Origin of the sequence: Methylophilus sp. 13 (assembly GCF_015354335.1) — a bacterium.
In the GTDB taxonomy this organism is placed as follows: Bacteria; Pseudomonadota; Gammaproteobacteria; order Burkholderiales; family Methylophilaceae; genus Methylophilus; species Methylophilus glucosoxydans.
In genome coordinates this window covers 458,015-573,357 of sequence record NZ_JADKYR010000001.1, presented here as the reverse complement: position 1 = coordinate 573,357, position 115,343 = coordinate 458,015, and the positions used below count along the sequence as shown (strand labels likewise).

The 115,343-nt window shown below is 52.3% G+C and carries 89 protein-coding genes (2 of these 89 running past the window's edge); 56 read left to right on the top strand and 33 right to left on the bottom strand.

The genetic code is table 11. The features are described 5' to 3' along the window. Nucleotides 1-1,623: the 3' portion of a DNA repair protein RecN gene (gene recN, locus INP77_RS02600; RefSeq protein WP_194747130.1), read on the top strand. 36 nt of this gene lie to the left of the window's left edge; the window shows 1,623 of its 1,659 coding nt (coding positions 37-1,659); its start codon lies off the left edge, out of view; its stop codon occupies nucleotides 1,621-1,623. Here recN and INP77_RS02595 read toward each other — a convergent pair. Beyond that, nucleotides 1,571-2,107: a DNA-deoxyinosine glycosylase gene (locus INP77_RS02595; protein WP_194747129.1), complete on the bottom strand. Its 537-nt coding sequence runs from the start codon at nucleotides 2,105-2,107 to the stop codon at nucleotides 1,571-1,573. The two genes, recN and INP77_RS02595, sit on opposite strands and share 53 nt — an antisense overlap. A 92-nt stretch (nucleotides 2,108-2,199) precedes the next feature. Further along, nucleotides 2,200-2,622, bottom strand: coding sequence for a ferric iron uptake transcriptional regulator (gene fur / locus INP77_RS02590; RefSeq protein WP_194747128.1), 423 nt, complete (start codon nucleotides 2,620-2,622; stop codon nucleotides 2,200-2,202). A 172-nt stretch (nucleotides 2,623-2,794) separates the two neighbouring features. Here fur and bamE point away from each other — a divergent pair, with 172 nt between their 5' ends. The 6 genes from bamE (at nucleotide 2,795) to INP77_RS02560 (ending at nucleotide 11,655) form a co-directional block, all read left to right on the top strand. After that, on the top strand, nucleotides 2,795-5,131 hold the full coding sequence (bamE, locus tag INP77_RS02585) for an outer membrane protein assembly factor BamE (protein ID WP_228518656.1): 2,337 nt from the start codon (nucleotides 2,795-2,797) through the stop codon (nucleotides 5,129-5,131). A gap of 45 nt (nucleotides 5,132-5,176) precedes the next feature. Beyond that, entirely contained in the window at nucleotides 5,177-5,983 is an 807-nt protein-coding gene (gene dapB, locus INP77_RS02580) for a 4-hydroxy-tetrahydrodipicolinate reductase (protein ID WP_194747126.1), read from the top strand. A gap of 228 nt (nucleotides 5,984-6,211) precedes the next feature. Further along, nucleotides 6,212-7,351: a glutamine-hydrolyzing carbamoyl-phosphate synthase small subunit gene (gene carA, locus INP77_RS02575; RefSeq protein ID WP_194747125.1), complete on the top strand. Its 1,140-nt coding sequence runs from the start codon at nucleotides 6,212-6,214 to the stop codon at nucleotides 7,349-7,351. After that, the gene (gene carB / locus INP77_RS02570; RefSeq protein ID WP_194747124.1) at nucleotides 7,351-10,566 is read left to right on the top strand and encodes a carbamoyl-phosphate synthase large subunit; all 3,216 of its coding nucleotides are present in this window, start codon (nucleotides 7,351-7,353) and stop codon (nucleotides 10,564-10,566) included. Before carA ends, carB begins: the two co-directional genes overlap by 1 nt. A 92-nt stretch (nucleotides 10,567-10,658) precedes the next feature. Continuing rightward, nucleotides 10,659-11,141 carry a transcription elongation factor GreA gene (gene greA, locus INP77_RS02565; RefSeq protein ID WP_194747123.1) on the top strand — a complete coding sequence of 161 codons (483 nt, stop codon included), beginning with the start codon at nucleotides 10,659-10,661 and terminating at the stop codon, nucleotides 11,139-11,141. Nucleotides 11,142-11,199: 58 nt separating this feature from the next. Further along, on the top strand, nucleotides 11,200-11,655 hold the full coding sequence (locus INP77_RS02560) for a DUF4149 domain-containing protein (RefSeq protein WP_194747122.1): 456 nt from the start codon (nucleotides 11,200-11,202) through the stop codon (nucleotides 11,653-11,655). A gap of 62 nt (nucleotides 11,656-11,717) precedes the next feature. Here INP77_RS02560 and yhbY read toward each other — a convergent pair whose 3' ends face one another. Continuing rightward, nucleotides 11,718-12,026 carry a ribosome assembly RNA-binding protein YhbY gene (gene yhbY, locus INP77_RS02555; RefSeq protein ID WP_194747121.1) on the bottom strand — a complete coding sequence of 103 codons (309 nt, stop codon included), beginning with the start codon at nucleotides 12,024-12,026 and terminating at the stop codon, nucleotides 11,718-11,720. A gap of 55 nt (nucleotides 12,027-12,081) precedes the next feature. Here yhbY and rlmE point away from each other — a divergent pair, with 55 nt between their 5' ends. From rlmE to glmM, 4 genes are all read left to right on the top strand, one after another. Beyond that, nucleotides 12,082-12,702 (top strand): 23S rRNA (uridine(2552)-2'-O)-methyltransferase RlmE, encoded by a 621-nt coding sequence (rlmE, locus tag INP77_RS02550; RefSeq protein WP_194747120.1) that lies wholly within the window; start codon nucleotides 12,082-12,084, stop codon nucleotides 12,700-12,702. A gap of 147 nt (nucleotides 12,703-12,849) precedes the next feature. Then, nucleotides 12,850-14,754: an ATP-dependent zinc metalloprotease FtsH gene (gene ftsH / locus INP77_RS02545; RefSeq protein ID WP_194747119.1), complete on the top strand. Its 1,905-nt coding sequence runs from the start codon at nucleotides 12,850-12,852 to the stop codon at nucleotides 14,752-14,754. 114 nt (nucleotides 14,755-14,868) lie between these two features. Next, nucleotides 14,869-15,693: a dihydropteroate synthase gene (gene folP / locus INP77_RS02540; protein ID WP_194747118.1), complete on the top strand. Its 825-nt coding sequence runs from the start codon at nucleotides 14,869-14,871 to the stop codon at nucleotides 15,691-15,693. A gap of 48 nt (nucleotides 15,694-15,741) precedes the next feature. Beyond that, nucleotides 15,742-17,094: a phosphoglucosamine mutase gene (gene glmM, locus INP77_RS02535; protein WP_194747117.1), complete on the top strand. Its 1,353-nt coding sequence runs from the start codon at nucleotides 15,742-15,744 to the stop codon at nucleotides 17,092-17,094. Nucleotides 17,095-17,305: 211 nt separating this feature from the next. Here glmM and INP77_RS02530 read toward each other — a convergent pair whose 3' ends face one another. The 7 genes from INP77_RS02530 to INP77_RS02500 all read right to left on the bottom strand — a co-directional run bounded on the left by INP77_RS02530 (nucleotide 17,306) and on the right by INP77_RS02500 (nucleotide 27,546). Further along, nucleotides 17,306-18,169, bottom strand: coding sequence for a mechanosensitive ion channel family protein (locus tag INP77_RS02530; RefSeq protein WP_194747116.1), 864 nt, complete (start codon nucleotides 18,167-18,169; stop codon nucleotides 17,306-17,308). Between the two features lie 38 nt (nucleotides 18,170-18,207). Further along, nucleotides 18,208-20,157, bottom strand: coding sequence for an alpha-amylase family protein (locus INP77_RS02525; RefSeq protein ID WP_194747115.1), 1,950 nt, complete (start codon nucleotides 20,155-20,157; stop codon nucleotides 18,208-18,210). Between the two features lie 29 nt (nucleotides 20,158-20,186). Next, the gene (locus tag INP77_RS02520) at nucleotides 20,187-22,349 is read right to left on the bottom strand and encodes an HAD-IIB family hydrolase (RefSeq protein WP_194747114.1); all 2,163 of its coding nucleotides are present in this window, start codon (nucleotides 22,347-22,349) and stop codon (nucleotides 20,187-20,189) included. A gap of 301 nt (nucleotides 22,350-22,650) precedes the next feature. Further along, nucleotides 22,651-23,202, bottom strand: a complete 552-nt coding sequence (locus INP77_RS02515; RefSeq protein ID WP_194747113.1) for a flavin reductase family protein — start codon at nucleotides 23,200-23,202, stop codon at nucleotides 22,651-22,653. Nucleotides 23,203-23,217: 15 nt separating this feature from the next. After that, nucleotides 23,218-25,083, bottom strand: coding sequence for a P-loop NTPase fold protein (locus tag INP77_RS02510; protein ID WP_194747112.1), 1,866 nt, complete (start codon nucleotides 25,081-25,083; stop codon nucleotides 23,218-23,220). 505 nt (nucleotides 25,084-25,588) lie between these two features. Further along, entirely contained in the window at nucleotides 25,589-25,777 is a 189-nt protein-coding gene (locus INP77_RS02505; RefSeq protein WP_194747111.1) for a hypothetical protein, read from the bottom strand. Then, the gene (locus INP77_RS02500; protein ID WP_194747110.1) at nucleotides 25,765-27,546 is read right to left on the bottom strand and encodes a glutamine--tRNA ligase/YqeY domain fusion protein; all 1,782 of its coding nucleotides are present in this window, start codon (nucleotides 27,544-27,546) and stop codon (nucleotides 25,765-25,767) included. Before INP77_RS02500 ends, INP77_RS02505 begins: the two co-directional genes overlap by 13 nt. A gap of 167 nt (nucleotides 27,547-27,713) precedes the next feature. On the opposite strand from INP77_RS02500, the gene INP77_RS02495 reads away from it, so the two are divergent. From INP77_RS02495 to INP77_RS02485, 3 genes are read left to right on the top strand one after another with little or no spacing between them, the layout of a single operon-like run. Beyond that, a complete protein-coding gene (locus tag INP77_RS02495; RefSeq protein WP_194747109.1) occupies nucleotides 27,714-28,703 on the top strand; it encodes a biotin--[acetyl-CoA-carboxylase] ligase in 990 nt (329 codons plus the stop codon). Beyond that, nucleotides 28,700-29,500 (top strand): type III pantothenate kinase, encoded by an 801-nt coding sequence (locus INP77_RS02490; RefSeq protein ID WP_194747108.1) that lies wholly within the window; start codon nucleotides 28,700-28,702, stop codon nucleotides 29,498-29,500. The genes INP77_RS02495 and INP77_RS02490 overlap by 4 nt, the downstream gene beginning before the upstream one ends. 13 nt (nucleotides 29,501-29,513) lie before the next feature. Further along, a complete protein-coding gene (locus tag INP77_RS02485; protein WP_194747107.1) occupies nucleotides 29,514-30,395 on the top strand; it encodes an SPOR domain-containing protein in 882 nt (293 codons plus the stop codon). Nucleotides 30,396-30,462: 67 nt separating this feature from the next. Here INP77_RS02485 and INP77_RS02480 read toward each other — a convergent pair whose 3' ends face one another. The 3 genes from INP77_RS02480 to INP77_RS02470 form a co-directional block, all read right to left on the bottom strand. After that, nucleotides 30,463-31,011, bottom strand: coding sequence for a hypothetical protein (locus INP77_RS02480; RefSeq protein ID WP_194747106.1), 549 nt, complete (start codon nucleotides 31,009-31,011; stop codon nucleotides 30,463-30,465). Between the two features lie 102 nt (nucleotides 31,012-31,113). Then, the gene (gene lpdA, locus INP77_RS02475) at nucleotides 31,114-32,901 is read right to left on the bottom strand and encodes a dihydrolipoyl dehydrogenase (RefSeq protein WP_194747105.1); all 1,788 of its coding nucleotides are present in this window, start codon (nucleotides 32,899-32,901) and stop codon (nucleotides 31,114-31,116) included. Between the two features lie 110 nt (nucleotides 32,902-33,011). Next, entirely contained in the window at nucleotides 33,012-33,485 is a 474-nt protein-coding gene (locus tag INP77_RS02470) for a hypothetical protein (RefSeq protein WP_194747104.1), read from the bottom strand. Between the two features lie 207 nt (nucleotides 33,486-33,692). On the opposite strand from INP77_RS02470, the gene INP77_RS02465 reads away from it, so the two are divergent. The 6 genes from INP77_RS02465 to INP77_RS02440 all read left to right on the top strand — a co-directional run bounded on the left by INP77_RS02465 (nucleotide 33,693) and on the right by INP77_RS02440 (nucleotide 42,542). Then, nucleotides 33,693-35,306, top strand: coding sequence for a hypothetical protein (locus INP77_RS02465; protein WP_368667884.1), 1,614 nt, complete (start codon nucleotides 33,693-33,695; stop codon nucleotides 35,304-35,306). Between the two features lie 34 nt (nucleotides 35,307-35,340). Further along, the gene (locus tag INP77_RS02460; RefSeq protein WP_194747103.1) at nucleotides 35,341-37,902 is read left to right on the top strand and encodes a glycosyltransferase; all 2,562 of its coding nucleotides are present in this window, start codon (nucleotides 35,341-35,343) and stop codon (nucleotides 37,900-37,902) included. Continuing rightward, entirely contained in the window at nucleotides 37,875-39,035 is a 1,161-nt protein-coding gene (locus INP77_RS02455; RefSeq protein ID WP_228518653.1) for a PA0069 family radical SAM protein, read from the top strand. The genes INP77_RS02460 and INP77_RS02455 overlap by 28 nt, the downstream gene beginning before the upstream one ends. A gap of 142 nt (nucleotides 39,036-39,177) precedes the next feature. Then, nucleotides 39,178-39,837, top strand: a complete 660-nt coding sequence (locus INP77_RS02450; protein WP_194747102.1) for a PepSY-associated TM helix domain-containing protein — start codon at nucleotides 39,178-39,180, stop codon at nucleotides 39,835-39,837. Between the two features lie 103 nt (nucleotides 39,838-39,940). Next, nucleotides 39,941-42,067: a TonB-dependent siderophore receptor gene (locus INP77_RS02445; protein WP_228518652.1), complete on the top strand. Its 2,127-nt coding sequence runs from the start codon at nucleotides 39,941-39,943 to the stop codon at nucleotides 42,065-42,067. Nucleotides 42,068-42,131: 64 nt separating this feature from the next. Next, nucleotides 42,132-42,542, top strand: a complete 411-nt coding sequence (locus INP77_RS02440) for a gamma-glutamylcyclotransferase (protein ID WP_194747101.1) — start codon at nucleotides 42,132-42,134, stop codon at nucleotides 42,540-42,542. A gap of 50 nt (nucleotides 42,543-42,592) precedes the next feature. Here INP77_RS02440 and aceF read toward each other — a convergent pair whose 3' ends face one another. Continuing rightward, on the bottom strand, nucleotides 42,593-43,936 hold the full coding sequence (aceF, locus tag INP77_RS02435) for a dihydrolipoyllysine-residue acetyltransferase (protein ID WP_194747100.1): 1,344 nt from the start codon (nucleotides 43,934-43,936) through the stop codon (nucleotides 42,593-42,595). 27 nt (nucleotides 43,937-43,963) lie between these two features. After that, a complete protein-coding gene (aceE, locus tag INP77_RS02430; protein ID WP_194747099.1) occupies nucleotides 43,964-46,633 on the bottom strand; it encodes a pyruvate dehydrogenase (acetyl-transferring), homodimeric type in 2,670 nt (889 codons plus the stop codon). A gap of 285 nt (nucleotides 46,634-46,918) precedes the next feature. Between aceE and INP77_RS02425 the strand changes: the two genes are divergently transcribed. Further along, nucleotides 46,919-48,385, top strand: a complete 1,467-nt coding sequence (locus INP77_RS02425; RefSeq protein WP_194747098.1) for a leucyl aminopeptidase family protein — start codon at nucleotides 46,919-46,921, stop codon at nucleotides 48,383-48,385. Nucleotides 48,386-48,399: 14 nt separating this feature from the next. Here INP77_RS02425 and INP77_RS02420 read toward each other — a convergent pair whose 3' ends face one another. From INP77_RS02420 to INP77_RS02410, 3 genes are read right to left on the bottom strand one after another with little or no spacing between them, the layout of a single operon-like run. Continuing rightward, entirely contained in the window at nucleotides 48,400-49,626 is a 1,227-nt protein-coding gene (locus INP77_RS02420) for an FAD/NAD(P)-binding oxidoreductase (protein ID WP_194747097.1), read from the bottom strand. Between the two features lie 28 nt (nucleotides 49,627-49,654). Then, a complete protein-coding gene (locus INP77_RS02415) occupies nucleotides 49,655-50,086 on the bottom strand; it encodes a sulfur transferase domain-containing protein (RefSeq protein WP_194747096.1) in 432 nt (143 codons plus the stop codon). 38 nt (nucleotides 50,087-50,124) lie between these two features. Continuing rightward, entirely contained in the window at nucleotides 50,125-50,442 is a 318-nt protein-coding gene (locus INP77_RS02410; RefSeq protein WP_194747095.1) for a metalloregulator ArsR/SmtB family transcription factor, read from the bottom strand. A 364-nt stretch (nucleotides 50,443-50,806) separates the two neighbouring features. Between INP77_RS02410 and INP77_RS02405 the strand changes: the two genes are divergently transcribed. After that, nucleotides 50,807-51,472: a Crp/Fnr family transcriptional regulator gene (locus tag INP77_RS02405; protein WP_194747094.1), complete on the top strand. Its 666-nt coding sequence runs from the start codon at nucleotides 50,807-50,809 to the stop codon at nucleotides 51,470-51,472. A 129-nt stretch (nucleotides 51,473-51,601) separates the two neighbouring features. Continuing rightward, nucleotides 51,602-52,204, top strand: coding sequence for a glycine zipper 2TM domain-containing protein (locus INP77_RS02400; protein WP_194747093.1), 603 nt, complete (start codon nucleotides 51,602-51,604; stop codon nucleotides 52,202-52,204). A 46-nt stretch (nucleotides 52,205-52,250) separates the two neighbouring features. Here the strand turns inward: INP77_RS02400 and INP77_RS02395 are convergent, their stop codons facing one another. The 3 genes from INP77_RS02395 to INP77_RS02385 all read right to left on the bottom strand — a co-directional run bounded on the left by INP77_RS02395 (nucleotide 52,251) and on the right by INP77_RS02385 (nucleotide 54,473). Then, nucleotides 52,251-52,796, bottom strand: a complete 546-nt coding sequence (locus tag INP77_RS02395; RefSeq protein ID WP_194747092.1) for a Smr/MutS family protein — start codon at nucleotides 52,794-52,796, stop codon at nucleotides 52,251-52,253. A 60-nt stretch (nucleotides 52,797-52,856) separates the two neighbouring features. Beyond that, nucleotides 52,857-53,807 carry a thioredoxin-disulfide reductase gene (gene trxB, locus INP77_RS02390; RefSeq protein ID WP_194747091.1) on the bottom strand — a complete coding sequence of 317 codons (951 nt, stop codon included), beginning with the start codon at nucleotides 53,805-53,807 and terminating at the stop codon, nucleotides 52,857-52,859. A gap of 201 nt (nucleotides 53,808-54,008) precedes the next feature. Further along, nucleotides 54,009-54,473, bottom strand: coding sequence for a Dps family protein (locus INP77_RS02385; RefSeq protein WP_194747090.1), 465 nt, complete (start codon nucleotides 54,471-54,473; stop codon nucleotides 54,009-54,011). 109 nt (nucleotides 54,474-54,582) lie between these two features. Between INP77_RS02385 and INP77_RS02380 the strand changes: the two genes are divergently transcribed. The 5 genes from INP77_RS02380 to serS are packed head-to-tail and all read left to right on the top strand — an operon-like array spanning nucleotide 54,583 to nucleotide 60,565. Further along, a complete protein-coding gene (locus INP77_RS02380) occupies nucleotides 54,583-56,898 on the top strand; it encodes a DNA translocase FtsK (protein ID WP_194747089.1) in 2,316 nt (771 codons plus the stop codon). Continuing rightward, a complete protein-coding gene (gene lolA, locus INP77_RS02375) occupies nucleotides 56,891-57,514 on the top strand; it encodes an outer membrane lipoprotein chaperone LolA (RefSeq protein ID WP_194747088.1) in 624 nt (207 codons plus the stop codon). Before INP77_RS02380 ends, lolA begins: the two co-directional genes overlap by 8 nt. Before the next feature lie 24 nt (nucleotides 57,515-57,538). Next, on the top strand, nucleotides 57,539-58,849 hold the full coding sequence (locus INP77_RS02370) for a replication-associated recombination protein A (RefSeq protein ID WP_194747087.1): 1,311 nt from the start codon (nucleotides 57,539-57,541) through the stop codon (nucleotides 58,847-58,849). Between the two features lie 39 nt (nucleotides 58,850-58,888). Next, nucleotides 58,889-59,251: a GxxExxY protein gene (locus tag INP77_RS02365; RefSeq protein WP_194747086.1), complete on the top strand. Its 363-nt coding sequence runs from the start codon at nucleotides 58,889-58,891 to the stop codon at nucleotides 59,249-59,251. A gap of 39 nt (nucleotides 59,252-59,290) precedes the next feature. After that, nucleotides 59,291-60,565 (top strand): serine--tRNA ligase, encoded by a 1,275-nt coding sequence (gene serS / locus INP77_RS02360; protein ID WP_194747085.1) that lies wholly within the window; start codon nucleotides 59,291-59,293, stop codon nucleotides 60,563-60,565. A 19-nt stretch (nucleotides 60,566-60,584) separates the two neighbouring features. Here serS and mltF read toward each other — a convergent pair whose 3' ends face one another. Beyond that, nucleotides 60,585-62,045: a membrane-bound lytic murein transglycosylase MltF gene (gene mltF / locus INP77_RS02355; protein ID WP_194747084.1), complete on the bottom strand. Its 1,461-nt coding sequence runs from the start codon at nucleotides 62,043-62,045 to the stop codon at nucleotides 60,585-60,587. A 32-nt stretch (nucleotides 62,046-62,077) separates the two neighbouring features. Next, entirely contained in the window at nucleotides 62,078-62,749 is a 672-nt protein-coding gene (gene rpiA / locus INP77_RS02350; protein WP_194747083.1) for a ribose-5-phosphate isomerase RpiA, read from the bottom strand. 157 nt (nucleotides 62,750-62,906) lie between these two features. Between rpiA and mfd the strand changes: the two genes are divergently transcribed. Beyond that, a complete protein-coding gene (gene mfd / locus INP77_RS02345) occupies nucleotides 62,907-66,314 on the top strand; it encodes a transcription-repair coupling factor (protein ID WP_194747082.1) in 3,408 nt (1,135 codons plus the stop codon). Further along, entirely contained in the window at nucleotides 66,314-66,931 is a 618-nt protein-coding gene (locus tag INP77_RS02340) for a DedA family protein (RefSeq protein WP_194747081.1), read from the top strand. Before mfd ends, INP77_RS02340 begins: the two co-directional genes overlap by 1 nt. A 162-nt stretch (nucleotides 66,932-67,093) precedes the next feature. Here INP77_RS02340 and INP77_RS02335 read toward each other — a convergent pair whose 3' ends face one another. The 4 genes from INP77_RS02335 to INP77_RS02320 form a co-directional block, all read right to left on the bottom strand. Then, on the bottom strand, nucleotides 67,094-67,336 hold the full coding sequence (locus INP77_RS02335; protein ID WP_228518651.1) for a hypothetical protein: 243 nt from the start codon (nucleotides 67,334-67,336) through the stop codon (nucleotides 67,094-67,096). Between the two features lie 160 nt (nucleotides 67,337-67,496). Next, nucleotides 67,497-68,156 carry an NAD(P)H-dependent oxidoreductase gene (locus INP77_RS02330; protein ID WP_194747080.1) on the bottom strand — a complete coding sequence of 220 codons (660 nt, stop codon included), beginning with the start codon at nucleotides 68,154-68,156 and terminating at the stop codon, nucleotides 67,497-67,499. A 10-nt stretch (nucleotides 68,157-68,166) separates the two neighbouring features. Beyond that, nucleotides 68,167-71,568: an exodeoxyribonuclease V subunit beta gene (locus tag INP77_RS02325; protein ID WP_228518650.1), complete on the bottom strand. Its 3,402-nt coding sequence runs from the start codon at nucleotides 71,566-71,568 to the stop codon at nucleotides 68,167-68,169. Continuing rightward, entirely contained in the window at nucleotides 71,565-74,306 is a 2,742-nt protein-coding gene (locus tag INP77_RS02320; protein ID WP_194747079.1) for a PD-(D/E)XK nuclease family protein, read from the bottom strand. The genes INP77_RS02325 and INP77_RS02320 overlap by 4 nt, the downstream gene beginning before the upstream one ends. A gap of 247 nt (nucleotides 74,307-74,553) precedes the next feature. Between INP77_RS02320 and INP77_RS02315 the strand changes: the two genes are divergently transcribed. The 3 genes from INP77_RS02315 (at nucleotide 74,554) to INP77_RS02305 (ending at nucleotide 83,229) form a co-directional block, all read left to right on the top strand. Then, nucleotides 74,554-80,544: an alpha-2-macroglobulin gene (locus INP77_RS02315; RefSeq protein WP_194747078.1), complete on the top strand. Its 5,991-nt coding sequence runs from the start codon at nucleotides 74,554-74,556 to the stop codon at nucleotides 80,542-80,544. A gap of 5 nt (nucleotides 80,545-80,549) precedes the next feature. Continuing rightward, a complete protein-coding gene (gene pbpC / locus INP77_RS02310) occupies nucleotides 80,550-82,736 on the top strand; it encodes a penicillin-binding protein 1C (RefSeq protein WP_194747077.1) in 2,187 nt (728 codons plus the stop codon). A 124-nt stretch (nucleotides 82,737-82,860) separates the two neighbouring features. Continuing rightward, entirely contained in the window at nucleotides 82,861-83,229 is a 369-nt protein-coding gene (locus tag INP77_RS02305) for a hypothetical protein (RefSeq protein WP_194747076.1), read from the top strand. 75 nt (nucleotides 83,230-83,304) lie between these two features. On the opposite strand, the gene INP77_RS02300 is transcribed toward INP77_RS02305, so the two are convergent. Continuing rightward, nucleotides 83,305-85,842: a methyl-accepting chemotaxis protein gene (locus INP77_RS02300; protein WP_194747075.1), complete on the bottom strand. Its 2,538-nt coding sequence runs from the start codon at nucleotides 85,840-85,842 to the stop codon at nucleotides 83,305-83,307. Nucleotides 85,843-86,110: 268 nt separating this feature from the next. Between INP77_RS02300 and greB the strand changes: the two genes are divergently transcribed. The 10 genes from greB (at nucleotide 86,111) to INP77_RS02250 (ending at nucleotide 93,022) form a co-directional block, all read left to right on the top strand. Further along, nucleotides 86,111-86,593 carry a transcription elongation factor GreB gene (gene greB, locus INP77_RS02295; protein WP_194747074.1) on the top strand — a complete coding sequence of 161 codons (483 nt, stop codon included), beginning with the start codon at nucleotides 86,111-86,113 and terminating at the stop codon, nucleotides 86,591-86,593. A 93-nt stretch (nucleotides 86,594-86,686) separates the two neighbouring features. Then, the gene (locus INP77_RS02290; protein WP_194747073.1) at nucleotides 86,687-87,097 is read left to right on the top strand and encodes a hypothetical protein; all 411 of its coding nucleotides are present in this window, start codon (nucleotides 86,687-86,689) and stop codon (nucleotides 87,095-87,097) included. 72 nt (nucleotides 87,098-87,169) lie between these two features. Beyond that, complete coding sequence (locus INP77_RS02285) at nucleotides 87,170-87,826, top strand: hypothetical protein (protein ID WP_194747072.1); 657 nt, start codon at nucleotides 87,170-87,172, stop codon at nucleotides 87,824-87,826. Nucleotides 87,827-87,861: 35 nt separating this feature from the next. After that, nucleotides 87,862-88,206 (top strand): heavy-metal-associated domain-containing protein, encoded by a 345-nt coding sequence (locus INP77_RS02280; protein WP_194747071.1) that lies wholly within the window; start codon nucleotides 87,862-87,864, stop codon nucleotides 88,204-88,206. After that, the gene (locus tag INP77_RS02275) at nucleotides 88,206-88,598 is read left to right on the top strand and encodes a hypothetical protein (RefSeq protein ID WP_194747521.1); all 393 of its coding nucleotides are present in this window, start codon (nucleotides 88,206-88,208) and stop codon (nucleotides 88,596-88,598) included. Before INP77_RS02280 ends, INP77_RS02275 begins: the two co-directional genes overlap by 1 nt. A gap of 196 nt (nucleotides 88,599-88,794) precedes the next feature. After that, on the top strand, nucleotides 88,795-89,298 hold the full coding sequence (locus tag INP77_RS02270) for a 3'-5' exoribonuclease (RefSeq protein ID WP_194747070.1): 504 nt from the start codon (nucleotides 88,795-88,797) through the stop codon (nucleotides 89,296-89,298). Nucleotides 89,299-89,383: 85 nt separating this feature from the next. Next, the gene (gene earP, locus INP77_RS02265) at nucleotides 89,384-90,520 is read left to right on the top strand and encodes an elongation factor P maturation arginine rhamnosyltransferase EarP (RefSeq protein WP_194747069.1); all 1,137 of its coding nucleotides are present in this window, start codon (nucleotides 89,384-89,386) and stop codon (nucleotides 90,518-90,520) included. A 198-nt stretch (nucleotides 90,521-90,718) separates the two neighbouring features. Continuing rightward, entirely contained in the window at nucleotides 90,719-91,279 is a 561-nt protein-coding gene (efp, locus tag INP77_RS02260; protein WP_018986563.1) for an elongation factor P, read from the top strand. 203 nt (nucleotides 91,280-91,482) lie between these two features. Beyond that, nucleotides 91,483-91,968 (top strand): hypothetical protein, encoded by a 486-nt coding sequence (locus tag INP77_RS02255; RefSeq protein ID WP_194747068.1) that lies wholly within the window; start codon nucleotides 91,483-91,485, stop codon nucleotides 91,966-91,968. A 16-nt stretch (nucleotides 91,969-91,984) separates the two neighbouring features. Then, nucleotides 91,985-93,022 carry a hypothetical protein gene (locus INP77_RS02250; protein WP_228518649.1) on the top strand — a complete coding sequence of 346 codons (1,038 nt, stop codon included), beginning with the start codon at nucleotides 91,985-91,987 and terminating at the stop codon, nucleotides 93,020-93,022. Nucleotides 93,023-93,025: 3 nt separating this feature from the next. Here INP77_RS02250 and INP77_RS02245 read toward each other — a convergent pair whose 3' ends face one another. Further along, nucleotides 93,026-93,286 (bottom strand): DUF2934 domain-containing protein, encoded by a 261-nt coding sequence (locus INP77_RS02245; protein WP_194747067.1) that lies wholly within the window; start codon nucleotides 93,284-93,286, stop codon nucleotides 93,026-93,028. Nucleotides 93,287-93,541: 255 nt separating this feature from the next. On the opposite strand from INP77_RS02245, the gene INP77_RS02240 reads away from it, so the two are divergent. Beyond that, the gene (locus INP77_RS02240) at nucleotides 93,542-94,705 is read left to right on the top strand and encodes a sugar MFS transporter (protein ID WP_194747066.1); all 1,164 of its coding nucleotides are present in this window, start codon (nucleotides 93,542-93,544) and stop codon (nucleotides 94,703-94,705) included. Nucleotides 94,706-94,991: 286 nt separating this feature from the next. Here the strand turns inward: INP77_RS02240 and INP77_RS02235 are convergent, their stop codons facing one another. The 4 genes from INP77_RS02235 to INP77_RS02220 all read right to left on the bottom strand — a co-directional run bounded on the left by INP77_RS02235 (nucleotide 94,992) and on the right by INP77_RS02220 (nucleotide 101,694). Next, nucleotides 94,992-95,387, bottom strand: coding sequence for an energy transducer TonB (locus INP77_RS02235; protein ID WP_194747065.1), 396 nt, complete (start codon nucleotides 95,385-95,387; stop codon nucleotides 94,992-94,994). A gap of 27 nt (nucleotides 95,388-95,414) precedes the next feature. Beyond that, entirely contained in the window at nucleotides 95,415-96,854 is a 1,440-nt protein-coding gene (tldD, locus tag INP77_RS02230) for a metalloprotease TldD (protein ID WP_194747064.1), read from the bottom strand. Between the two features lie 96 nt (nucleotides 96,855-96,950). Beyond that, entirely contained in the window at nucleotides 96,951-97,805 is an 855-nt protein-coding gene (locus tag INP77_RS02225) for a carbon-nitrogen hydrolase family protein (RefSeq protein ID WP_194747063.1), read from the bottom strand. A gap of 34 nt (nucleotides 97,806-97,839) precedes the next feature. Then, nucleotides 97,840-101,694, bottom strand: a complete 3,855-nt coding sequence (locus INP77_RS02220) for a YhdP family protein (protein ID WP_194747062.1) — start codon at nucleotides 101,692-101,694, stop codon at nucleotides 97,840-97,842. A 198-nt stretch (nucleotides 101,695-101,892) separates the two neighbouring features. Here INP77_RS02220 and abc-f point away from each other — a divergent pair, with 198 nt between their 5' ends. The 12 genes from abc-f to INP77_RS02160 all read left to right on the top strand — a co-directional run. Next, nucleotides 101,893-103,794, top strand: coding sequence for a ribosomal protection-like ABC-F family protein (gene abc-f / locus INP77_RS02215; protein ID WP_194747061.1), 1,902 nt, complete (start codon nucleotides 101,893-101,895; stop codon nucleotides 103,792-103,794). Nucleotides 103,795-103,841: 47 nt separating this feature from the next. After that, nucleotides 103,842-104,414 carry a hypothetical protein gene (locus INP77_RS02210; RefSeq protein WP_194747060.1) on the top strand — a complete coding sequence of 191 codons (573 nt, stop codon included), beginning with the start codon at nucleotides 103,842-103,844 and terminating at the stop codon, nucleotides 104,412-104,414. 171 nt (nucleotides 104,415-104,585) lie between these two features. Continuing rightward, nucleotides 104,586-105,266: a response regulator transcription factor gene (locus tag INP77_RS02205; protein ID WP_194747059.1), complete on the top strand. Its 681-nt coding sequence runs from the start codon at nucleotides 104,586-104,588 to the stop codon at nucleotides 105,264-105,266. 18 nt (nucleotides 105,267-105,284) lie between these two features. Further along, complete coding sequence (locus INP77_RS02200) at nucleotides 105,285-106,415, top strand: ATP-binding protein (RefSeq protein WP_194747058.1); 1,131 nt, start codon at nucleotides 105,285-105,287, stop codon at nucleotides 106,413-106,415. Nucleotides 106,416-106,491: 76 nt separating this feature from the next. Then, the gene (lysS, locus tag INP77_RS02195; RefSeq protein WP_194747057.1) at nucleotides 106,492-108,030 is read left to right on the top strand and encodes a lysine--tRNA ligase; all 1,539 of its coding nucleotides are present in this window, start codon (nucleotides 106,492-106,494) and stop codon (nucleotides 108,028-108,030) included. Between the two features lie 151 nt (nucleotides 108,031-108,181). After that, nucleotides 108,182-109,642: a porin gene (locus INP77_RS02190; RefSeq protein WP_194747056.1), complete on the top strand. Its 1,461-nt coding sequence runs from the start codon at nucleotides 108,182-108,184 to the stop codon at nucleotides 109,640-109,642. A 156-nt stretch (nucleotides 109,643-109,798) separates the two neighbouring features. Beyond that, a complete protein-coding gene (locus INP77_RS02185) occupies nucleotides 109,799-109,993 on the top strand; it encodes a YezD family protein (RefSeq protein ID WP_194747055.1) in 195 nt (64 codons plus the stop codon). Between the two features lie 60 nt (nucleotides 109,994-110,053). After that, a complete protein-coding gene (locus INP77_RS02180; protein WP_194747054.1) occupies nucleotides 110,054-111,784 on the top strand; it encodes an alginate export family protein in 1,731 nt (576 codons plus the stop codon). A 14-nt stretch (nucleotides 111,785-111,798) separates the two neighbouring features. After that, complete coding sequence (locus INP77_RS02175) at nucleotides 111,799-112,806, top strand: sulfate ABC transporter substrate-binding protein (protein WP_194747053.1); 1,008 nt, start codon at nucleotides 111,799-111,801, stop codon at nucleotides 112,804-112,806. Nucleotides 112,807-112,886: 80 nt separating this feature from the next. Beyond that, the gene (locus tag INP77_RS02170) at nucleotides 112,887-113,165 is read left to right on the top strand and encodes a DUF2325 domain-containing protein (RefSeq protein WP_194747052.1); all 279 of its coding nucleotides are present in this window, start codon (nucleotides 112,887-112,889) and stop codon (nucleotides 113,163-113,165) included. 171 nt (nucleotides 113,166-113,336) lie between these two features. Next, on the top strand, nucleotides 113,337-114,989 hold the full coding sequence (locus INP77_RS02165) for a bifunctional diguanylate cyclase/phosphodiesterase (RefSeq protein WP_194747051.1): 1,653 nt from the start codon (nucleotides 113,337-113,339) through the stop codon (nucleotides 114,987-114,989). Nucleotides 114,990-115,235: 246 nt separating this feature from the next. Beyond that, a protein-coding gene (locus INP77_RS02160; protein WP_228518648.1) for an EAL domain-containing protein crosses the window boundary here: on the top strand, nucleotides 115,236-115,343 show its 5' portion. Its footprint extends 1,524 nt past the window's final position; 108 of the gene's 1,632 nt are visible here — the first part of the coding sequence; its start codon is at nucleotides 115,236-115,238; the stop codon falls past the right edge of the window.

Here is a 115,343-nt window from a genome sequence, read left to right as displayed (position 1 = left end):
GTTGATGCGCTGGAACTGGAGTTCTCGGCAGGCTACACGGCACTCACCGGCGAGACAGGTGCAGGCAAATCGATTTTGATTGATGCGCTGTCGCTGAGTCTGGGCGCCAGGAACGAAGGCGATGTGACGCGCAAGGACTGTGACAAAGCCGAGATTTCCACCACGTTTGATATTTCGGGTAACCAGGCGGCTGCAGACTGGCTGCGTGCACAAGAAATGGCCGTTGATGACAGCTTGATTCTGCGGCGCGTGATTTATGCCGATGGCCGCAGCCGTGCCTTTATTAACGGTGTTTCTGCAACCGTCGGGCAGTTGCGTGAAATCGGGGAGACGCTGATTGATATCTACAGCCAGAATGCACATCACTCCTTGTTGAAAATGGCCACCCAGCGAGAAATTCTGGATGCCTATGCGCAGGCAGTGCCTTTGGCTAAAGACGTGGCTAAAAGTTATAAAGCTTGGTTTCAGTTGCATCAGCAACAGTCGGCATTCGAGAAAAATGCCAGTGAGTATGCAGACGAGTTGGCGCTGTTGCGTGACAGTACGCGGGAGTTATCACAACTCGGCTTTGCGGCAGAAGAGTGGCTGGCCTTGCAGCAAGAGCACGTCAGGCTCAGTCATGGTGCCAGTCTGCTGACTGGCATGGAGGCGAGCTTGCAGATGATGAGTGAAGGCGAGGAGGTCAATGCGCTGGATTTGTTGTCGCAAGTGCAAAGCAAGCTCGCTGAATTGCAAGTCATCGATGCCGGATTGCAACCGATTGCAGAAACGGTCGATTCGGCGGTTATTCAGCTCGAAGAAGCGAGTCGGGCACTCAATCGGCATTTGCAAAAAAGTGAACTTGATCCTGAGCGTTTGGCTGAGGTGGAGTCACGTATTCAGACGATCCACACCGCGGCCCGCAAGTATCGGGTCAAGCCGGATGAGTTGCCAGCACTGTTGCAACAGCAGCAAAGCCGGATGGCTGAGCTGGAAACGTTTGCCGATGACGGAGCCTTGGCAAAACAGGTGCAGGCAGCGGGGCAGACTTATCAGCAACAAGCCGCCGCACTGTCTGCTATCAGACACCAGGCGGCGCAAGCCTTATCCGAGACCATCACCGGACAAATGCAGGCACTGTCACTCAAAGGGGGGCGTTTTGCGGTGAGTCTGACGCCGGGCGAACCGGCTGCCTATGGCCTTGAACAGGTGGAGTTTATGGTGGCCGGTCATGCCGGGGTCGAACCGCGGCCGCTCAATAAAGTCGCGTCAGGCGGCGAGTTGTCGCGTATCAGCCTGGCCTTGCAAGTGACCACCGCGTCATTAGGCACCGTACCCTGCATGATTTTTGATGAAGTGGATGTGGGCATTGGTGGCGGAGTGGCCGAAGTGGTGGGCCGTTTGTTGCGTGAACTGGGTCGACACAGGCAGGTGCTGGTCATCACCCACTTGGCGCAAGTGGCCTCGCAGGCGCAACAACATTTGCAAGTCAGCAAGTCTGAACAGCAAGGCGTGACCTTGAGCCGAATTCATGCACTCAATGCGCATGAACGGATTGAAGAAATCGCGCGTATGCTGGGCGGTTTGCAGATTACAGAGGCGACTCGCCAGCATGCGAAAGAAATGCTGGGTGTGACAGCCTGACTTGTAGCGTTTGCCATTGTGCAAGCTTTTGCGCAACACTCAGGCTGGCGTGTGCCGGGCTTGTTGAAGGCAGGGTGATCTGCGGGATTGTGGTCTCTAAAACAACATGCTTTTTAAAGAGCTTTGCCGCTGCTTGACCATTAAAGGCAATACATTCTATGGTTGGAATGTGTTTGAGTAAGCCTGGAATATCATTTGCAATCACAGACTCGGCGACAATCGCACTATCCAGGCTGCCAGGTCGGCTGGCCGAGTGACACACATCCCATACCGCCAATTTAATTGATTGCAACTGGTCGCAGCGTTGCGCATAAGCCGCTTGTTTTGGAATCCAGAATAATGTTTCCATGATGTGCCAGAACGCGTTTTGCGGGTGCGCATAATATTGATGTTGCCGCAGGGAGGTCACTCCAGGCAGAGAACCCAGAATCAGGATGCGGGCGCCGGCGCTGGCGATAGGTGGAAAACCAGCAGCACTATGCATGTGAATCTGTGGACTTAACATGCCTCTGATCGAGGCTGACAATCAAGCGTATCCAGGTCGGTGTTAAGACCTGAATAGTTGATGGTTGAATATCAGGATTCGTTACAAGACGTTTTTGTACATGTCCCATAAATAGTTAAAGAGTGGTCTTGCATGCTAAAGCCATATTTTTCGGCGGCAGCTTTCTGTCTCTTTTCGATCTCTTCATCATAAAACTCTTCTACCCGGCCACATTTGATGCAGACAATATGATCATGGTGAGTGCCTTCATTCATTTCAAACACGGCTTTGCCACTCTCAAAGTGATGGCGTACCAGCAAGCCCGCCTGCTCAAATTGCGTTAACACGCGGTAGACCGTTGCCAAGCCCACGTCTTCGCCGTTGGTGATCATGATCTTGTAGATATCCTCCGCGGACAGGTGGCGCTGCTCGCTGTTTTCAAATAGCTCCAGAATTTTTAAACGGGGCAGTGTTGCTTTGAGGCCTGCATTTTTGAGGTCTTTAGGATCATGCATAATTTTTGTCCGAGGGTTAAGTAGTATGGCGTACTTGATTCGCGAAACTACGTGGTATATTAATGTATGTAATGAATATACCGATTATAAAGTGAATCCAATGCGTAATTCTATCTTATTTGTGTTGGTTGTCGCATCTCTGGAGAGTGGGTGCGGCGCCAAGCTTCCATCAATGAAACCATTCAAGATGGACATCCAGCAGGGAAATGTGGTGACTTCAAAAATGTTAATGCAACTGCGGCCGGGTATGAACCGTTCGCAAGTCCGCTACATTATGGGGACACCGCTCATCGTAGATAGTTTCAGTGATAATCGCTGGGACTATTTTTACGAGTTACGCCAGCAAGGCCAAATTGTTGAAAAACGCCGGGTCATTCTGGATTTTGATAAGGACAGCCTGGTGGCTGTGCGTGGCGATGTGATTCCTTCGGCAGAGAACCCGGACATCAAAACCATTGTAGAAGCTCCGGTCAAAAAAGCTGAAGCGCCGAAAGAGGAGTCCTGGGCGGACAAGCTGAAATTCTGGGAGGGTGATGCTCAAGCGAAGGAAGCTAAGCCAGCCAAAGCGGACTCAGCCAATAAAGTGGTCACTGCCGAGCCTCCTACGCAGGTCCAAGCAGCCACCACTCCGCAGCAGATGGCCGATGAGGAAATCGTGCCGCATATCCCTGAGGGGGAATATAAGGCAGCCCCTGCTCCGCAAGAAATGGTGAAAGCGAATCCGGCAGAGGCGAGTACTCCGGCCCTGACGGCCAGCACACAGGCCATGAATGAAAAAACCATGGCTGCCCAAATTGCAGACACCGTTGAGCCGCCACCTGTCTTTGAACAGGATGCTGCGCCGCCTGCTGTGGTAGCACCTGCGGCTGAATTGAATACTGCAGCAAGCGCGGCTTCCACCACGAGTGCTGCCTCAGCTGCAAATGCATCTGGCGTAAGTCCATCGGCCGCGGTCGCCGCGACGGCCGCTACCGTTGCTGTTGCTGAGGCCGCCCCTAAGTCAAAAAACAGCAAAAAATCAATCGCACCTAAAGCGCAGACCAAGCCCTTGCCTGTTGCGCCGGTGGCTAAGCCAGCTTCACCACCGGCTACAGTCAACATGACTGAAGATGACGAGGTGATCCCTTATATTCCTGAGGGGGAATATGTCGCGCCTGTCATCCCTACCGAACAGGAAATGATCAAGGGCAATATGGCTGAAGCCAATCAGCCTGCGACGGATGCACAAGCGCATCAAGTGACTGAAAAAGGCGTTGCCCCAAAAGCAGAAGCAGTCAGCGAGCCAGCACCTACATTTATTGCGGAGCAGTTGCCAGAACCTGAACCCGAACCGGAGCTGCCGCCTCCACCTCCACCTTCGGTTTCAAAACCAGCTGTCAAAGAAGCGGTTGCGCAAGTGCCTACAGCTAAAGAGTCTGTGACGCCAAGCAGCCCTGCCGCCGCGCTTGCAGTGGCGCCTGTTGTTGCTGAACCCGCTGCATCTCCTCAGTCTGAAAGTCTGGCGGCTGCACCTGTCACGCCTGTATTACCACCAGAAGCTGTGCTTGCCAAGCCAGCCGAGCCTACTGTAGCGACCGTGGCAGAAAATGCTGCTGAGCCTTCTGCCGCTGTCGGTGATGCCGAGATTAATCAGGCTGTGGCCAATTGGGCGCAGGCCTGGCGTAGTAAGAATATTAAAACCTATCTGGCCGCCTACGCGCCTGACTTTGTGCCAGAAAACCTGCCCAGCAAAGCGGCATGGGAGGCACAACGCAAGCAGCGTCTTTCTCCCAGCCAGGGCCCAATCACACTGGTCTTGAATAATATTGTGGTGCAGCGCGATGGTGTCTCTGCGGTGGTGCAATTTGAACAAAAATATTCGGCCAAGGCTTACAAGGATGTGCTGAATAAGACGCTTGAAATGCGTTATGAGCCTAGCCAAAGACGCTGGTTAATTGCGCGTGAGCGTACGGCAACGATTCCAGCCGTGGCTGCAGTAGCAGCAACGCCCAAGGTGATGTTGGCCGAGACGCCGATGGTTGCCCCTGCCATGGATCAGGCTGAAGTGGCAACACAACCTCCAGCCGCTACCCCTGAAGTCAGTGTAGAGGCGGCCGTGGATGCCTGGGCGCAGGCTTGGCGAAACAAAAATGTGAATGCTTATTTTGCTGCTTACTCGCCTGAGTTTGTGCCAGAAGGCTTGCCTAGCCGCGGAGCCTGGGAGGCGCAACGTAAAAAACGCCTGTCTCCACAGCAAGGTAAAATCACGCTCGAAATCACTGATGTGAGTGTGGCGCGGGAAGGGGATAGTGCAGTGGTCACCTTCAATCAGAAGTATGCTTCTAAAGCCTATCGCGACGAAATGGTCAAACGTCTGCAGCTCAAGCTGGATAACGCTAGCAAGCGCTGGTTGATCGTGCGTGAAAGTGCTGGCAATGGTGCAGAACTGCCAGCCACCAAGCAACAGGTGACGGCGCCAGAAGGCAGCGCAGAGCATCTGGATGGCGTGTTGGAGCAAATCGGTTTTTAATCCGTTTTTCTAAAATAGTATATAAAACAATAAGTTGAGCGAGTTATGTTGAAAGTAGTGATTGCAGGCGTGTCTGGCCGTATGGGGCATGCCCTGCTTGAAGGCGTTTTTTCTGATCCTGGCTTGCAACTGCATGCGGCCTTGGATCGTGCTGAAAGTGCCATGATTGGTCGAGATGCTGGTGAGCAGTTTGGCAAGTTGAGTGGCGTCAAAATTACTTCTGATGTTGAATCTGCATTGAAGGGGGCTGATGTGCTGGTGGACTTCACCCGTCCTGAAGCCAGTATGCAATATTTGCAAGCGTGTCAGCAGGCGCAGGTGAAGCTGGTGATTGGCACCACAGGGTTTAGCGAGGCTGAGAAAGTCAGTATTGAGGCAGCTGCCAAAAATATCGGGATTGTGTTTGCGCCCAATATGAGCGTGGGTGTCACCTTGCTGATTAACTTGGTTGAACAAGCCGCGCGCGTATTAAACCAAGGCTACGATATCGAAGTCGTCGAAATGCACCATCGCCATAAAGTCGATGCGCCGTCTGGCACGGCACTGCGCTTGGGCGAAGCCGCAGCCAAAGGCATAGACAAGGCACTGAAGGATTGTGCCGTGTATGCGCGTGAAGGTGTCACTGGTGAGCGTGAAGCGGGCACCATAGGCTTCGCAACCCTGCGCGGTGGCGATGTGGTGGGCGATCATACGGTGGTCCTGGCTGGTGTGGGTGAGCGTGTAGAGTTAACGCACAAGGCCTCCAGCCGGGCGACCTTTGCTCAGGGCGCGTTGCGCGCTGCCAAGTTTCTGGCAACCCAACAGGCCGGTTTGTTTGATATGCGAGATGTGCTTGGCTTTGACAAGAATTGATGGTTAAGCCGCTGATTTCACGCGGGCAATCATCATGCTTTAACATCCTCTGACAATACCTCGCCCTTGAGTGAGGCTTTAATCTAGGCTATAATGCCGCAATTCTGAACGGGAAGAGTCCAAAAAACTTTTCCCGTTTTGCACATCTACTCACCGCTGCATAGGGCCCTCGCAGGCATGTTGCGACCTTCAAAAGATGTGTTTCGATTCAAACTTAAGGAGCTAAAGGTGTCAAAAACAATTCCAGCGATTTTAGTGTTAGCAGATGGAACTGTTTTTAAGGGCATGAGCATTGGCGCTTCCGGTCATACAGTCGGTGAGGTGGTGTTCAATACTTCCATCACCGGTTATCAGGAAATTCTTACCGATCCTTCCTATACCGAACAAATTGTCACATTGACTTATCCGCATATTGGTAACTATGGTACCAATAGCGAAGATGTGGAATCTGGCAAAGTCTATGCTGCGGGTCTGATTATTCGTGACCTGCCCTTATTGGAAAGCAATTTCCGCAGTGAACAAAATCTTTCCGATTATCTCAAGACCAACAATGTAGTGGCGATTGCTGATATCGATACGCGCAAGTTGACCCGTATTTTGCGTGAGAAGGGTGCGCAAGCCGGCTGTATTATGGCGGGTGAGCATGTGGATGAGGCACAGGCATTGGCCCATGCACAGGGCTTCCCTGGGCTTGCCGGGATGGATCTGGCTAAAGTGGTGAGCTGTACACAAGCCTATGAGTTTACCGAGCAGGAATGGCAATTAGGCGCGGGCTTTAGCAAATCGGCTGAGCAACAGTTTCATGTAGTGGCATTTGACTATGGTGTGAAACGCAACATTCTGCGCATGCTGGTTTCACGTGGCTGTAAAGTCACCGTTTTGCCGGCCCAGGCAACTGCCGAACAAGCCTTGGCCTATCAGCCAGATGGCATTTTCCTGTCTAACGGCCCTGGTGATCCTGAGCCATGTGATTACGCAATTAAAGCGATCAAAACCTTGGTGGATTCAGGCATTCCCACCTTTGGGATCTGTCTGGGCCACCAGTTGCTGGCATTGGCCAGTGGTGCAAAAACCCTGAAAATGAAATTTGGTCATCACGGTGCCAACCATCCGGTACAGGATGTGGAAAGCAAGCGTGTGTATATCACCAGCCAGAACCATGGTTTTGCGGCTGACCCGGCGACGCTGCCTGCCAATGTCAAAGTGACGCATGTGTCATTGTTTGATGGCAGCCTGCAAGGGATCGCGCGTACAGACAAGCCCGCCTTTAGCTTCCAGGGACACCCGGAAGCCAGCCCAGGCCCGCAAGAAATGAGCGTGTTGTTTGACCGCTTTATCCAGTTAATGCAAGAAAGAAAGTCCATCTAATGGCAAAAAGAACCGACATTAAAAGTATTCTGATTATCGGTGCAGGTCCGATTGTCATTGGTCAAGCCTGTGAGTTTGATTACTCTGGCGCCCAAGCCTGTAAAGCCTTGCGGGAAGAGGGTTACCGGGTCATTTTGGTCAACTCCAATCCAGCCACCATCATGACTGACCCGGAAATGGCAGATGCGACTTACATCGAGCCCATTACCTGGCAAATCGTCGAAAAAATTATTGAAAAAGAGCGTCCTGATGCCTTGCTGCCAACCATGGGTGGGCAAACGGCATTGAACTGTGCCCTCGATCTGGACAAGCACGGCGTCTTGCAGAAATACAATGTGGAACTGATCGGCGCGACTAAAGAGGCGATTGATAAAGCCGAAGACCGTCAGAAGTTTAAAGAAGCCATGACCAAAATTGGCCTGGGTTCTGCACGTTCAGCGATTGCACACAGCCTCGAAGAAGCCTTGCAAGTGCAGGCCACTATTGGTTATCCGGCGATTATTCGCCCTTCGTTCACCATGGGCGGCAGTGGTGGTGGCATCGCCTACAATCGCGAAGAATTTATCGCCATTTGCGAGCGCGGCCTGGATGCCTCCCCAACCAACGAGTTGCTGATCGAAGAGTCGCTGCTGGGCTGGAAAGAATACGAGATGGAAGTGGTACGCGACAAAGCGGACAACTGCATCATTATCTGTTCGATTGAAAACCTGGATCCTATGGGCGTGCATACCGGTGACAGTATTACTGTTGCGCCAGCACAAACCCTGACCGATAAAGAATACCAGATCATGCGGAATGCCTCACTGGCCGTATTGCGTGAGATCGGGGTCGATACCGGTGGTTCCAACGTGCAGTTTGCCATCAACCCGAACGATGGCCGCATGATTGTGATTGAGATGAACCCGCGGGTGTCACGCTCATCTGCGTTGGCCTCCAAAGCAACAGGCTTTCCGATTGCCAAAGTCGCGGCCAAACTGGCGGTGGGTTTTACGCTGGATGAGTTGCGTAATGAAATCACCGGTGGTCAGACCCCGGCTTCATTTGAGCCATCGATTGACTACGTGGTCACTAAAGTGCCACGTTTTGCGTTTGAGAAATTTCCGCAGGCGGATAGCCGCTTGACGACCCAGATGAAATCTGTGGGTGAAGTCATGGCCATGGGTCGTAGCTTCCAGGAGTCTTTCCAGAAAGCGTTACGCGGTCTGGAAGTCGGTGTGGATGGTCTGGATTCGGTCACCGATGACAAAGACCGTATCGTCAAGGAAATGGGTGAGCCCGGTCCTGAGCGTATCTGGTACGTGGCGGACGCCTTCCGTTTGGGCATGAGTGTGGATGAAGTGTTTGATATCACCAAAATCGACCGCTGGTTCCTGGTGCAGATTGAAGAAATCATCAAACTCGAATTGTCATTGTCAGGCAAGTCGCTGGGGGATTTGACCAAAGAGACCCTGTTCCGCCTCAAACGTAAAGGCTTCTCTGACCGTCGACTGGCCAAGCTGTTGAGCACAGACCAGCATGCAGTGCGTGCTTTCCGTCAGGCGCTTAATGTGCGTCCGGTCTATAAGCGCGTAGATACCTGTGCGGCTGAATTTGCCACCAACACGGCTTATATGTATTCGACCTATGAGGAAGAGTGCGAGTCCAATCCGTCGGACAAGAAAAAAATCATGGTGTTGGGCGGTGGTCCTAACCGCATTGGTCAGGGCATCGAGTTTGACTATTGCTGTGTGCACGCGGCGTTTGCCATGCGTGAAGATGGTTACGAAACCATTATGGTCAACTGTAACCCCGAAACCGTCTCTACCGATTACGACACCTCTGACCGTCTCTACTTTGAGCCGGTGACACTGGAAGACGTACTCGAAATCGTCAACATCGAAAAACCAGTGGGCGTGATTGTGCAGTATGGCGGCCAAACCCCGCTCAAGCTGGCGCGTGACCTCGAAAAAGCTGGCGTGCCTATCATTGGGACCACGCCAGATGCGATTGACCGTGCAGAAGACCGTGAACGCTTCCAGCAAATGCTGCATAGCCTGAACCTGAAGCAGCCGCCAAACCGCACAGCGCGTGCGCCAGAAGAGGCGATTCGCCTGGCGACTGAAATCGGCTACCCGTTAGTGGTGCGACCTTCTTATGTGCTGGGTGGCCGCGCGATGGAAATCGTGCATGAGCAAAGCCAGTTGGAGCGCTACATGCGTGAAGCGGTTAAGGTATCTAATGAGTCCCCAGTTCTGCTGGACCGCTTCCTGAACGATGCGATTGAAGTAGACGTGGATGCTTTGAGCGACGGTGAAGATGTGTTGATCGGCGGCATCATGCAGCACGTGGAACAAGCCGGTGTGCACTCTGGTGACTCTGCCTGCTCACTGCCGCCTTACAGCCTGAGCGACGACCTGCAAGATGAGTTGCGCAGACAAACCGTGCAAATGGCCAAAGCGCTGGGCGTGAAAGGCCTGATGAACGTACAGTTTGCCGTGCAGAACAGTGGGCAGGGCGATGTGGTATATGTGCTCGAAGTTAACCCGCGCGCATCCCGTACCGTGCCGTTTGTGTCCAAAGCCTGTGGCTTGCAGCTAGCCAAAATTGCGGCACGTTGCATGGCAGGTCAGACGCTGAAATCTCAAGGCGTGACCAAAGAAGTGATTCCGCCTTATTACTCGGTGAAAGAAGCTGTGTTCCCCTTCATCAAGTTTCCGGGCGTGGATACCATCCTGGGCCCAGAAATGAAATCGACCGGTGAAGTGATGGGCGTAGGGAACACCTTTGCCGAGGCTTTTGTGAAGTCACAATTGGGGGCCTCTGTGAAGATGCCTACTGGTGGTAGAGCTTTTATCAGCGTACGTAACGAAGATCACAAAAAAGTGATCGACATTGCACAGGACTTGGTTAAACTCGGTTTCACGCTAGTGGCGACCAAAGGCACAGCGCGTGCACTGGCCGAGCAAGGTCTGGAGGTGACACCGGTGAACAAGGTCGCTGAAGGTCGTCCGCATATTGTCGACATGATCAAGAACGATGAGATCAGTTTGATTGTCAATGTCACAGAAGACAAAAAGGCGATTACTGACTCGTATGAGATTCGCCGCAGCGCGCTTCAGAACAAGGTGACTTATTACACAACCCTGGCGGGTGCGCGTGCCGCTTGTATCGGCATGGCACAAAGCAAGGATATGGATGTCTACTCGGTGCAAGACTTGCACAAACGCCTTGGTTAACATACACTAGGCTTAGTTGATATTTAAATAAGCCACGCTCATTCGGGTGTGGTTTATTTTTTTTATACTCATTTTTTGAAGGTATTTTCATCATGGCAGTCAATCAGATTCCTGTCACCGTGAAAGGTGCAGAATTGCTCAAAGAAGAATTACAACGTTTGCGCGCGGTGGATAGACCCAATATTATCCAGGCGATCGCTGAAGCGCGGGCACAAGGCGACTTGTCTGAGAACGCAGAGTATGAGTCAGCCAAAGAGCGCCAGAGCTTTATCGAAGGCCGGATTGCCGAGCTTGAGGCGAAATTGTCCAATCTGCAAATCATTGATCCAACCATGCTCAATGCTGAGGGCCGTGTGGTGTTTGGCGCAACCGTCAGGTTTGAAGACCTGGATTCTGGCGATGCCAAAACCTACCAGATCGTGGGTGAGGATGAAGCAGATATCAAAAATGGCAAAATCTCGGTCAGTTCGCCAATTGCACGTGGCCTGATTGGCAAGTCTGAGGGTGAAGTCGTTGAAATCCAATCACCGGGCGGCGTGAAAGAGTACGAAATCATTGAGGTACTCTACGTTTAGTCCTTGCGATTGAATCATCTGGGATGCGTGAATAGCAGAAAATAGGAGCGTAGCAGCGATGGCCAAACAATCAGGACTCACCGGATGGTTAAACCCGGTCTTACTTACGTTGTGGGTGGGGGCTTTGTGGATGACTGCCATCACCGCCAGTGTGCTGTTCAAAACCATTCCTGACCATATGCTGGCCGGAAACGTCGCAGGAAAGTTGTTTACCATTGTCAGCTACATTGGGCTTGTCAGCGGCTTGTGGTTGTTGATCCAGCGGCTGGCGAGTGACGGTTTTTCCGCATTCAAGCAAGGCCTGTTCTGGGTGATCCTCATCATGTGGATACTGGTCCTGATTGGCGAGTTTGGCATCCAGCCATTATTGGCTCAGCTCAAAGCCAGTGCTCTGCCAAACGATGTGATGCAAAGTGTGTTCGCCAGCCGCTTTAAAACCTGGCATGGTGTGGCGAGTATTGCTTACATGATTGAGTGTTTGTTAGGTGTCTGGTTGGTGGTCAAGTCGAACTGAGGCCAATAAAAAACGCGCAAAGGAATGCGCGTTTTTTGTATCAGGCGTGTTTGTGAGCGTGATTACAGCTTGGGGATCACGATCTTCGCTGAGGCTTTCACGGTTTCGCTGGCGCGATAAAACACCAGTTGTTTGCCGATATGGTGCACAGCGATGGCGCCCGCTTTATCGGCGATCTCTTCGAATAATGATTTACGCAAATCGCGGTCATCGCCCGCCACTTGCACTTTGATAAGCTCGTGGGCATTGAGGCTAACCTCGATTTCCTTGAGTACCGCGTCTGTCAGGCCATTGTTGCCTATCATGACTACCGGATTTAAATTGTGTGCCAGACCACGTAAATAAGCGATTTGTTTGCTGTTTAATTGCATGCAAAATATTCCTTGAAAACAGACCGCATTTTAGCATGAAGCAGGAATTCCCCCTATGAAACCCTCCAAAACCAGTAAAGCCTGGATGCAAGAGCATCTCAATGACGAATTCGTCAAGCGTGCGCAAAAAGACGGCTACCGTGCCCGCGCTGCTTATAAGCTGCTCGAAATTGACGATAAAGATAAATTGATCAAGCCTGGCATGACCGTAGTGGATCTGGGGTCTACACCTGGCAGCTGGTCACAGGTCGCGGTCCAGCGCATCAAAGGCCAGGGCCGCGTGATTGCACTGGATATTCTGGAGATGCATCCGATTCCCGGTGTGGAATTTATTTGCGGTGATTTTCGCGAAGAAACGGTGCTGCAGCAATTGGAGGCCTCGCTGAATGGCAAGCTGGTCGATCTGGTGATTGCCGACATGGCGCCTAACATGAGCGGACTCAAAGATGTTGATCAGGCAGGGGCGACTTACTTGACGGAACTCGCCCTGGATTTTTGTCAGCATTGGTTGAAACCGGGCGGCAACTTTCTGGTCAAAGTCTTTATCGGCAGTGGCTTTGAGGAAATTGTGAAACAAATGCGTGGCCAGTTTGCCAAAGTCGTCACACGAAAACCTAAAGCCTCGCGTGATCGTAGCAGTGAAGTGTATCTGCTGGGCTTGCAGCGAAAAGCTTGAATTGCAATGCTTTTTTGCGTTTAGTTTGATCGCACAAGCAAAAAAATGGGTATACAATGCCACTGAAGGCTTGAAATTATGGGCTTTGCCTCCATTATTTTCTTAGGGATTCTCCCTGCCTTTCGTTTTTAAAGTTAAGGAACCACTTTGAATAATCTACTGAAGAATATCGCGATTTGGGTAGCAATTGCCTTGTTGCTGATGACGGTATTTAATCAATTTAGCGGCACGGGCAGAAGCAGTGGCCAGGTGGTTTACTCTCAGTTCATGCAAGAGGTCAAGGATGGCCGCGTAGCCAAGGTGCAGATTGATGGCCGCTCATTGCATGTCACTACCAACGAGGGCAAAAACTATGAGACATTCTCGCCTTCCGATCCATGGTTGGTATCAGACCTGCTTAAAAATAACGTTATCGTAGAAGCCAAACCAGAAGAGCATGAATCCATGCTTATGAGCATTTTTGTCTCCTGGTTTCCCATGATTCTCTTGATCGGTGTCTGGATTTTCTTCATGCGCCAGATGCAAGGTGGCGGCAAGGGCGGTGGCCCATTCTCGTTCGGCAAGAGCAAGGCACGTCAACTGGATGAATCCAACAACAGCACCACATTTGCTGATGTGGCCGGTTGCGATGAAGCCAAAGAAGAAGTGGCTGAGTTGGTTGAGTTCTTGAAGGACCCAAGCAAGTTTCAGAAACTGGGTGGCCGCATCCCGCGTGGCGTATTGATGGTAGGCCCGCCTGGGACCGGTAAGACATTGCTGGCCCGTGCGATTGCCGGTGAAGCCAAAGTCCCATTCTTCAGTATCTCTGGCTCTGACTTTGTGGAAATGTTTGTTGGCGTGGGTGCTGCGCGTGTGCGTGACATGTTTGAAACCGCCAAAAAGAACTCCCCTTGTATCGTATTTATTGATGAGATTGATGCGGTCGGTCGTCACCGCGGTGCCGGTACGGGTGGCGGTAACGATGAGCGCGAGCAAACGTTGAACCAGATGTTGGTTGAGATGGATGGTTTTGAGGCCAATTCCGGTGTGATCGTGATTGCAGCAACCAACCGTGCCGATGTTCTGGATAAAGCATTATTGCGTCCTGGCCGTTTTGACCGTCAGGTTATGGTCGGCTTGCCAGACATCAAAGGTCGTGAGCAAATCCTCAATGTTCATATGCGTAAAGTGCCCATTGATCCAGATGTTAGAGCGGATATTCTTGCCCGTGGTACACCAGGCTTTAGTGGTGCTGATCTGGCTAACCTGGTCAACGAAGCGGCGTTGTTCGCTGCACGTCGTAATAAACGCACGGTAGATATGCAAGATTTTGAGGATGCCAAAGACAAAATCTTCATGGGGCCAGAGCGCAAGTCTATGGTGATGCGTGAAGAGGAGCGTTTGAATACGGCCTATCATGAGTCCGGGCATGCGGTGGTTGCCAAGTTGCTACCGAAAGCGGATCCTGTGCACAAGGTCACCATTATGCCGCGTGGCTGGGCGCTGGGCTTGACATGGCAGTTGCCTGAGCATGACCGTATCAGCAATTACAAGGACAAAATGCTGGAAGATATTTCGATTCTGTTTGGTGGCCGGATTGCTGAAGAAATTTTCATGCATCAGATGTCTACCGGCGCTTCGAATGACTTTGAGCGTGCGACAAAAATGGCGCGTGACATGGTGACCAAGTTCGGGATGTCCGATTCGCTGGGGACCATGGTCTATGCAGGTAGCGAGCAGGATTCCTGGATGGGCAGTATGTCTTCACGGACCGTCTCAGAAGCCACGCAGCAAAAAGTCGATGCTGAAATTCGCCGTATCCTGGATGAGCAATATGCGATTGCGCGCAAATTGCTTGAAGATAACCGCGACAAAGTGGAGGCGATGACTAAAGCCTTGATGGAGTTCGAAACCATTGATGCTGATCAGGTCAATGACATTATGGCTGGTTTGCCAGTGCGTCCACCCAAGCAGAAAAATGGACCTACCATCAGTTCTGGCGGCAGTGGTTCGGGCACCATGGTAAACCCGGCACCGCAACCAACGGCAAAAGGCGATGATACTGAGACCTAAAGCCTAACTAAGATTGAGGTTCAGGTTGGCCACAGGTTTGTGACAACCTGGCTTTCAGTTAAAATAACAAGGCTGGCTTTTGCCAGCCTTTGTTTTTTTGGAAATCAATGACCTATGCTCTTTCATTGTGGACGTTTTCGTCTCAATTTTGACCAGCCCCAAGTCATGGGTATCGTCAATGTTACGCCGGACTCCTTTTCCGATGGCGGTCAATTCCAGCAGGTGGATGCCGCGGTGCATCATGCCTTGACATTGATCGAACAAGGCGCCGCGGTGCTCGATATCGGTGGTGAGTCTACGCGGCCTAATGCGACGCCAGTCTCCCTGACCGAAGAATTACAACGCGTGGTGCCGGTAATAGAGGCCCTGGTCGCACGCGATATTCCCGTTCCGATCTCCATTGATACTTATAAGCCTGCCGTGATGCAGGCCGCGATTGCGGCTGGCGCAAGCATCGTCAATGATGTAAGAGGCTTGCAGGAACCTGGCGCGCTTGAGGTGGTTGCAAAGAGCGATGCTGGTGTTTGCATCATGCATATGCAAGGCATGCCGCAAACCATGCAGCTGGATCCTCGCTATGAGGATGTGGTGGTGGAGGTGAAACTGTTTTTGCAGACCCAGCGTGATATGTGTCTGGCGGCAGGCATTGCCCAAGACCGGATTATGCTGGATCCAGGCTTTGGCTTTGGTAAAACCCGCGCGCACAATATTGCCCTGGCCAAGGCTTTACCTGAGTTTAGCGAGCTGGGCTGCCCATTGCTGGTTGGCCTGTCGCGTAAATCGGTATTGGGACAAATGACGGGCAACGATGTCGACGCCAGATTGCACGCCAGTGTAGCTGCTGCCGTAATTAGTGCCATGCAAGGGGCACATCTGTTACGCGTGCACGATGTCAAGGCAACGGTTGAAGCACTCAAGGTGGTTGCTGCACTTAAATAGCCAGCTCAGCATGACCATACACAAGCATAACGATTAAAGGATACACACATGGGTAAGCAATATTTCGGTACAGATGGCATTCGCGGACGCGTTGGAGAGTCGGTGATTACGCCAGAGTTTGTCATGCGCTTGGGCTATGCAGCCGGACGTGTACTGGCCAGCCATGAACACTTGCCTGCGGGTAAACGCCCTACGGTACTGATAGGCAAAGATACGCGGATTTCTGGCTATATGCTGGAAGCGTCCCTGGAGGCCGGATTGTCTGCTGCTGGGGTGGATGTGCTGCTGACTGGCCCCATGCCGACGCCTGCCGTGGCCTATCTAACGCGTGCCTTGCGCGCGCAGGCCGGTATTGTGATTTCTGCTTCACACAACCCTTACTATGATAACGGGATCAAGTTTTTCTCTGCGCAGGGCACCAAGTTACCGGACGAGATCGAGTATGCGATTGAGGCTGCGCTGGCCCAGCCCATGCAGGTCATGGATTCAGCGCAACTGGGCAAAGCGAAGCGTGTCGATGACGCAGCGGGCCGCTATGTCGAATTCTGTAAAAGCACGTTTCCCAATCACCTTGATCTGCGTGGCCTCAAAATTGTGCTCGATTGTGCGCATGGCGCCACCTACCATGTCGCGCCGCCGGTGTTCCATGAGTTGGGGGCAGACGTCATCGCTATAGGCAATCATCCTGATGGCCTCAATATTAACGAGCAGGTGGGTTCCACTCACCCGCAAGCCCTGCAAAAAGCCGTGGTGGAACATCAGGCAGATTTAGGCATTGCCTTTGATGGCGATGGCGACCGTGTCATGATGGTCGATGGTGCAGGTAAGCTGCTGGATGGTGACCAGTTGCTTTACATTATTGCCATGGGCCTGTATGCAAAAGGCAAACTCAAGGGCGGCGTGGCTGGTACCCTCATGACAAATTTGGCCCTGGAACACGCCTTGCAAAAGCATCAGATTCCGTTTGGCCGTGCCAATGTCGGCGACCGCTATGTGTTGGAGCTGTTGCAGGAAAAAAACTGGAAACTGGGCGGGGAGAATTCTGGCCATATCCTCACGCTGGATAAACACTCGAGTGGTGATGCGATTATTGCGGCCCTGCAGGTGTTGCAGTCCTTGCGTGAAAGCGGCAAGTCCTTGCAACAGCTGGGTGCTGACCTGACGCTATATCCGCAGGTGTTGATTAATGTAACCACCAAACAAAAGCTGGACTTGAACCAGGCGGCCGTGCAAACTGCTGTGCAACAAGCTGAGGCTGCGCTAAATGGAGAAGGCAGGGTCTTGTTACGCGCTTCTGGCACTGAGCCCAAAATCCGCGTGATGGTCGAAGGGTTGAACCAGAGTTTGGTGCAAGCCCAGGCCGAGCATTTAGCACAAGTGATCCGTCAACTGACTAATTGAGCAAACAACATATAGACGAATTTTCTATTTTCACAAATGCCTCAGTTTGCTGGATGGGTCTGTAATATCTGAATTTATCAGCTACCTTCAGCCTTTCGGCTTGCATATTTTGTGGTCGAGTGTATCTGGCATTCTCTTGAGGTTGTTTTACCTGCGTTGTCAAAATATCACTTTGGCAGCCACAAGAAAGCGGAAGATTTCTCACTTTTTATCATGCGGCCTGTTTGCCTTGATAAACCGTAAGATGTGGAAAGGGAATCTCAATACCTTCTGCATCAAAGGCATTCTTGATCCGTTTCAGGTACTCACGTTTGATGGTCCACTGCTGTAAAGGAAGTACCTTTAAACGACAGCGAATGACAACAGCAGAGTCTGCAAGATTGTCGACTCCAGCCATCTCCAGATTATCCAAAATAATAGGTTTAAATTCGTCGTCCATACATAAGTCTGCTCCAACTTGAAGCATGACTTGTATGACGCGTGCCACATTCTCTTTGTAAGCTACACCAATATCCATTACCGCATAAGCAAAATCCCGCGAGCGATTGGTTACCGTGGTGATCTGGCCATTGGGCACATAATGCACATTGCCTTCGTAATCGCGCATCTTCACATAACGCAGCGTAATTTCTTCCACCAAGCCAGCTTTGTCGGCAATTTCCACGACATCATCTTTGCGAATCTGGTTTTCGAGTAGCAGAAAAAAGCCATTAAAATAATCCTTGACCAAGCTCTGTGCGCCAAAGCCCACTGCCAAACCAACAACCCCGGCTGCCGCCAGTACCGGCGCAATAGAAATCCCAAGCTCATGCAGGATTTCAACCACGGTAATCGCCAGAATCACGGTGGTGACGATATACCGCAGCACCATGCTGAGCGTGTTGAGGCGTTTAATCTCTTCCAGATTATCTACTTGCCTGGAGTTGAGCTTATCCCTGAGTTTCACAATCAGGCTTTTGCTCAGCCGGTTGAGAAAATAAGCCACGCCAATAATGAAAAAAATACGCAGCAGGGTTTTTACTAGCGCCAGTATTTCCGCAGGTTGCTCTATTCCTAAGTATGTAAACCAAGACATGGTGTCAAACACTCCTTTCGATCAATAAAATAAATGCACTAACTGGATAGCCAGTAAGCGGTGAGGGTAGGGATTTCTAGAGTCTCCTGCTCGGTGGAGATCGTTGAACCACTGCACAAATCCGTCATCATCCTGGCTTTAAACAGGCCGCGTTGCTTAAACGGCTGCAGGTTGACCTGTTGCGCTTGTGTGGCAAAGTTGGCAATTACCACCACGTTGGCATGCATGCCAGAGGGCACATAGCGGTGGAAGGCGAACAGGTGCGGATTGTCTTGTGTAATCAATGCGCGGTTGTTTAAATCGGCAAAGGCTGAAGTCTCCTTGCGGATCGCAATCAGTTGCTTGATCTGGCTGAAAATCCGTTGTTCGACGGTGCCTGGCTGGTGACGACGCGCCATCACCTCCCAGTCCAGTGTCGGTCTGTGTACCCAGCGGTTGTCGTGCATTTTGTTTTCATCTTGCAGATAACTGTCGTTATTGAGCGTACCAACCGCATCGCCATAGTAAATCAGCGGGATCCCGCCAAACGACAAAATCAGGTTATGCAACAAGACGATGGTTTTGATCGCATTTTCAATCGCCAGCGGATCCTGTGTTTGCAGGGCCATTTCCAGCCCGGCCAGTGACGCCAGCGCACCAGATATGCGGGCATCGCCGGTTTTTTTGTTGACGCCAAAGGCAAAGCCGCGTGCATTCGATTCAGGGTAATGTCCGGTGTAATAATCGACCAAAAAGCGGCGATGTGACACCGGTTCAAATCCGGCTTCGATAATGGCTTTATCACTAAAGCCCAGACCAATATCATCATGGCAGCGCACATAATTGAGCCAGGTTGCGCGGTCCAGTTTTTCCGGCAAGTCCTCCACGCCCTTGGTCAGTAATACGGTACGTTTGGTGGCGACTGCATCCCAAAGCAGTGCCATAAATGTGGCGTTATAGGCAATTTCACATTCCTTGGCGTTGATGGCATCTTCACCAAAGTATTTGATAATTTCGGTCGGCGAAACTATCGCCTCGGCAATAAAGATCACGCCGGGGGCTGCAATCTGGCAACAATCCTTGAGCAATTGCAAAATCAGGTGGGCTTCGCGCTCGTTCTGGCAACTGCTACCGATTTTTTTCCACAAAAACGCTACGGCATCCAGCCGTAGAATATCTACGCCCTTGTTTGCCCAAAACAGGATGATGTCCACCATCTCAATGAACACAGCAGGGTTGGTGTAGTTGAGGTCCCACTGGTAATGATTAAAGACCGTCATCACCCATTTGCCGGTGTCTGCGTTAAAGGTAAAACTGCCTGGGGCCTGTTCAGGAAACACTTCCGGCATGGCGCTTTCAAATAAGTCAGGCATCGTGCGGTCAGGATACATGAAGTAATAATCCTGATAGGTCTGGTTGCCTTGTTTGGCTTGTTGCGCCCAGGCATGCTCATCTGAGGTATGGTTGACCACCACATCCAGCGTTAGCAGGATTCCGCACTGCTGCATGGCGGCAATCAACTGTTCCAAATCCTCCATCGTGCCATGGCGCGCATCCACTTTCCTGAAGTCGCGTACTGCATAGCCGCCATCATTCTCATGTGGGGGGCAGTCACAAATCGGCATGATATGGACGAGGTTGATGCCGAGATCTTGCATATAGGGCAGCTTGTCACGCATATTTGCCAGGCTGCCCGCAAAGCCCTGGCTGTAGAGCGCCATACCCACCCACTTTTGCTGCATAAACCAGTCATGGTTTTTTTCGCGCTCCAGGTCTTTTGCACGCAAATGTGGCGCGCGCTGTGCATATTGTGTCGCCAGCACTTCCACCAGCCGCCCCAGTTGTGGCTTAAAGTCTTCGCGCTGACCATACAGATGCTGAAACAGCGAATAAATGGCGTAAAAGTTAGCGCCCAGCCGGGTATAAAAATAGTGCCAGTCTTTGCCAGCCGGTTGTTTGAACGAAGACAGAATCTCGTTCAACACCGCGTGGGAAATTTGTTCGTACATGTATCAAGGTCCTTGTTGATCTGATTATTTCAGGCTGTTGCGCTGCCGAATTTATAATGGCGCATGCCCTCCAGAATGCCGTGCGCATGCGTGGCCTCGGCAAAAAAGATCCTTGGCATGCCTTTTAAATGTGCCAGTTCTTCGCTATGGTTACCCACTACGACGGCCATGGTGTCGCCCATCAGCATCTCAATATCATTGCCAGAGTCGCCTGCCACCAAGAAGTTGGCCAGTGGCAAATCCCATTTGTAAGACAAATAGCGAATGGCATGGCCTTTGGAAGCGCGAACCGGCAAGATATCCAGAAACTCACCATGTGAATAAATGATTTGCGCGTGCAGCCCCTGCTTGCGCAGATGCTGGCGGATTTTTTTCACAGGCGGCATCTTGCTGGCATCCACCACATAAGAAATTTTGAATTCACGCTGGTTTTCAGCAGATTGCAGACGTAGCCCAGGCAACTCCGCTAACGCTTTTAGCAAGTCATCACGTCGCCATAAATGGCGGATATGGTTAGCCCAGCCGATATCTGGCGTGCGGTTGAGCCCATAGTGAATTTCCGAGCCGACGGAGGTAATGAGCACATCCGGGATAGGAATATTGTTTTTACGCAATATCTCAATCGCACTCTCCAGCGGGCGCCCGGTGGCGATGCCAAAAATGTTATAGCCGACATTGGCCACCAGCCATTCCACCAGGTCAAGCTGCCCCTGTTGGTTGCCAAGCAAGGTGTTGTCTATGTCTGTGATAAATGCATATTTTGCCAGCGGGATCGGTGACTTGCCTTGATGCAGCGCGACTTGCTGCTTGCGCAGATTTTTGCGTTGTTTTCTTAGCAGTTGGTGTACCTCTCTGACATATTTGTTCACATGACCCGCCCAGGTGTAATGGCGTTTGACGTTCAAGACGCCGCTCTTGGCCCATTTGCGCCAGCGTGCTTTATCCGTGAGGGCTGAGAGCAGTGCGTCTGCAATCGCATCGCTATTGAGTGTGTCTACAAGCAGGCCATGATGACAATTGGCCAGAATATCGCGCGGGCCGCCATCATCTGGCGCAATCACCGGCAGGCCGCAAGCCGCGGCTTCGAGCAAGGTCAGCCCAAAAGGCTCGGTAAAGGCGGCGTTGATAAATACGCCACGGCTTTTGGCCGCCATGCGGTACAGCTCTGGGATATCTTCTTGCGCATGACTTTTGGGAATTGCTACTTTGCCCCATAAGTCATAGGCATCAATATCCAGCAGCAATTCATTCAACACCTGTGCCTGCGATTTTTCCAGGTCTCGAATGCGCTCTCGGCTACCGGCGACCAGCACCAGGTTAGCCTTCTTTTGCAGCGCCGGGTGGCTGCCATAGGCGGCTAGCAAACCCTTGATGTTTTTGCGCACCTCGGGCCGGCAAATACACAAAATCATCGGCTTTTTCGGGTCATGCAAAAAGCGATGGATACTTTGCTCCAGCGTTGCTGGTATTGCCCGGCGGCCTGGCGGCGAAAAGCGCGATGTGTCTGTGCCGGGCGGGATCACGCGGAAGCGCTGATGATCGGCTTGCGCATACATGCCATATTGAAGCTCAACCTCCTGGCGTGTGCTGGTCACGATCATCGAAGCATGCTGAATCAGCGCATCCTCCTCGGCAATGCGGCGCTCAAAATTAAACTGCTTTTCAATCTTGTCTGCCTTGCGTCCACTGGAAAGCAGCCGCGCCTGCTTGGGTTTGCCCAGTGAATGGCCGGTATGAATGAGCGGAATGCCCAGCAGCATAGACAACTGGCGGCCCACATAGCCGGCGTCGGCATAATGCGAGTGAATCACATCTGGCAAGCGTCCTTGTTGACGTAAATAGTGTAGGCAACGGTCCACCATTTGGTCCAAGTGCGGCCATAACAACTCTTTGCGGATATAGCGCTTGGGCCCGCATGGAAAGCGGATAATACGCGCCTTATCGCTGAGTTTCTCTTCAGGCTGCGCATAATCGCTCGCCACCTGCGGGTCGTCGATCAACCGCGTCATCAGGTCGACCTTGCCGACTTGCGGATGCTCCGCCAACGCATTTGCCAAATCCAGTACATAAGTGCATTGCCCGCCGGTATCGGCATCCACGCCCAGCTCAAGTTGGTGGCCACGAATCAAACCATGTACGCTGATTAGCAGCACGTACAAGGATTCTGAGGGTTCTTTTTTATTCACACGCATGTGTACCTCCACTGGCTCACCACAAAGCAAGGCAATTGCACCTCAGGCCTGGCAACTGCAATTGATCATGATGAAAAATGCTGCAGGACTTCACGTCCATTAGATTGAAAGATGCTGCTCGCATCCATGTTTTCCGCAAGGGAAATAAGCGGGATATCAGGCCTGTAATACCCCTATTTCAACTACAGGCTATTAAATTGACATCAATTTAAAATAAAAAGTTTCCACTTTTAACAAGATTGCAGGCAATAAAAAAGCCCTGACCAACAGGGCAGGGCTGATTTTTTGCATGAGTTAGAAGCTAGTAGGCTTGGCCCGTGGCAAAGAATACGCCGCCAGCAATATGGTGGATGGTGCGTAACTCGTCATGCCCTTCAAAATGCCAGCGGCCGTCAGAAAATACACGCTCATCAGCATGCGCCGCGATCACTTCAGCAATAAACAAATCGTAAGTGTTCTGGTTATGCGGCTCGGGGATGATTTTGCATTCCAGCCACGCCACGCAATCCTTCACCAGTGGCGCGCTGATCTTGTCTGCAGCAAAGGTTTCAATGCCGTATTCAGAAAACTTGTCTGCGCCTGGCAAATCACGGCCGCTGATACTCCCCACCTTTTTTACCATCTCGATTTGCTTGACGCAGGGCAGGTTGATGGCAAAAGTCCCTTCCGCTTCCATCAGTTCGCGGGTGTAGGTTTTGCTATCAATGACGACGGTGACTTTGGGTGGATTAAAGTCTAAAGCGCAGACCCAGGCGGCGGCCATGATGTCTCGTTTGTCTGCATGGGCGGAGGTGATGATGGTTGTAGGGCCGTGGTTTAGTAACCGATTTGAATTTTTTAACTCAAGATTCATTTTATGCTTTTGTAATTAATTTCTTAGATGTTCTGCAGCAGCTTTAAAAGTTTGTGCGGCTATCAATAAATTTCTTTTCTTCATAGTCTTAGGATGTTTATTTGCTTCAGTAGTAAAAATTCTGGCGACCTTTACCAGCCAGTCGGCTTCGTCTTTTAACTCCTGATTGAAGTCTACGAATCCATATCTATTCTTTAGTAAACTTTCAATATTCCATTTATTCCTTTGAGATAAGGAAATGAATTTGTTAGCAAACCTCCGAGGATCAATGTAAATTAGGATTGGAATTTTGTAATAAAGATTATCTTTATCATTGTTTAATTGAAGGTGTTGGCAAAATTTAAAATTATCGCTGCTCATTAGATCAAGTAAATAATTTGCAACTTGTGGATAGTCATCAAGTACAGCTTGGTTAATTTTTTCGATTAAGTACTCGTATATTTCTTTGAATTCTGCGGAGTCTCTTTCCTGATACCCTAGGTTATGGGAGGACTCTTGAGCGAAATGACTTTTTAAATTATCAGCTTGAATAGCTAATAAATTATTCTTTTTCAAATGATCAATATATTTCTTCCCAAGTTTAAGAATCTGAGCTCTTGATTTTGGATATATTTTGCATTCAGACAAAAATAATAGATTGCCAAAAATATGTAAAAAAACCTCAACTTCATGATGCTTAAATGACACAAACTCCTCGTGAACGATGTCAAGATAGCTTTTGATTTCCTCATCAGTGAGTTCATAGGCATACCAAAGCTTTTTCCAGGTTGGAGTATCTTCTGTAAAAAAATACTTACTATTTTCAACTTCAGATATTAGTTTTTCTGTATCGAAAATGCCTTTTTCAAAAAGTTGTTCCCATAGTTCAAGACTCAGTACAAGGTCATACAAAGAAAAGTCAGGATATTTTTTGGTAATTATTGAGATTGGTTGTTCCGGATCTTCAGTTCCTTTGCCATTCATAAAAGAAACCCAATCGCTCATGGTTAGTTTTCTTAATTGAGCTGGTTTTAAATGCCCGCTTTTTATTTCAAAACTAAATATCAGATAGTTCGTCAACAAAGCTTGAATTAAATCATTATGGCTTTTTAAATTCTCAGGAAGAGAATTGAGTAGTCTCAAAAAATCATCAAGGGCTTGTCTTATATGCCTCAAGTTCTGATAAAGCGACTGGTTATATATTCTTACAATTTCAGGCGTGAGTCTTGTAAATATTTCTTTTTGATTCTCTGGATATTTATCAATGAAAGCTTTTAAAGCGATATCAGTTTCTGGTTGTAGTTCGAAAGTTTTACCAATTAACTTTTCCTTAGCCCTCTGGTAAGAGATATCATCTTTGTTAATTTGCTCTTCACTCCTGATTTCATCCTCATTAGCAATCAGAATAACTTTGTGACCACCATGTTCAACGAGATGATTTATGTAGCCAAAAAGCTTAAGAATGTTGATATTACTTCGCTCTAAATCATCGAAAACAATTACAAAGTCTTCTAAGTTTGTAAGATAATCTGGCAAATTAATATCAGGTATGGTGGGAGATATAGTTCCATCCTCTCTACCGTCATTATTCAAGTCGATCTTTAAGGCACCCTTTAAAAAGCCTTTCACAACTTTGCCAGCGAGGACTGCTTTTTTTGAAGATAATTTAGGGTGGAGTAATCTGAAAAATTCATCCTCTATATCCTTAAAAGAGGACATACCATAGGTACTCACTAAAAGACTTTTGAGAGATTGACTATTTCTTTTCTCAATAAATTGATTGATAAATTGAGTTTTTCCACTACCCCAAGCACCTTTTAAAAGCACAGCATACTGAGGTGATTCAGATAGCTGACAATAGTATTCGAGAAATTCAAAGATTTTTTGGTTGTGAGAGAGCATAGACGATTAGCGCGGATGAACTTACAGTTAGCTTAAATTATTCTTTAGTAATTAAGGACATGTTGTTGCAGGCTATCATCCTTATTTTTTAGTAACTACATAATGTATACCAGTTTGCTCTGCTAGCGTTTTTGCAGCTTTGAGCTGCGCGACGTAGGGCTTGATCAATGGCCTCAAACTTTTTTCTATCAACTTTTCTTTTTCAGTCATAGATTTACGCCTCGTGAGAGTAATTTAGGTTCATTGGCTGAATTGTCATACAAAGACCATGAATTTGATAGAGCGCTGTAAAGCTGATGTAAGTTTTTTTAAACCTGTTTTGAGTCTACGCTTACTGGTAGGGCTGGGGTATTGTGGCCATCAGCAGTCGTTTTAGGGGTCGGGGAGCGCCAACCCAGCAGCAATCAGGTCGGCAAGATTGGACAATTGGCCTCATTAGGCAAGTATTCACAGGCAAAGGTAGTTTTTCCTGCGCCGTTTGGACCTGCAATAATGATGACTTTTTTCATCGGCCTAGAAGTTGGTCAATTCTTTCAAAAACGACTTCGGCTGGGATGGTTTTTACTTTGTTGGAAAGGATGTCATCCAGACGTTGCTTGGAAATAGTTAGCCACGCTTGCTCATCCAAGCTGAGTTCCCGATTATCAGTCAAAGATGAATGATCGGCGTGGCTCTTATCCATTATTTCTGCCAAGTATCCTTCAATGTCACCGTTCTGTTAAACACTGGCTTACCTGCCACGCTGTCTTTGCGATCTGCGACAAAATAGCCGTGACGCTCAAACTGGTAGCTGTCACCTGGGTTGGCTTCCTGGGCGCTTTGCTCAAGCTGGGCGGTGATGACTTTGACAGAATCCGGGTTAATGTCTTCTAAAAAGTCTTTATCGCCGCTGCCTGGATGCGGGTCTTTAAACAGGCGGTCATACAGGCGGATTTCGGCAGTGTAAGCGTGGTTAGCGCTGACCCAGTGGATATTGCCTTTGACCTTGACGCTATCAGCCCCCGGCGTGCCGGACTTGGTGTCTGGCAGGTATTCGCAATGCACGGTGGTGACGTTGCCAGCTGCATCTTTTTCACAGCTCAGGCATTTGACCACATAACCATAGCGCAAACGCACCATGTTGCCGGGGAACAGGCGGAAGTAGCCTTTTGAGGGCTCTTCCATAAAGTCTTCGCGCTCAATCCACAGCTCTTTGGAGAGTTTGACCACGCGTTTGCCCAGCTCAGGGTTTTGCGGGTGGTTAGGGGCGTAGCAATCTTCGTCTTGGCCTTCTGGGTAATTATCAATCACCAGTTTGATCGGGTCGAGTACGCCGATTTTGCGCGGGGCAGATTCGTTAAGGACTTCGCGCATGCAGTCTTCGAGGATACTGTAGTCGATCCAGGAATCTGCCTTGGAGACGCCGATACGGTCTGTAAACAGCTTAAAGCCTTCTGGCGTGTAACCGCGACGGCGAGCACCGGCCAGCGTTGGCAGGCGTGGGTCATCCCAGCCAGAGACATGTTTTTCTTCGACTAACTGAATCAGCTTGCGCTTGGAGAGCACGACATAGGTCAGGTTCAGGCGTGCAAATTCATATTGGTAAGGCACCGGATTGGCCAGCAAGCCAGCTTCAACCAGGCGTGCCATCAGCCAGTCATAAAATGGGCGTTGATCTTCAAACTCGAGCGTGCAGATGGAGTGGGTGATTTGCTCCAGTGCATCTTCAATCGGGTGGGCGAAGGTATACATCGGGTAGATGCACCATTGGTCACCGGTGTTGTGGTGGTGCGCGCGGCGAATGCGGTAAATAGCCGGGTCGCGCATATTGATGTTGGGCGAGGCCATGTCGATTTTGGCGCGCAACAACATGCTGCCATCTGGGTGCTTGCCATCGCGCATTTCACGGAAAATACGCAAGTTGTCTTCTACGCTGCGGTTGCGGTAAGGCGAATCTTTACCTGGCTCAGTCAGTGTGCCACGGTTGATACGTACCTCTTCGGCGGTTTGTTCGTCGACATAGGCGTGACCATTGCTAATCAGCGCTTCTGCGGCTTGGTACATGACATCAAAATAATCCGAGGCAAAATAAAGGTTATTTTCTTTGCTGCCATTGGGCGTGGCGTTGTCCCAGCCAAAGCCCAGCCATTGCACCATGTCAGAGATGCTGTCTACATATTCCTGGCTTTCTTTTTCCGGGTTGGTGTCGTCAAAGCGCAAATGGCAAACGCCGCCGTAATCACGCGCCAGACCAAAGTTTAAAAAGATGGATTTGGCATGGCCAATGTGCAGGTAGCCGTTAGGCTCTGGCGGAAAGCGTGTGCGGATTTTGGCAAAATCGACCTGCCCTGTAGATTGGTGTGCAGCATCACCGGGGCTACCTGCCCACTTTTTAGTCGCATATTTGTGCTCGGCCAGATCTTTTTCGATAATGGCACGAATAAAATTGGAGGCGGCGGGGATCGGTTCTTTTTGTGTAGACATGGCGGTTCTTGAAGTTGCTAAAGTGTGCTTATTTTACACGGTTAGCGACCTGACCCAAAACGCTTAATACAGAGCGTTTCGGGCTTTTATCGCCCGGCCTGACAGGGCGGGTATGCTACACTTCGGGCTATGAATATACGCATGATTATCGCCACTCACCGGTTGTTATGAACAAGCTGGCATTTCCTATTCTGGCCGTGCTGGCGGATGGTAAATTTCACTCTGGTGAAGACTTGGCCCAGCGTTTTGGCGTCACGCGCGCCACGGTATATAACGCGATTCAATCCGCTGAGCAGCTAGGCATCAAGGTGTTTTCAGTCCGTGGACGCGGATATCGCTTGCCCAAGCCGCTGACCTTGCTCGATGCGGATCAAATTACCGAGGCCTGTGGCGAGTATGCGCCCTGGTTTCATGTGCAAGTGCTGGCGCAGGTCGATTCTACTAACCGCTATTTAATGCAGGAGAGTGCGCGCGGTATTGCCCATGCGACCTGTGTGGCGGCGCATATGCAGACAGCCGGGCGCGGTCGACGCGGCCGTTCCTGGCATTCTCAATTGGGTGGTAGCCTGACTTTTTCATTGCTCTGGCGCTTTCAATGTGGCGCGGCGGGCTTGTCTGGCTTGAGCCTAGTGGTCGGTTTGGCTTTAGTACGGGCGTTGCACACGATGGGCTTAACCAGCGTGCGCTTAAAATGGCCGAATGACTTGCTGGTGTTGCAAGCGGGCAGTTGGCACAAGTTGGGCGGGATTCTGATTGAGCTGCAAGGGGATATGGAAGGCCCAAGTGCAGCCGTGATCGGCATAGGCCTCAATTTGGAATTGGAGGCCGATTTACAACAGCAGATTGACCAGGCGGCGATGGGCCTAAATCAGTTGGCGGGTGCGCCTGTAGACCCTAACCACTTGCTCGGCCACTGCTTGAACCAGTTGGCGCAACACTTAAGCCTGTTTGCCGAGCATGGTTTTGCCTATTTTCAGCCCGAGTGGACGGCGTATCATGCTTTTGAGCAGCAAGCTGTGAATCTGCTGTTAGCCAATGGCCAGTCGGTTCCCGGTCGCGTGGTTGGCGTAGCTGAAGAGGGCAGTTTGCTGGTGGAAACCGCTGCCGGTATTCAGCGCTTTAACGCAGGCGAAATCAGCGTGCGGAGTGCGGCATGAAACTGTTGATTGATGCAGGTAATAGCCGCACCAAATGGGCCTGGTGCCCAGAGCAATCGAGCCAGCCGACAGCGCTGCAGATCAATACCCTGGATAATCAATACTGGTTTGAGGGCACCGCACAGGCGCAAGCCTTGCACGCCGCAATTGCTAAGGCGAGCCAAATCTATTTAAGCAATGTGGCGGGCGAGCGCTGGCTGCAAGCCTTGTCCCAGCGGGATCAACGTTTGCAAGCTATTGTTGCCACCTCTTCAGCCTTGGGTTTGCAAAACGGCTACAGTCAACCTTCGCAACTGGGTAGCGACCGCTGGTGCAGCCTGTTAGCGGTATGGCGTAGCGAGGGCCAATCAGCATTGGTCGTCAGCGCGGGTACCGCAATGACGATGGATGCGCTGCTAGTTAAACAAGAAGTTAAGCAAGAGCTCAAACAAGTACAGGCGATGTTTGCTGGCGGCAGTATCCAGCCTGGCTTGCGACTGATGTGGCAAAGTTTGCAACAAGGGGCGGCGCAACTCGATTATGCCTATCCCGACCTTGAAACTGCTACCGATAGCTTTGCGAAAAATAGCCAGCATGCCATGTGGGTGGGCTGCGTGCAGACGCTGGCTGCTTCGGTAGCTGCCCAACATGCGCGCTTGTGCCAGCAACTGGATCATGTGCCATTATTGTTCATGAGTGGCGGCGATGCAGATTTAATCGCCAGATATTTGCCGCACGCATTGTCAGCACAGGCGATTATTGTGGATAATCTGGTATTAAAGGGATTGGCCTGCCTGGCTGAGTGTTCAGACGAATGAAAAGTATAAGAGAATGAAAAAAATATTCTGGATATTGGTATTGCTGAATGTGGTGGTGTTTGCTTATTTTGAGCGCAATGCCCTGTCACCTGCCGTCAGTAGCCTCAAACCAGAGCTCCAGCCACAGCAAATTAAAATCCTCACCGAGCAGTCGTTGCTGTCTTACCCCACACGCCATCCAGAGGCGGCGGTAAACGAGCCTTCCGATTCGGTAGTGCAGCCTGCTGATAGCCATGTGCCTGCCAGTGAGCCAGTGTCAAAACCAGATGCCCAGGGTGCTGAAGCTAAACTGCCTGAAACCAAGCCATCTGAGCAAAAATCTCCTGAGCCTAACAAGCCCGTGAGCTCCAACGTGGTGGAAGCGAGACCCGCTGAAGCAAAGCAGGCAGAAAAAGCCCCGTCGGCTAAGCCCGCAGAACAACATGCCGCGACGGCTGGCGCATGCTATGAGTGGAGCAGCTTCAACACCGCGCGCTTGAATGAAGCCTTGAGCCTGGCACAGCAACTCAATATCAAGACTCATACCAATCTGATCGGCAGTCCGCAGGATAATGTGCGCTACTGGATTTATAAACCGCCGCTACCAACTGCCGAGGCTGCGCAAATCAAAGCCGATGAATTACGTAAACTCGGTGTGGAGGATTTCTTTGTTGTGCAAGACGACCCCAAATGGCGCAACGCAATCTCGTTCGGAGTTTTTCGTGATGAAAAACTGGCCGATAAGCTCATGCTAGACCTCAAAAATAAGGGGGTAAAATTGTTGATTAAAGCGACCCGTAATGGCGGTCAGGCGGTCATCAAAATGCAACAGGTCTCGCCACAACAACTTGCCGGTTTACAAAAAGCGCGTTCGCAGTTTCCAGATGCCGTGCTTAAAGAAATACCTTGTAATTAAAATTCACAAGGCGTTAAAACGATAGACATCAAAAAACCCGCATTCGCGGGTTTTTTGATAATCAATCCTACTGTTGTGCTGCTTTTTGAGCTTCTGCTGCTTTTTTGGCCGCTTCTTCTTCCTTGGCTTTATCTTCTTGAATTTTCTTCAGCAAATCCCCATTGGCTTTCAGGCCTGTCATGATTTGATTATCTACATTGTTTTTACGATCAAACACAAGACTATCGCCTAAAATCACTTTTACCCAGTCTGGATAGCTGTAAGCCGTCCCCTTGTTGTGATCAACAATCGCGCCTATGCCACCGCCAAACAGAATGTTACCCCACATCCCGCCATTGGCTCTGGAGACCAGAACAGCAAAACCAGACTCTGCATTATCCTTTTGACATTTAATTTCGAGGTTTTGACCAGAGCGATGCACAACCAGGCTACCCGGTGTTTTGGTGGACCACTCACCGCGCTCATTTTTTGCCGTACATTTGGCATCTTCAACGAGTTGATCTTGTTTGTTGTATGTTTCAACGCGAATCGGTTGATTTGAATCTTTGGTAATCGACGCACAACCCGAAAAAAGAAGGCTGCTTGCCATCACAAAAGCGACGTGATGATATTTCATATACTCCCTTATGTTGTTATTAGTTAACTCCCGTGAGCAGGAGTTAACTAATATTATAGAGGGCAGGTATATTTTTAGTAAGAGATGTTAATAAATTTATGTTTACCGCTTTTTCGGTGGCAGCATATCGGTGATGGTGCCTTCCTTGAGTTCAGCGGCAAAGCATACTGTTTCAGACAAGGTGGGGTGAGCATGAATGGTCAGACCCAGGTCATGCGCATCGGCGCCCATTTCAATCGCCAGCACAGCTTCAGCCAGCAACTCGCCAGCATTGACGCCAACGATTCCGGCACCAATCACACGGTGAGTGTCTTTGTCGAAAATCAGTTTGGTTGCGCCTTCGGTACGCGCGATAGACAAGGCGCGGCCACTGGCAGCCCACGGGAAGCTGGCTTTTTCGATCTCAATGCCTTTGGCTTTGGCTTCGGTTTCGGTGAGGCCCACCCAGGCCACTTCTGGGTCCGTATAGGCGACGGAAGGGATAACACTGGCGACAAATTCGACCTTGTGACCGGCAATCACTTCTGCGGCTACTTTCGCTTCATGCGTGGCTTTATGGGCCAGCATGGGTTGGCCAACAATATCACCAATCGCAAAAATGTGTGGGACATTGGTACGCATTTGTTTGTCGACGCTAATGAAGCCACGGTCATCGACGGCCACGCCAGCATTTTCGGCACCAATATTTTTACCATTCGGGCGGCGACCGATAGAAACGAGCACGCGGTCATATTTTTGCGTCTCTTGCGGCGCATTTGCACCTTCAAAGTCTACATAAATCCCATCTGCCTTGGCTTCGATCTTGGTGACTTTGGTCGACAACATAATGCTTTCAAAACGTTTTTCCATGCGTTTTTGCAGTGGACGCACCAGGTCGCGGTCACAACCGGTAATCAGGCCGTCCATAAATTCCACCACGCTCACTTTAGAGCCCAGCGCGTCGTAGACCGTCCCCATTTCGAGGCCGATAATGCCGCCGCCAATCACCAGCATACGGCCTGGGATATCGGCCAAAGCGAGTGCGCCAGTGGAGTCCATGATGCGTTCATCTTCAGGCGCCCCCGGAAATTTGGTGGCTTGTGAACCTGCGGCAATAATCGCATTCTCAAAACCGACCAGGGTGACTTTGCCATCGGCGCCGGTAACGGCAATCTGGTGTGGGCTGGTGAATTTACCGACGCCATTGACCACAGTGACACCGCGCGCCTTAGCCATCTGGGCCAAGCCACCAGTCAGCTTGCTGACGACATCGTTAGCTTTCCAGTTGCGCAGTTTGTCGAGATCAATCTCCGGTTTGCCAAAGCGCAAGCCATGGTGTTCGGTTTCTTGCGCTTCAGTAATGACTTTAGCCGTGTGTAACAAGGCTTTGGAAGGGATACAGCCTACATTGAGGCAGACGCCACCAAGTGTTGGATAGCGTTCTACCAGAACCACTTTCAGGCCAAGGTCGGCAGCACGGAAGGCGGCAGTGTAGCCGCCAGGCCCGGAGCCCAATACCATGACCTGACAGGTGACATCATGATTACCTGTCGGTACCGCTGGGGCAGGGGCTGCCGAAACTGGGGCAGCGGGCGCCGCTGTGGCGGTGGTTTGTGTGGCGGGTGTAGCAGCAGGTGCTACGGCAGGTTGTGCTGCGGTCGTGGTTGATTCAGCACTTTCCAGCAGCAAGATCAGGCTACCTTTGGCGACTTTGTCACCCACCTTGATTTTTAACTCCTTGACCACGCCAGCATGTGAGGAAGGAATATCCATGGAAGCTTTGTCAGACTCCACGGTAATGAGGGAATCTTCTTTGGCCACGGTATCGCCGACGGCGACCAGCACTTCAATCACATCGACACTGTCAAAATTGCCGATATCCGGCACCACTATTTCAACCATTTGACTCATGAAAACCTTATGTATGCGTTAGTTTTGCTATTTTATCACCAAAAGAACAACCGCACTTTTGGCTTGTCACTGCTTGATTGTCCCGATAGATGTTTCAATCACATCGTGCATCAGCGTTTGGCGGGGGCGGTTGTGACCGGTTTAACCGCTGTGGCTGGCTTCATGGTGCAGGTTTCATGGCCGTAATTACCGCCCGTATCATCTGGTTCGTAATAATCGTTTTTAAAGGTCCAGCCGGCCTTGCCCACTTTGCTGAATTGACCCATGCCGGTGGAGAATTCTGCATATTTGGCATCAGACAGTTTAAAGGTCATTGCCAACTGTTTGCCACGGGTAATGGCCTGGCCAGTGTAGCTTTGCTTGTTTTCCGTGTGTGTTGCCAGCTCGTAGACGGAAACTTGTGCTGTGCTGTTGCGGCGGTTCTTTTTGAGATAAATGGTCACTTCATAATCGCCGACAGCAATATTGTTGCCTTTGCACAAATATTCACCACTGTAATCCGGTGACGCGGCAGGGGCTGAAAACGCAGTGGATGAAAAGATTGCGAACAGACTAAAGGTGATTAAACAGGATTTAACGTTCATATGACTTCTGAAATAAATTTTTGGCGTGAGAAAGTTTAAAAGCCTGAGTTTTTTGCGAGACTTTTGAATACATTTCATCATAATTGCAATTACATAATTTACCAAGTCTCTTTTAGTGTTTTTGTCGCTTGCGGCTTGTAAAAGCAGGGCGCAAGCCTAGGTGATTTATGAGAGAATAGCCGCTATTTTTAGCAACCTCTTGACAAGGTGACCATATTGCAGCGTTTGTTATCAAGAATTTCACCCATCGTCTGGCTGACCTTGTTTTTACTGGGCTCCGTTTACTACGTCTGGCGATTGCAGCAACCACAAGTGTTGCTTGAGGTGGATGCGGATGCGTTGCCCCTGCAATGCATCTCTTATTCGCCTTATTACAAGCCTGGCATGAGTCCGCTGGTCAAGGATATGCATGTCGATCCGCTGCAGATTGAGCAGGATTTACAAGCCTTGTCCAAAGTCACGCGCTGTGTGCGCACTTATTCGGTCGGCCAGGGGATGGATTATGTGCCCAAGGCTGCGCAAAAACTGGGCATGAAAGTCATTCTTGGCGTCTGGATCGGCTGGCTGGAAGATCTCAACCAGGCAGAGCTCAAGCTAGCGGTGCAGCAAGCGAACCAGTATCCGGAGACCGTGCGTGGCATTGTGGTAGGGAACGAGGTCTTGTTGCGCGGCGAGCAGTCCGAGCCCAAGATGCATGGCTACCTGCAATGGGTGAAAGCCAATACCAAGGTGCCAGTCACCTATGCCGATGTGTGGGAGTTTTGGCTCAAGCATCCTACTTTAGAGCAGGACGTGGACTTCGTCACCGTGCATATTCTGCCCTATTGGGAAGATAAGCCGGTTGCCATTGATCAGGCGGTTGCCCATACCGCCTCGGTGATGGGACATTTGGGCACAGTCTTTAAAAAACCTATTTTGATTGGTGAAACCGGCTGGCCATCGCAAGGTCGTCAACGTTTCTGGGCCAAGCCGAGCGCGATCAATCAAGCCAAATATATGCGTGGTTTTTTGCAGGCCGCCAAGCAGAGTCAATGGCAATATAACGTGATTGAAGCCGTGGATCAGCCTTGGAAGCGTGAGCTGGAGGGCACGGTCGGGGGGTATTGGGGCGTGCTTGATACGGACCTAAAACCCAAATTCAGCTTGCAGGGGGCGATGGCTGAGCGTGCAGATGGCTTGCAACCCTATCTGCCCGCGCTCGGGCTGGGGCTGCTATTCGTTGCCTATGGATTTTATCGCCATCGCCCAGCGAATCAATTGGCTGTACTCGCATTAAGCGGCATGCTGCTGGGCTTGCATGCCTATCTGCAACTGGAATATGTACACTTGGCGGCCCGTAATTCTCTAGAGCTGAGCATGCTGGCTGGGCTTGCCGTGCTGGGGTGGGGCCTGCTTGGCTTGCAACTCAGGCAATGGCTGGGGTTGAACGCAAAAGCTTGCCTGGAACAAGCCGCGCTCCGACTGCTGGCGGTCGGATTCTTGCTGACCAGTGGCGCGCTTGCCGTCAATGGGCGCTATCTGGATTTCCCTATCATCTTGGTCTGCCTGCCATTGGTCGCGATCACGATTTCTTTATTGATGCCACGCGCTCAGACTGGTCAAACAGGGGCCGTCAATGCTGGATTCTGGCTGGTGGCTGCACTGCTGGTCATGGCTGCCAATTGCGCCGTGGCCGTGGCGATCATGGAGCCAGGGAATACCATGGCCTGGTGGTGGACTGCTGTCTGCGGTGTTGCCTTGCTGATATTACCTCTCAGAAGCCTACAAGTAGGTATTCCGCTGACAGCCAACGCTGCTGATTCAGCGTATCATTCAGTTTAAAACAATAACTCATCAATAACGGGAAGTGTGAGAAGTGATCGTTTCATGGTTTAAAAAATTGCTGCCAAGTCTGGCGTTTGCGATAGTCTTTTCAGCGTTGCATTTTGGCCTCTGGACGCTGGCCAACCGGGCGCTGCCACTGATCAGTGTCAAGCCGGAAGTCAATGGATTTGCCTATACCGGTTACCGGGCCAACCAAAGCCCGCTCGAAGGGCAGCATCCGAACACCGCCGAACTGGCGCAAGATCTCGACCTCATGCATAAACATACGCGCCACATTCGTATGTATTCATCACTGGATTTGAACGAGGTGATCCCGCTGGCCGCCAAGCGCAATATGAATGTGATTGCGGGGGCCTGGATAGATGCAGACAAGCAGAAAAATACGCGGGAAGTGTCTGCCTTGCTCGAAAAGCTGGAAAACTACAGCAATATTGACCGTGTGATTGTTGGCAACGAATCGCTGTTGCGTAACGATTTGCCGGTTCCGTCCTTGATTGAATACCTGGATTTTGTCCGCGAACATAGCAATGTGCCGGTGTCTACCGCCGAGCCTTGGCATGTCTGGCTCAAACACCCGGAGTTGGTGAAGCATGTGGATTATATTGCGGTACACCTGCTGCCTTACCATGAAGGCGTGCCGGTTGAAAAAGCCGTGCAATACACCATTGAACGCTATAACCAGCTCATGGAAGCTTATCCCCGTAAAAAAATCGTGATCACCGAGGTAGGCTGGCCCAGTCGTGGTCCAGCGATTGGTGCTTCTGTCGCCAGCGAAGTCAACCAGGCGCGTTTTATCCGCGAGTTCCTGGCTCGTAACTCCATTGAGGATCTGGATTTTTACCTGATGGAAGCGTTTGACCAGCCCTGGAAAGTTGCGCTGGAAGGCTGGGCGGGTGCCTATTGGGGCATGTATAACGCTGATCGCCACCAGAAATACTCCCTGCAAGACGCGGTGCCACCGAATACGCGCTGGATTGCCAAAGCCACTTGGTCTACGGTGCTGGCATTTATCCCGATGATGTTTATTGCCTGGCGCTTTAAACACTGGGGCATAGGGGGCGTATTGTCGATGGCGGTGTTGTTTCAGGCCTGTATCACGACCTTGACCATTGCCTGGAATCTGCCAGGGGACTACTACTACACCTTACGCGATTTTGTGGTGCTGATCGGGCTGATATTGGGTATTGCGCTGACCTCGATGGTGTTGATGATCTACGCCGCCGAGTTTAGTGAGGTAATGTTTAAACCGTACTGGCGGCGGTTCTTTAAACGCGCCCAGCCATTACCTGCCGATCAGGAGTTATTTGTCTCTATCCACCTGGCCTGTTACAACGAGCCGCCAGAAATGGTGATTGCCACGATTGATAGCCTGCGTAATCTGAACTACACGCATTATGAGGTGATCGTGGTGGATAACAACACCAAGGATGAGGCGAAATGGAAGCCGCTTGAGGCTTATATGGCGAATATGCCGGATAACTTCCATTTTTATCACTTGCCTTCCTGGCCAGGCTTTAAAGCGGGCGCGCTGAATTTTGCACTGGATAAAACCCACCCGGATGCGCAAGTGGTGGGGGTAGTCGATGCTGACTATGTGGTGACACCAGACTGGTTGTCCGACCTCGTCCCTCATTTTCAGGAATCGCAAGTGGCGGTCGTACAAGCACCACAAGCCCACCGTGAATGGGAAAATCATTTCTTCCACCGCATGTGTAACTGGGAGTTTGAAGGTTTCTTCCGTATTGGCATGCATCACCGCCATGAGCGTAATGCGCTGATCCAGCATGGCACCATGACACTGATCCGCCGTGAGTCGTTGCAAACGCTGGGCGGCTGGTCTGAGTGGTGTATTTGTGAGGATACCGAACTTGGGTTGCGATTGCTCGAGAGAAACATGGAGTTGCGTTATATTGATGAAACCTTTGGGCGTGGCTTAACACCGGCCAACTTCAAAGCCTTGAAATCACAACGTAATCGCTGGGCATTTGGGGCGATGCAAATACTTAAACATCACATGCCAAAGTTGTTGGGTAAATCATCACTCAACTTTAGTCAGCGCTACCACTTTTTGACTGGCTGGTTTGGCTGGTTTGGGGAGGCCTTGCAACTGATATTCACCATCGGTTCTATCGGCTGGACGATTGCCATGTTGGCATTCCCTAAATACTTCAGTTTGCCAGTGGTGGTCATGATTGTTCCCATACTGTGTTTCCTGGCGATCAAGGCCATTCTGGGACCAGTCTTGTACCGCAAAACCATGCAGTGCAGCTGGATGGATATCTTTGGCGCTTCACTGGCCAGCTTGGGTTTATCACATGCCATTGCTCGGGGTATCATCAGTGGCCTGACACACAAGGCAGGCGTCTTTGTCGTGACGAATAAAACCAAAGCCAAACTTAGTAATTGGCAGCTGATCGCGCCAATCAAGGAGGAGTTGACGATTCTGATCTCTCTGTTGCTCAGCGCAGCAGCCATGCTGTATTCGCGCGGTTTTAGCAACCTGGATGCGCAATTGTGGGTATCCATGCTGGCGCTGCAATCCCTGCCGTACTGGAGTGCATTGGCATGCCAGTGGATATCGGAACGCAAGTAGACCAATTAGCGCAAGACCATCTTGATGCTTTTCCACCCGAGCGGGTGGAAAAGCCACTTATATACAAAGGGCGTGCGGCCAGCAGCAATCAGGACAGCCGCTTTGATCCACATCGCCGCGAAATCATAGATGACGGCTGGGGCAGTCTGGATGAAGAGGCGCCGGCCCTACGCACAGAAGTCATGCTGGATGCGGCTAAAAGCATCATCAATTACATTCAATCTCCAGACCTGCCGTTTGACCGCACCTTGAATCATTACCGTGGCTGTGAGCATGGCTGTATTTATTGCTATGCCAGACCCACGCATGCCTATCTGGGGCTTTCTCCCGGCCTCGATTTTGAGTCACGCTTGCTCATGAAGGCGGAGGCTGCTGAGCTCCTGAAAAAGGAATTGGCACACCCCAAATACCGCTGTGCGCCGATTGCCATCGGTATGAATACGGATAGCTACCAACCCATAGAGCGTGAATATCAACTGACGCGCCAGGTGATTCAGGTGCTGAGTGACACCAATCATCCGTTTAGCCTTGTCACCAAGTCCTCACTGGTTGAGCGTGATATTGACCTGATTGCGCCTATGGCTGCCAAGGGGTTGGCCAGTATTTATCTGAGTATTACCACGTTAGATCGTCAGATTGCCAGACGGCTTGAACCGCGGGCAGCCGCGCCTGAGCGTCGTTTTGAAACGCTGCGTAAACTGAGTGCGGCGGGCATTCCAACCGGCGTGATGGTGGCGCCTGTCATTCCGGCGCTCACAGATTGTGATATGGAGCATATCCTGGAAAAAGCACATGAGGCCGGCGCCCGCAAAGCCGGCTATGTGTTCCTGCGTTTGCCGCATGAATTAAGTGATTTATTTCAGGAGTGGCTACAACAATATTTTCCGCTCAAAGCCCAGCATGTCATGAGCATCGTCAGGCAAAGCCGTGGTGGTAAAGACTACCAAAGTGGTTTTGGTCAGCGCATGCGTGGTGAGGGCATATTTGCCGACCTGCTGGCGCATCGTTTTAAACTTAGTTGCCAGAAATTGGGCATGTCAGGCGAGCGGCTTGATTTGCGCACGGATTTGTTTTCTGCAGATCCTAGCTGGGGGTGTGCTACTAAGCTTCAACAGCAATTCTCATTGTTCTAAAAAATATTGATCACTATCGTCGGTATGCGTTGATTGAGATATAATTGCGTCTTATTCTCAATTAATAGCAACCCGAAATGTTTTATCGAAAGACACGATTGTCGCTGGTTGAGATTTTCACATCATTCTCAGAAAGCGCTTAGTGCAACATCCACGCCAACTCTCAGCCAATGTCCGACGTGCAAAAACCATTCGCTGGTTACGACAGGTGCATGGATGGTTAGGTTTATGGGGAGCATTACTGGGGTTGCTGTTTGGCGTCACCGGTATTCTGCTGGATCACCGCAATACCCTTAAAATCCCTGCAGTTCAAATCGAGCAAAAAGAAATTCAGCTGACAGTCCCTGCTGCTTATACCGCGACAAAGCAAGACTTTGTTCGATACCTGCAACAGACATTTGAGATTGACCATGCGCCTTTTCAAAAGAAGGCCAAGCCTGCATTCAAGACCCAATCTTCCGCACGGTTTATGGGTAAAACCTTAGCGCAGCCAGAAAAATGGGAAGTCGAATTCCGTATGCCGCAACTAAAACTCACCGCAGAGTACGTGGTGGGTAATGAATATGCGCTGGTACGCAAGGAAGAGGTAAATGCCTGGGGATTTTTGACCAACCTGCACAAAGGGACGGGCGCAAGTGTGGGGTGGGTACTTATGGCTGATACGTTGGCGGGTGGGCTGATTGTGTTGTCTATCACGGGTGTATTGCTCTGGACCAAAATGCGTCAGTCAAGATTGATATTGGCGGGATTGATGGGAAGTTCTTTGATAGTGGGCGTGTGGTTGACACTGGCGATGTTGTAACCATTGCTTGGAAAGTATTTAAGTAGCGCTTACGCTGTGGTTAGTTGGATTTATGTTAATATGTTGAATGATAATGATTATTATTTAATATAGAGAGTGATCCATGAAGTTCCAGACCGCGGCCCTGGTCGCAGCCACCTTGTCTACATCCATGGCAAATGCAGAAGCGTTGCAGCCCGACCATCAAACCTTGCCAGAAGTGGCCGTCAAAACAAACAAAATCGCAGAGTCAACCACTGCCCCGATTAAAAAATATCGAGCCAGTCAGGCACGTACCGCAACAAAAACTGATCTGCCAATAAACGAAACCAGCCAATCCATCTCGGTGGTCAGCAGTGAGCAAATGCGAGATCAAGCGACACAAACACTGGCAGAATCACTACGTTTTGTGGCGGGGGTGGATGCCGGTCAACGAGGCCGGCGCGGACTGGATGACTTTTCGATTCGTGGCTTTGTGCAAAGTGATTATGTGCTCAGAGATGGGATGCGGATGGCGTATGACCTCTCCTGGATACAAGCTGAGCCTTTCGGCCTGGAACGGGTAGAAGTGCTTAAAGGGCCTTCTTCTGTGCTTTATGGCCAGACCGGTCCGGGCGGCTTTGTCAATTTAGTCAGCAAGCGTCCAACCGATACCCCTATGGCCCGTTTTGGCATGGCTTTTGGCAATTATCAGCAACAGCAATACACGGCAGATATTTCTGATGCGCTGAATCAGGATAAAACCCTGCGTTACCGCTTGGTGGCCTTGACTGCCAGCAGTGATGATCAGGTCGATTTTGTCGATAGAAAGCGCCAGTATGTGGCCCCTTCACTGACTTGGGATATCAGTGACAATACCAGTTTGACGGTATTGACCAGCTATCAAAAGAGCAGTTATGTGCCGATACGCGGATTACCTGCCGATGGCACCATCTTGCCTAACATAAATGGCGATATTTCCTTCAAACGTTTTGTCGGTGTGCCCGGCCTGGACCATTACGATACAGAACAAACTTTGCTCGGTTATGAGTTCTCGCATGCTTTTAATGCGCATTTGAGTTTTAGGCAAAACGTACGCTATAACACCCTCAATCTTGATGGCACATTTACTGAACCTAGTAATCAGGGTTTATTAGCTAACAAGCAAGACTACAGACGAGCAATTTCTATTCGCCAACTCTCCGCACAAATGTGGACGATTGATCACCAATTAGCAGCAAATTTTGATTTGGCTGGGTTCAAGCATCAGATGTTATTCGGGGTTGATAACATACGTTACTATCTTAATCGCTACTATGCCAATCGCAGCGTGACGCCATTAAATCTTTACAGCCCTAATTATTCTGCAGCAGTGCTGGGTAATGTTGTGACTAAAGCCGATAGTACTGGTACGGATGAGCTGACTCAGCAGGGCCTTTATTGGCAAGATCTGGTTAAATTTGGAGAAGGCTGGAATCTGCAACTGGGCTTGCGTCATGACCGCTCCGAAATTAATCAGAACCGGATCACCGGAATCAATATCCAGAGTAACGCACACAAAACCACTGGCAAGCTGGGCCTGCTATATGCGTTTGAAAATGGCTGGTCGCCTTATGTCAGTTACAGTGAATCGTTTGTCCCTTTGGTTGGGAGTACCTTTGCGGGAACACCTTTTGTGCCAGAAACCGGGCAGCAAAAGGAAGCCGGTCTTAAGTACGCCTCTCCTGATCAGCGCTTTTCCACAACTTTCTCTGTGTATGAGTTAAAGCGGCAGAATGTGACCACCAATGATCCGGTTAATGGCCCCAGCTTTAGTGTGCAAACAGGCGAACAGCGCCACCGCGGTTTTGAGTGGGAGGCGACGGGTCAAGTGACTGATGATCTCAATTTGGTCGCCAGCTATACCTACATTGATGCGGAAGTGACCAAAAGCAACTCGACCAATCTGGGTAAGCGGCCCATTCTGGTCGCAAATCATATGGCGAATGCCTGGCTTAATTACAAACTGAGTGCAATTCTGCCTGGCTTAAGCGTCGGAGCAGGGGTGCGTCATATCGGTAAACAAGCGGGCAATGAGACCAATACATTTGATGTTCCCGACTACACCTTGTTTGATGCGGGCATTTATTACACACGAGACGCATGGCGATTTGCACTCAACGGCAAAAACCTGGCGAATAAACGCTATATGGCTGGCTGCTCCAGCCAATCCGTTTGTTTTACCGGCGACCCGCAAATGTTATTGTTGACTGCAAATTACGCATTTAAATAATTTAGGCAAGACATGATGCAGGCTGACCATGGATCAGCGCATTAAACGCAGTTAAGATTGCAGCATGAATGATTTATTGTTTGTCTATGGCACCCTGCGTCAGGGCAATACTAATGCGATTGCGCTGTATCTGGCTCAGCAGGCTGATTTTGTCGCCTATGGCTGGTTTCAGGGGCTGATGTATCAGATCAGCTTCTATCCTGGCGTTGTGGCTTCTAACGACCACTGTCATCGTGTATATGGAGAGGTATATCGCCTCCGAGATACGCAAAGTGTGTTGACCATGCTGGATGAGTATGAAGAATGCAGTGCCCGGCATCCACAACCCGCCGAATATCAACGGGTTAAAACACAGATTCTCACGATAGATGATCAGCTGCTTGAGCCAGTATGGATATACCTCTACCAATGGCCTGTAGCTGATAAGTCCAGGATAGTGACCGGGGACTTTATGCAGCCGATGCAGATGGCTTAAAACACAAAGGGCGCTTTCCGCGCCCTTTGTGTTTTTTACCCGTCTAAAAATTAGAGCAACAAGCGTCTCACATCACTCAGCATCACACGCAAATGGCTGGTAAAGCGTGCGCCGTCCGCGCCGTCGATGACGCGGTGATCGTATGACAATGACAGCGGCATGATCAGGCGTGGGTCAAAGCCGCCCGTGTCTTTGTTGTACACCGGCTGCATGGCCGCGCGGGAAACTCCCAGAATCGCGACTTCAGGGCAGTTGATAATCGGCGTAAACATGGTGCCGCCAATGCCACCGAGGCTTGAAATGGTAAAGCAGCCGCCTTGCATTTCCTCAACTTTCAGCTTGCGCTCACGGGCCTTGGCAGACAGGTCCGCCAGGTCACGTGCAATGTCCATCACGTCTTTCTGGTTCACGTCACGTACCACAGGCACGACCAGGCCGTCCGGTGTATCGCAGGCGAAGCCAATGTTGTAATACTGCTTGAGGATCAGGCTATCGCCTTCAGGGGACAAGGAGGCGTTAAAGTTAGGGTAAGTACGCAGGGCGTTGACCACTGCTTTCATCAGAAAAGCCAGCAAAGTCAATTTCACGCCACGCTTCTCGGCTTCGGCCAGCATGGACTTACGGAAGTCTTCGAGGTCGGTAATGTCAGCCTCATCAAACTGTGTGACATGCGGAGCGGTGACCCAGTTGCGGTGCAAGTTGGCGCCAGACAGCTTCTTGATGCGGGAAAGCGGTTTGGTCTCGATATTGCCGAACTGGCTGAAATCAATCACCGGCATGGGCAAGGTGCTTAAAGCACCGCTAGTACTCATGCTTTCAGAGCGTGGTTTAGACAGTTCACCTTTGACGTAGGCTTGTACATCACTTTGCAAAATACGGTTTTTAGGGCCGCTGGCTTTCACCAGTGACAGGCTCACCCCCAGTTCACGCGCAAACTTGCGGACAGACGGGCTGGCATGTGCCAGTTTGCCGCTGCTGGCTACGGTGCTGGCAGCAACCGGGTTAGGCGTGGCTTGCGGCTGGATGACTTGGGGAACTTCAGCCACCGGGCGGGTAGGCTCAGGAATCGCAACCTTGGCTTCATCCACCGTCACGGTCGCCACCACGGGTGTGGCGGTCGGCTGCGGGGCCACTTTTTCTGCCGGTGCCGCTTCGCCAGCGGTATCCAATGTCAGAATCAGGGCGCCTTGCTTGGTTTTGTCGCCCACTTTGATGTGAATTTCCTTGACCACGCCAGACAGCGAGGAGGGGATATCCATAGAGGCTTTGTCAGACTCTACGGTGATTAATGAATCTTCCTTGGCGACGGTGTCACCGACGCTGACCAGGACTTCAATGACGTCGACGCTGTCAAAGTTGCCGATATCCGGCACCAGTACTTCTTTGATAGACATATTGTGTATGTTCCTTATGTCGTGACCTTAGATCGTAGCCGGGTTGGCACGACTAATGTCGATATTGTATTTTTTAATGGCTTCGGCCGCCTTGCTGGCTGGCAGCTTGCCGTCGTCCGCCAGGGCTTTCAGAGCGGCCAGCGTCACATAGTAACGGTCAACTTCAAAGAAGCTGCGCAGGGCTTCACGGGAGTCAGAGCGGCCGTAACCGTCTGTACCCAGTGTCACGAATCTGTTGGGTACAAATGGACGAATCTGGTCGGCAAAGCTGCGCATGTAATCCGTAGAGGCAATCACAGGGCCTTCGGCTTTTTGCAGCGAGGCTTCAACGAAGCTCAACTTAGGTTTCGCTTCTGGATGCAGCAGGTTGTGACGCTCGGCGTCAATACCGTCGCGACGCAGCTCGGTAAAGCTAGTCACACTCCAAACATCCGCAGACACGCCCCAGTCTTGTTCCAGCAACTCGGCGGCAGCAATCACTTCACGCAGAATCACACCGGAACCCATCAATTGTACTTTCGGGCCTTTGGCTTTCGACTTGCTGAAGCTGTACATGCCTTTGAGGATGCCCTCGGCACTGCCTTCCGGCATGGCCGGATGGCTATAGTTTTCGTTCATCAGGGTGATGTAGTAATACACATCTTCCTGATTTTGTACCATGCGGCGCATGCCTTCCTGGATGATCACGGCCAGCTCGTAAGCAAAGGTAGGATCGTAGGAGATACAGTTAGGAATGGTCGCGGACATCAAGTGGCTATGACCATCTTCATGTTGCAAGCCTTCACCGTTGAGGGTGGTACGGCCAGCAGTCGCGCCCAGCAAGAAACCACGGGCACGGCTGTCGCCCGCGGCCCAGGCAAAGTCGCCAATACGCTGGAAGCCAAACATGGAGTAGTAGATGTAGAACGGAATCATCTGCGTGCCAGTGACGCTGTAAGACGTCGCCGCGGCCAGCCAGCTTGCGAATGAACCCGCTTCGTTAATGCCTTCTTCCAGAATCTGGCCGCTTTGTGATTCCTTGTAGAACATCACCTGATCAGAATCTTGTGGCTCATAGAGCTGGCCGACAGAAGAGTAAATGCCTAATTGACGGAACATGCCTTCCATGCCAAATGTACGCGCTTCATCCGGCACGATAGGCACCACATATTTGCCGACTTGTTTGTCACGCACCAGGGTAGACAGGATACGCACAAAGGCCATAGTGGTGGAGATTTCACGGTCACCGGTGGCGCCCAGCATATTTTCAAACGCCGACAGTTCAGGCACGGTCAGCTCGTTGCCTTTACGGCGGCGGCTAGGTACAAAGCCACCTAAAGCTGCGCGGCGTTCCATCATGTACTTGATTTCCGGGCTGTCTTCCGCCGGACGGTAGTAAGACAGGTTTTCTACCTGTTCATCGGTCAATGGCAGGTCAAAACGGTCACGGAACGCCTTCAGTGAGGCAATATCCATGCTCTTTTGCTGGTGGGTGGTATTCTGGCCTTCGCCGGCTTCACCCATGCCATAACCCTTAACAGTTTTGGCGAGGATGACAGTAGGTTGACCTTTATGAGTCACTGCAGCCTGGTAAGCCGCAAATACTTTGTGCGGATCGTGACCACCACGGTTCAGACGCCAGATGTCGGCATCAGACATCGCAGCCACCATTTCACGCAGCTCAGGATATTTGCCAAAGAAATGCTCGCGGGTATAGGCGCCGCCTTTTTGTTTAAAGTTCTGGTATTCACCGTCCACGCACTCTTCCATGCGTTTGCGCAGAAGGCCGTCTTTATCCATCGCCAGCAGCGGATCCCAGTAAGAACCCCAAATGACCTTGATCGCGTTCCAGCCTGCACCGCGGAAGTTGGATTCGAGTTCCTGAATAATCTTGCCGTTACCGCGTACCGGGCCATCCAAGCGCTGCAAGTTACAGTTGATCACGAAAATCAGGTTATCCAGACCTTCACGCGCCGCCAGCGAGATCGCGCCTTGTGATTCTGGCTCATCCATCTCGCCATCGCCACAGAATACCCAGACTTTGCGGTCTGAGGTATCGGCAATGCCACGGTTATGCAGGTACTTGAGGAAACGTGCCTGGTAAATCCCGGCCAATGGGCCTAAACCCATGGACACGGTAGGGAACTGCCAGAAGTCAGGCATCAGCCAGGGGTGCGGGTAGCTGGACAGGCCATTGCCACCGGTTTCCTGACGGAAGTTATCCATCTGCTCTTCAGTGATGCGGCCTTCAAGGAAGGCACGTGCGTACACGCCTGGTGAGGAGTGGCCCTGGAAATACACACAGTCGCCGCCAAAGCTCTCGTTGGCTGCACGGAAAAAGTGGTTAAAGCCCACATCATATAAAGTGGCTGCCGACTGGAAGCTGGCGATGTGACCGCCAATGCCGGGGGATTTTTCATTGGCACGCAACACAGTCATGATCGCATTCCAGCGGATCAGGGCACGGATACGGCGCTCCATCTCGGGATCGCCTTGCAGTTTAGCCTGCAAGTGGGTGGGGATGGTATTCACATAAGCGGTGGTCGCTTTGTAAGGCAAATGGCCGCCAGAACGGCGGGCCTGATCAATCATTGCTTCCAACAGAAAGTGGGCACGTTCTGGCCCTTCATTCTCAATGACTGCGCTGAGGGCTTCTAACCACTCCTGGGTTTCTTGTGCGTCTGTTTCATTGAGGTGTGCTTGCGAATGCGTTGCCATGCGTGAGGATTCTCCGAGTTTTAAGTCGCTATGCGTATAATCTAGCTTCGAGCAATGCCTAGAGCTGAGAAAGTGTTGATTACCAAGAAGGGATTCCGAAATTGGACACTACTTTTATGGTATCACGTTGCTGCACTCAAGTGATGAGTCTCAGCAAGCTATCAATTAGCTGTAAGTGTCTCTTTTTTGACGCTTTTGGTCAAGTTTTGCATCAGCTAGACACGCTTGTCTACTGGCTTTTGCTACGTTTATTTAATATTTTATATAAGAGTGTTTTCTGACTGTATGCGCATCGAGTGGTCCCAAAATTCTGAAGTCAATTCAACCGTGTTGTCCGCATTTGCGCAGCATATTTTGCTGGTATTTGAAGAAAAATACTTTTCTACCCTGCCATTTGGCGAAGCATTAGCCGCAAAACTGGCGCGGGCTGGCCTCACTGCCGCTGATTTGGCACAAAAGCCGGTCACGCTTGAATGGCCAGATGGCCGCCTGGTGAGTCTGGTACAGGTCGAGGCCAGTAGTCCTCGTTTTGCGTTGAATAGCCTGTTACGCAGTGCGGTAAAGCCGTTGCTGGAGGAGCATCCTGCGCGCATCGCTATTGGTGTGTATGCAAAAAAACAGGCCACCGTGCTCGCCCGGCAGGCGGCGTATGTCACGCTGGTGAATGCGCAAGCTTTGCCGATGCTCAAGAAAAAGCACAAGGGTCAGTCCTTACGAGAAATCGGTCTGTTTGGTGTCGATGCCCTGGACTGGACGGAAGAAGTCACCGCCTTGGTCGCTGGCAATACCGTGTGCCGCGCCTTGACCATGACGCCGCCTAATATGTTGACGCCATCGCTGTATCAACAGTGCTTGCAATCGATGGCCAGCGAAAAAGGGTGGCAATATGAGGCGTTTGATATTGATAGGCTAAGGGCGTTGGGCGCAGGTGCTTTTGTGGCCGTCGCGCAAGGCTCTGAGCCGCAGGATGCCGCGATTGTGAGGTTGAGCTATCGCCATCCGCAGGCGAAAAAAACACTGGCGCTGGTGGGCAAGGGCATTTGCTTTGATACCGGCGGCCATAATTTGAAATCGGCCAAATATATGCAAGGCATGCATCAGGACATGAACGGCAGCGCGGTGGCGGTTGGCGTGTTGCAGGCAATTAGCGCACAACAGTTGGCTGTGAATGTGGACTGCTGGCTGGCCCTGGCGCAAAACCATATTGGCCCCAACGCTTACAAGCAAAATGATGTGGTCACGGCGCTCAATGGCATGACCATCGAAATCGTGCATACCGATGCCGAAGGCCGTATGGTGCTGGCTGACACCCTGACCCTGGCCAGCCGCAGCAAACCGGATGTCATGCTTGATTACGCCACACTCACCGGCAGCATGCAAACCGCGCTGGGGTCGCGCATGAGCGGCATTATTGCCAACCAGCCCAGCCTGGCGCAGCAGATGGTCGAGGCCGGTACTGAGAGTGGCGAGCGAGTGGTGGCGTTTCCATATGCAGAAGATTACGACAGCGAGTTGGACAGCGAGATTGCCGACATCAAGCAGTGCACCATGGACAGTGATGCGGACCATATGCTTGCTGCACGGTTTTTAGGCAGGTTTATCGAGCATGAGGTCGATTGGTGCCACATAGACTTGTCGTCTTATACACACAAGGACGGTTTGGGTGCGGTCGGCAGTGAGGTGAATGGCTTTGGTGTGGCCCTCACCTTGCAATGGCTCAAGCAGTTTCTCGCCAGCAAAGCTAAACGTTAATTTGGGCGTGCGTGCTAGCCACACGCCCCGCATCTGGCCAGCCATTCGCGTCCTTTGAGCATCAGGTGCCAATAGACCTTTGGTAACAGGTATTTCTTGAGCCACCAGGCAGAACGGCGGGCTTTGGTTGAATCCCAAGGGAAGGTAGGGACAATTTTGCCACCATAGCCAAATTCCGCCAGGATGATTTTGCCTTTTTCAACCGTCAGCGGGCAGGAACCATAACCGTCATAACGCGAGGGCAGTGCCAGGCCCGCCCGCGCCGCCAACAGGTTTTCTGCGGCAATGACCACTTGTTTGCGAGCTGCCGCTGCGGTTTTGGCATTGGGGGTGTTGGTGCAGTCACCCACGCCGAAAATATCTGGATAGCGCACATGTTGCAAACTGTGCTGATCGACTTCCACCCAGCCATCCGCATTCGCTAACGGGCTTTGCTTGATAAAGTCGGGCGCCGTTTGTGGCGGCACCACATGCAGCATGTCAAACGTTTCGCTGATGCGCTGCACGTTGCCGTCGGCATCCTTGATATTAAACCAGGCGGTTTTGTTGGGGCCGTCCACTTCTACCAGCGTGCTATTCAAATGCAAATCCACCTGATAGCGACGGATATACTGCATCAGCGGCTCCACATACTCTTTCACGCCAAACAAAGCGGGTGCGGCACTGTAAAACGAGGCCTTGATCTGGCCTAGCCGACCCTGTGCCAACCATTCTGCACAAGAAAGATAGAGCGCTTTTTGCGGTGCGCCTGCACATTTGATTGGCATGGGGGGCTGAGTGAACAGGGCTTTGCCCGACTGTAATTGCTGCACCAGTTGCCAGGTGTAAGGCGCCAGGTCAAAGCGGTAGTTTGAGGTCACCCCATGTTTGCCCAGCGTTTCTGGCAAACCTTTAATGCCCTCCCAATGCAGTTTAAGGCCTGCGGCAACCACCAGTTGTTGATATTGAATCTTGCCCAGGCGGTCAGTGACAACGTGTTTTTCTTCAAGCATAAAGCCGGTCGCTGCCGCGTGTAGCCAGGTGACACCGTGCGGGATGCAGTCAGCCATGGGGCGTACCGTATTCGCTGCGTCAAACTCGCCCGCGCCGACTAAGGTCCAGGCTGGCTGGTAATAATGCTGCGCTGCCGGCTCAATAATGGCAATCGCAAGTGTGTTATCGCGTTTTTTCAGGCTGGCAGCCATAGCACAACCCGCCGCGCCACCACCGACAATCACAATATCAAAGTTATTTTTTTGCATGGTGTGAAACCGTCTTCTCTTATTGATTTTATTCTTTGAACCAGCCTTTGACTTTATCCAGTAAGCCCTCTTTGGTCTCAGCTGATCCACCGCAACAAGCAGGTTTGCTTTGGGCAGCCACAGCGGGCGACTGCAAGGCCAGTTGGTAGACTTGATTGGCCCGGTTGCCAGTACGGCAAAAGCCGACGACGGGTCCCGGGTGGCTGGTCAGCAAGGTTTGCAGTTGAGCCACATGCTCGGTTGAGATCTGGTTGGGGACTACCGGGATGTACGCATAGGCTATGCCTAGCGCTGCTGCTTGCGAGGCCAAGGCCTGGCTGACAGGCTGCGATTCGCCGCCCTCGCCATCAGGCCTGAAGTTGACCACCAAGGTCGTGCCTTGCGCAGCCAGCGCATTTAAATCTTCAGGCGTGAGTTGGTCGCTGATACTGTAATGTTGGTCGATTTGTTTGAGATTCATCGTGACGTCCTCGGCAATGATGCATGGTCCCCGCCGGATTATTTGCAAAACTCGTGGTGTAACACTTGGATCACCGCAAGCGCGGCGGGGCTGCCTATGCGGTAAAACACGTTTTTACCTTCGCGGCGGGTGGTCACCAGCTGCGCTTCGCGCAACACGGTTAACTGTTGTGACAAGCTGGGTTGCCTGAGATTCAGGCAGGCCTCTAATTCACTGACGGATTTTTCGCCCTGTGACAGTTGGCACAACAGCATCAAGCGGTCTGTATTGGCCATGGCCTTCATTAACTGACTGGCTTGATCGGCCGAGGCCCTTAGCTGATCAAACAGATCCACCGCAATTTCTGAAGTTTGCATATTACCCCTTGCATAATCATTTATATTTTTATTTTCTTTGTACGTTGAAATTCAATCATAAACCTGTTGTCACAGATTGTGTACGCTTTAACACTTATCTGGGCATGACTTTTTGTGTGTTGCGGATGATGGACTGACGGGGTGCGTTATCAACTTAATCCAATTTGGATATTTTTGGGGCAAGCTTGCGGTCAATCCTATGACGATGACCCTCGACCTCTACCAAGTTGCCATCGCACGTTCACATGCCAAATCCATCTGAAACAGGGATGCAAATCAAACTGTGATAAAGTGCAGTACATAAAAAAAGTGGCTGTCATGCAGGTATGACAAGCAAAAAAAATGAACGAATGGGGATATTGGGATGATGCAATCATTAGGATGGATCAGTCTGTTTCCAGAACTGGAAGCATTGGAAGACTCTGCAAAAAAACTGGTTTCGCAGTATGCGCGCATTGTAGAGGCGCCGGTTGGTGCGATTGGCTATCGCGAAGGTGACCATTGCGGCGGCTATGTGCTGCGTTTAAAAGGGCGCTCGCGCGTTTATAAAATGTCAGCCAGCGGGCGTGAAATCGTGCTTTATCGCGTGGGTGCCGGTGAAACCTGTGTGATCACGACAACTTGCCTGTTAGGCAATAGCCAATATCCGGCCTCTACCGTGGTTGAGGATGACATTCAGGATGTGATTATCCCGGAAGCCATTTTTCATAAACTCATGATTGATTCGCCGGTGTTCAGGCAGTACGTCATGCAGAACTACGGCGCACTGATCAGCGACCTCATTGTGTTGCTGGATGAAGTTGCTTTTCAGACGCTGGATGCACGCCTGGCCAAGTGGTTGCTGGACATGGGCAATAACACCATACAGCGCACTCATCAGCAGATCGCTGACGAATTGGGCACCGCTCGTGAAGTCATCAGCCGCCAGCTTAAGCGCCTGGAACAAAAGGGCTGGTTGACTATGGGCCGCGGTGTGATTGAAATCCAGCAACGCGGCGAGTTGCTCAAGCTGGCCAATAGCAATCAATAACCTGCTTGTATCCACGCTGATACAAAATTTCGCTCACGGCGTCCTGTCTGTGCGTCATCGCACTGCACAGCCTGCACGTTATCAATCTCAACTGCCACATGCAGTGTGAATGTTGAGAGGAGAAACAACGTGCGTAAAACTATCGCAATCAGTGCCTGGATGTTGCTGGCCAGCCAGGCTGCATTTGCCGATGCCGAATATATAGACCGGGCGCGGGTGCTGTCTGTGGCGCCCCAGGTGCAACAAGTCAATCAGCCACGTCAGGAATGCCGGACTGAGTACATTAATGAAAGTGTTTATCAGGCGCCGGCGCGATCTAACACCGGCGCCATTATTGGTGGCGTAGCAGGTGGTTTGCTGGGCAGCACCATAGGCCGGGGTGGTGGCCGTGTGGCTGCTGCCGCTGTTGGTGCCGGGGTAGGCGCCATTGTCGGTGACCGCGTGGACAACCATAATCCCTATGGCAATGAGCGTGTTGTCACCCGCCCCGTGCAGCAATGTGTGATGGTGGACCAGTGGCAAACCGTGACCACGGGCTATCTGGTGAATTATGAATATCAGGGCCGCCAATACGCTACCATGATGGACCGCGATCCCGGCCCAACGCTGGAAGTGGCTGTGATGGTGAGGCCAAATGTCGCACAGGTACAGCCGATGCCAGCACCAGTCTACCGTCCAGCCGCCATGAGAGGACATGGTCCGCGCCACCAGCCATATCCACAATATTGGTAAGTTTCTGATTGAGGCTCATGACGCGTTGCCAGAGATGGCAGCGCGTTTATGCTTTGAGCAAGACGATCACGGCCCCGCTGCCGCCATCATTGGCCCGAGCCTGGGCATAGGCAATCACTTCGTCTTTTTGCATGAGCCAGTTGCGTAATTTGTGTTTAAGCACAGGCTCTTTATTGCGCGAGCCCAGGCCTTTGCCATGCACGATGCGTACACAACGCAGCCCACGTTTTTTACAGCCGGCAATAAATTCGGAGACGGTGACCCTGGCCTCATCACTGATCAGGCCATGCAAGTCGATATGCGCTTGCACCACCCAATGACCACGGCGCAGTTTGCTTAACACCATCGGCGATTGGCCTTCGCGTAAATACAATAACTCTTCGCCGCTTTCGAGTTCGTAGGCAGGGATGTAGTGGTCGCTGAGCGAATCGATCAGTGCCTGTTTTTCATCGCGGATCAGTTGGCGCGGAATCGGTTTGGGTTTTTTTGGCGCATGGGAAACGCGGTTGGTTTTGACCGGACGTGCGCCTTTGACTGCTTCGTAAAACAGGGATACGTCATTTTCGTCATTGTCCGGGTGTTCTTGTGACATAACCCGATTTTAAAATAAAAAAGCGCACCGGGGTGCGCTTCTTCACGATTGCTGCTGGATTTATTCCAGACTGGTCAGATAGCGCTCGGCATCTAGCGCAGCCATACAACCGGTGCCGGCACTGGTGACTGCCTGGCGGTAAATATGGTCTTGCACATCGCCCGCAGCAAATACACCGGGGATGCTGGTGGCTGTGAAATTGCCCTGGCGGCCGGCCTGGGTGACGATATAACCACCCTCCATCTCCAGCTGGCCTTCAAAGATTTGCGTATTCGGCTGGTGACCAATCGCAATAAACACGCCTTTGAGGGGAATGTCCTTGGTGGTGCCAGAATTGACGTCTTTCAGCCGCATGCCAGTCACGCCGGTGTTGTCACCGAGCACTTCATCCAGCGTCTGGAAGGTTTCCAGCACCACTTTGCCTTCTTTCACACGCTCCATCAGCTTGTCTACCAAAATGGCTTCGGCCTTGAATTTGTCACGGCGGTGAACCAGGGTGACCTTGCTGGCAATGTTTGCCAGATAAAGCGTTTCTTCCACTGCAGTGTTGCCGCCACCCACTACCGCGACTTCCTGATTGCGGTAGAAGAAACCGTCACAGGTGGCACAGGCGGACACGCCTTTGCCCGCAAACGCTTCTTCGCTGGGCAGGCCCAGGTATTTGGCAGAAGCGCCTGTTGCAATAATTAGCGCATCGCAGGTGTACTCGCCACTGTCGCCCACCAAACGAATCGGTTTTTCTGTGAGATGGGTGGTATGAATGTGGTCAAAAATCATCTCGGTGTTAAAGCGCTCGGCATGTTGCTGAAAGCGCGCCATCAGTTCCGGACCCATGACGCCGTTGGCATCTGCAGGCCAGTTATCGACTTCGGTGGTGGTCATGAGCTGGCCGCCTTGGGCGAGACCAGTGATTAAAACCGGGTTAAGGTTGGCGCGAGCTGCATAGACGGCTGCCGTATACCCGGCAGGGCCGGAGCCAAGAATCATTAAACGGGCGTGTTTAGTTGCCATGGTGAAAATTCCATTCAGGAAGGTTATTTTTATTCAGATGGGGATGACCATGGGTTTTTAAATGGTCATCTTCCAGTCAAGTGATCAATATATAAAGATTTTTTCAGCAAGCTTCTTAGCATCCAAGCAGTTTTGTGGCTTAGGCGGCTTTGCTTAACATCGGCTAAGCCGAGTGAGCCTACAACGAAAGACTGCTCGGAATTATTTTTCCAACAGGCTTCTTAGCATCCAAGCAGTCTTTTCATGCACCTGCAGGCGTTGAGTCAGCAAGTCAGCCGTGGCTTCATCAGAGGCTTTCTCGGCTGCCGGGAACACGCTACGTGCTGTGCGGCAAACCGCTTCGTGACCAGCCACCAGTTCGCTGATCATGTCGTTGGCTTTAGGCACATCCACGGTTTCTTCAATCGAAGTCAACTTGGAGAATTGTGCGTAAGTACCAGGCGCATACACGCCCAGTGAACGGATACGCTCAGCCACCAGGTCTACGGCCAATGCGAGCTCGGTGTACTGTGTTTCAAACATCAAATGCAAGGTATTGAACATCGGGCCAGTGACGTTCCAATGAAAATAGTGCGTTTTGAGATATAACGTGTAAGTGTCTGCCAGCAGCTTGGACAAGCCTTGCGCGATTTCCTGGCGGTTTTCATTGTTAATTCCGATATCCATGAGCTCTCCTTGTGAGTGATTAGGGTATTTTAGAACCTCGTTCCCCTGTCTGCAATTTGATTTTGCTATAATCATTTAAGTTCACTCTTGCAGAGAAAGAGACAACATATTGTTTTTTAATAAGAAAAAAGCCGCTAATGTCCGTCTGGAAAAAGTCTCGACGGAAAAACAGCTGCGCGACGCCAAGCTTATCCGTGAAGTTGCCTGGATTGCGCTGGCGGCACTCGGTGTTTTTTTTGCGGTGATTTTACTGACTTACTCGCATGAAGATCCAGGCTGGACGCACGCGGTGGGGGAGAGTGACCGCATTCACAATGCAGGCGGCACGGTAGGCGCCTGGATGGCCGATATTTTTCTGTCTCTGTTTGGATTTTCTTCCTGGTGGTTTGTGGTGTTGGCTTTTTTTGTGGTGTGGCTCATGTATCAGCGGCTGCACCAGAATGCGGCTGAAAAGCAGGATTGGTGGTTGAATGCAGTAGGGTTTGCCTTGATGCTGCTTGCCTCTGCAGCCCTGGAGTCTGGGCATCTGGTGAGTTTACCTGCTGATTTTCCACTCAAGCAGGGTGGGGTGATCGGTAGCGGCATCGACCATCTCCTGCGCAATATGTTTGGTTTTGCCGGATCGACCATGTTGTTGCTGGTGTTATTTGCAACGGCCTTTAGCCTGTTTACTGGCTGGTCGCTGATCACCATGAGCGAACGGCTCGGTGAGTGGGTCATTCAGTTTTACCAATGGAGCGTATTGAAATACCAGGACTGGCAAGACCGTCAAGTCGGCCGTCAGGTGTTGCAGGCGCGTGAAGAGTTTGTCGAGGCGGAACGCAAGCGCATTGAAGACCGCAAGCCGGTGGAGATTACTGTGCCTGAGGTTGCCATCGCGCCAAGCGAGCGCGTGGTCAAAGAGAAACAGGCGGTGTTGTTTGAGGCCATAGAGCAGGAAGGCCTGCCACCGTTGCATTTGCTGGATGCGCCTAACCAGTCGGTGGAGTTGCAATCGGCAGAAACTCTGGACTTCACCTCGCGCCTGATTGAGCGCAAGCTCATGGATTTTGGCATCGAGGTTAAGGTGGTGACCGCGCAACCCGGGCCGGTGATTACGCGCTATGAGCTGGATCCGGCACCTGGTGTGAAAGGCAGCCAGATCACTAACCTGTCTAAAGATTTGGCGCGGGCCTTGTCCGTGATTAGCGTGCGGGTGGTCGAGACGATTCCTGGCAAAAGCTATATGGGGCTTGAAATCCCTAACCCCAAACGCCAGATCGTCTCACTCACCGAGATTATGGGTAGCCAGGCTTATGCCGATTTAAATTCGCCGCTCGCGATTGCCATGGGTAAAGACATTGCCGGCAAGCCGATTGTGGCCGACCTGGCGAAAATGCCGCATGTGCTGGTGGCGGGGACCACCGGTTCTGGTAAGTCGGTGGCGATTAATGCGCTGATTTTGAGTTTGTTGTACAAAGCGGAAGCCAGCCGCGTGCGCATGATCCTGATTGACCCGAAAATGCTGGAATTGTCTGTATATGAAGGCATTCCGCATTTGTTGGCGCCGGTGGTGACCGATATGCGCCAGGCCGCCAATGCTCTCAACTGGTGTGTGGCCGAGATGGAGCGTCGCTATAAACTGATGTCTACGCTGGGTGTGCGTAACCTGGCTGGCTATAACCAGAAAATTGTCGATGCGAAAAAACAGGGTACTTCGATCCCGCATCCATTTAGTTTGACACCGGACGAGCCGGAGCCACTCGATGAAATGCCGTTGATCGTCGTTGTGATTGATGAGCTGGCTGACTTGATGATGGTGGTAGGCAAAAAGGTAGAAGAACTGATTGCACGCTTGGCGCAAAAAGCCCGTGCCTCAGGCATTCATCTGGTGTTGGCCACGCAACGCCCTTCGGTAGATGTGATTACCGGCCTGATTAAAGCCAACGTGCCCACACGCGTGGCATTCCAGGTATCGAGCAAGATAGACTCGCGTACCATTCTCGACCAAATGGGCGCCGAAACTTTGCTCGGCCAGGGGGATATGCTGTATCTGCCGCCCGGTAGCGGCTATCCGCAACGGATTCACGGTGCATTCGTCAGTGATGGCGAAGTGCATAACGTGGTTAACTTCCTCAAGGCGCAAGGCGAACCAAACTACATTGAAGGCATTCTCACCAATGAGACCGAAGGCGGCGACCTGGATAGCCTGGGTGGTGGCGAGGCCAGTGCGGGCGGCGAAAAAGACCCGCTGTATGATGAAGCGGTGGCGATTGTGCTCAAAACACGCCGCGCCTCTATCTCATCGGTGCAGCGTCAATTGCGCATAGGCTACAACCGCGCTGCCCGCCTGATAGAAGATATGGAACGTGCCGGACTTGTCTCTGCCATGCAAAGCAATGGCAACCGTGAGGTATTAGTAAAAGCCGGAGGAGACCATGAATAAAGTATTTACCCGAGTGCTGCTGGCGTTATGTAGCGTATGTCTCATTTCAACGGCATTTGCCGATGGTGTCGATGATTTAAAGCAGTTCTACCAGAGCACGCATGCCATGCGCGCCAACTTCAAGCAGACCGTGTTTGACCAAAAAGGCCGCAAGCTGCAAGAGGTCAACGGCACCATGCTATTGCAGCGGCCCAACAAATTCCGCTGGGATTATCAAAAGCCTTACGAGCAGCAAATCATCAGCGATGGCCGTCAGGTATTTTTGTTTGATGTCGACTTGCAGCAAGTCACCCTGCGTACGGTAGATAAAGTATTAGGCACCAGTCCCGCGGCTTTGCTGGCAGGTGGTCCTAATGTCGAAGAGAGCTTCCGTCTCACGCGCTTGCTCGATTTTGAGGGCTTGCAACGCGTACAGGCCAAGCCAATTCAAAAAGACAGTGGTTTTCAGGTGGTGATTATTTCCTTCAGCCAGGGCAAGCTGGCAGAAATGCGGCTGGTGGATGCGTTTGGTCAAAGCACGCATATCGTGTTTTCAAATGTGGAAGTGAACCCCAACCTCAACGCCAACCAGTTTCTGTTTACTGTGCCCAAAGGGGTGGATGTCGTTGGCGAGTAGCCAGTAGACCGCGCCAGAATCATCATGTCATCCCTGTTTGAACCGCAAACTCCCTCCAGTATTCCACTTGCTGAGCAGCTACGACCAAAAACATTGTCTGAAGTGGTCGGGCAAACCCACCTGCTCGGTGAGGGCAAGCCGTTGCGACGCGCATTTGAATCCGGCAAGTTGCCCTCGATGATTTTATGGGGCCCACCAGGGGTGGGTAAAACCACATTGGCGCGCCTGATTGCGCAAACTGCGGATACCGAATTTGTGCCGCTCTCTGCCGTGCTATCCGGCATTAAAGATATCCGCGAAGCCGTTGAGCGTGCAGAACTCACCTTGCAACAAACGGGTCGCAATACTATCCTGTTTGTCGATGAGGTTCACCGCTTTAACAAAGGGCAGCAGGATGCGTTTTTGCCTTATGTCGAAAGTGGGCTGATCACCTTTATTGGCGCCACCACCGAAAACCCCTCATTTGAAGTCAATAGCGCGTTGCTGAGCCGGGCGCAGGTGTTTGTACTCAATGCACTTAATGAAGACGAGCTGGCGCAATTGCTTGAGCGTGCGCGCTTAAAAGTCGCACCTGCTGTTGCCCTAGATGAGGCGGTGCAAGAACAGGTGCTCGCCTATGCCGATGGTGACGCCAGACGCCTGCTGAACTTTGCTGAAGGCCTGTTTAACGGCGCCATTGCAGCCAAAGTCGATCGCATAGATGAGTCCTTTTTGCAGTCCACCATGGCTAGCAAGCTGCGCCGCTTTGATAAAGGCGGTGAAGCCTTCTACGACCAGATTTCTGCACTGCACAAATCCGTGCGCGGCTCCAATCCGGATGCCGCCTTGTACTGGCTCATGCGCATGCTCGATGGCGGCGCTGAGCCACTGTATCTGGCCCGTCGCATTATCCGCATGGCTTGGGAAGATATTGGATTGGCTGATCCACGCGCCATGCAGATTGCCAATGATGCCGCTTTGACGTTTGAGCGGTTGGGTAGCCCAGAAGGCGAGCTGGCCCTGGCCCAGGCAGTGATTTATCTGGCCGTGGCGGCCAAAAGTAATGCGGGCTATATGGCTTATAACCAGGCCAAAGCCTTTGTTGCACAGGATAAATCCCGCACCGTGCCGCTGCATTTGCGTAACGCTCCCACCAAGCTAATGAAAGCATTGGATTACGGCAAAGAATACCGCTATGCCCATAACGAGCCTGAGGCCTATGCGGCAGGTGAAAGTTATTTCCCTGACGATTTAGCACCGCAATCCTTTTACCAACCCACACCACGCGGTTTGGAAGGTAAAATAGGTGAAAAATTAAAGCACCTGAAGGAACTGGATAAAAAAGCTAAAAAATAATTTAGCCACAGAGGACGCAGAGTGCACAGAGAAAACCAAATGGACGATTTGACTGGTCAGATTATTGGGGCAGCCATTGAGGTACATCGTGAACTTGGTGTGGGTTTACTAGAGTCTGTTTACGAAAGCGCACTTTGCCATGAGCTTTCGTTGCGTAGCATTGCATATCAACGCCAGGTTGAAGTAAATGTGCGCTATAAAAACGTTGTGATTCAAGGTCAGCGGCTGGATTTACTGGTGCAAGGTGAGGTTGTTGTGGAGCTGAAAGCACAAACAAAATTGCCTGATTTTGCCTATGCACAACTGATTTCATATTTAAAATCGACAGGCTTGAAGCGTGGCCTGTTAATTAATTTTGCAGAGCCTAAACTGGTCAATGGAGTCAAACGGGTTTCTCTGTGAACTCTGTGTGCTCTGTGGCTAAAATAAAAGAAAGAACTTATGTTAGACATACAACAACTTAGAAACGATTTGGACAATGTTGTGGCACGTTTGGCGGCACGCAAATTTGCTTTCCCGGCAGAAGAGTTCAAAGCGCTTGAAGCGCAGCGCAAAACCATTCAAACCAATACGGAAAATCTTCAAGCCAAGCGCAATGCAGCCTCCAAGCAAATCGGCATCGCCAAATCCAAAGGCGAAGATGCCAGTGCGATTCTGGCTGAGGTAGCTGGTTTGGGCGATGCGCTGAAATCGGCGGAGGCAGAGCTCAATGATGTACAGGCCAAAATGCTGGTCTTGATGCAAAATGTGCCTAACCTGCCGCATGAGAGCGTGCCGGTCGGGCAGGATGAAAGCCAAAACGTCGAAGTGCGTCGCTGGGGTACGCCACGCCAGTTTGACTTTGCCGTCAAAGACCACGCTGATGTCGGTGCGCCATTAGGGCTGGATTTTGATACAGGAGCTAAACTTTCAGGCGCGCGTTTCACCTTTATGAAGGGCCAGATAGCCAAACTGCACCGCGCGATTGCCCAGTTTATGCTGGATACCCAGACCGAGAAACATGGCTATACCGAGTGCTATACGCCGTATATGGTTAACCGCGAAACCCTGATCGGTACCGGCCAATTACCCAAGTTTGAAGAGGATTTGTTCTCTACCGCCCACAATGACAGCAAGCTCTACCTGATCCCGACTTCAGAAGTCACGCTGACCAACACGGTGCGGGATGAAATTGTCGCCATGGACAGCCTGCCGATCAAGCTGACCGCGCATACCCCATGCTTCCGATCAGAGGCCGGGTCTTATGGTAAAGATACCAAAGGCATGATCCGCCAGCACCAGTTTGATAAAGTCGAGATGGTACAGATTGTGCACCCTGACACCAGCTATCAGGCGCTGGAAGAAATGGTCGGTCATGCCGAGGCGATTTTGCAGGCACTCGAACTGCCATACCGTGTTGTCTCGCTTTGTACAGGCGATATGGGCTTTGGCGCCGCTAAAACCTATGACCTCGAAGTCTGGTTGCCCGCTCAGAATACCTACCGTGAAATTTCATCTGTCTCAAACTGCGAAGCCTTCCAGGCTCGCCGTTTGCAGGCTCGTTTCCGTAATGCCAATGGTAAGCCTGAGTTGTTGCATACCTTGAATGGTTCTGGTCTGGCTGTGGGCCGTACACTGGTGGCAGTGCTGGAAAATAACCAGAACGCTGATGGCACGGTGAATATTCCCAAAGCCCTACAGGCTTACATGGGTGGCAAAACGCTGCTGACTTTGTAATTCGTCCGGTTTTGCAAACTCAAGATGCCCTGGCCAACAACCAGGGCATTTTTAAGTCTGCAATTTTGTATGGGTCTACGCCAGGGTCGTAAGGCGGGAAGTATTTTTGCATGATCTGGTAATAGCTTCTGACCAGCTCGGTATAGATCACGGGGGCGCCGCAGCTACAGTAGCCATGTTTGGCGTTAACGTAGTGGGTGGGGTCATTGAGCAGTTGGTAGCCGCGTTTGACGTCTGCCCAGCTATCGGGGTTGAGGCCCAGGCGCTGGGCAATGATGCGTGCATCTTCGAGGTGGCCGACGCCGTTGTTATAGGCGGCCAGAGTCATAAAGGTACGGTCAGGTTCTGGGATGCGTGCGGGAATGCGGTCTTTCATCCATAGAAAAAACTTGGCGCCAGCCATCACGCTTTGCTTGGGGTCGAGCCGGTCGGTGACGTTCATCATGTTAGAGGTTTGTTCGGTGAGCATCATGAGCCCGCGTACATTGGTGGGCGAGGTGCTGTAATTATCCCAGTGAGATTCCTGGTAGCTGAGCGCGGCCAGCAGTCGCCAGTCGATGTCGGTGATTTCTTGCGCGTTTTTAAACAGGCGGATATACCTGGGCAGCAAGGTTTGCGATTTTGTGAGGAAGGTAACCACATCGACCGGTTTTAAACGTTTGGTATGGCCGTGATAGCGGTCAACCAGGTTGCGCAGTACACCATTTTTTTCGATCTGCTTGAAAAAAGCCTGCACTTGTTTGAGCCGCGGTTCGCCATGCAGTTTGTTTAGTGCCCAGGCGATTTTGTCGGCCTGGCCCAGCATCATGCCAGCATCCAGCTGCGGATAGTTATATTGCAAGATCGCCAGCAGGTGATTGTCTGCCACGGTAAAGTCGATCTCATTGCGTGCCACCGCTTCAATCAGTTGCTCCGAGCTCATTTTGTCGGACTCTTTCCAGGTCAGGCCCGGATACTTGGCCTGCAGCTCGCGCATGCGTTCAACAAAACTGGTGCTTTTGGGCAGCACAATGCGTTTATTCAAAAGTGCATTGGCATGAGTCGGCTCACTGTTTTTGTCGCGGTTAAACACCACCATGGACTGCACCTGGTTAAACGCCGGTCCAAACAGCACTTGGCGTTTACGCGCAGGGGTGATGCTGATGTCGGCGGCGGCAATGTCGGCGTCGCCTTTGAGCAGGGTAGGGAACACTTTGGAAAAGCTGTCTACCACCACGAATTCGAGTTTATACGGCGGCCCCAAAAACTCGACAAAGCGTTTGGCCAGGTCATATTCCAGTCCGGCGTAATTGTTCTGGCTGTCGATAAAGTAGGTGCTGGGGCTATTGATCGTGACAAAGCGAATGGTGTAAGGATCCGGCTTGGGTTTGGCGCGTGTGGCTGGCTTTGTATCACTATTATCGCTACACGCACTGAGCCCCAGGCAGAGCAGGGCCGTTAACCATGCGGCGCGAACCAAATGGGCAGAGAGAAAACGCATGAGCCAGCAAAGCGGCAGTGAAATGCCGCCAGTTAAACCCGTGTTGCGATCTGGCCCTGATCTGCAATCAGGATGGTTGTAGCTAGTTTGGCAAAAATACCATGCTCAACCACGCCGGGAATATTGTTCAGTGCTGCGTTGAGGCTATGTGCATCCAGGCCAGCCTCAAAGCGCATATCCAGCACCAGACTGCCGTGGCTGGTCATGCACAAGCCGTCTTTGGCTACATTAGGCCGTAGCTCTCCCGTGCCTCCGATGGCTTCAATGCTGCGCTTGGCCGCTTGCCAGGCAAAAGGCATCACTTCAATCGGGATAGGATAGTTCTGGCCAATATGAGGCACCAGCTTGCTCTTATCTGCCACAACAATAAACTGTTTGGCCGCCTTGGCCAGCAGTTTTTCCATGACCAGATCATAGCCGCGGCCTTTGAGCAGGGTGTTGTCGGGCGTGATTTCATCCGCGCCGTCCACATAAAGATCTATCTGGCTGAGCTGTTGCAGGCCCAGCACGGTCAAGCCAACGCTTTGCGCCTTGATCATGCTGATGGTGGAGCTGGCAACCGTGGTCACCCGCAGGCCTTGCTGCTGGCGTTGCGCCAGCGCTTCAATAAAGTAATTGGCGGTAGATCCTGTGCCCAGGCCTACGATCATCTCGTCTTTGACGTAGCTGGCAGCTTCCAGCGCGACGGCTTGTTTGTCATTCATCTTTATCATCTCCGTGCTGGGGTCATACATTTTATTCGCTCGGGCGTCTTAGGTGTCATTCCATGACAGCCGATCGACGCTTGCAGTTATAATAGCAAACTCGGCAGATTCGCCAACAAATACTCATCTAACCTGAGCAATAAGAGTCTAATTTTTTATGGCAGTTTCACTCCCCGTGATCGGGCATCCGCAGCGCTTTTCTTTTCAAAGTCAGGGCCTGGATAGCCAGGCATTAGCTGAGCTGGCTTGTGGTTTAAAAGCAACAAACACGCCCCTGGTCGTTTTAACGGCGAGTGCGTTTGAAGCGCAACGGCTGATGGACGAAATCCCGTTTTTTGGCAAAGAGATTGCCGTACATTTGCTGCCAGACTGGGAAACCCTGCCGTATGACGTGTTTTCCCCGCATCCAGACTTGATTTCTGAGCGCCTGGCAACCTTGTATCAACTGAGCCAGAACCAGAGCAATGTGGTGATTGTGCCGATGGCGACTGCATTATTGCGCCTGCCGCCGGTGGCTTACCTGGCCGCGCACTCGTTTATGCTCAAAAAAGGCCAACGGCTGGATGTGGAGGCCTTGCGCAACCAGTGTGCGCAGGCGGGTTACCACCACGTGAGCCAGGTGATGGCGCCTGGCGAGTTCAGCGTACGCGGCGGACTGGTGGATTTGTTCCCCATGGGCAGCGCCTTTCCCTACCGCATAGACCTGTTCGATGACGAAATCGAAACCATACGCACGTTTGATATCGACACCCAGCGTAGCGTCTATCCGGTGCCCGAAATTCGCATGCTGCCTGCGCGCGAGTTCCCTATGGATGAAGCGGCGATTACGCGCTTCCGCAGCCAGTTTCGCGAGTACTTTGAGGGCGACCCGCAACGCGCCAAAATATATAAAGATGTGAGTAAAGGCACGCCCAGCGGCGGGGTCGAATGGTATTTGCCGCTATTTTTTGAGCAGACGGCCACACTATTTGATTATTTGCCCGCGCAAACGGTCCTTTGCCTGCATGGGGACCTGGACAAGGCCGCACAAACATTCTGGGCCGATGCCAGTACGCGTTACCGCCTGATGGCGCATGATGCGGAAAAACCCATCTTGCGCCCGGAAACATTGTTGCAAAAAGCCGATGAATTTTTTAAGCGCACGCATGACTTCGCGCTGGTCACTCAGCAAATTGCCCAACAAACCGTTTTACCGCCTGTCGATGTAGATCGACGTGCCGAGCAGCCCTTGCACAAACTGCAAGCCTTTATCCAGCAATTTGACGGGCGGGTGCTGATTGCCGCAGAAAGCCTGGGCCGCCGCGAGACCATTGCGCAACTGTTCAGCGATCATGGCCTGAGTTTTTCACTGGCTGAAGACTGGGCCGCCTTTGCACAATCCAACTTCCCGGTTATGCTGGGCGTGGCGCCCTTGCATCAGGGCATGGTGGATAAGGATGCGCGCGAGGGCGCATTGGCGGTGGTCACCGAGGCCGAGCTGTATGCCAGCACCGTGCGCCAGCAGCGCCGCCGCAATCAGGAGAAAGCGCGCAATGCCGAAGGCATGCTCAAAGACTTGTCCGAACTGCGGCTGGATGACCCGGTGGTACATGAGCAGCACGGGGTGGGGCGTTACAAGGGCCTGGTCAATATCGATTTTGGCGAGGGCGAGACTGAGCTGTTGCTGATTGAGTATTTTGGCGAAGACAAACTGTATGTGCCGGTGTCGCAACTGTTTCTGATTTCACGTTATTCCGGTGGGCCGCCCGAGAGTGCACCATTGCACAGACTAGGTAGCGGCCAGTGGGAAAAAGCCAAGAAAAAAGCCCTCAAACAGATTCGCGATACCGCAGCCGAGTTGCTTAACCTATATGCGCAACGCGCTGCGCGCAAAGGCCATGCCTTTACCTTGGGCCTGCATGATTACGAGGCCTTTTGTGAAGGCTTTCCGTTTGAAGAGACGCCAGACCAGCTCGATGCTATCGAAGCCGTCATCAAAGACATGCAATCTGGCCGCCCCATGGACCGCCTGGTGTGCGGTGATGTTGGCTTTGGCAAAACAGAGGTCGCGCTGCGTGCCGCTTTTGTCGCAGTGATGGGTGGCCGCCAGGTGGCGGTGCTGGTGCCGACCACCTTGCTGGCCGAGCAGCATTACCAGAACTTTGTCGACCGCTTTGCCGAGTGGCCAATCAAGGTTGCCGAAATTTCCCGTTTCCGCACCGCTAAAGAGCAGGCCGAAGCCATCAAGGGGTTGGCCGATGGCAGCATAGACATCATCATCGGCACACACCGGCTGATTCAGAAAGACGTCAAATTCAAGAACCTGGGTTTAGCGATTCTGGATGAAGAGCACCGTTTTGGCGTGCGACAAAAAGAACAGATGAAAGCACTACGTGCCGAGGTGGATGTGCTGACGCTGACCGCCACGCCGATTCCGCGTACCTTGAGCATGGCCATGGAAGGCCTGCGTGAGTTCTCGGTGATTTCGACCCCGCCGCAAAAACGGTTGGCCATTAAAACCTTCCATACCCCGTATTCGGACGGCATTATCCGCGAGGCGGTCATGCGTGAATTCAAGCGCGGTGGCCAGGTGTATTTTCTGCATAACGAGGTGGATACCATCTATGTCATGAAGGAAAAGCTGGAGAAAATCGTGCCCGAAGCCCGCATTGTCATTGGCCACGGCCAGTTACGCGAGCGCGAGCTGGAACACGTGATGCGCGACTTTTACCAGCAACGCGCCAACCTGTTGCTGTGTACGACCATCGTCGAAACCGGCATCGACGTGCCCACTGCCAACACCATGATCATCAACAAGGCCGATATGTTTGGCCTGGCGCAATTGCACCAGTTACGTGGCCGCGTGGGTCGCAGTCACCACCAGGCTTACACCTATCTGCTGACCGATCCGCACCGTAATATCACGCCGCAAGCACAAAAACGGCTAGACGCGATTCAACTGCTGGAAGACCTGGGGGCAGGCTTTCACCTCGCCATGCACGACCTTGAAATCCGCGGTGCCGGTGAATTGCTGGGCGACAGCCAGAGCGGTGAAATGCAGGAAATCGGTTTTAACTTGTATTCCGATATGCTGAATCATGCCGTTAAACAGCTCAAGGCCGGCAAAGAGCCTGACCTTGACGCGCCACTGGGGGTGACCACCGAAATCAATCTGCACACCCCGGCCTTGTTGCCCAACAATTATTGTCCTGACGTGCACGAGCGGCTGGTGATTTATAAACGCCTGGCCAACTGCGAAGATGATGACGCGCTGGATGCCATGCAGGAAGAGCTGATCGATCGTTTTGGCCTGTTGCCTGAGCCCGGCGAGGCGCTGATTGCCTGCCACCGTTTGCGCATCGCCGCCAAAGCCTTGGGCATTATTAAAATCGATGCCTCTGACGCAGCCATTCAGTTGCAGTTTAATGTCAAAGCCGACCTCGATCCGCTCAAGCTGATCAATCTGCTGCAACGCGACAAGCGCTGCCGCATGAACGGGCCGGATAAATTACGTGTCACCGTGCAGCTTGGTAACCTCAATCACCGTGTAGAATTAGTGAAAACCCTTTTGAAGGAATTTATGTAATGTTAGAAAAATTAGTGGCTGCCGTGGCGGGCTGGATTATTGCCGTGATTGCCAGCATGGGCTATGGTGGCATTGTGTTGCTGATGGCGATTGAATCTGCCTGTATTCCTTTGCCCTCTGAAATCATCATGCCATTTGCCGGGTTTCTGGTCAGCAAGGGCGATTTAACGCTGTGGGGTATTGCGCTGGCAGGGGCGGTAGGCTGTGTGGTCGGCTCGATCCCCGCTTATTACCTGGGCATGTACGGCGGTCGTCCGCTGGTGGAGAAATTCGGCAAATATGTGCTGATCAGCAAAAAAGACCTCGACATGGCAGACCGCTGGTTTGCAGATCATGGTGAAATCATTATTTTTATTGCCCGCCTGTTGCCTGCCGTGCGCACATTTATCGCTTTCCCGGCCGGGGTGGCGCGCATGAACATGACGCGGTTTGTGGCTTACACCTTTGTTGGCTCACTGATCTGGTGCTGGGTGCTAGGGTACGTGGGCATGAAGGCGGGTGAGCATTGGGAAGATTTGAAAGTGTATTTCCATGAATCCCACTACGTGATTGCCGCCCTCGGCGTGGTGTTTTTTGCCTGGTATGTGCGCAGGCATTTTAAAAACGAGACTGCGTAATCAGTCAGCTTGAGTGAGTGTCTAAAACTGGCTGCGGTTCATCAGAATCTGATGCACAAAAATAAAAAGGCCATTCATTGGCCTTTTTTATTTGCGCTAGATCGGTCAACCACATTAGATATCAGCAAGTGCCTACCAAGCGTTTGCGGCACTTGTGCAGGTTTATGCAAGCATGGTTTCCGCATCTGAACTGTCTGCCTGATCCTCATCCTTAGCAGCCATTCTGTCTACGAGGCTATTGGAAGATACCTTTGTCGAAGCATCCAACGCAAACGAGTATCTAGCAAGGTCATGCTTGAAGGCAATCTCATGCGATAACGCCCAGTGATCTGTAGTTGCATTGGCCGCAACACTTGCCAACATGAGCACACTGCAAGCGAACATATTTTTAAATACTGATTTCATCCGTCACCCCTTTGATTTATTTTGAAACCAGACTGTAGCAAAGGGTGGCAAGTCATTTAAATAGCCCTTTGAGGCCAATGCTTGAAGCGTCGCCGTGCGTGAACAATCAAGGTGTCACTGCGTAGTATTCAGCAGGGGTATCCGAACGCTCCAAGTAAGCTCACTTCCAGGTGACTACCTGCGCCATGGCCCGGCGTGTTTTCGCTTTGGGTGCATGTTTGCGGTAACCAAAGGCGACCATATAGGCTAGTCCATATTCTTGCAGGTTTACGCCAAACTGCTCTGCCAGCAAGGTCTCGGTTTCTTGTTGTTTAAAGCCTTCAATCGGGCAGCTGTCTATGCCACGCATGGCGGCGACGGTCATCATGTTGGCCAGCGCGATGTAGCATTGTTTGCTGGCCCAGTCGAACAGTTTGCGCTCGTCGGTGAGGCCAAAGTCAGACTGTTGAAACTGTTTGTAAAAGCCCAGTCGCATGTTGGCGATGTCGTCCGGATGGTGCTGCACTTCACGCATGAATTGCGGCAGGTAGGGGCTGTCTGCGTCCAGAAAGGGAGATTTCATGGCCAGACACAAGACAAAGTGGCTGGCGGTATCCAGCTTGAGCGGCGCGCCCCAGGCATGCTGCTTCAGGCTTTCGCGCAGGGTTTTATCTTGCACCACAATAAAATGCCAGGGCTCAAAGCCGAATGAGCTGGGTGAGAGGCGGGCGGCTTCGAGAATCAATTCAAATTCTTCTGCAGGAATCTGTTTGCTGGCATCAAATTCTTTACAGGCATGGCGGAATTGAAATGCATCGAGAATCGCTTGTGTATCTATCATCATCTGTCCTTCAAAGAATCTCCACAGGCACGAGTTTGCCTGCGCTTAAAAATAAAATAGCCGTTTTCACCGGCAAGCCTTCGGCCGCAAACAACTGGGCATAGGCGGCTAATTGCGGCTTGAACGTGGCCGCCAGACTGCGTAACTCGTCACTTGCTTTGACGGGGGCCGATTTGTAATCGACAATCCAGCGGACACCCTCGGCAACAAAAGTACGGTCTATGACTTTTTTATTGGCGGCAAGTTGCTCAATCGCCAGCTCAGAGGCTGCTTGCGGATAGTCAGCGAGCACCCAGCGGCCATCCGCTGATTGCAGCGTGGTGGTGAGCAGCGTCGCCACTTGCTGGCTGGCTGGCACGGCCTCCGCTTCAGCATAACCTTGTTGCGAAAACCAGCGTTGCATGGCTGTCAGCAATGATTGGCAACCCGTGCTGGTGTGGGCTTGCCAGGCGGCCAGGCCTTGCTCGGCGATCAGTTGCAGGTAAAGGTGGGCGAGGGTGCCGATATCGGCCTCCAGGCTGCTGACCGTGCTGTCTGCGGGGGGCGTGGCATCATAAGCGCGCGCGAGATCGGTGCTGGGTTGCAAGAGGGCGGGACTGGTGGCTTGCGGCAAGCGGATCAGCTTGGGCACAAACTGCCGGATATCTGCCTGCTGGCTTTGTTGCGGGTAGCGGATCACGATATCTTGTTCGCGATTGAAATGCGTACTCACGGCTGGCCACAGCAGCTGTAAAAACGTATTTTTACGGGGTTGTGGGTCACCATTTTTATCCGGTTTGGCAATGCCAAGCAGATGCAACTGGCGCTCGGCCCTGGTTGCAGCCACATACAGCACGCGGGCGTCTTCATAGGCCGCACGGGTTTTGTCGAGGTCATTCAGGTAATCGTAGGGCGTGACACCGGAGTGCTGCCGCTTGAGGGCTGTGGGTACAAAGGGTGCCGCGACCAGTGCGACGTCACCATCGGCCGTCGTGACTTCTTCCCAAATCACCAGCTTGGCGTCATCGGGCGGGTTGCTGCCATCCAGGCCTGGCAGAATGACCGTGTCAAACTCCAGACCCTTGGATTTGTGGATGGTCATGAATTGCAAGCGGTCATCGGCTTTGGCATCGGGGGCCGCATACAGTTTTTTCACATCTTCGGCCAAGCTTTGCGGGCTGAACTGGCCGTGTTGCTCGAGCGCGGCAATGCGGGCAAAAAACGCCTGCACGTCTTGCACATCGTTTTCGTTCCATAAGCAGTGTGCGCCGCCCAGCCGCAACCAGGTGTTGTGCACCCAGCGGCTGGTGGCGGTGCGGGACCGCCATTGCAAGGCCGTTTGCATGACCTCACGCACATGGCGGGCGCGGGTCTGGCCATCTGCACTCAGGCGTGCCATCACTTGTTCGTCTTCGAGCAGACTCATGACGCTGCGTTGCCCGTCCTGGCCGATCAAGGCATGCAGGTCGGCCAGCGTCAGCCCGCACCAGGGTGCGCGCAGCAAGGCCAGCCAATGCACACGGTCAGCCCGCTGGTGCAGGGCGTAGGTCAGCGTCAGCAGGTCTTGGACAATCTGGCGGTTTGCCAGCTCTTCAATCTCCACCGCCTGAAAGCTCAACTCGGCATGGTTGCGCCGCATTTCGGTGACCAGCGCATGCAAGTGCTTGCGTGCACGCACCAGCACGGCAATGGTGGCATCTGGCTGTTCGGCACGTGTCTGCTGGATAATGCGGATAATCTGTTCGGCTTCGAGTCGGCGCAGGTCTGCCGGTTCCTCTTCTTCATGTTCGCTGACCGGCTGGATCAGCGGATGCACAAATACGCCCTCGCCAGCCAGGGACGGGCGCGTGGCGACAAAGGGACGATAGGCAATCGCCCCTTGCTGCGGGGCATCCTCAGACGGCAGCATGCCTTTAAAGGTCTGGTTGATCCACTCGACCACTGCCGGGCACGAGCGGTTATTACGCCACAATTTGAGCGGGGTCAGCGCGATGTCGCCGATGCCGAATTCGGCCGCATTCAAAAACAGGCCAACATTGGCTTTGCGAAAGCGGTAAATCGACTGCATGGGATCGCCCACGGTAAACAGGGTACGGCCATCGCCCGCTTGCCAGCCGCGCGTCAGCGCCTTGAGCAGGTCGATCTGCATCGGGCTGGTATCCTGAAACTCATCGACCAGCAGATGCTGTATGCGGTAGTCCAGCCGCATAGCCAGCTCGCTCGCTTCGCCGCCTTCTACCAGCGCTTGCAAGGCGCGCTGGGCGATCTCGACAAAATCGACTTCGTTTTGTGACTGAAAGTGCAGCCAGAGCTGGGCCGCCGCAATATTCAACAGCTGGCTCAAGTCTGCAATCAGCGCTTCGTCACGGGCGTTGGGGTCTGGCAGCATGCGGATGCGCGCCAGGCTGATTTCTGCGCGGCGATCTTGTGCCAGGCCGTCCAGAATCTCGGTCAAGGCCTCCTTGTAAGGCTTGGCTTCGTCGGTGGCAGGCAGTCCCATGTTTTTATCCAGCCGTTTGCGCAGCCCCCCCGTGCCGGTCAATAACAACTCGGCCAGGGCGCGCCAGTTCGGCAAATCGGCCAGGCGAGGTTGCAAGGCCACTTGCCAATCGCGTAGCAGAGCGATGGCGTGCGTGTCTGGGAGTTGACTGCCAGCATAGCGCGCAATGGGCATCAGCGCCTGTTGCAAACGGGCGGGCAGATGCTGGTGAATCTGCGCCAGCTCACCTTCAATTAAATGCACCAGTGCCATTTGCCCAGACAGTGTGTGCCCGATCTGGCTGTGATGCAGCCATTGTTCGCGCTTGGCCAGCATGGACATGAGCAGGGCTTCCAGCCTGGCCTGGTCATTATCCATATAGCGCAACACTCGCCGCACCGGTTCGCCCAGCACCGGCTCATCCATGCTTTGCAGCGCCAGCCCGGCGGCTTCGCGGTAATAAGGCCAGGCATCTTCTGTCACCGCCGGTTGCGTGCCAAAGCGGCTCAGCAACGGCATTTGCCGCGCCAGGTTGGCACATAAGGAGTCTATGGTGTAAATCCGCAAACGGGCCGGACTTTGCAGCAATTGCCAGTTGAGCGCGGCCGAGCGCTGCAAGGCTTGCTGGCCCAGCGCAAACGTGATTTTCTTGTGCGCGGCTTCGGGCGCCACGCCACTGGCCGCCAGCAACAGGCTATCCAGAATCCGTACGCGCATCTCCGAAGCGGCCTTGTTGGTAAAGGTGATGGCGATAATTTCTTCGGGGGCCTGCACGGTTTGCAGCAACTTGAGAAAACGCTGGGTCAGCAACTCGGTTTTGCCCGCGCCCGCCGGGGCCTCGACAATAAAGGACTCCAGCGCCAGCGCGCGTTCACGGTTGGCGGCATCCAGTGCCAGCGCCTCTGACAAAACGGTCTCTGCTGTCATCGTTGGTGGTGTTTTTGAGTGCATCATGCGGCACCTTTTGATTGCAAGTGCTCAAACTGCAATTGCCGCTCTGGCAATCTGAGCAAAGGCAACACATCGCAATAATCCAGATCCTGCTCCGCCTCAAATAGCACTGCCGCCTCGCCCGCCTTGAGAGCTTGCGCGGTCAGCGTGATTTGCGTCCGCCAGTGCTGCAGAATCGACGGCCAGTCTGGGAATTCTGTCGGGTCAAACAATTTGTTTTTTTCGTGATTAAACGCTTTGACGCCGGGCACAATATCTTCTTCGGCGGCGATGCCGGCAAAGCCACCATCCGTCAGCCGCAGCTTGCCAAAGCAGACCGCCGCAATCTCGGCGTCTTGCAAAATAAAGGCGGCATAAATGGGCAGTTGTGGTTCGGTGATTTTATCGCTGGCCCAATTTTTAGTGTCTGGCATGCTGCCGGTTTTGTAATCAATCACCACCAGGCGGCCATCTGCCAGCGTATCCACGCGGTCTATCACCAGTTTGACCTGGATGCCTTCAATCAGCGGCTTAAAGGTTTTTTCAACCAGTGACACGGTAAACGGTTGCATGCGCTCGCGTTCGACTTGCAGCAGCCAGGTCAGGGCGAGTTTGCTCAGGCGCTCGGCTTCGAGCTGGCAAAACACCTCTGTAAACGGCTGCGAAAACTCGGTATTGAATTCGGCCATGACTTGTGCGGCAAGGGCGTCCAGCTGACTTTTCAATTCCTCTTCAGCACAGCTTTGCCAGTCCTCGCGCGGTTGTTGCCAAAATGCCGCCATCACGCGGTGGATGAGGTCGCCGCGCTGCATGACATCCAGCCCGTTATGCGGCGTCTCCAGTTTGCGGGCTTTAAGCCGGTATTGGTAAAACGCCCACGCCGGGCAAATCGCTTGTGCACGCAGCAGGCCAGTGCCGCCGCTCACATGTTCGCCATCTTGTACGGGCGGGGCCTGGTGGTCGTCCAGCCATTGCCAGTGCTCGGGCTGGCTGGTGGCCAGGGTTTCCGCCAGCGTGGCGACCCCGGCACTGGCAGCAACTTCGGCAATGTCTTGAATCAGCGGGCTCATGCGCAACAGGCGGTCGCCTTCTTTTTGCGCATAAGAAAAAATGACCTGGTGCGCCGTGCCCAGCAGGCGCTGGTGAATTTGGCTGGCAAAGGCAATTTGCACCTCACTGCTGGCATTGGGCGTGCCTGCCTGCCGTTGCAGCTCGGCCGGGATCAGGGCATTGGTGCGCGACAGCGGGGGCCATACGTGGTCATTCATGCCCATCACCCACACCCCGTCCAGCGGCTGGGCACTGGCTTCCAGCATGCCCATGACGGTGAGGTTGGGCTGGCGCACGGTTTGCGGTTGAAAAATCTGTGCCTGACATAATTGTGTCAGCCGCTGGATGGCAGTAGTGGCCGGGATGGGGCCCAGCCAGGCATCCAGCGCACCAAGTTGCGCAATCACCTTGTAAAACGATTGCTGGCACTGGTACTCATGGCTGGACAGGCTGCGCTCGCCTGGCCAATGGCTGGCGGTGAGCAATGCCGTCAGGCTCTTGGCCCAGGCCGAAGGCAGTTGTTTGGCCGGCAGCTGTCTGGCCGTGGTCAGCAAGGCGTTGAGGTCTTGTAATAGCGCCGGACTATGAATTGCATGCTCATCTTGCTGCTTGCGGGTAATAAACCGCGCAAAGGTCGTGGCCTTGACTTGCAAGGGCAACTGGCGGCGCATTTCGGCGTCCAGCGCGGCGCGTGCATCGGCTTCAAACAGGGCTTGTGACCAATACACATCCGCCAGCAGCGCCGATAGCTCGGTTTGTGCCAGCGGCGTGTGTTGAAAAGCCAGTCGTAGCAAGGTTAAGGCGGTATTCACCAGCGGCCAGCGCGTTAACGGCGTGCCCAGCGAAAACTCATAACAGCGGGGGATTTCGGCATGCGCAGGATGCAAGGCCTCAGGATGAAAGGTGTCATCCAGCAGATTGGCCAGTGTGTCGCGCACAGCTTCCAGGTCTGGCACCACGATGGCCAGCCTGGCCTGTTTGTGGGTGCTGAGTGTCTGCTTGGCCCAATGCACGGCAGCGCGCATTTCGTCCAGGCTCTCAGCAAAGGCCATGCGCTGCACCTGCTGCGCGGTGATGCGATGTTCAAAGGGCTCTACGGTCACACCTGCGGCTTGCAAACGGTCGATCAGACGTTGCAAATGCGGATTGATGCGGTCAAACCCGGCCAGGGCAATGCGCTCGGGCAACGGTAGCAAGCCCTGTTGCAGTTGCGCCAATTGCCAGGCTTGGTAACGCACGCCCTCAAGATAGCCACTTTGCTTGCACAGCATCTGAAATTGCTGGCGCCACTGCATGAACTGGCGGGTTTCCTCACTGGCTGCATCCATATCCAGGCTGATATTCCACTCAATCAGGTAGCGGTTCGCCTCCATGGCCGCGCTGGCGAGGCCGTTAGTGTTCAATAAATCGAGGTGGTCATACTGGCGCAGACAATGCTGAATCGCTTGCTCCCACAGCAACGCCTCTTGCGTGGAGGACAGCATGCCCGCCGGGGCATCCGCCACGGCAATTCGGCCACATAAAATGGCCTCTTCCGTGCGTTGTTGCAGCCAGTCTTGCAGCGGAAACACCTGCGGTGCCTGCCATTGCAACAGCCCTTGCTGCTGGTAGCTGGACGATAACCATTGCCGGATGCCTTGCGCCAGACGGGCAGAGGCGCAGAGGATGGTCGCCGCTGGCGTGGGTGAAGGAGGGAGAGAAGCGCTAGGCATGTTCAGCAAAGTGTCATTAACCAACAGGTCATTTTATAAGATAATGTCCTTTTCGGGCACCTCTAATCAATCAACTTGCGTCGCGATATTGCGTTGCGCATAAAAAATTTTTCCTCCCGTATCAACGATATGCGGCGACTGAATTTTTTAATCGCGCCATTTTTTAATCGAGCTTAGTCTGGCTTGGCAATTTGAATGATGAGAGCTGCCCTTTCGTCCGCGTTTTTGCCATATTAAGGATCACGCTATGCTGGCCCGTTTTTTGACACACGCTGTGCGCGCACAACCGGCGCGGTTTTCTGAGCGCCTTGCCACCGGCTGGATGACTGCAAGTTGGCTGGCTGCCTGTTGTGTGCTCTGGCAAGGGTCGCTGGCAGGAAATGTCTTAGCTGCAGACGCGGACACGCAAGCGCGCGTGATCTTTGCACCGCAAGGCGAGGTGAAGGCGGTTAGACAAGTCAGCGCCCGGTTTTCGCTGCCCATGGTGGCTTTTGGCGATCCGCGTCTGCCTGCACCGTTTGACATTCAATGCGATGCCAAAGGCCAGGGGCATTGGCTGGATGACAGGCAGTGGGTGTATGACTTTGAAGCCGATTTACCAGCCGGTTTGCAATGCCGCTTCTCTGTTAAAAAAGGTTTGCAAAGCGTCGCGGGCATACCGGTTTCGTCGCAATCTTTCAGTTTTTCAACCGGGGGGCCGGCCATCGTCACCTCGCTGCCGGAAGAGGGCATTGAATATATCGATGAGTCGCAGGTGTTTTTGCTGGGGCTGGATGCCCCTGTCAATGAAGACAGCGTCAAGCAGCATGCGGCTTGCAGCATACAAGGTGTAGGTGAGCTGTTTCCGCTCAAGTTGATCACTGGCCAGGCACGTGAGCAGATACTGCGCGAGCAAAAAGACCGCGCCAGCCAGTTGTTTTTGGTGTTGTTTAAAAATGCGCAGCAGGGTCTGCTCTCGGTCAAAGACCGCCGTATGCAGCAGGCGAATATTGTCGTGGCACAGTGCAGCCGCCCGTTGCCTGCGGGCAGTGAGGTGAGTGTGCATTGGGACGCAGGCATCACCTCCGTCAGTGGTGTGGTTGCCAACAAGCCGCAAGTGCTGAGATTTAAAGTCCGCGATGCGTTTAAAGTGAATGCCAGCTGCACGCGCACCAATGCCAAGGCTGGCTGTATTCCGGTGTTGCCAATACAGGTGCAATTTAATGCGCCCGTCAGTCGTCGCCAGGCTGAAGCGATTCGCCTCAAGCTGCCGGATGGCAGCACGCAAAAGCCGGTGATTGCAGACTATGCACAAGGCGAGACCTTGGAGGCCGTGCAGTTCAAAGGACCGTTTACCGCCAATAGCCGGGTGGTGCTGCAATTGCCAGGTGACTTTAAAGACGATGCCGGGCGCGTACCGGTCAATGCGCGCGCTTTCCCGTTGGCGATGACAATGGATGTCGATCCGCCCCTGATCAAGTTCCCGGCAAAATTTGGCATTTTGGAGCGGTATGCACAACCTGCCTTGCCGGTGACGGTGCGTAATGTCGAGGTCACCTTGCAAGGCGCGCGCATCACCCCCAGCGCCAATGCCGAGCAATCTGGCCGTGTGGGCCACTTGCAACCTGAGAATGATGCTGAACTGGCGGCCTGGTATTTTAAAGTCACCCAGCATCCTTACAGCAGTGGCGAGTCTGACGCCTTTTTGCAAGCGCATGACCGTTACCCGCGTGAGGGGGAAATCCCCCTGCTAATAGGCAACCAGGACGTAGCTTCCAGTGAGATCCGCCTGCCGCGCAGGCAAGGGCAAAAAACGTTTGAGGTGTTGGGCATCCCGCTGCAAAAGCCTGGATTTTATGTGGTCGAGTTTGCCAGTGACCGCCTGGGGGCGGCGTTGCATGGCGAACAAAAACCTTATTTTGTCTCCTCCAGCGCGCTGGTCACCAACCTGGCCGTGCATTATAAAAAAGGCCATGAGTCATCCCTGGTGTGGGTGACGCGGCTGGATAATGCCAAACCGGTCTCGGGGGCCGAAGTCAGGGTATCCACCTGCGATGGCGTCTTGCTCTGGCAAGGCAAAACCGACCGCCAGGGCCGCGCGAATATTGCACAGGCCCTTGAAGACAGCTACCGCAAAAGTTGTTATGGTCATCTGGTCACGGCACGCAAAGACGATGATTTGTCGTTTATGTTTTCACAGTGGGACGATGGCCTCAGCCCCTGGCAATTCAACCTGGGCGGCGGCGAGAGCGCGGGCCCGGTACTGGCGCATACGGTATTTGACCGCCCCTTGTTCCGTGCCGGTGAAACCGTCTCCATGAAGCACTTTGTGCGCTTGCACACCGGCAAAGGACTGCGCCTGCCCGAGCGGTTGCCGGATGAGATCACCTTGACGCATCAGGGCAGCGGCGAAAGCGAGACGCGCGCGGTGCGCTGGGCCAATGCGGCCGGTACGTCTAGCTGGGCGATTCCCAAAGAAGCCAAGCTGGGTAACTATGTGGTGACCATGACGGTGGAAGGCATGGAGGTAACGACGGGGCATTTCCGGGTTGAGCAATATCGCGTGCCCTTGATGCATGCCAGCCTCAAACCGCCCGCCGCACCGGTGGTCAACCAGCGTCAATTACAGGTGGATGTGCAACTCAACTATCTGGCGGGCGGGCCTGCGGCTGGCTTGCCGGTCAAGTTCCGCAGTCGGCTAGAGCCTTATATCATGCAGTTTGCGCAGTATGAGGCGTTTCGTTTTGGCGGCGAGCGGCCACAGGAAGGGCTGCACGCCATACAACCTTTTTCTTATGACCCGGAAGAAGGCTGGAGTGATGGGCAATCCTCGGATCCAGCATCTGCTGACAGTGACAAGCGCTACCCGCCCCGCACGCAGGCGGTGACGCTGGATGGCAGTGGCGGTGCGCGTGTCACCTTTGACCGTTTACCTGGTGTACGTACCCCCCATGCCTTGCAGGTGGAGATGGAATATGCCGACCCCAACGGCCAGATATTGACGGCAGCCACACAAGCGCTACTGCTGCCCTCGGCCGTGAATCTCGGCATTAAAATGGATAGCTATTTTGCGACGCAGCAGAGTCTGGCGTTCAAGGTGCTGGCGCTGGATAGCACAGGCAAACCGCTGGTGCGGCAATCGGTAGCCGTCGAGGCCTACCAGCGGCATACCTATGCTTACCGCAAACGGTTGCTGGGCGGGTTTTATGCCTATGAACAAACCGCTGAGGTGAAACATGTGGGTGCGGTGTGCGACGGTCAAACCGATGGCCAGGGTTTGCTCAGTTGCAAGGGGGCGGCTCCGGCCAGTGGCGAACTGATTCTGGTGGCAACCACTAAAGACAGCAAAAAACAGCCTGCCATCGCCAGCCAGGAAGTGTATGTCGCCGATGAAGATGGCTGGTATAGCGCAGGCGCCAGCGACCGCATTGATATTCTGGCCGACAAGCGTGAGTATGCCCCGGGCGAGACGGCGCAATTTGAAGTACGCATGCCTTTCCGCGAAGCGACTGCACTGGTGACGGTGGAGCGCGAAGGCGTACTGGCCTCGTATGTCAGCAAAATCAGCATGCAGTCGCCCATCGTCAAGGTGCCGATCGCTGCCGAGTATGGGCCCAATGCCTATGTGTCGGTGATGGTGGTGCGTGGCCGTGTCGATCCGCAAGCGCCCGGACGCTTTGCCTGGCTCAAGCGCATGGTCTATCAGGTGGGCCAGTTTTTAGGCCTGGTCGATCATTTACCGGTCGAGGTGGATACTCGGCCAACGGCCCTGGTGGATTTAAGCAAGCCGGCCTTCAAGCTGGGCATGACGCAAATCAAGGTGGGCTGGCAAGGCTATGCCCTCAAGGTCAAGGTGGAGCCTGAACGTACGGTTTACCGGGTGCGTGAACAGGCCAAGGTCAAGCTGACGGTGACAGACCCGGCGGGCAAGCCGCTCTCGAATGCCGAGGTGGCGCTGGCTGCGGTGGATGAAGGCTTGCTGCAACTGGCCAAGCCTGATTCCTGGCAGTTGCTGGAGGCCATGATGCAGCGGCGGCCGATAGAGGTATATACCTCAACGTCACAGTCGCAAGTGATTGGTAAACGCCACTTTGGTAAAAAAGCCGTCGCACCCGGCGGTGGCGGCGGGCAGGGCGCCAACGCGCGTGAGCTGTTTGATACCTTGCTGCTGTGGAAGCCCGTGATCAAGTTGGATAAACACGGCCAGGCCAGTGTCAGCATTCCGCTCAATGATGCGCTGACCAGTTTCCGCATTGCCGCCATTGCCCATGCCGGTGCAGCGCGCTTTGGTTCTGGCAGTGCGCTGATCCGCACCACGCAAGACCTGATGCTGTTTTCTGGGCTGCCGCCGTTTGTGCGCGAGGGGGATCAGCTGCAGGCCATGGTGACCGTGCGCAATGCCAGCCAGCGACCCCTCACCACGCAAGTGACCGCCACCCCGCTGGGCGTGGAGACCGCGCTTAAACCACAGCGCGTCAAGCTGGCCGCTGGCCAAGCCGCAACCCTGGCGTTCCCGCTACGCGTGCCTTACAACGTGACCGGCCTGGATTGGCAAATAGATGCGGCGGTGGTCGGGGCGTCTACCGCGCAACCCCCAAATCGTTTGCAGATTAAAGACCGTTTAAAAGTGCACCAGCAGGTCGGTGCGGCTTATCCGGTTCGTGTCTACCAGCAGACCATACAGCAGTTGCAAGCCGGTCAGCCCTGGCAGATGACGGTACAAGCGCCAGCGCAGGCGGTGCCGGGCCGGGGTGGCATAGACGTGCGGCTTAACCGCTCGCTGGTTGGTAGCCTGTCTAGCGTGCGCGAATGGATGCAGCGCTATCCCTATATCTGTTTGGAACAGCGCGCCTCGGTGGCGGTGACGCTGGAGGATCAGGCCCGCTGGAATAGCGTGATGCTCAGTCTGGGGCAGCACCTCGATGGCGATGGCCTGGCGCGTTATTTCCCCATGGATTGGCTGCCAGGCGATGACAGCCTGACCAGTTATTTATTGCAAATTGCCGATGCTGCAGGCTATGACATCCCGGAGACCGCGCGTGAGCGCATGCTCAAAGGGCTGGAGGATTTTGTCGCTGGCCGCATTCACCGCTATGGCAGCATCCAAACGGCGGATGTCGTGTTGCGCAAGCTGGCGGCGATTGACGCCCTGGCACGCTATGACCACGCCAGACCGGAGATGCTGGATGCGCTGGAGATTCGTCCCGAGCTGTGGCCGACCTCAGGTGTGATTGACTGGTTATCCATACTCAAACGCATGCCAGCGCTGCCAGAGGCTGAGCAAAAGCGCGCCCAGGCCATGCAGGTGCTGCAATCGCGCTGGATGGTCTCAGGCACGCAGTTCACATTTTCGACTGAAAAACAGGATGACTTGTGGTGGTTGATGGTGTCGCCCGACGTCAATGCGGCGCGTACGCTGGACTTGCTGGCGGCGGACCCGCAATTGCCTGCCGAGGATGCGGGCCGTCTCGCCCGTGGCTTGTTGTCGCGACAACAGGCCGGCCATTGGCGGACCACCTTGGCCAATGCCTGGGGCGTGCTGGCGTTGCGGCATTTCCAGAAAGCCCATGAACAGGCTGCGGTGACTGGCCAGGTCGAGCTTAGCCTGGCCGGGCAAAGCCAGCATTTGCCTTGGTCACGTGCCGCCATTGCCAAGCCTGCTAAAGCAGTCAATGTTGCCACCCAGCCAGCGCCATGGGCCGAAGCGGGGGGATTGCTGACGCAGTATGCCTGGCCGCAGGCGGCGGCTCCGCTGCAAATCCAGCAGCAGGGTGAAGGCAAGCCTTGGGCATTTGTCACCGCAAAAGCGTCCTTACCGTTGCAAGCCCCGCTGTTTGCCGGCTATCGCTTGCAACGTGAGGTCATGCCGGTGTCGCAAAAAACGGCTGGCCGCTGGCAACGGGGCGATGTCTACCGCGTCCGCCTCACGGTAGAGGCGCAAGCCGATATGACCTGGGTGGTCATCAATGACCCGGTGCCCAGTGGCGCGACCATCCTCGGCAGTGGCCTGGGCGGTGACAGCCAGCAACTGACGCAACACGAGCAACGCCTGGGCTGGCAACGCCCGGCCTATGAAGAGCGCGCACTGGATGGTTTCAGGGCTTATTATGCCTACGTGCCCAAGGGTAAATTCACGGTCGAATATACGGTCAGACTCAATCAGCCCGGCCAGTTCAGCCTGCCTGGCAGCCGGGTGGAGGCTATGTATGCGCCAGAAGTGTTTGCCGAGTTGCCGGTGCCTGCCATGCAGGTACAGTGAGATTGATGCGACGTTTCCTCCTGCCATTGTGGTTCAGCCTGCGCAGTCGTCCGTGGATTTGCGCATTGCTGGCCGGAATCTGCCTGCTTATCCTGTGGGTGGCGACAGTGAAGGTGCCAGACTTCGGCCAGTTTAAGCAACACAGCCAGAGTTCTGAGGCCTGGCTGCTAGATCGGCATGGCGCACCGCTGCAACGCTTGCGCCTGAATCATGATTACCGCAGGCTGGACTGGGTGCCGCTGGCACAGATTTCCCCACGCTTGCAGCAGGCCATGCTGGTGGCCGAGGACAAGCGCTTTTATCAGCATGCGGGGGTGGATCCGTGGGCCCTGTTGTCTGCCATCTGGGATAACCTGCATCGCCCGCATCGACGCGGCGGGAGTACATTGACCATGCAGTTAGCCAAGTTATGGCTGCAAGACACCCAGCCCGGCTTTTCACACACCTCACCATGGCGCTTCAAGCTGGCACAAATTCGCCTGGCACTGGCCATTGATCATGATTGGCAAAAAAACCAGATTCTGGAGGCGTATTTAAATCGGGTGACGTTTCGTGGCGAACTGGTGGGCATCGATGCGGCCGCGCGTGGCTTGCTGGCCAAAGGCCCGGCGGCACTGGATCGTCTGGATGCGGCCTTGCTGGCAGCGCTGGTGCGGGCGCCAGCCGCCGGTGCTTCGCGTCTGGCCAGGCGCGCTTGCGATGTGCTGACGCATACGCACACGCAGGATGCACGCAAAGACTGCGAGCGCTTGTGGATACGCGCCGCCTTGTTACCGAAACGGCCTTTCCCCATGGCCGGGCAGGATGATGCGCCTCATGTGGCCAGGCGGTTGCTCACGCAGGCCGGACAGCGTGACCGCAGCAGCTTGGATGCCAGTCTGCAACGTTTTGCCCGGCAAACATTGCAAACCCATCTGGCTCAACTGGCCAGCCAGCATGTGACCGACGGCGCGGTGCTGGTGCTTGACAATACCAGTGGCGAGGTACTGGCCTATGTTGGCTCCAGCGGCGATTTATCCGGGGCTGCGGCGGTGGATGGCGTGGCCGCGTTGCGGCAGCCAGGGTCTACGCTCAAGCCATTTTTGTATGCACTGGCGATAGATCAGGGCTGGTTGCAAGCCGCCTCGGTGCTGGATGACTCGCCGCTGGCACTGACCACGCCCAGCGGCTTGTATATTCCACAAGACTATGACCGCCATTTTCATGGCGCGGTTAGTGTGCGCACGGCGCTCGCCTCATCGTTAAATGTACCTGCCGTGCGCGCGTTAACGCTGGTGGGTGTGGACCGCTTTTTACACGCCCTGCAACAGCTGGGCTTGCAGGATTTGAAACAGGACGCCGATTTTTACGGTTTTGGCCTTGCTCTGGGTGGTGCCGAAACCAGCTTGCTCCAGCTCACCAATGCTTACCGGGCACTGGCCAATGGGGGCCAGTGGCAGCCAGTCAGCTTTCACACAGGCACCAAGCCTTTGTTGCCATCACGCCAGATATTGACTCCGCAAACCAGCTTTATCATCGGTGATATTTTGTCTGACCCTGTGGCGCGCAGTATGACTTTTGGCTTGTCCAGCCCATTATCGACGCGGGGATGGGCGGCGGTGAAAACCGGCACCAGCAAAGGCATGCGAGACAACTGGGCGATCGGCTACAGCCAGCGCTATACGGTAGGGGTTTGGGTCGGTAACTTTTCTGGCGAGCCAATGTGGGATGTGTCAGGCGTGACAGGCGCAGCGCCGGTGTGGCGTGACATCATGGAATATCTGCACCGGGACAGCGCGTCTACGCCGCCGGTGCCGCCAGCCGGTGTCGTGGCGCAAACCGTGCATTATGAGCCAGCCATCGAGGCTCCCCGGCAGGAATGGGTGCGAGGCAATGCGCCACTGCCAGCCACAACCACCCTTCGTCTGGCACCGCTACAAGCACAGCTGATTGCGCCACCGGCGGGGGCGGTGATTGCGCCAGATCCGGATATTCCCGACCGCAAACAAGCCTTGCTGGTGCAAGCCGCCTGGAGCGGGCAGGGCTGTCTGTATCTGGATCAGCACTTGATCAACCAATGCCGTTTGCCACAACTGACGATTCCTTTGCCGCCCCCAGGCAAACATGTCTTAAGCCTGCGGGACAAGCACGGCCAGCTGTTGGATCAGCACCCGTTTGAAGTGCGGGCGATAGCCCTTAAAGCCCCAGCTTAAGTCTAGGGCCAGGCGTCCACAAGGCAAACTGTTAGCCATGACAATAAATATGGCTGTACAAGTGATTTATCCCTTATGATTCAGCCATACAATTCATCATTTACGGAAGAGCAGGATTTTAAACATGCGTGTATTAAAGTGGCTGTTATGGTTATTGTTGCCGGTGGCCTTGTTTGCACTCTATACCTGGGCCAGCTTGAGTTGGGTATATTCATCGGGGGACCGGGTCGGCTATGTGCAAAAACTCTCGAATAAAGGCTGGTTGTGCAAAACCTGGGAGGGCGAGTTGGTGCTGGTCACCGTGCCCGGCACCCAGGCCGAGAAGTTTTACTTTACCGTGCGCGATCCGGCCGTGATTCCCAAAATCAATGCCTTGTCTGGTGAGCGCGTCCGTTTGCAATATGCAGAGCACAAGGGCGTGCCGTCAAGCTGCTTTGGTGAGACCAGCTACTACGTTTATAACGTGTTAAAGGTGAATGACGATTACAATTAACCGTGAAGCACAAAAAATGCGCCCAGGCCGGGCGCATTTTTTTTGAGCATTTTTATGCCTGGGGTTAGGCAAGCTTCAGGCACTTAAGCGCCGCGTCTGTTGTGGCAGGGCGAGTGTTTCTTCTGGTGTTGCCTCCAGTTTGAACTGATTGACGGAGGCTACCAGGGTGTGCACCTGTTCCAGCATGCTTTCTGCGGCCGCGGCAGCTTCTTCTACCAAGGCGGCATTTTGCTGCGTGGTTTCGTCGATGGCGGTCATCGAGGCGTAAATCTGCTGCATGCCGTCACTTTGCTGACCGGCTGCTTCGGAGATAGCGCCTATGCTACTGGACACCTGTTGCACGGCCAGCACAATGTCCTGCATGGTGCGACCGGCTTGCCCCACTTGTTTGGCACTGATATTGGTTTGGCTGACCGAGGCGGCAATCAATTCCTTGATCTCTTTGGCTGAAGCGGCAGAGCGGGTGGCCAGGTTGCGCACTTCGCCTGCCACCACGGCAAAGCCACGGCCAGCTTCACCGGCACGCGCAGCTTCTACCGCGGCATTCAGCGCCAGGATGTTGGTCTGGAAGGCAATGCTGTCAATCACGCTGGTGATTTGGGCGATCTGGTCCGAGGTCTCATTGATACCTTGCATGGTGGTCGACAGTGCTTTAAAGGCATCGCCGCCTTGCAAGGCCATCTGGTTGGCCTGACTGGCCTGCTGGCGGGCCTGACGTGCATGGTCGGCCGTTTGCTTGATATGGCTGGTCAGGGTTTCCAGACTGGCTGACGTTTCTTGTAGGGCATTGGCTTGCGTCTCGGTGCGGCGTGACAGGTCGTTATTACCTTTTTCAATTTCTGCGGCAGCCACCTGTATGGTTTCAGCCGCTTGCTTGACGGTTTCTATCGGCGCCACCATGCGTTGCAGAATCTCTTGTGAGCCTTGCAAGGCCAGCCTGAAATCGCCAGCATGCGCCGTCACATCCACCAGGCTATACAGTTGGCCTTGCTGGGCTTCATCGGCAATCTGGCGCGTATCGGCTACCAGTCGTTTCACGGACAGGATGCAGGTGTTCAGATTGTTGATCAGCACCTTGAAGTCGCCATGGTACTGGTTATGGATAGGGGCGGGCAGATCTCCTGCCGCAATGCGTTTAACGCAGTCTGCCGCCACATGCAGTGGCGAGACCACCGCGTCCAGGGTCTGGTTGATGCCCTGGATAATCTGACGGAAATCCCCGGCGTGTGCTTCTACCTCTACCCGTGTATCCAGTTTGCCCTGTTGTGCGTCCGAGGCCAGGTGATGAACATCGCTGATCAGCTGGTGAATCGCCTGTGCGCAGTGCTGCAGGCTGGTTTGCATCAGGTTAAAGTCACCGGCAAACTGGGTGTCAATCCGGGTCGGAATATTGCCTGCCGCCATTTGATCCAGATAATGCGCCGTGGTCTGCAAGGGCGTGACCACGGCATCCAGCGTCTGGTTAAAGCCAGCCACAATCTGCCTGAATTCCCCCTGATGACGTGATTCATCCACGCGTGTGGAGAGCTGGCCCTGTTCCGCGGCGGCTGACAGTGTATGTACATCTTCCATTAAGCGTTTGAAGTTTTGGCGTACCTGCTCAATGCTCTGATTGATATAGCTGCGTTGACCAGGGAAAGCCGCCAGTGGCTGGTTGAAATCCCCTTCGCCAAAGGCTGTGACCACCTGCAAAGACTGGCTCTGCGCCTCAATATGCTCCTCGACCATCTGGTTAATGCCTGAAGTCAGTTGCTGATAGGCGCCCGCAAATTGGCTGCTGTCTATGCGGTAATCAATCATGCCGGCCCGGTGCTGGCTGGACATTTCATTCAGGGATTGCACGATGTTCTGAATATTGGCTTGCATGCGCTGCATTTCGTTTAACAGCCGGGCAGTTTCGTCGCTCCCTTGTGCCGCTGCCTGCACAATAAACTGACCATTGGCGATATGCTGCGACATGCTCAGTGCCTGATCGAGCGGTCTGGTGATGGAGTGGGTCATTTTCCAGGCGATGAGCATGGCCATGACTATCGCCACCAGTAATGCGATTTCGATCTGCTTGTTCGCGCTGGCAATGGTGGATGCAAATTGCGCAGAAGCATCCGACACGCCTGCAGTATTCATATCCATCAGCAGCCTGAGAGAATGATTTAATGGCTTGTCTGCGCCTTTGACTGTCGCATCAATCTCAGTAACGCCCATGCCTTCGTTTTTGAGCGCTTCGCAGCGTTTCATGGCGTCACGATAAGTGGTCAGGGCAAGGGTGATATTGCCTAAAATCTCTTTTTCCTGGGCATTGAGCGCGCCGGTCGCGGCATAGGCTTGCATGGCTTGTTCAATATCGGTGAGGCCTTGCTCAAATTTGCGGGCTTCGCGGCCGCCTCTGAGGATGTAATTTTTAAAGTGATGTACCGCATCTCCCAGGCCTTTGCTGGCGTTTTCGATCTGGGTTCGTTTGGTCAGTTGTACGGTTTCAAACTGTTGCCAGGTCTGGTGGATATGATTAAACCCGCGCCAGGCAATCACAAAAATAAAGGTGGTAAATAAAATCAGCAATCCATAACTTAAAAACAAACGGGTGCCGACATTGAGATGGGCGAGAGACTTTTTCATGCAATTCCTCAGGGACAAACTTGAACAACGGCCAGTCATCAGGCTGGCGTGGGCGTGCAGATTGCAACGCTCAACCTATTTACGTAAAACAAGGCCTGAACTAAAGCGTTTTCATCAAACTTTCACAAATGTTTCACAAAGGGAGGATGCAGCAGGCAAAAGCCTGTTTGGCAGATACTAGACCAATGTCGTTGTATGATATGCTCGGCGAGCATGGGCTTGTCGCTGAAGTCAGCGTGCGGGGCACAAAAAATGGATTTGGAATTGAATGGCTGAACAAAAAAACTATATTACGCCCGAGGGCTATGCCGCCCTGGAGAAAGAGTTTCAATACCTGATTAAAGTCGACCGGCCAGAGGTGGTCCGCGTGGTGAGCTGGGCGGCAGGCAACGGTGACCGCAGCGAAAATGGGGATTACATCTACGGCAAACGACGCTTGCGGCAGATTGATTCGCGTATCCGCTTTTTAACCAAACGCATGGAAGCCGCCGAGATTGTTTACAGCCATACGCAAACCAATACTGAAAAAGTGTTTTTTGGCGCCTGGGTGACCTTGTTTAACCTTGGCGATGACAGCGAGAAAACCATACGCATCGTCGGCCAGGATGAGCTGGATCCTTCACAAGGCTATATTTCGTGGGTATCGCCGATGGCGAGAGCGCTGCTGGGCAAAAATCTGGGCGATACCGTACATGTGGTGACGCCAGGGGCCGACACCGAGTATGAAATTATTGATATCCGTTATGCCTGATGGAAGCATCGCGCCGCTCCCGCTGCTGGCAGCGTCATGTAAAAGTATCGACAAAGACTTGAACTAATCATCGCCAGGCCTTATCCTAAAGACATGCGTAAACGTCTCTGCTTGTTCCTGATTTGCTGGTTGCCATGCTTTGTCATGGCTGCCAACGTCATGTCATTGCAGATGACCTTGGCTGACCAGGCCTTCAATCTGGCCGCACATGCCGTGTCTTCTCATGAACGCTCTGCTCAAGTGCAATCGCAGGCCGAAGCCATGCCTTGCCACCATATGGCAGACGCGCATGAACATGCCATGCCTGAAGGGGATACTGAAGTCGCGCCCGGTCATCAGTGCAGTGTCTGCGGTTTTTGCATGGTCAGCACCGGTGTGGCCGATCTGCAAGCTTTTCCAGCGGTTGTCTTCTTCGCACAGTCTCATGCTGCCCCCTTGTTTGAGGCAGATCCCGTGCACTCCCAAACTTACCCTCCCGCGATCAAGCCACCCATATTCGCTTAACGCCCAGGACAAATCCGTCCGTACCTAGCGTTTTTGCACAATGCGTTTTTGCATTTTGAATATGGAGGCTATATGTTTAAGCAACGTTATGTTGCCTGTGGCGCCTTCTTGCTCAGCCAGATTAGTTTGCCTGCCCACGCGGCGGCGCTGATGGGGTTTGAGGACAGCGCCATGCTCATGACCGAGATCGGTCGCTACAACCAGGAATGGATGTTGAATTACTCGCCCACCTTTGGGCATGCCATTGGCGTCGAGCAAATGCGCATGTCGGGGAAAGGCGAGCAAGCCACCACCATTTCCGGGATCAATTACACCGGCATCATCAAACGCTGGAACCTGCCGTCTGCCCAGGCCAATGTCTGGTTTAACGGCAGCGTCGGCGAGGCAAGCGGGCACTATGATGGCTTTGCCTATACGCCCAGTCTGCAATTTGATGTGGAGTCTACCCGGCTGTATTTTCTCGCCAAGGCGCGCATGATCCGCGCCCCTCACATGAACTATGACACCGCCGCCGTGCAAGCTGGGTTTTCATTTTATGAAACCGGCTTTAACGAGACCCAGCCATGGTTTGTCATGGAGGTTAAAACCATGCGCAACAACGATCCGTCCGTGCAGGTGACGCCTGCACTAAGGCTCATCAACAAAAACTACTTTCTTGAGTTTGGGGTGACCAACCCCTGGCAAGGCGAGGGCTTTGCGCCGCGCCTGAATGCCATGTTTGTGTTTTAACCCTGATTGAATATTGAATAAAAGGAATCTGAATCATGAAAAAATTACTGATTACATTAATGCTGTCTGCAATGACCCCTGCGGCTTTTGCCGTGACCACGATCAAGGCCGAAGTCAACGGCATGGTCTGCGCGTTTTGTGCCAAAGGCATCGAGAAAAAACTCAATGCCTTGCCACAGAAACAGGCCGCATTTGTTGACCTGAAAAGCCGGGTGGTTGCCTTGCAACTCAAAGATGGCCAGGAGGTCTCCGATGCGGCCTTTAGCAAAGTAATTGAAGATGCTGGCTATACGGTGACCAAGCTGGCCCGGGTGAACCAGACTGTTGAAGCGATCCAGGCCGAAGTGGTCAAGGCGGATCACCAGGCAGGTAGCAAATGATGGCCGCTGAAATCAATCATTTGCAGGCGAGCAAGCGCTTGAATCTGTTGTCGCTATTCACCAGTGGCTCGACGCTGATTTGCTGCGCCTTGCCAGCTACGCTGGTGGCGATCGGCTCGGTGGCAACCTTGACCAGCCTGATCAGCCATTTTCCGCAACTGATCTGGATCAGCGAGCATAAGCCGCTGGTGTTTGGCCTGGCCGGTAGCATGTTGCTGCTGGCTGGCATCATGCAGTGGCGTGCGCGCAATTTGCCTTGCCCGGTGGATCCACAGTTAGCCAAGCTATGCCAGCAAACCCGGCGGCAAAGCCTGTGGATTTACGTGTTTTCTGTGGTCATCTTTTTGGTCGGCAGCTTCTTTGCTTTTATTGCCCCCTTATTGATCGCTTGAGTTGCATCCCCTGGTGTTGGATGAATCAGGGGTAGGACATTCAGCCGCGTTTATGCGGCTGAATGTCAATAAGCGGTTGAAAACAAATGCTTTTAATTCATTTGCACGTCATATTCCTGCGTATAATTCTGTTTCATTAAAGAAGTCCGTCTTTTTGACGATGACTTAATTAGAAAAAACAATGCAGAGAGTTGCCATGAATCCACCTATCATCATCGACATTGAAGCCTCTGGCTTTGGCGCTGGCAGTTATCCGGTCGAAATTGGCTATGTGGATAAAAGCGGGCAGACCTGGAGTGCGCAAGTACAGCCGCATGCGGACTGGCTGCACTGGGATGATGAAGCGGAAAAACTACACCATCAATCCCGTCAGTCGCTGGAAACTTATGGCGCGACGGCACGCGAGATTGCCTTGCATTTGAATCATGTGCTCAATGGCAAAACGGTGTATACCGATGGCTGGTATCAAGACTTTGTCTGGTTACACGGCTTGTATGAGGCCGCTGGCTTGAGCCCCAACTTCAAGCTTGAGGATTTGAGCCTCACGCTCACGCTTGACCAGAAAGCTGTTTGGCACGAGACCAAGCAGCGTCTGCGTGAGCAAATGGCTTTGGAGCCCCATCGCGCGTCGACCGATGCCAAGCTGTTGCAATTGACCTGGCTGGAAACCGCTGAAATGACCACCGCCTCAGCGGCATAAACGCGCCAGGCTGCCGATCACAGGCAAGATCGGTTAGACTAGCGCTTCCTGAGTTTCAGCGGCATTCCCCCGTTTTATTCCTCCTATGTGTGCGACTCATATACGCCCTGTTGCGTCACTTCCCCAAGCTGTGTCTGGCGCCCGCTGGGATATTTTTTGCAAAGTAGTGGATAACTTTGGTGATATTGGCGTGTGCTGGCGCCTGGCCAGGCAATTGGCCGATGAGTACGATATTGCACTGCGCCTGTGGGTAGATGATCTTGCGTTGGCCGAACGTTTTGCGGGTGCTGGGCATGCCTGCATTGAGATACGGCACTGGACTGCAGACGCAGATTTTTCACCAGTGGCCGATATCGTCATTGAAACCTTTGGCTGTGGTTTGCCTGAGACTTATCAGCAAGCCATGCTGCAAGGCGCTGCCACTTGGGTCAATGTTGATTACTTATCTGCAGAACCCTGGGTAGAGGGGTTTCATGCACAACCCTCACCACAAGCCAATGGTTTGATCCGTTATTTCTTTTACCCCGGGTTTACGCAGCAGACCGGTGGCCTGCTGCGTGAGGCCAGCTTGCCCGCATGGCAGGCAACGGCAGATTGGTCAACCTTTGAACCTGCGCCGCCGATAGCCGCATCCCCTCACGCACTCACGCTCTCCTTGTTTTGCTACGCGCATGCCCCGCTGGCCGCATTGGTGACGTCGCTTGCGCAGTCTCTCCAGCCAGTGCGTGTACTGGTGCCAGAAACAGTCGCGCCTATGCTGGCCGAGGTGCTAGGCAGCAGCCCATTGCAGGTGGGAGAGCAGATCCAGCGCCAGCAGTGTACGTTTCTCGTTATTCCGTTTTTATCGCAAGCGGATTACGACCGCCTGCTTTACTTGTGCGATGTGAATTTTGTCCGTGGGGAGGATAGCTGGATACGGGCATTGTGGGCAGGCAAACCCATGATCTGGTTGCCGTATCAGCAAAGCGAGGAAACGCATCTGGTTAAACTCAATGCCTTTCTCGATCACTATCTGGCACAAGCCGAAGCCTCGGTTGCCGAAACCGTGCGTGAAACCATGCTGGCCTGGGCACGCGGGCACTGGCGTCCTGACTTGTGGCAATCGCTGGTCACTGCATTACCCGCGCTTGCCAGTCATGCGCAAGCGTTTAAAGCGCAACAATCGCAGCAGCCAGATCTCGCCACCAACTTGGTGCGTTTTATTGACAAAATCCGGTGTTAAATGAGCGATCGGCATAAAGCGCAAGGCGCTAACAACGCAGCAAGCAAGGCAGTCGATGAGATACGACTTGCGCATGCCTCCCGCGCAACACAGCAATTTGCAAGCGTGGTCACTTAATCCCTTGTTTTCTTGAGAAATGTCACGCTTATCGGGTATAATCCGGCGTTTTAAAATCCCGCATACAAATTAAGGCTTATTATGAAAATCGCTCAAGAACTCCGCGTTGGCAACGTAGTGATGATTGGCAACGACCCGATGGTGGTTGTAAAGACTGAATATAACAAATCCGGCCGTAACGCGGCTGTGGTGAAAATGAAAATGAAAAACTTGTTGACTGAAGCGCCTAGCGAAAACGTCTACAACGCACAGGACAAGTTTGATGTGATCGTGCTCGAAAAGAAAGAAGTGACTTACTCTTACTTTGCTGATCCTACCTACGTATTTATGGATGCTGAATACAACCAATACGATGTGGACGCTGAGTTTATGGAAGACGCGCTGCCATACCTCGAAGACGGCATGCCCTGTGAAGTGCGTTTCTACGAAGGCAAAGCGATTTCTATCGAACTGCCAACCACTGTAGTGCGTGAAATCACTTATACCGAGCCTGCAGTCAAAGGCGATACTTCAGGTAAAGTCATGAAACCAGCGAAAATCGCTTCCGGTTTTGAGATTCCAGTGCCTTTGTTTGTGAACCAAGGCGACAAAATCGAGATCGATACCCGCACAGGTGAATACCGCAACCGCGTGATGAAATAATTCCTCTGCTTGCGATGATCAACCCCGGATTTTCCGGGGTTTTTTATTGTCTGCCGCTGGAGATGACCCTGCGATGATGCCGGGTAGTGCGTCATTCTAGGAAAGAATGCAATCGTTCAAGTGAATCATTCACTATCTGCGCTTAAATTTTTTCCATGACAATCGCTGACAGCTTTACATCATTTCAATTTTGGGGGTGTGCAATGCGTGATCAGCGAATCAAAAAAACAAGCCTGTTGCTGTCTGTGTTGTTGGGGGCGACGATGTTGATCAGTTTATCTCTCTATGCAGAGGGCGAGGGGAAAGCAGACCCCAGATCACTCAAACATCCCCTGATTGGGTACTGGGAATCCAAATTACCTGAGAATGGCTGCCTGGAAACTTACTGGTTTAAAGAAGACGGTACGGCAATTTTTACCAGTGGTGATGAGCAACTCGAAGCGCGCTATGAGGTCACGCCACAACCGGATGCGCATGGTTTTTTCAAGTTGAATCATCGGGTGACCTTAAGTAACAAGGCCCTGGATTGCACCAAGCAACATTCTGAGGTCAATACCGAGCAAACCAGTTTTGTACTGTTTAAACCCGATGGCAGCAGTTTTATTTCTTGTGATAATGACGATCCCGCGCTGGAAAGCTGTTTTGGCCCTATAGAATTAAAAAACAACGCTGCCAGAAGCTTGCCTTAAGCGCTGGCAGGCTGCGATGCGGTACATCAAGCAAAGCTTGTTGAGGCGGTTTACGCCTGTGCTCGTGGTGTGTCTGGGACTGACCCTGGTCTATCCGACGCAAGCGATTATTCACGGGCTCACGTTTCCGGGCATGACGATCTCCACGGTGAAGCTCAGCATCCAGCATGCCCATTTTTTGCAGTCGGTCGAAAAATGGGAATATTACGATTCGATTTGCAGTGCCGCGATTGTCGGCCTTAAGCCCCTCACGTTGGTGACAGCTGCGCATTGCATGAAAGAAGTGCGCCTCACTGGCCCCAAGGAGTTACCCCTGGTGAGCATTGCGCAACCAGAACTGCTGGGACTGGAAGAGGTGAGGTTAAAGCAGGCCTTTTACCGGCCATTTGAGCGTGTGGCTGAGGATTTAACCCAGGATATCGCGGTGCTGGTGTTTGATGCCAAAGTACAAAGCCTCATCCAACCACTGCGAATTCGTATCGACGACCAGATACCTGAGGTCATCATGATTTGCGGTTACGGCCGCGGTTATGGCGAAGCGGATACCCGCCATCCGCGTTGCGGAGAGCGCAAGCCGGTACATGACCTCTCGGATTTTTACCAGATCTTACCCAAACCCTACCGCGACATGGATGAGATGCTGCACCTGCAAGCGCAGACTCAGTTTGCCTATACGCAAGAGTTAGTGCATGCTGAAAAAGCATTGTTGGCGGTAAACCGTTTAAACGATCTTGACCAATACGACCATACCATTCCCATGCCGACCGTGGGCGACTCTGGCGGGCCGTGGCTAGTGCTGAATGCGCAAGGGCAATACGAGTTATTGGCGGTGACCAGCCTGGTGGAACGTTTTTATAATCCAAGCGCTAACTGGCCGTTCTTCCAGAAACAAGTGCCGTTATCGGAGTATCCATACGTGGCGTATGGACTCAAGTTGAGCCATCCGGAAGTGTTGGGATTTTTACAATATGCACAACATAGCGGTGCCGATATCCAGTTCACGTCGGCACCGTTAAATCATTATGGCAAGCGGCCTGCAAACCCAGGCCGCTGAGATTCAGGCATTCAGCTTATGGTCAATTTCTTTTTCAGCCTGTAGCCAATAATCCATGTGGCTATCCCCAAAGCCGTTTTTCTCTGCAATATAGTAAGCCGCAACTTCAATCATCTTGTAACGCTCTTCGCTGGTGATAATAGAAGGTTTGACAGACTTTTTACGGGGGCTGGCAGATTTGGTTTTGGGGCTGTCAGTTTTAGGGGCCGCTTTTTTGGCGCTGGTTTTTTTTGCAGATACATCAGTGGTCTTGCTGGTTGCCATACATAACTCCTTGGTCTAGAGATGAATGAAAATAAAGCTTGTGGCCTTGTCTGAATCATATTACAAACTGCAACCCGTCATCGTCAAGCGGCTAACTTCCTGAATATGCAGGGAATTTGATATGTGTCAGCTATTTTTGCTGTTTGAAGCAGTTTTCCCACGCAAGTTCACTGGATTTACAAAATCATGGAGGCTCTTCCAAAGTCAGCGCATCTATGGTGTAGTGACGGCAATTCATTATTTTTTAAAATAAATATGTACAAAAAAGCACTCACCTCGCTGACCATCCTGTTTTTTATGATGGGGTTTATCACCTGCCTGAACGATATTCTGGTGCCTTACCTAAAAGCCATCTTTTCCCTGAGCTATGCCCAGGCGGCCTTAATCCAGTTCTGCTTTTTTGCCGCTTATGGCCTGACCTCCATTCCTTTCAGCAAGTTGATTGAGCAAGTCGGCTATCAAAAGGGCATGGTGATCGGCTTTGCCCTGGCTGCGCTGGGCTGCCTGTTTTTTTACCCGGCGGTGTTGTTGCATACCTACGCCTTGTTTCTTGGGGCCTTGTTCGTGCTCGCGTCCGGCATTGTATTACTGCAAGTGGCTGCGAATCCGTGCGTCTCCATCATCGGCCCCAAAGAAACCGCTTCTTCCAGGCTCACCATGGCGCAAGCGTTTAATTCACTCGGCACCTTTATCGCCCCGTTTTTTGGCGCTTATTTCATCCTCTCTGGACTGACCAACTCCGTGTATGCGGAAGGCGTCGTCTATCCTTACTTTTTGATTGCAGGCGTCTTAATTGTGATTGCGCTGGTGCTCTCCAAACTCAACCTGACAGGCATGGAAAGCGCGGAAGCGGACGAAAGCCGCTGGTCTGAAGTACTAAAAGAAAAAGGCCTGTTAATGGGCGTAATCGGCATTTTTGCCTATGTGGGCGCTGAAGTGTCGATAGGCAGTTTTCTGGTCAACTATGTGATGGAAATCAGCCATGTTGCCGAAACACAAGCTGCACCATTAGTCGCTTTATACTGGGGCGGCGCCATGGTCGGCCGCTTTATCGGCATCTTCACCCTCAAGGCATTCGCCCCCGCCAAGGTGCTCATCACCCACGCATTGCTCTCAGTCATGTTTATTCTGGTCTCCATGCAAAGCACAGGCAATCTGGCGATTGCCACCATGGTGCTGGTGGGGCTGTGTAACTCCATTATGTTCCCCACCATTTTTACGTTGGGCATCAAAGGCCTAAAAGCCGGGCAGGAGAAAAAAGGGTCAGGTTTGCTCGCAACAGCGATTGTGGGGGGCGCAGTGATCCCACTTTTGACCGGGTTGCTGGCTGACCGCTTGGGAATACATCATGCGTTTGTGTTACCAGTGATTTGTTATGCGTATATCGCTTGGTTTGGTCTGCGTAATTTGAAGTCATAACCGTAAGTCTGTATGGTGGGCAACTGTTGCCCACGAGAGGTAAACCCGAAATGCGCTGGAGATGGTTGGGTGCAGATCTATTCAGGAATTACTGGCCGCGTGGGCAATAAATTGCCCACCCTACAAGGCTAAATATATAAAAATATCTTGGAGAGCTCATGATGGGGATAGTCAGAAAAACATTTAGTTGATAGTAGTTCCGGGTGTATTGAGACGCTTCTCAACGGGTGGGAAATTAATTGCCCACCCTAGCAGGCTAAGCTTGGTTAAATAGTGACGACATCATTTAGTTATCAATTGAGAATGTCAGTGGCAAAATGATGGTTTTGGGTTTTGTGCTGGTGGGATCTTGGTATCTAAAGAGCCATTTAGACACAGCTTGAACAGCATATTCATCAAGTTGGTTATTTGATGATTTATAGACTGAGATATTTGATGTGGTTCCATCCAATAAGACGGTTGTTCTTATTAAGACTTTTCCCTGTATCTTCGCCTTACGCAGTACGGGGGGATATTCGGGAAAAACTCTTTTGATCACTATGATCTCTGTTCCATCTTCAAAGTGAAGAGTTTGTTGGGTTTTATCAATGATCTTTACACCATGAGATTGGCAAGATAGTAAGCTTAAAACACAAGCTAACCAAGCAAACTTGGCTATCCACGTAAATCGATCTAGAGGCATTGATGTTAATGCTGTTCTTAAAGTTATTTAAGCAGAAGTTCCGCCTACAGTTAAACCATCAATTTTCAATGTAGGTTGCCCAACCCCCACAGGCACACTCTGACCTTCCTTGCCGCAAGTGCCCACGCCACTATCAAGCGCCATATCATTGCCGACCATGCTGACACGTGTCAGTACGTCCGGGCCGTTACCAATCAGCGTAGCGCCTTTCACCGGGTAGGTGATTTGGCCATCTTCAATCATGTAGGCTTCAGCGGCGCTGAAGACGAATTTACCGCTGGTGATATCCACCTGGCCGCCACCAAAGTTGGCAGCATAGAGCCCTTTTTTGACTGACTTGATAATCTCTTGCGGATCTTTGTCGCCATTTAGCATGTAAGTGTTGGTCATGCGCGGCATGGGGATATGCGCGTAGCTTTCGCGGCGAGCGTTGCCGGTGAGGTTCATGCCCATCAGGCGGGCGTTGAGCGTATCCTGGATGTAGCCGCGCAGGATGCCGTCCTCAATCAATACGGTTTTTTCCGGGGCGTTGCCTTCGTCATCCATAGTCAGGGAGCCGCGGCGGTCGGCGATGGTGCCGTCATCGACAATGGTGATGCCTTTGGCGGCGACTTGCTGGCCAATCATATTGCTAAAGGCGCTGCTGCCTTTGCGGTTAAAGTCGCCTTCGAGGCCGTGGCCGATGGCTTCGTGCAGCAAAATGCCTGGCCAGCCGCTGCCGAGCACGACGGTCATGCTGCCTGCGGGGGCAGGGCGCGCATCCAGATTAACCAGGGCTTGATGCACGGCTTTTTGTGCGTAGTCTTGCAGCACTTCATCGGTGAAGTAGCTGTAATCAAAGCGGCCACCGCCACCGCTGGAGCCTTGTTCACGACGGCCATTGTGTTCGGCGATGACTTGCAGGGACACACGTACCAGCGGGCGCACATCGCCTGCCATGACGCCGTCACTGCGGGCGACCATGACGACTTCGTATTCGGCGGCCATGGAGGCCATCACTTGCGTGACGCGCGGGTCTTGGGCCTTGGCGTAACGCTCGAGTTTTTCGAGCAGCTTGACCTTCGCGTCTGCACTCAGGCTGGCAATCGGGTCTTGCGGCAGATAGAGTGGCAGGTGGCTGCGGGTGACGATGCTGTGGCCGGTTTTTTCTTGCCCCAGGCTGGCGATAGCGCGGGTCGCGCTGGCCGCTTGTTGCAGGGCGTCGAGGTGGATGTCATCCGAATAGGCAAAAGCCGTTTTTTCGCCGCTGACGGCGCGTACGCCAACACCCTGGTCGATATTGAAACTGCCGGATTTGACCTGACCTTCTTCCAGGCCCCAGGATTCGCTGCGGCTGTATTGAAAATACAGGTCGGCATAGTCGATATTGTGCGTCATCATGCCGGAGAGCACATTGGTCAGCGCTTCTTGATCCAGTCCAGCAGGGCGCAGCAGTAAGTCGTTGGCTGTGGTCAGGTGTGTTTGCATAGTGGGTCTACTTTACTTTCAGCGTCTGGTGAGCGGGTTGTTTTGGTTTGAGTGATTTTTCACCAAGGAGTGCCGCTTGCGTGCTTAGGGTTTTCATTAAATCGCTTTAATGGTTTTGTGTTTAAGCGCAGGCAAGCTTTCGCGCAGGTTTTTAATATAGTTGCGGTTAACATTGGCGATGACAATCCCGGAGCCACGTGGCAAGCGGTCAAGCACCACGCCCCACGGATCGACAATCATGCTGTTACCATGGGTTTCGCGGCCAGATAGATGGTAACCCCCCTGCGCAGAAGCAACCACATAGCACAGGTTTTCAACCGCACGGGCGCGCACCAGGGTTTCCCAATGGGCTTTGCCTGTGGTTTCGGTAAAGGCTGAGGGCACCACGATCATATCCACATCGCCCATGGCGCGGAACAGCTCGGGGAAGCGCAAGTCGTAGCAAATCGAGAGGCCAATGCGGCCAAACGGGGTGTCAACGGTGACCACGGTATCGCCAGGTTCAATGGTGTTTTCTTCATGGTAATGCTCGGTGCCCATATCCATGCCAAACAGGTGAATCTTGTCATAGCGCGCGACTTGTTCGCCTTTGTCGTTATACACCAGGCAGCTGTTACGCACTTTATTGGCGTAATTGCTTTCCAGCGGCACCGTGCCAGCGACAATCCAGATTTTGTAGGCTTTGGCGGTTTTGCTCAAAAACTGCTGGATAGGCCCGGTATTGGGCTTCTCGCGGATGGTGACCTTGTCAAAATCTTTAAGCCCCATGATGCAAAAGTACTCGGGCAGTACCACCAGCTTGGCGCCAGCCTTGGCCGCCATTTCGATGAGCCGCTTGGACTCGACCAGGTTGGCCGACACACTGGGGCTGGACGCCATCTGGATCGCCGCAACTTTGACGATGTCATCATTGGCTGAGGATTTGAGTTTTTTGGTTTTATTGTCGGCCATGGCAAGTTTCCGGTTTAAATGCTTGATATTGACATTAATGCAGATTTTTTAAAGGTTGAACAGCAGGGGTGGCCGGGGCTTTTTTATCGGCGTCGGCTTCCTGCGGGTTATCCCAGGTGCCTGTAATCATATACTCACTGGCACTGATTTTGTTAAGTGGATCTTTGAGCAGCTTTTGCGCGACAAAGGCAGCCACCCCGACAATTGGCCCGCCAGCCAGCGCTGCAAGCGATACCGAGTCGGAAATATGTGGGACGACCCGCACTTTGAGGCGCTGCGTTTCGGCCTTGAGATTGGTCTCCCCCTTGATTCTGGCCTCAGCGGCGGGGCCGGTCATAAACAGGTCATCGCTGCGTAAAATCCCGTCGCGAATATTGGCGGTAGAGGTGATTTTGTCAAAGGCAAAGCCTTCGCTAAACAAGTCGTGGAAATCCAGCGTCAAGCGTCGTGGCAAGCTCTGCAAGCTCAACAGGCCGAGCAAGCGTCCCACACCGGGTTGCACTTTCAGGATCTGGCCTTTTTCAAGCTGCATGGTGAAGCTGCCATCCAGGCGTTCCACGGCAAACTCATGCGGGCTACCTGGCCAGCCTAATTGACCGTTCATGCTGCCGGTGCCGCCTTTAACCATTTCTCCTCCCCCTGGCTGAAAACGCTGCAAGGTTTTACCCAGGTTGCTGGAGTTCAGGGTGAATTTGAGCTGTGTCTGCGGGCTTCGCACCGAGTTGCGCCAAGTGCCATCTGCGCTCAGTTGGCTGTCTGGATTGGTGATGTTCATGCGCTGGATGACCCAGCTCTCACCGCTGTTAACCGCTTTCAACTCCAGGCTGCCTAATTGTTTGTCGCCAAACTGGAAGTCTTGCGCGGTAATGTCCAGTTCTGGATAAGTCATGTCTAACCTGCGTGCTTCGGAAAGGGGCGCAATATTATCGTTATCCGGCGTGCGTGGTACTCGCAGGTAATTGAGGCGCGCGACCAGCTTGTTTGGTTTGCCAGATAACCAGTTGGCTTCGCCTGCCAGCTCCTGGCTTTGAATCAGCAGCTTGAGACGTTCGCTTTCGGGCGTGATATTGAGTTTGATCTGGTGCAAATTACGGTCAAATATATGCAGCGTGCCAGCCGTCAGCTCCACTTGATTGAGTGCAAGCGACGAAGGGCTGCCACTTTGCGTGTTTCCGGCCTGGGTAAGTGTTGGCAACCATTCGTCAAGGTTAAGCTTGGGAAAATCTGCTCTGAGGTTAATGCCATTGCCCGTCGGTAACCTGGCAGGCGTGTTAATGGCGATTTCACCGGCAGTGATGGTGGCCGTATCGCCATTCACTTGCCGGAACAGGTTGGCATGTAGCCACTCATTGTAATCAACCGCAATCTTGTCAGGCTGGTTGGTTTCCTGGCGCACGCGGATGATCAGGTTGGCAGGGGTATCGACACTTTTTTTCGCGGGCTCGGGCAAGTCAATGGCCATGCCAATTAGCTGGGAACGGATATCCAGCCTCAGGTTAGGGGCCTGTATCAGCAAATTACTTTTCCAGTCTGTGGTGCCGTGCAACGCGCGCGTCAACAGGTTGTTATCCAACTTTTTGAGCGCAGCATCAGTGATACGGCCGCTGCCTTGAATAATCACTGATTTGTCCGGGCGCGTCGTTAGGCTGAGCGTGGCAGGGTTATCAAACAAACTCAGTTGTATGCCTTGCGCTTGCAGGCCTTTTTCATTGAATTTGAGATGGCCGTTGATATTGCTCATTTCGGGCATGGCCATTTGCGTATTGGCCGCAATATGCCCGTTTTTGATGGCATAGTCACCTTGGAATTGGCTAGCATCCACGTTGTTGAGCGGGATTTGCAAGGCCAGTTTAAGGTCTGCCGCCCCGGTGGCTTTGAGTGTGTCGGTAAAGCCCATGGCCACTTGCTTGACCGGGCTGGTATTCACGAATTTAATGCCTTGCTCCAAGCTGCCGGTTGCGGCAGCCTTAACGCTCAAAATGGGGTCGTCCGCATCCAGTCTGGGGATTTCTACCTGGGCTTGTGTAATGTGCTGGCCAACGGTGGTGGCATTTTTAACCGTAATATCCATGCGCTTGCCTTCAAATTTGAGGAAGGCGTCTATATCTTGTACCTGCGGCCAGTCAGTGCCGTATTCAAGCTTGGCGTGATCCAGCTGTGCGGTGACCCTGAACAAGCCCAGCGAGGGGTCGGAGTGGAATGCGGCATTCACATATGGAAAGTCCTTGACCTTGCCTTTGACTATCACTTCACCGTGCCTGATCTGACCACTCAGGATAGAGGTGTCCAGCCAATGTAAGGTTGTCTGATCCAGCAGCAGCGGGTAGTAAAACGAAGCGAATTTAGCGTCACCGCGTTCTATCTGGCTGTGGAGTTGTATGGTGTCGCCACCGGTGGCACCCAGCTGGTATTCCAGGTTGGTGCGTAAAGCGAGGTGAGGGTTGGCAAAGTGAAGATTGTGGGTGGTAATGAGCATTTTCTGCCCGTTATTACGCCACTCAACTTCACCTTGTAATTGGTCTATCGGTAATGGCCAGCGCAGCAATCCAGCGAGTTCAATCACCGCATCGCGGGTGTCTAGCTCCAGGCTGCCTGCATTCGGCTTGATCGAGAGTTGCCCCGCCCAGTTTTGCAAGCCGGGGAGCTGTTCATAGGCTTTTGCGTGTAAATGGTTAAAGCCTGCCGTAATGGCATAGTCTTGCCACTGGTTGTCATGGTAAAGCCAGCGGGCCTTTAGTTGGGTCGCGTTACCGGCAGGCGCCATATTTTCAAGGTAACGGGTCAGTGCCGCATCTGCCGGCAACCATTGTGCCAGCAGGTCGCTTTGACTCAGGCCCAGTTGTTTGAGGGTGAGTGTGGCTTCATGGCCATGCTGGTCCCATTGCAGTTCGCCATTGGCATCAGCAAGGGTCAACCCAGGCTGAATGTCGGCAGAAAAATGTTTGAGGGTGAGCATCTGCCGTTGTTCCACACGCTGCCAGCGTACTTCCCCACTCAGCGTTTTAGCAATAAAAGTCTGTGACGTGCGCGCAGGCGAGACGGCAACATTGTTGAGCGCCACCTGTGCAGCCAGGCGTTGCAGTTGCAACTTATCAAAGGCCAGCGTGGTGGTCAGGTTCCCTTTGCCGGCAGTCAGGTCTATCGGCAGGTCTATCCAGGGCCGCCATGCGGCCAGATCGGTTTCTGGAAGGCGTAACGAAAGCTCACCATGCCAGGCTTCAGGTTTGGCAACATCATCACCAACGGCAACCGCTTCAACATGAATACGCTGTTGGGTGCCCCTTGAAACCAGCGTGTCGATATGGATGCTGTGACGGTGTAACAACCGTTGCCACACCGGCGTCAATATCTCAATATTCAAATCCTTGAGCAGTAAAGGCGGCGCTTGCCGTTGCTCGTCCAGCCAGGTCACTGTCGCATTGGATACTTTGATCCGCCGTTGTGACAACAGCCAGTTAGCAAAAGCCGGATTGCCTTGTCCAGACATAGACATCCCGGCAAGAAAGACTTCGCCACTGGCCGTCCGCCTGATCACCAAGGTGGGTGCGTCGATACTGAGGCTCACCAATGAGGGGGAGAGTAATGCCAGGCTGCTCCAGGACAGGCGGGTGGTGACTTGTGCCAGCTCCAGGGCCGGGCGGTGTTGGCTGTCAAACAGGGTCACTTTGCCCAATGTCACTTGCGGTGCCAGCCCCCGCCAGCGGATGGCAATGCTGGCAATGGTGATTTGCTGATTCAGCGATGCACTGAGCTTTTGCTCGATTTGCCCGCGGTAATCGTCAATGTGCGGAAACACATAAAATTGGATGACGCCTACGATGCCTGTCAACAGGATAAGGAGGCCGATCAATAAAGAGAGCAGCCAGCGTTTTATTTTTTGCAGAGGCATATTAGGGGTTTTGCAGGACAAAAAAGATATTATTTATTTGTGTGACTATTTTACTCGAAAACAGTTGCGCCGCCTTCAGCCTTCTTCCTAGATTGCTGTTTCTTAAGCCCTCTTTGCTGGGATTTATCCACCGGTTGGGCATGATTCGTTTAAAATGCGATTCTTTTGCAGTTCGATGTCGTTCAAAGGTATTCAAGCGTGATCCAATTTAAGCAGCTGACTTTTTCGCGGGCAGGCAAGCCCTTGGTCGAAGGGGCCAGTTTTCAGTTGCATCCAGGTCATCGGGTGGGGTTAACCGGGGCAAATGGTGCCGGTAAGTCTAGCCTGTTTGCCCTGTTGCGGGGCGAGCTGGTGGCAGAGGCGGGTGAATTGCTCATTCCGCCGCAATGGGTGATTGCCCATGTGGCGCAAGAAACACCCGCGCTTGCCCAGTCTGCCCTGTCTTATACGCTAGAAGGCGATGAAGAGTTGCATGCTCTACAATTAAAGTTGGCGCAAGCCGAGGCTGAAGGTACGCAAGATCCTATCCTGATCGCTGAGTGGCATCAGCGGCTGGCTGATATTGAAGGCTATAGCGCGGAGGCGCGAGCTAGCGCTTTGCTGGCAGGACTGGGCTTTACGCAGGCGCAACTCAACCGGCCTGTGAGTGATTTTTCCGGGGGCTGGCGTATGCGCTTGAATCTGGCGCGTGCGCTGATGTGCCGTTCGGACCTGCTGCTACTGGATGAGCCAACCAACCACCTCGATATTGAAGCGGTGATTTGGCTGGAGGGCTGGCTCAGTGCCTATCGCGGTACCTTGTTGCTGATCTCACATGACCGTGAGTTCCTGGATAACACGGTGAATCACATCTTGCATATCGAACAGCGGCAACTCAGCTTGTACCGTGGCGGATACAGCGATTTTGAGCGGCAACGGGCCGAAAAGTTGGTGTTACAACAAGCCAGCTATCAAAAACAGCAACAGCAAATTGCACACTTGCAGCAATATATCGACCGATTCCGCGCCAAAGCGACCAAGGCCCGCCAGGCTCAAAGCCGAATCAAGGCGCTTGAACGGATGGAACGGATTAGTGCGGCGCATGTGGACTCGCCTTTCAGCTTTAGTTTCCGGGAGCTAGGCGCCGCGCCAGACCCCTTATTGGTCATGAATCAGGCGGCGTTGGGCTATGGCGCGCAAGCACTGGTCAAATTGGCGCATCTGGCGATCCGGCCTGGTGAGCGCATAGGCTTGCTGGGTAAGAATGGGGCCGGTAAATCCACCCTGATCAAGGCATTGGCCCAATCGGAAACCTTGCTGGCCGGTGAGCGGGTTGAAGGCAAGGATTTGCGGATTGGCTATTTTGCGCAGCACCAGCTGGAGCAATTGATTGCCGAAGACTCCCCGCTCATGCATTTGCAGCGCCTGGACCTTAAGGCCAGGGAACAAGAGTTGTTGGACTTTTTAGGCGGTTTTGATTTCAGGGGCGAGATGGCAAAAAGTCCATGTGGCTCCTTTTCTGGCGGCGAAAAGTCTCGGCTGGCGCTGGCGATGCTCATCTGGCAACGTCCCAACCTGATTTTGCTGGATGAACCCACCAACCATCTGGATATTGAAATGCGCCATGCCCTGTCTATGGCCTTGCAGGCCTATGAAGGGGGGATGGTCATGGTCTCGCACGACCGCACACTGCTGGCGACGTGCTGCGAAAAATTTGTGCTTGTTGCTGAAGGCCAGGTCAGCGTGTTTGATGGTGACTTGGAAGACTACAAGCGGTCTTTGCTGCAATCTGCGCCGTCTGCCATGTCCGAGCCAACAAGCACGGCCACCAAACAGAATGCCTATCATCAGCAAAAAGCAGATCGGCAGGCGCGGTTGCAAGCGCGCAGACCGCTGCTCAAAAGTCTGGCAGCACTGGAGAAGCAGCTGGCCGAGCTGGAGCAAACCAAGCAATCACTAGACAGCCAACTGGCTGAGAGCGGTATCTATGAAGCCTCGCAACGGGAGGCTTTGCAAGCACTGTTGATTGCACAGGCACAAAACCAGAAACAGCTGGATACGGTTGAGAGTGAATGGTTGTCGCTACAGGAAGCACTTGAGGCATTGCCGGAAGTAGATTAGCTGTTGTAGTAAACATATATATAGGAATCATTGATAAAGGAATAGTTATGGAAATGACGTATGAAGAGCGGCTGAAGTGGTTACATCAGCTCTGTCAGGCCCAAGCCAATGCAGTGCCACTGTCTGCTGAAGCGGCCAAGTCTGCCTATGCGAATGCCGATGTGGAAGAGGCCGCGCATTACCTGGCAAGTTTTTTAACTTTTCAGGCCATACGTTCTGCAGAGCGCCATCCGGCCGATGAGTTGCAAAGCGACTTTGATATGCTGGGGGTGTATCAGTGTTTTGGCTTGATGTTGTACGCCTTTTTGCTCATGCCATTAACGCAGGACGGGCACCAGCCAGATTATGCCCGGGCACAAGTGACGATAGGCAAAACCTTGTTTGCAGGGCTGGCGCCAGAAATGCTGGCAGAGATTATCGAGTCTGGGTTTCATAAGTTTCAATTGATCGCAGAAACCGATTCCGAGCACTGGCTGACCTACCGCGAAAATCTGGATAAAGTGACCATCAGCTACCTGATTGCAAGCACAGACGATGACAGTCCACATGGCCCGGAGGATGTATTGCCCCTGTTTGGTCAGTTGCTCAGCCAGTTGTGTGAGGCTTTTACTGCGGATTAAATTTTGCATCGAACATATTTGCGGTATACTTTAAATTGATTTAACATTTTCGATTCAGTTTGAAAACTTGGGTAAAATGTCTCGCTTACGCTTGTTATTGAATTTGTTTGTTCGTTAAGATTCCGTGGCTAAAGTACATTGAGCCTAATGCAAATCTCAAAAAGGACATAAATGAGCAAGCTGCTGTTGATTGACGATGATGTTGAACTAGCCAACATGCTAAAGGAATTTCTGACGCAGGAAGGCTACACCGTGACAACTGCACATGATGGCCTGACGGGTGAGCAATATGTTCTGGCTGGCAAGTTTGATCTTGCTATTCTGGATGTGATGATGCCTGGCCAGGATGGATTGCAAACATTACGCAACATCCGTCAGCATTCCGATATTCCTGTGTTGATGTTGACCGCCAAGGACGACAACGAAGGCCGTATTGAAGGGCTGGAAGCTGGCGCGGATGACTATGTTCAAAAACCCTGTTTGCCACGCGAGTTGGTCGCCCGCGTGCGTGCGATCTTGCGCCGCCATACCAGTGACAGTCCCAAGGGGAATGATATTGTGGTTGGTCAACTGGTGGTTTCCAGCGAGCGCAGAAAAGTGTTCTGGGCGGATAAACCTATCATTTTCACCAGTACCGAATTCAGTTTGATTGAAATTCTTGCCAAACATGCAGGCACCATCGTCAGCAAAGAGGATCTGTCAGTCAAGGCCTTGGGTCGTCCGCTGGTCAAGTATGACCGTAGCATTGATGTTCATTTAAGCAGTATCCGTCAAAAAATCTCTGAGGTTTCCGGCGGGGTCAATGTGATTCAAACAATTTACCGCGTTGGCTATCAACTGGTAAGAGAGTAATTCGTTATTGCGAGGCCTATGGGGCGCCTGTTCTGGAAGTTATTTGCAGCACTTTTTCTGGCGCTCATTTCAACCGATATTATTGTTGGAAACATTGCAGAGTGGGAGCTGAATCGCAAGCTGATCGGCTACCACGAAGCGTTGCATGCCGCGAGTGACCAGGTTAAAGCACAAGCCCCGACGCAACCCTCTAATGAGCTGATCCAAAAAACACTGTCACATGAACACCTGCCTATGGTGTTTAACCTTCCGGTTTGGGTGTTTGTTTTCGGCATTCTCGCCAATCTCGTCTTTGCCAGTTTGCTTGCCTGGGCCATCGCGCATCCTATCAAGCTGCTGCTGATTCATCTTAAAAGTGCAGCAGAGGGCGATCTGCTCGTGCGTGTCAGCCCCAAGATCAAGGCCTCTTATGATGAGTTTTCCGGCTTGGGGCAGGCCTTTGATCTGATGGCGCTGCGCTTGAATAATATGATCAAAAGCCAGTCAAACATGATGCATCATGTTTCCCACGAACTGCGTTCCCCATTGGCAAGAATACAGATGGCTGTTGGTCTTGCTATGCAAAATCCACAAAAAATTCAGAGCTCTTTGCAGCGCGTTGAGCTTGAAGCTGTGCGCATGGAACGCATGATCTCTGAATTACTCGAAATTTTTCGCTTTGAATCGGATATACACAAGCTGCAAAAAGTAGAGGTGGATTTGCAAGCTCTGCTGACAGGCATTGTTGGGGATGTCCTGTTTGAAAAGCATGACGCCAAGCTCCGGTTGTTGATGCCAGATGAGCCCGTCATCCTGGATGGGCAACTGGAGTTGTTGCAACGTGCGATTGATAACGTGATCCGCAATGCGCTCAAATATGGTCCTGTGGATGGTGAGGTGACGATTGAGTTGCAACATAGTCAGCGTACTGGCGAAATTATTCTCGAAGTACAGGATCAGGGGCAGGGCGTAGAGCCACAAGAGCTTGAGCAGATATTCAAGCCTTTTGTGCGAGGTCGCCGCGCTTCGCAAGTCGAAGGGCATGGCATCGGCCTCGCCATGACCAAGCATATCGTTGAAGCCCATGGCGGCTTTGTCAACGCCACCAATCTAAGCCCGGACGGATTCATGATCCGTATTCATTTGCCCATCCAGCAAGAAACGACGTAGACGATCCTCTAAAAATCAGCGCTAACAATGCTAAAATAGCGCGTTTAAGATTACGCAGGCGAATGCCGGATACAATATGACAGCACAACATTCCCACCCAGATAACGCAACTGAGAGCGTGGTTGATGAAAATCATGTGATTGCAGAACGTCGCGAGAAACTACGCTTGCTGCGTGAACAAGCGCAGGCCAGCGAGACGGCCGTTTTCCCTAACGATTTCAAGCCAGAGCATAAAGCCGCCGCGTTGCAGGCCGCATATGCCGAGACTGATAAGGAAACCCTGGATCCTCAAGAAATCCCGGTAGTGGTTGCCGGCCGCATGATGCTCAAGCGCGTCATGGGTAAAGCCAGTTTTGCTACGATTCAGGATAGCTCAGCACGTATCCAACTTTACATTGCCAGGGATGAAATTGGTGAAGCCTTGTATGACCAGTTCAAGCACTGGGACATGGGCGATATCCTTGGCGCGAAAGGCCGGTTGTTCAAAACCCGTACCGGCGAGTTGTCTGTGCATGTCACTGAATTGCGCTTGCTGACCAAGTCATTGCGTCCCTTGCCGGAAAAATTTCATGGCTTACAAGACCAGGAAATCAAATACCGCCAGCGCTATGTCGATTTGATCACCTCGGAAGAAACCCGTGAAACATTCAAGGCCCGTTCCAAAGTGGTGGCAGCGATTCGCCAGTTCATGAACGAAAACGAGTTTCTGGAAGTGGAAACCCCGATGCTGCATCCTATTCCAGGGGGCGCCTCAGCCAAACCATTTATTACGCATCACAACGCACTTGATATGCAGATGTTTATGCGGATTGCACCTGAGTTGTATTTGAAGCGTCTGATTGTCGGCGGCTTTGAGCGTGTGTTTGAAATCAACCGTAACTTCCGCAATGAAGGCTTAAGCGTACGTCACAACCCTGAATTCACCATGATGGAATTCTACGCCGCCTACACCGACTACCAGTGGCTGATGGATTTTACCGAACAATGTATACGCGCAGCTGCCATTGCTGCTCGTGGCACGGCAGTATTGAGTTATGCGGGTAAAGAGGTCGATTTAAGCAAACCGTTTGAGCGCTTAACCATTTTGGGCGCCATTCAGAAATATGCGCCGCACTACACCGCCGAGCAATTGAATGACGCCGAGTTCTTGCGCAAAGAATTACTCAAGTTTGGCGTCAAGGCGTTTGACCATGCAGGACTGGGCGCATTGCAGCTGTCATTGTTTGAAGAGACCGCAGAAAGCCAATTATGGCAACCTACTTATATTATTGATTATCCGGTTGAAGTGTCCCCCTTGGCACGCGCTTCTGACAAAAATCCTGAAATTACCGAGCGTTTTGAGCTCTTTATTACCGGGCGTGAAATGGCCAATGGTTTTAGCGAATTAAACGACGCTGAAGATCAGGCCGCGCGCTTCCAGGCCCAGGTAAAAGCCAAAGAAGCTGGTGATCAGGAAGCCATGTATTACGACGCTGACTTTATTCGTGCACTGGAATACGGCATGCCGCCGACAGGTGGATGCGGAATTGGGATAGACCGTTTGGTCATGCTGATGACTGATAGCCCCAGCATTCGTGATGTGATTCTCTTCCCACACATGCGTGCTGAGAGTTAACTCAGAGATAATGTGAAAAAGCCACCTTTAAAGGTGGCTTTTTTTATACTAGTCCGCTGTAAGAAATATGTAAGGTTTGTCATTAAAGTGTCATATTTGTTCTTCAAAATACGCCCCGTTGTTTATAGAAATATTCAATCAGGGAAAATTTATGAATTCAAAATTACACCGCATTTTATCTGCGGCGTTGGCTGGTGGCTTGCTTGCAGGTTTATCACTGACCGCAATGGCAGATTCCAACATTGATCTCGTGCAGGCATTGGTCGCCAAAGGCGTACTTACTGAAGAAGAAGGTGCCTTGCTTATGAAAGGCCGTGACAACGAAGTTGAAGTCCAGAAGAAAAAAGAAAAGAAAAACTGGACTAGCCATGTAAATATCCGTGGTTATGTTCAGAACCGTGTGACCAAAATGATTGGTGATGACGGCGATAATCCAAGAAATCCTGTTGATTTATGGTCGGACCGCTCAGTTGGTACAGATTCATCAATCAACCCTGATAAGAATTTCTTGATCCGCCGTGCACGTATCATTGTTTTTGGTGATTATGGCGATCATTTGAGCTACTACATTCAACCAGACTTTGCTTCATCAGCCAGTGGCACCAACAACATTGCACAATTGCGTGATGCTTACGGTGACATCAATATTGATAAAGCCAAAGTACACCGCGTGCGTGTAGGTCAATCTAAAGTGCCTTATGGCTTTGAGAACTTGCAATCCTCTTCAAACCGTTTGGCGATGGATCGTGTAGACGCGTTGAACAGTGCGGTTCGCGACGAACGTGATACTGGTGTTTTCTACTACTACACACCTGAAAATATCCAGGCATTGTTCAAAGAGATTAATGATAAGGGTCTTAAGCACTCTGGTAACTACGGTATGTTTGGTGGTGGCTTTTATAATGGCCAGGGAGCTAACCGAAGCGATGTTAACGACAATTATCATGTAGTTGCTCGCGCGACTTATCCATGGAAAACCGAGTCTGGTCAGATTTATGAAGCAGGTATTCAGGGTTATCATGGTCAGTATGCAGTGACTACTGGGCGCTACAATTTCACCGGTGGCGCGGTTGCAAGTTCTGCAACTAATATCAGCTCCAATGGAGGGGTAAGCAGTGGTACCGCTATTCCGTTTATTGATGGTGGTGTGAATGGTGCCAATCGTAATGGTTTTAAAGACGAGCGCGTTGGTGTCAGCTTTATCATGTATCCACAACCATTTGGTTTACAAGCTGAATGGAACTGGGGTACCACACCAGGCTTGGATATCGCACAAAACAGGATTGAAGAAAAGCATTTACAAGGTGGTTATGTACAAGCCATGTACAAAATCGACAATTTCCAGTTCTTGGAAACAAATGGCACTTTAATTCCATTTATTAAATGGCAATATTTTGATGGTTATAACAAAGCCGAAACCAACGCCCCACAAAACCATGTTAACGATTGGGAGTTGGGTCTTGAGTGGCAATTGGCACCAGAAGTTGAAATTATGGCTGAGTATCACCGCATGAAGCGTAACAATCTGGTTACGGGTAATCGTGCTAATACTCTGGATTATCAAAGCTTCACCGCCGATGCTCTGCGTGTACAGGTACAGTACAACTTCTAACTTTTTCCGTACGAATCTCAAACTCAAATCCCGCAGTGATGCGGGATTTTTTTACTCCTTATATAGCTAAAAGTAATATAAAAATAACGAATAATTATTTTTTAAAATATAAATAGTCTGAAATAATGCTGTTAATTCAATGTGGTGAGAGGCAGCATGTCTACAGAACAACACAAAACTGAGAGCGCAGCAGATTCCGCAGTGTTGGCGGTGGTTGCTTCCGCGATCACTGCGGTACAGCAGGATACTGGCTATGGTTCCATCGAAATCACGATACACGATGGCCGGGTGACGCAAATTGAGCGACGCGAAAAAGTCCGCTTTGATCATCAAACCAAATCCAAAAAGTAATTAATAGTTTAGTAAACACTGACCAGGCCGCTGGAAGTCATTCAATTTCGGGAGAATTACATGCAATTAAAAAAAATGAGTCTCGCACTGGCGACCGCAAGCTTGTGGTGGTTGGGTAGTGGCGTGGCCTTGGCAGAAGAGGCACCGCTTGCAGAGACACAAGTAGAGGATACTGAGCAGCAGAAAAAGATCAAGGCACGCCTTGCAGAGATTAAAGCTGAGGAAAAGGCCGCTGCCAAAGCTGCAAATGGTTATTACGTTGAACGTCGCAGCTATGGCACACAAAAAGAAACCGAGCCACCTCGCTATGTCAGGCAGCTGAATAAAACCTGGCTTAAGGATTATGATTCCTTCGCTGATGTGGATTGGCTGGATATCGGCTTTGAACATCGTGCGCGTTTTGAAAGCCGCCAAAATGACTTCCGTCGTGCACAAGAAAACATTGATGAACCTATTTTGTTGCGTACACGGGCTTACCTGGGCTTGAAGAATATCCTGGATCCTTTCCGTTTTGCAGTGGAGGTGCAGGACTCCCGCCGGAATCACAGCGATTACAACGGTTTTAGCGACCCGCGAATTTCTAATGACCCCAAAGATATCGACCATGCGGACTTCATCCAAGGCTACTTGGAGCTCTATTTTAAAGAGAGCATTTTTGGCAAAGATGATTTAGGCAATAGCCGTCCATTTTGGGTGCGCGGTGGCCGCTTGGCCTGGGAAGATCTGGATCGTCGTCTGATTGCGCGCAACGAGTGGCGTAACACGACGAACTCATTCCAGGGTATACGCGCCAATATCGGTGAAAAGAAAAATGACTGGCAACTGGAAGCCTTCGCAGTGCAACCGGTACAACGGTTTGCTAATCAATTAGATCAAGTTGATCATGCCCAGCACTTTTATGGCTTGGTAGGTGATTGGCGTGGCTGGTCTGAGTACGTCACCATTCAGCCATACTACTTTTACTTGAAGCAGGATGGTAGCAGGGTCAAGTATGACGGCAATGGTGTGGAGTACGCTAATCGTGCCTGGTATAACGCGGTAAGACAGGCACAGGCACAAGTGGATCGCGAAATTAGTACGGGCGGTATTCGCGTTTTCGGCATCTTGCCTGGCACACAGTGGGACTTTGATGTGAGCTATAACAAGCAGTGGGGGCATGTACAACGCTTTGTGACGAGCAGCGCGCAATCACTCTCTTTAGCTAATGGCCGGTATATTACTGTTGATCAAGATGCTTATGCCTACAACGCTGAGGTCGGGTATACCTTTAACAAACATCTTTGGAAACCCCGTTTTAGTGCCTCTTACGGTGTAGCGACTGGTGATCATGTTTCTGGCGGTAGTAGTTCCAGAGACACCTCTGACAATCAGGGCTTTGATCGCTTGTTTGGTTTTGCCCGTCCCTGGTCTAACAATGACTACATTCAAATGAACAATATTCGTGCGACCAAAGTGCGGGCAGAGTTCGATCCTAAAGTCCCATTTTTGGAGAATGTAAAGGTTGATACAGGCTTTAGCTGGTATCGATTGGATGATGCAACCGCCAGCTGGTCTGCTGGGAGTAACTTACAAGATGTCAGTGGTCGCTCTGGGACAGATTTGGGTAAGGAGGTTGATTTGAGAATTCGCTTCCCCTTGAATCAGTACGCCTCACTCAATTTAGGCTACGCACACTTCTGGGCCGGTGATTTTGTCAAAGATGCAATCAAGATTGCTTCAAACAACAATGACCCTACGCGCTCACTGAGCTCAGACTTTTTCTACACAGAATTGACCCTGCTGGGCTTCTAGCTTAAAGGATATACATGAAACTTCATCAAAAAATTAAGCAGCTTTTTGTCGTCGCGACCTTAGTTGCCCCGTTGGCTGTTTGGGCGGCCGATGTGAATCTGCTCAATGTGTCTTACGACCCGACGCGTGAGTTGTATCAAGACTACAACGAAGCCTTTGCCAAATATTGGAAAGCCAAGACGGGTGATAACGTCATCGTCAAGCAGTCACATGGGGGCTCTGGCAAGCAGGCACGTTCCGTCATTGATGGCCTGCAGGCCGATGTGGTGACGCTGGCCTTGTCTTATGACATTGACGAGATTGGCAGCAAAGGCCGCTTGTTTGGCCCGGACTGGCAGAAACGTCTGCCGCACAACAGTTCGCCTTATACCTCGACTATTGTGTTTCTGGTGCGTAAAGGCAACCCGAAAAACATCAAGGACTGGAGTGACTTGGTGAAACCAGGCACCTCGGTGATTACCCCTAACCCCAAAACTTCTGGCGGGGCGCGTTGGAACTACCTGGCGGCCTACGGTTATGCGCTCAAGCAAAACAATAACGACGAGGCTAAAGCCAAAGAGTTTTTGAAAAAACTGTTTAAAAACGTGCCGGTGTTAGATAGCGGTGCGCGTGGCGCAACCACCACCTTTGTGGAGCGTGGTATTGGCGACGTGTTGCTGGCTTGGGAAAACGAGGCTTTCCTCGCGCTCAAGGAGCTGGGGCCGGATAAGTTTGATCTGGTCGTGCCTTCACTGTCTATTCTGGCTGAGCCACCGGTGACTGTTGTCGACAAGAATGCCAAGCGTCATGGCACTGAAGCGGTATCCAAAGCGTATCTGGAATACTTGTACAGTGAAGAGGGCCAGGAAATTGCAGCCAAAAACTACTATCGTCCGACGCTGGAATCTGTGGCCAAAAAATATGAAAAACAGTTTCCTAAAGTCAATTTGATCAAGATTGACGAAGCGTTTGGTGGTTGGCAAAAGGCGCAGAAAACACACTTTGCCGATGGTGGTGTATTCGACGAGATTTACCAGAAGTAAGCATTGAAATTCAGCAGTTCATTTTAGAAAAAGGCATTTACCCAATGCCTTTTTCTTTCTCTACAACAGGAGAATGTTTCATGTCAAAAGCATTAGTCATTGGTGGTGACCGTATAGAGGGCATCAAACAGGTGTTGCACGCGCAGGGGATTGATAAAATTGATCACTGGACGGGCAGAAAACCCGGCGACGTCAAGCGCGAGTTACCTGTTAACGTCAACGTGATTGTGCTGGTCACCGGCTGGCTCAATCATTCCATGATGTACCGCATCAAGCATGTCGCACATAAGCGCGGACTCAAAGTCGTTTATACCCGTAACAGTGCGGATGGCATGCAGCGTGTATTAGAAGCGGCTTGATTCGTGCGTGGTGATTGCGACCGGCGAGACCAGCTTATTTTAAATCTGCTCTAAATATATCCCCTTTATTGACCGTTAAAACAGGTAAGTTTTAAGGTTTAATGACATTGCTCACACATGTTTTTTAACATGTGCGCAACATTGAGTCGTCAAGGTTTTTAAGGGTTGATAATGAGTCAGAACGGGATTGGCGAGCTGGCAGCGCCACTCAACGAAAACACCACACAGCGGCAGTTTATGCGGCATCGTCTTGTCCGAAAGGTGCAAGACAATACGCATTTTCTGGCGATGACCAGCATGGTGTGCGGCTTGTTAGGTTTTCCTCATTATTTGCTGGATGTAGATAACAATATCTGGCTCGCGCAATTGTTGACTTACCTGACCTTTATTTTGGTCAGCTACAATCTGCTGCTCGAAAATGGCCGCAACAACCTGGCCATGTTGACCATGTCGCTGGTGACCATCAGTTTGTTCGTGGTGCAACTGTCACCTTACGCCGCCGATTTTAACGATACCGCCAGCATCTTGCGTGCCTCAGGCCAAACCGGCCTGCATGCGCCTTCCAATAGTTGGGAGTTTATTGCCGGTGGTGTGTTGGCCTGTCTGATTGCAGTCTCCTATCTTTTCCAGCGGCATCATTATGTTGCTGCCAGTCAGGGCATGCTGTGTATTGCGGTCATGATTCCTTTGATTCCGTTGCTAGGGCTGCTTTGCGGCATTGCTAATCCTTATGGTGTGATGTCACCGCTGACCACATTGAGCGGCATGCTCTGTGCGTTTGGCTTGCTGGCCAAGCAGGCATCGCATCCGCCCATGAGTTACCTGTTGCTGATGGACGATACCGGTAAACAGATTCGCTCCAGTATCTTGTTGTTAAGTATCTGCGCCATTTTGCTGGCCAGGGCCGGTGTGATGTTTGGTGACAATATGCGCGGCTTGCCCCTCGTGGTGCTGGTTTCCTTGATCGCCATCATTTATACCCTGTCGGTGACTTATTATCACCAGGGGCAGGTCAGCGAAAAGGTACTGCCCGCAACCGATATGGATTTCGCTAGCCAGGTCGAGACCGCGCTGGATAATCAGCAGTTTTTTATGATGTATCAGCCGCAGGTCGATTTTAAGACGGGCAAACTGAAAGGGGTGGAAGCCTTGGTTCGCTGGCGCCATCCTGAAAAAGGCATTATTTCCCCGGAGAAATTCATTCGGGTGGCTGAGTTGACCGGGTTGATTGTGCCTTTGGGCAAATGGATCATGCAAACGGCCTGTGCACAGGCCGCTCAGTGGAAGGATCATCCGGTGCTGGGCAAGATAGAGGTGTCTGTCAACGTCTCTGCATTGCAACTTAAGTCTGGCACTTTGGTAGAAGAGATCATGCAGATTCTGCAAGACACCGGGCTCGCGCCAGAACGGCTGGTGATTGAGTTGACCGAAAGCTCTTTTGTACAGGATGACGGTGAGAATGCGCGTCTGATGCATCAGCTCAAAGAAGCAGGCATCAAACTGGCCATTGATGATTTTGGGACTGGCTATTCCTGCCTCTCTTATTTGCGTGATATTCCGGGCGATTATCTCAAGGTAGACCGTTCATTCGTGATGGAGCTGCCTGGTCACAATAAAGCAGAAGCCGTGATTCAGGCGATCGTTAGCCTGGGCAAAAGCTTGGATTACCGCATTATTGCCGAAGGGGTAGAAACCCAGGCACAGGCTGATTTCCTCAAGTCAATCGGCTGCGATATTGTGCAAGGCTTTTTGTATGCCAAACCCCTTGAAGCCGATGCGCTGCCACAATGGGTCTCTGTGGCACAACCTGAAACGCTCGCCTGATTTGCATTGACTGATCATGACTTGACCTCCCATGGTCAGGACTTTTTCCCTCGTTTAGCTTGCTTCCATTCTGCTATAAAAACTATCTGTTTTATAGCGAATCACTCATGAGTACCAATTAATTTGATATAAAGAGTAGAAATGTGCCATTTTATTTTACTTTGGTATCCATTCGTTTCGCCTATAGTGAATGACATGGCCTGTGCCCGCACAGGATCAGAATAGATCAAGATTAGGGGGAGCACTATGTCAGTTTCCAGTATTGACTGGTCTACTGAGCGTCATCACGCAACTTCAACACAGCAGTTATACATGCGGCACCGGTTTTTAAGAACGGTGCAAAAGTTTGCTCCT

What these genes read in the sequence shown, in the direction of transcription:
- INP77_RS02185 (WP_194747055.1), top strand. Translation starts at nt 109,799, where the DNA reads ATGTCTACAGAACAACACAAAACTGAGAGCGCAGCAGATTCCGCAGTG.
- rlmE (WP_194747120.1), top strand. Translation starts at nt 12,082, where the DNA reads ATGAAACCCTCCAAAACCAGTAAAGCCTGGATGCAAGAGCATCTCAAT.
- INP77_RS02190 (WP_194747056.1), top strand. Translation starts at nt 108,182, where the DNA reads ATGAATTCAAAATTACACCGCATTTTATCTGCGGCGTTGGCTGGTGGC.
- INP77_RS02325 (WP_228518650.1), bottom strand. Translation starts at nt 71,568, where the DNA reads ATGATGCACTCAAAAACACCACCAACGATGACAGCAGAGACCGTTTTG.
- INP77_RS02395 (WP_194747092.1), bottom strand. Translation starts at nt 52,796, where the DNA reads ATGTCACAAGAACACCCGGACAATGACGAAAATGACGTATCCCTGTTT.
- INP77_RS02305 (WP_194747076.1), top strand. Translation starts at nt 82,861, where the DNA reads ATGCGTGTATTAAAGTGGCTGTTATGGTTATTGTTGCCGGTGGCCTTG.
- INP77_RS02290 (WP_194747073.1), top strand. Translation starts at nt 86,687, where the DNA reads ATGCGTAAACGTCTCTGCTTGTTCCTGATTTGCTGGTTGCCATGCTTT.
- INP77_RS02170 (WP_194747052.1), top strand. Translation starts at nt 112,887, where the DNA reads ATGTCAAAAGCATTAGTCATTGGTGGTGACCGTATAGAGGGCATCAAA.
- INP77_RS02385 (WP_194747090.1), bottom strand. Translation starts at nt 54,473, where the DNA reads ATGGATATCGGAATTAACAATGAAAACCGCCAGGAAATCGCGCAAGGC.
- tldD (WP_194747064.1), bottom strand. Translation starts at nt 96,854, where the DNA reads ATGCAAACACACCTGACCACAGCCAACGACTTACTGCTGCGCCCTGCT.
- INP77_RS02270 (WP_194747070.1), top strand. Translation starts at nt 88,795, where the DNA reads ATGAATCCACCTATCATCATCGACATTGAAGCCTCTGGCTTTGGCGCT.
- pbpC (WP_194747077.1), top strand. Translation starts at nt 80,550, where the DNA reads ATGCGACGTTTCCTCCTGCCATTGTGGTTCAGCCTGCGCAGTCGTCCG.
- INP77_RS02175 (WP_194747053.1), top strand. Translation starts at nt 111,799, where the DNA reads ATGAAACTTCATCAAAAAATTAAGCAGCTTTTTGTCGTCGCGACCTTA.
- INP77_RS02595 (WP_194747129.1), bottom strand. Translation starts at nt 2,107, where the DNA reads ATGCATAGTGCTGCTGGTTTTCCACCTATCGCCAGCGCCGGCGCCCGC.
- serS (WP_194747085.1), top strand. Translation starts at nt 59,291, where the DNA reads ATGTTAGACATACAACAACTTAGAAACGATTTGGACAATGTTGTGGCA.
- INP77_RS02445 (WP_228518652.1), top strand. Translation starts at nt 39,941, where the DNA reads ATGAAGTTCCAGACCGCGGCCCTGGTCGCAGCCACCTTGTCTACATCC.
- carB (WP_194747124.1), top strand. Translation starts at nt 7,351, where the DNA reads ATGGCAAAAAGAACCGACATTAAAAGTATTCTGATTATCGGTGCAGGT.
- INP77_RS02410 (WP_194747095.1), bottom strand. Translation starts at nt 50,442, where the DNA reads ATGCAAACTTCAGAAATTGCGGTGGATCTGTTTGATCAGCTAAGGGCC.
- INP77_RS02470 (WP_194747104.1), bottom strand. Translation starts at nt 33,485, where the DNA reads ATGAACGTTAAATCCTGTTTAATCACCTTTAGTCTGTTCGCAATCTTT.
- rpiA (WP_194747083.1), bottom strand. Translation starts at nt 62,749, where the DNA reads ATGAATGACAAACAAGCCGTCGCGCTGGAAGCTGCCAGCTACGTCAAA.
- yhbY (WP_194747121.1), bottom strand. Translation starts at nt 12,026, where the DNA reads ATGCAATTAAACAGCAAACAAATCGCTTATTTACGTGGTCTGGCACAC.
- INP77_RS02365 (WP_194747086.1), top strand. Translation starts at nt 58,889, where the DNA reads ATGGACGATTTGACTGGTCAGATTATTGGGGCAGCCATTGAGGTACAT.
- INP77_RS02495 (WP_194747109.1), top strand. Translation starts at nt 27,714, where the DNA reads ATGAACAAGCTGGCATTTCCTATTCTGGCCGTGCTGGCGGATGGTAAA.
- INP77_RS02165 (WP_194747051.1), top strand. Translation starts at nt 113,337, where the DNA reads ATGAGTCAGAACGGGATTGGCGAGCTGGCAGCGCCACTCAACGAAAAC.
- INP77_RS02520 (WP_194747114.1), bottom strand. Translation starts at nt 22,349, where the DNA reads ATGCGTGTGAATAAAAAAGAACCCTCAGAATCCTTGTACGTGCTGCTA.
- INP77_RS02300 (WP_194747075.1), bottom strand. Translation starts at nt 85,842, where the DNA reads ATGAAAAAGTCTCTCGCCCATCTCAATGTCGGCACCCGTTTGTTTTTA.
- fur (WP_194747128.1), bottom strand. Translation starts at nt 2,622, where the DNA reads ATGCATGATCCTAAAGACCTCAAAAATGCAGGCCTCAAAGCAACACTG.
- bamE (WP_228518656.1), top strand. Translation starts at nt 2,795, where the DNA reads ATGAAACCATTCAAGATGGACATCCAGCAGGGAAATGTGGTGACTTCA.
- INP77_RS02225 (WP_194747063.1), bottom strand. Translation starts at nt 97,805, where the DNA reads ATGGCCGACAATAAAACCAAAAAACTCAAATCCTCAGCCAATGATGAC.
- INP77_RS02340 (WP_194747081.1), top strand. Translation starts at nt 66,314, where the DNA reads ATGTTAGAAAAATTAGTGGCTGCCGTGGCGGGCTGGATTATTGCCGTG.
- INP77_RS02405 (WP_194747094.1), top strand. Translation starts at nt 50,807, where the DNA reads ATGATGCAATCATTAGGATGGATCAGTCTGTTTCCAGAACTGGAAGCA.
- INP77_RS02245 (WP_194747067.1), bottom strand. Translation starts at nt 93,286, where the DNA reads ATGGCAACCAGCAAGACCACTGATGTATCTGCAAAAAAAACCAGCGCC.
- aceF (WP_194747100.1), bottom strand. Translation starts at nt 43,936, where the DNA reads ATGTCTATCAAAGAAGTACTGGTGCCGGATATCGGCAACTTTGACAGC.
- INP77_RS02425 (WP_194747098.1), top strand. Translation starts at nt 46,919, where the DNA reads ATGCGCATCGAGTGGTCCCAAAATTCTGAAGTCAATTCAACCGTGTTG.
- lysS (WP_194747057.1), top strand. Translation starts at nt 106,492, where the DNA reads ATGACAGCACAACATTCCCACCCAGATAACGCAACTGAGAGCGTGGTT.
- INP77_RS02560 (WP_194747122.1), top strand. Translation starts at nt 11,200, where the DNA reads ATGGCCAAACAATCAGGACTCACCGGATGGTTAAACCCGGTCTTACTT.
- trxB (WP_194747091.1), bottom strand. Translation starts at nt 53,807, where the DNA reads ATGGCAACTAAACACGCCCGTTTAATGATTCTTGGCTCCGGCCCTGCC.
- folP (WP_194747118.1), top strand. Translation starts at nt 14,869, where the DNA reads ATGCTCTTTCATTGTGGACGTTTTCGTCTCAATTTTGACCAGCCCCAA.
- INP77_RS02420 (WP_194747097.1), bottom strand. Translation starts at nt 49,626, where the DNA reads ATGCAAAAAAATAACTTTGATATTGTGATTGTCGGTGGTGGCGCGGCG.
- INP77_RS02180 (WP_194747054.1), top strand. Translation starts at nt 110,054, where the DNA reads ATGCAATTAAAAAAAATGAGTCTCGCACTGGCGACCGCAAGCTTGTGG.
- INP77_RS02315 (WP_194747078.1), top strand. Translation starts at nt 74,554, where the DNA reads ATGCTGGCCCGTTTTTTGACACACGCTGTGCGCGCACAACCGGCGCGG.
- INP77_RS02530 (WP_194747116.1), bottom strand. Translation starts at nt 18,169, where the DNA reads ATGTCTTGGTTTACATACTTAGGAATAGAGCAACCTGCGGAAATACTG.
- aceE (WP_194747099.1), bottom strand. Translation starts at nt 46,633, where the DNA reads ATGGCAACGCATTCGCAAGCACACCTCAATGAAACAGACGCACAAGAA.
- INP77_RS02280 (WP_194747071.1), top strand. Translation starts at nt 87,862, where the DNA reads ATGAAAAAATTACTGATTACATTAATGCTGTCTGCAATGACCCCTGCG.
- earP (WP_194747069.1), top strand. Translation starts at nt 89,384, where the DNA reads ATGTGTGCGACTCATATACGCCCTGTTGCGTCACTTCCCCAAGCTGTG.
- INP77_RS02500 (WP_194747110.1), bottom strand. Translation starts at nt 27,546, where the DNA reads ATGTCTACACAAAAAGAACCGATCCCCGCCGCCTCCAATTTTATTCGT.
- mfd (WP_194747082.1), top strand. Translation starts at nt 62,907, where the DNA reads ATGGCAGTTTCACTCCCCGTGATCGGGCATCCGCAGCGCTTTTCTTTT.
- INP77_RS02485 (WP_194747107.1), top strand. Translation starts at nt 29,514, where the DNA reads ATGAAAAAAATATTCTGGATATTGGTATTGCTGAATGTGGTGGTGTTT.
- INP77_RS02335 (WP_228518651.1), bottom strand. Translation starts at nt 67,336, where the DNA reads ATGAAATCAGTATTTAAAAATATGTTCGCTTGCAGTGTGCTCATGTTG.
- INP77_RS02490 (WP_194747108.1), top strand. Translation starts at nt 28,700, where the DNA reads ATGAAACTGTTGATTGATGCAGGTAATAGCCGCACCAAATGGGCCTGG.
- glmM (WP_194747117.1), top strand. Translation starts at nt 15,742, where the DNA reads ATGGGTAAGCAATATTTCGGTACAGATGGCATTCGCGGACGCGTTGGA.
- greA (WP_194747123.1), top strand. Translation starts at nt 10,659, where the DNA reads ATGGCAGTCAATCAGATTCCTGTCACCGTGAAAGGTGCAGAATTGCTC.
- greB (WP_194747074.1), top strand. Translation starts at nt 86,111, where the DNA reads ATGGCTGAACAAAAAAACTATATTACGCCCGAGGGCTATGCCGCCCTG.
- INP77_RS02205 (WP_194747059.1), top strand. Translation starts at nt 104,586, where the DNA reads ATGAGCAAGCTGCTGTTGATTGACGATGATGTTGAACTAGCCAACATG.
- INP77_RS02255 (WP_194747068.1), top strand. Translation starts at nt 91,483, where the DNA reads ATGCGTGATCAGCGAATCAAAAAAACAAGCCTGTTGCTGTCTGTGTTG.
- dapB (WP_194747126.1), top strand. Translation starts at nt 5,177, where the DNA reads ATGTTGAAAGTAGTGATTGCAGGCGTGTCTGGCCGTATGGGGCATGCC.
- INP77_RS02415 (WP_194747096.1), bottom strand. Translation starts at nt 50,086, where the DNA reads ATGAATCTCAAACAAATCGACCAACATTACAGTATCAGCGACCAACTC.
- lpdA (WP_194747105.1), bottom strand. Translation starts at nt 32,901, where the DNA reads ATGAGTCAAATGGTTGAAATAGTGGTGCCGGATATCGGCAATTTTGAC.
- INP77_RS02320 (WP_194747079.1), bottom strand. Translation starts at nt 74,306, where the DNA reads ATGCCTAGCGCTTCTCTCCCTCCTTCACCCACGCCAGCGGCGACCATC.
- INP77_RS02455 (WP_228518653.1), top strand. Translation starts at nt 37,875, where the DNA reads ATGCCAGTGGATATCGGAACGCAAGTAGACCAATTAGCGCAAGACCAT.
- INP77_RS02220 (WP_194747062.1), bottom strand. Translation starts at nt 101,694, where the DNA reads ATGCCTCTGCAAAAAATAAAACGCTGGCTGCTCTCTTTATTGATCGGC.
- INP77_RS02275 (WP_194747521.1), top strand. Translation starts at nt 88,206, where the DNA reads ATGGCCGCTGAAATCAATCATTTGCAGGCGAGCAAGCGCTTGAATCTG.
- INP77_RS02250 (WP_228518649.1), top strand. Translation starts at nt 91,985, where the DNA reads ATGCGGTACATCAAGCAAAGCTTGTTGAGGCGGTTTACGCCTGTGCTC.
- INP77_RS02370 (WP_194747087.1), top strand. Translation starts at nt 57,539, where the DNA reads ATGTCATCCCTGTTTGAACCGCAAACTCCCTCCAGTATTCCACTTGCT.
- INP77_RS02240 (WP_194747066.1), top strand. Translation starts at nt 93,542, where the DNA reads ATGTACAAAAAAGCACTCACCTCGCTGACCATCCTGTTTTTTATGATG.
- INP77_RS02440 (WP_194747101.1), top strand. Translation starts at nt 42,132, where the DNA reads ATGAATGATTTATTGTTTGTCTATGGCACCCTGCGTCAGGGCAATACT.
- efp (WP_018986563.1), top strand. Translation starts at nt 90,719, where the DNA reads ATGAAAATCGCTCAAGAACTCCGCGTTGGCAACGTAGTGATGATTGGC.
- INP77_RS02330 (WP_194747080.1), bottom strand. Translation starts at nt 68,156, where the DNA reads ATGATAGATACACAAGCGATTCTCGATGCATTTCAATTCCGCCATGCC.
- INP77_RS02285 (WP_194747072.1), top strand. Translation starts at nt 87,170, where the DNA reads ATGTTTAAGCAACGTTATGTTGCCTGTGGCGCCTTCTTGCTCAGCCAG.
- INP77_RS02480 (WP_194747106.1), bottom strand. Translation starts at nt 31,011, where the DNA reads ATGAAATATCATCACGTCGCTTTTGTGATGGCAAGCAGCCTTCTTTTT.
- INP77_RS02200 (WP_194747058.1), top strand. Translation starts at nt 105,285, where the DNA reads ATGGGGCGCCTGTTCTGGAAGTTATTTGCAGCACTTTTTCTGGCGCTC.
- lolA (WP_194747088.1), top strand. Translation starts at nt 56,891, where the DNA reads ATGAATAAAGTATTTACCCGAGTGCTGCTGGCGTTATGTAGCGTATGT.
- INP77_RS02510 (WP_194747112.1), bottom strand. Translation starts at nt 25,083, where the DNA reads ATGCTCTCTCACAACCAAAAAATCTTTGAATTTCTCGAATACTATTGT.
- INP77_RS02525 (WP_194747115.1), bottom strand. Translation starts at nt 20,157, where the DNA reads ATGTACGAACAAATTTCCCACGCGGTGTTGAACGAGATTCTGTCTTCG.
- mltF (WP_194747084.1), bottom strand. Translation starts at nt 62,045, where the DNA reads ATGCGTTTTCTCTCTGCCCATTTGGTTCGCGCCGCATGGTTAACGGCC.
- INP77_RS02235 (WP_194747065.1), bottom strand. Translation starts at nt 95,387, where the DNA reads ATGCCTCTAGATCGATTTACGTGGATAGCCAAGTTTGCTTGGTTAGCT.
- INP77_RS02210 (WP_194747060.1), top strand. Translation starts at nt 103,842, where the DNA reads ATGGAAATGACGTATGAAGAGCGGCTGAAGTGGTTACATCAGCTCTGT.
- INP77_RS02515 (WP_194747113.1), bottom strand. Translation starts at nt 23,202, where the DNA reads ATGAATCTTGAGTTAAAAAATTCAAATCGGTTACTAAACCACGGCCCT.